A 115343-nucleotide genomic window follows, 5' to 3' on the forward strand; every position below is an offset into this window, starting at 1 on the left:
CTCGGGGCGGAGGGGCACCCGGTGCCCGGGCTGTTAGGCCCCCCGCCCCGCCCCGCCGACGCGCGACTGGGGTCGCCGTCGGCGGCGCAGTTGGACCCGGCGGTGGTCGCCGAGGCCGACGCGGTGATCAACCTGGCCGGCGCGGGCGTCGGCGACCGGCGTTGGAACGACAGGTACCGGCAGTTGATCCGGTCCAGCCGGGTGGACACCACCACCACCCTGGCCACCACGATCGCCGGTCTGCCCGTCGCGGACCGACCGGAGGTGCTGCTGAACTCCTCGGCGATCGGCTGGTACGGCAACACCGGCGACCGGGTGGTCGAGGAGGACGCGCCGGCCGGCGAGGGCTTCCTCGCCGACGTGGCCCGGGTGTGGGAGGCGGCCACCCGGCCGGCCGAGGACGCCGGGGTGCGGGTCGTGCGGCTGCGTACCGGGCTGCCGCTGCACCGCGACGGTGGTCTGCTCAAGCCGCAACTGTTGCCGTTCAAGCTGGGTATCGCCGGGCGGCTCGGCAGCGGCCGGCAGTGGATTCCGTGGATCTCGATGACCGACTGGCTCAACGCGACCACGTTCCTGCTGGCCCGGGCCGACCTCGCCGGACCGGTGAACGTGGTCGGCCCGGCACCGGTCACCAACGCCGAGTTCACCCGTGAGCTGGCCCGCCAGCTGAACCGTCCCGCGGTCATCCCGATCCCGGCGCTGGCCCTGAAGGTGGCCCTCGGCGGCTTCGCCCAGGAGGCGTTGACCAGCACCCGCGTCCTCCCCGGCGTCCTCAACCGCGCCCAGTTCACCTTCCGCCACCCCGACCTCCGCACCGCCCTCCACGCCGCCCTCCACGACTGACCCTCCCGCCCCTCCCGCCCCTCCCCGTGCACGCGTTGATCATGAGGTTGGCGGCGAAGATGATCTCTCTAAAACCGCCGCTAACCTCATGATCAACGCAGGGTCCGGGGTGGTGGGGTTAGCAGCCGATCACCCAGTGGTTGGGGGCGGTTTGACGCAGGGTGGTGGTGTAGAAGGTGTTGTACAGGCCCATCCGCTGGTTGGAGCCGGTGGCATAGGCGTAGCCGCCGGAGTGGTAGGCGCGGCCGGCGGTGACGTGGGCGTAGTTGCTGGCGGTCACGCAGGTCGGGGCGGCGGTGGGGGTCGGGCTCGCCGTCGGGGTGGGGCTCGCGGTCGGGGTCGGGCTCGGGGTCGGGGTCGCCGTGGGGGGCGGGGTGGTGCCGCCGTTCAGGCCGAAGAAGAGCGCGTCGTGGTACGTCGAGCAGATGGTGTCCAGGAAGTACGCGGCGGCGGTGCCGCACTGGTCCGCGCCCGAGCCCGGGTCGACGGGGGTGCCGTGCCCCATGCCGGAGACCCGGTGCACCCGGACCACGTCGTTGCCGTACACCTCGACGCTGGTGCCGGCCGGCAGTTGCCGGGTGCTGGTGGGCGTCTGCGAGACACCGAGCACGTTCGTCCACTGGTCGCGGGACTCGGTGGCGTTCGCCGTCGCCACGGTGTAGTCGCTGGTCCCGTGCCAGATGGCCACCTTCGGACGGGCACCGGAGTAGCCGGGGTGGGAGTTGCGGACCAGGTCGCCCCACTGCGCGGGGGTCTTGTCCACGCCGGGGCTCATGCAGGAGAAGGCGTTTACCATGCTCGTGGCGCAGCGGTGCGGCAGCCCGGCGATGATCGAGCCACCGGCGAAGACGTCCGGGTAAGTCGCGAGCATGGTGGCGCTCATCGCCCCACCGGCCGACAGCCCGCTGACGTAGACCCGGTTGGCGGCCGTGCCGTACGCCGACCGCGCGTGGTCGACCATCTGCTTGATGGAGAGCGCCTCGCCCTGCCCCCGGGTCGTGTCGCCGGTCTCGAACCAGTTGAAGCAGGAACTGGAGTTGTTGGCCGACCGCTGCTCGGGCACGATCAGCGCGAACCGCCACTGGTCGGCGTACTTCTGCCAGCCGGAGTTGGTGAAGTAGCCGCTGGCGTTCTGGGCGCAGCCGTGCAGCAGCACCACGGCCGGGGCGCCGGAGGGTAGGTTGTCCGGCCGGTACGCGTACATGGCGAGGTTGCCGGGGTTCGAACCGAAGCCGGTGACCTGGGTCAGGGTTGCGGCCTGGGCGGGCGCGGCGACGGCCACCAGCGCGGTGGCGGCCAGGGCCAGCCCGGCCAGCGCACCGGCGAGCCGGGTACGGGTGCGGCGCACGAGAGCCTCCATAGGGTGTGAGCTGGGTCACCAATGATTGCCGCGACGTTACGCAGTTGTGTCACGCCGATGACATGGTGGCCGTGCACACATTCGTCGATGCCCGGGTGTGGCACCGCGGGCCGGCGGCTACCTGCCGGGTCTGACCGGCGTGTACCGGTGCGGTTGGTAACGTCCGCTAGGTGCCCACCTCCCCGTCCGTGGCGTCCGCGCCCGCCTCACCGTCGCCGTCGCGGGTCGCCCGCGACCGTCGTACCGACCTGATCGTGGTGCTGGTCGCGTTGGCGCTGGCCGGTTGGGTGACCAGCGGGCTGTGGATCGACCCGAACGGACGGGCGATCACCGTCAACTCCAGCGACCAGGCACTGTTCGAGTGGCTGCTGGCCTTCGGCGGGCACGCGCTGACCCACGGGGACAATCCGCTCTACACCTATCTGATCAACGTCCCCGACGGGGTCAACCTCGCGGTCAACACCTCGATCACGGTGTACGCGGCGGTCTTCGCCCCGCTGACGTACCTGATCGGCCCGCCGGCCACCTTCCTGGTGATCCTCACCCTGAACCTGGCCGCCACCGCCGTCGCCTGGTACTGGCTGCTCTCCCGGCACCTGGTCCGCAGCCCGCTCGCCGCCGCGGTCGGCGGGCTGTTCATCGGCTTCTCCCCCGGGATGGTCTCGCACGCCAACGCCCACCTGAACTGGACCGCCGGCTGGCTGGTGCCACTGCTGGTGTGGCGGCTGTTCGCGCTGCGCCGCCCCGGCCACTGGCTGCGCGACGGCGCCATCCTCGGCGTACTCGTCGCGGTCGCCTTCTCGATCGCCGCCGAGGGCCTGTTCTTCACCGCGCTGGCGCTCGGTCTCTTCGTCGCGGTCTGGGCGCTGCATCCGGCCAACCGGGCGGAGGCCCGCGCCGTCCTGCCGTCGTTCCTGCGCGGGCTGGCGGTCACCGCGGTGGTCGCCGGGGTGTTGCTGGCCTACCCGCTGTGGCTGCACTTCGCCGGACCGCAGCGGTTCCACGGCACCGGCTTCGACGCGGTGATCCACTCCGAGGACATCGCCGCGTACCCGGCCTACCCGCGCCGTTCGCTGGCGGGCGAGGTCGGATTCGGCACCTCGCTGGCACCGAACCCGACCGAGGAGAACTCCTTCTTCGGGCTGCCGCTGCTGGTGCTGGCCATCGGCTGTTTCGTGCTGCTGTGGCGGGGCGGCGACGCACGCCGGCGGGCGACCCTGTGGGCCCTCGGGATCCTCGCGGTGGTGTTCACCGCGCTCTCCTTCGGGCCGGTGGCCAAGGTCGAGGGCCGGCGTACCGACCTGCCGATGCCCTTCGACCTGCTCGGGCACCTGCCGGTGGTGAACGCCGCGCTGCCCGCCCGGTTCGCGCTCGTGGTGACGCCGGTGATCGGCCTGCTGCTGGCGTACGCGGTGGACCGGTTGCGTCGCCGCCCGCCGTCGCGCCCGGCGGCGGTGGCGTGGACCGTCGGCTTCGCGGTGGCCCTGGTGCCCCTGTTCCCCACGCCGCTGCTGACCAGCGAACGCGAGCCGATTCCCCGCTTCATCACCTCCGGCGCCTGGCGGGACCACGTCTCCCCCGGCGGGGTGCTGACCCCGGCACCGCTCACCCTCGACGTCTACCCCGACGGTCAGCGCTGGCAGGCGTACGCGCTGGCGCACCGGCAGGGCGAGTTCGCCATCCCCTCCGGGTTCTTCCTCGGCCCCGGCGGACCCGACGACCGGGGCCGCATCGGTCCGGTGCCGCGCCCGTTCGGCGCGCTGCTGGACCAGGCGGCCCGCACCGGGCTGCCGCCGATCGTCACCGAGGGCACCCGTGAGGAGGTACGCGCCGACCTGGAGCACTGGCGGATCGAGACGGTGGTGCTCGCCGACGAGGTGCACGGTGCCAAGTGGCCGGTCGACGAGGAGGCCATCCGCCGCACCCTGGTCCTGCTCTTCGGCGAGCCGGAGCGGGTCGAGGACGTCTGGGTGTGGCGGGTCCGCCGGTGAGCCGGCTCACCACTGGTGACCAGCGGGTACGGGTCTAGGCTGGACGGGTGACCGTGACGAGAGCCGGCCTGACGGCCGTACGCGCCGGTGTCCTCGACTACGCCGCCGCCTGGGACGAACAGCGTCGCCTGCACGATGCGGTGGTCACCGGCGGGCAGGGCGACACCGTGCTGTTGCTGGAACACCCGAGCGTCTACACCGCGGGCAAGCGCACCGAGCCGTGGGACCGTCCGGTCGACGGCACCCCGGTGATCGACGTGGACCGCGGCGGCAAGATCACCTGGCACGGCCCGGGCCAGTTGGTGGGCTACCCGATCGTCCGCCTGCCCGACCCGGTCGACGTGGTCGCGTACGTGCGGCGGGTCGAGCAGCTGCTGATCGACGTGTGCGCCGAGTTCGGCCTGGCTGCCGGGCGGGTCGAGGGGCGCAGCGGGGTGTGGGTGCCGGCCGACGCCCGGGGCCCCGAGCGGAAGGTCGCGGCGATCGGCATCCGGGTCGCCCGGGGCGTCACCCTGCACGGCTTCTCGATCAACTGCGACTGCGACCTGACCGCCTTCGACCGGATCGTGCCCTGCGGCATCCGCGACGCCGGCGTCACCTCCCTCACCGCCGAGCTGAACCGCCCCGTCACCGTCACCGACGTCCTCCCCGCAGTCGAACGCCACCTCCCCACCCTCCTCCCCACCCCCACCCCCTGAACCACCCCACCCACCAGACCCTTGGTTGACCAAGAAGTTTGCGTCGGGCCAGGGCGCGGATCCGGACGCAAACTTCTTGGTCAACTCGTCGTGGGACGGAGCCCGAGCAGCGCTCCGGAGAACGCCGCCGGCAGTGGGCCCGTCGGATGTTGAGGGGTCAGGGGGTCAGGGGGTTAGGCGGTGGAGGTCGCGGGGGAAGGCGGTGACCTCGCGGATGTTGGGGGCGCCGGTGAGGCGGGCGACGAGGCGTTCCAGGCCGATGGCGAAGCCGCCGTGCGGCGGCATGCCGTGGCGGAACGCGTCGACGTAGCCGGCGTACGGCTCCACCGGCTCACCTCGGGCGGCCAGCGCGGCCAGGTAGTCGGCGTGCCGGTGCAGCCGCTGTCCGCCGGTGACCAGTTCGAGGCCCCGGAACAGCAGGTCGAAGCCGTTGGAGTAGCCCGGCCGTGCCGGGTCCGGGTGGGTGTAGAAGGGCCGCTTCGCCATCGGGTACCCGGTGACGAAGAGGAACTCCGACCCGTGTTCGCGCCGGGCCCACTCCCCCAGCGCCCGTTCGTGCGCCGGGGCCAGGTCCGGTTCGTCGGCCGGCGCGCCGGCGATCCGCAGCGCGTCGGTGAAGTGCACCGCCGGGATCTGGTCCGGCACCGGTGGGGGCGTGACGCCGAGGGTGGCCAGCGCGGCGGCGGCCCGGTCAGCGACCGCGTCGAGCATCCCGGCGAGGGTGTCCCGCAGCACCGCCATCACGTCCCGGTGGTCGGTGACGAAACCCAGCTCGACGTCGAGCGAGGTGTACTGCGCCAGGTGTCGCACGGTGTCGTGCGGTTCGGCGCGGAACACCGGCCCGACCTCGTAGACCCGCTCGAAGACCCCGACCATCAGCTGCTTGTAGAACTGCGGCGACTGGGCCAGGTACGCGGGCCGACCGAACCAGTCCAGGGCGAAGACGTTCGCTCCGCTCTCGGTGCAGGAGGCGACCACCTTGGGTGTCTGGATCTCCACGAAGCGGTGGGCGTCCAACGAGGCCCGGAAGCCGGCCACCGCCGCCGCGGAGATCCGCAAGGCGGCCGACCGGGTCGGGTGACGCAGGGCGACCGGGGCGTGGTCCAGCTGCGTCGGCAGGGTGGCCGACAACTCGGGCCGGTACAGGTCGAACGGGGGCGGCGCGGCGGGTGGGCCGAGTGGACGTACCGTCGGGTCGGTCAGCTCCAACCCGCCGGGTGCCGCCGCGTTGGCGACCACGGTGGCCACCACCTCGACGACGGTCTCCTCCGGCAGCGCCGCGACCTCGGCGCGCACCACGGGGTCGGTGACCACCACCTGCACCAGGCCGGCGGCGTCCCGGACGATCAGGAAGGCCACCGACTTGAGCAGCCGGCGGCGGTGGACCCAGCCGGCAACCCGGACGGTACGCCCGGTGTACGGCGTGAGCTGGTCGGACAGGATGCGTTGCATGGCTACCTCCTCGATCAATCGCAACGCGATCCCCGGGAGGTGTGGGCGAGCGGGAACCTCGCGGTGCCACCACACCTTCGCTCCCGACGGGACGGGAGCCTCGTTGGTCGCCTTTTCACCGGGGCCAGCCGGGCGGGGTCTACTGGACGCGGATGCCGGGTGACCCCGCTCCAGGGCCGGCACCGCACGCCGTTCTTCCCGCAGCTCGGGAGGGTCTTCGCGGGCCGGCGCCAGACCGCCTCGCAGCAACCGGCGGCTCTCTTCAACTGGCGGGTCGGTGCGCTACTCGGCTCCGTCGTCGCTGTTCGTCGGGCACCGTAACACCTGGCCGGACCGTCCTGTTACGTGGTTGTCCCGGCTCCGGTGTCCGGCGTCACAGCAATTCCGGGGTGACGGCCGTCGCCCGCCGTTCATCGACCGCCGCCGTCCGGCGTAGGCTCGTTTTGTGACGATCGAGCACTCCGCGCCGACGACCGGCCAGGCCGCGAGTACCGCGACGCCCGCACCCGAGGGGCGGCGACTGCTGCGGATCGAGGCACGCAACGCCGAGACGCCGATCGAGCGCAAACCGCCGTGGATCAAGGTCAAGGCCAAGATGGGCCCGGAGTACACCCAGCTGCGCGGGTTGGTCTCGCGCGAAGGGCTGCACACGGTGTGCCAGGAGGCCGGCTGTCCCAACATCTACGAATGCTGGGAGGACCGCGAGGCCACCTTCCTCATCGGCGGTGACCAGTGCACCCGCCGCTGCGACTTCTGCCAGATCGACACCGGCAAGCCGGCCGAGTTCGACGCCGACGAGCCGCGTCGGGTCGCCGAGTCGGTGGTCTCGATGGGGCTGCGGTACGCCACCATCACCGGCGTCGCCCGCGACGACCTGCCCGACGGCGGGGCCTGGCTCTACGCCGAGACGGTCCGGCAGATCCACGCCCTGCAGCCGGGTTGTGGCGTCGAGCTGTTGATCCCGGACTTCAACGCGGTACCCGAGCAGCTCGCCGAGGTATTCGGCGCCCGGCCCGAGGTGCTGGCGCACAACGTGGAGACGGTCCCCCGGATCTTCAAGCGGATCCGGCCGGCCTTCCGCTACGAGCGGTCCCTGGACGTCATCCGGCAGGCCCGCACCGACGGCCTGGTCACCAAGAGCAACCTGATCCTCGGGATGGGCGAGGAGCGGGCCGAGATCTCCCAGGCCCTGCGCGACCTGCACGCCGCCGGCTGCGAGCTGATCACCATCACCCAGTACCTGCGCCCCTCCCCCCGGCACCACCCGGTGGAACGCTGGGTCAAGCCGGAGGAGTTCGTCGAGCTGCGTGAGGAGGCCGAGGAGATCGGCTTCGCCGGTGTGATGAGCGGCCCCCTGGTCCGCTCCTCCTACCGCGCCGGCCGCCTCTACCAGCAGGCGCTCGCCGCCCGCGAACACGCACCCCTGCCCACCCGCTGACCACCCCTGACCCCGTCGGGGTCCGGGGTGCGGTCAGGGTTTGTCGGTGAGCAGGTTGAGGCGGTGGGCGAGGGCGGCGGCCTCCACCCGGTTGGTCACGTCCAGCTTGGCGATGATCCGGGAGACGTGCACGCTCGCGGTCTTGGGCGAGATGAACAACTGCTCGGCGATGCGGCTGTTGCTGTGTCCCGCGGCGACCAGGCGCAACACCTCGCGTTCCCGCTCGGTCAGCGGATCCGCGCCGGGCCGGCCCCGGCCGACGGCACGCAGGCCGACCCGGCGGGCGAGGGTGGCCGCCCGCTCGGCGAGCCGGACCGCGCCGAGCCCGTCGGCGAGCCCGGCCGCCTCGCTCACCGCCGCACCGACCGCGTCCCGCTGTCCCGCCCCCGCCGCCGCCTCGGCGTAGCCCAGCAGCACCCGGGCCAGTTCCCCGGGCTGACCGGCGGTCCGCCAGGCCGCGACCGCCGTCCGCCAGGCGGCCAGCGCCTCGGCGTCGGGCGCCTCGGCACCCGATCCCACGGTGGCGGCCACCTCGGCGGCGTACGCCTTCTCGGCGGGGAACCGGGCCGCGACGCCACCGGCCAACGCGGCGACCTCGGCGGCCGTGGCCTCGGCGTCGACGTGTCGGGCGACCCGCGCCGCCGCCGCCAGCAGCGGCCAGCTGTAGCGGGGACAGTCGACGATCGCCGGATCGGTCAGGCTCGCCCGCGCCGCCCCCAGCGCCTCGTCCCGGTCGTCGGCCACGAGCGCCGCCTCCAGCCGCAGCAGGTGCAGCGGAAGCCGGTTGTGCGGATGCAGGTACGGCTTGCTGAGGAAGCTCAACGCCCGGGCGACCGTCTCGTCGGCGCGGGGATGCCCCTGCGCCAGTCGCAGCGCCGCCCGCAGTTGCAGCCAGTGCAGCCCGGAGACGCCTGGCGGGTCGAGCCGGGCCGCCTCGGCGCACACCTGGTCGGCCTCGGCCCAACGGCCCAGCGCCAGCAGCGCCTCCGCCCGGTTCGAGAGCAGGTACGCACCGGTGGAGCGGCTGATGCCGACCCGACGTGCCTCGCTCACCCCGTCGGCGGCGGCCTGCGCCGACTCGTCGTACCGGCCCAGCTCGTACAGCACGTCGGAGATGTGTACCAGCGCGCTGACCAGCGCCGGAGCGTCCCCGGCGGTCCGTGCCAGCGCCTCGCAGCGGCGCAGCTCGGCCAGCCCCAGATCCGCCGCGCCCGCGCGGCGTTTCAGTACCGCCAACTGCACCAGCAGCAGGGCACCGTCGGTGCCGGCCGCCCGCGCCGCGGTCACCACCTCGGCGGTGATCCGGGCCGCGTCGGCGTGGTCGATGCGGGCCAGGTGATCGGCGAGGTCGGCGAGCAGCCGCAGCCGGTCCGGGCCGTCCGACACGCCGGACACCAGCCGGTACGCCTCCCGCAGCTCGGTGGCGCCGTCGCTCTTGCCGAGCATGGCCAGCATCCGGCCGCGCCGATCCAGCAACCGCGCCGCGCGCAGCGGCTCCGCACCGGTGTCGACCTCGTCCAGCGCGGCCCGGGTCAGGGTCAGGGCACGCTGGTAGTCACCGGCAGTGGTCGCCGCGCCGAGCGTCTCCTCCAGCAGCGCGAGGTGGTCCATGCCGAGCCGGTCGGCGGCGTCGGGCACCAGCTCCCACAGTTCCAGCACCCGCTCCAGCAGCCGGGTCTGCTCGGCGTACGCGTACCGGTCGGCGGCGGCGTCGGCGGCCGCCCGGGCGGCCACCAGGGCCCGGGGGTGGTCATGGGCGGCGTACCAGTGGTGGGCGATCTCCGCCGGCGCCCGGCCGGCGGCTACCAGGTGCGGCTGCGCCTCGATGGCCGCGGCGAACCGGGCGTGCAGCCGGGCGTGTTCGCCGGGCAGCAACTCGTCGTGGACCGCCTCACGGACCAGCGCGTGGCGGAACTCGTAGTCGCCGTCCGGGTCGGCGACCAGCAGCTGTGCGGCGACGGCGGCCCGTACCGCGTCGTCCAGCTCCGCCTCGGGCAGTCCGGCGACCTCGGCGAGCAGTTGGTGTGCCAGTCGGTTGCCGCCGGCGGCGGCGATCCGCAGCACCCGTTGGGCCGACTCGGGCAGCCGGTCCACCCGGGCCAGCAGCAGATCGCGCAGTGTCTCCGGCAGCGCGGCGCAGCCGATCGGACTGCCGGCGGCGAGTTCCTCGATGAACAGGGGGTTGCCCTGCGTACGGTCGTGGATGTCGTCGACCGCCCGGGCGGCCGGCTCGGCACCCAGCAGCCCGGCGAGGACCGCCCCGGTGCCGTCCCGCTCCAGCCGGGACAGCTCGACCCGTTCGACGCCCCGGGCCCGGTCCAGCTCGGCCAGGAAGGGCCGCAACGGGTGGCCCCGGTGCAGCTCGTCGGTGCGATAGGTGCAGATCAGCAGCAGCGGGCCGGGGTGGCCCGCCCGCACCAGGAAACCGATGAGATCCCGGGTCGACCGGTCCGCCCAGTGCAGATCCTCGATCGCCACGATCAGTGGTCGCGCGGCGGCGAGCCGGCCGAACAGCTGGGCGACCAGGTCGAACAGGTAACCCCGGGGGGCGTCCGAGGGGTGCGCGGCGGCGGGTGCGGTGGCGCCGGCCGGACGGGCCAGCTCCGGCAGCAGGCGGGCGAACTCGGCGTCGTACCCGTCGAGCACGCCGGTCCCGTCGCGGCACAGCACCGCCCGCAGGACCGCGGCGAACGGGGCGAACGGCAGGCCGGCCTCGCCGAGTTCGAGGCACTGCCCGACCAGCAGGCGGGCGTCGTCACCGACGGCGCGGCCGAACTCCTCCAACAGGCGGGTCTTGCCGACCCCGGCCTCACCACCGACCAGGAGGGTGACCGGCTCCCCGGCGCGGACGCGGGCGACGGCTTCACGTAGCCGGGTCATCTCCCGCTGGCGGCCGACGAGGACGGTACTGGTGGGGCGGACGGTCACGGCACCGAGCATGCCACGCCCAGCCTCCCCGGCTTGCCGGCCGTTCCCCCCGGCCCCGACACCGGTGGCGGTGTCGGGGCGGGAACGGTGCGGTTGGTCCTCTCCCACGGCTCAGTGGCGGGCCTCGTCGGTGTGCGTCCGATGCTGCCGGCGGTGCAGCCAGCCACGTGCCGAGCGGTGCGGCAGCGACCGCGCCAGCCGGTCCCGGGCGGCGTCGGCCCGCAGCTCCGCCGCGTGCGTACGGTAGAGGGTGAGCATGAGATCGGCGTCGTGACCGAACATGTCGCGCTCCCTGCGATCGTCGTCAACTGATGACACCGACTCTGCTCGCGAAGGTGCCGCCGGGGCATGGGCACGGTGCCTGATCTGTGCCCGCTCGCCCTCCTTACGCCGGGTCGCTGACGGCGGGTCGGGGTCGTAAGGTACTCAGCCGGCCGCGGATCAACTGTGCGGCGGGCGCCCACTAGACTCGACGTCATGGCAAAGCCCCAGGAGAAGGTCTCGTTCGGCCAGCGGCTGAAGCAGATCGGGTTGGTGTTCCGGTTCACCGCCAAGCAGGACAAGTGGTTCGCCCCCTTGGCCACCGGTGCGGTGCTGATCCCGCTCGCGTTGACCGTGGTCGCGGTCGCGCTCTGGGGCTGGCTCTGGTTGCCGCTCGGCATCCTGTTCGCCCTGCTCTGCCTGTTGATCGTGCTCAACCTGCGGTCGAACCGGGCGATGATGAACGCGGCCGAGGGGCAGCCGGGTGCCGCCGCCCAGATCATGGAGAACATGCGCGGTGACTGGCGGGTGTCCCCGGCGGTCAGCTCGACCACCCAGATGGACATGGTGCACCTGGTCATCGGACGGCCCGGCGTGATCCTGCTGGCGGAGGGCAATCCGCAGCGGGTCCGCGGCCTGCTCGGCCAGGAGAAGCGGCGGCTGGCCAAGGTGATCGGCAATGCTCCGCTCTACGACTACGTCATCGGGCAGGAGGAGGGCGAGCTGCCGATCCGCAAGCTGCGGATGACGCTGATGCGGCTGCCCCGCAACCTCAGCGGCAAGGACGTCAACTCCCTGGACAAGCGCCTCAAGGCGCTCACCTCCCGCCCGCAGATGCCCAAGGGGGCCATCCCGAAGAACCTCCGCCCGCCGCGCGGCGCGTCCCGCCAGATGCGCGGCCGCTGAGCCGCACCGCCGGCCACGGATGACCGGGTCAGCGAGCGGGCCCGCGAGCTGGGTGGACGGCCGGGCGGGTCAGCGCGGGACGGGGGTGACGACCGAGCCGGTGAGGCGGTCGTGCAGACCGCGCCGGTGCTGGTCCATCAGCAGGGCGGGGACGACCAGGGCCAGCAGCACTCCCCGCAGCAGCGCCCGGAGCAGACCGATCCGGCCGCCGTCGGTCCAGTCGACGCACCGGATCCTGGTCAGGTACATGCCGGGTGTCTGGGCGAACAGCCCCAGGAAGACGCCGTACAGCAGGATCAGCACCAGCACCGGTGCCCAGGCGTCCCGGGTGGGGCTGGCGAACAGGCCCGACGCGAGAAGGCAGAGAATCCAGTCGACGAGCAGCGCACCGAACCGACGCCCGAGGTCGGCCGGGACGAAGTCGGGGTCCGTGGCGGGGGGCGGTGACGGGCGCGGCTGGGTGGTCACCCGGACGAGCCTAGTCAGCGCCGGAGCCGCGCCGGGCGCGGGCCCGACGCACGATGCGAGGCGAACCGGATCGGTGCCGGGCCGCGCCGACGCGTGGTGCCAAAAAGGACCAATCTCATCAAGGTTCACTACACTGGCACAGCCGGACCCGTCCCTCGGGTTGAGGTGTCCGAGTCAGGCACCGAGGTGACCCAACGCGAGGGACGTAACACGGCAGAAACACTGGAGACATGGCCGGGCAACCGCACGGCCATAGCGTCGCCAGGAGCCTAGCTATCCGTGGACGTGCCAGGAGGACGAGTGTTCGCCAATCCCGAGGAACTCCTGCGTTACCTCAAGAACGAGGACGTGAAGTTCGTCGACGTTCGTTTCTGTGACCTGCCCGGCGTCATGCAGCACTTCAACCTGCCGGTGGAGTCCGTCGACGACGACTTCTTCACCAACGGTCTCGCTTTCGACGGGTCGTCGATCCGCGGCTTCCAGGCGATCCACGAGTCGGACATGCTCCTGCTCCCGGACGTCGCCACCGCCTTCATCGACCCGTTCCGCGCGCAGAAGACCCTCGCGCTGAACTTCTTCATCCACGACCCGTTCACCCGCGAGGCGTACTCGCGTGACCCGCGCAACGTGGCGAAGAAGGCCGAGGCCTACCTCGCCGCCAGCGGCATCGCCGACACCGCCTACTTCGGTCCGGAGGCGGAGTTCTACATCTTCGACTCCATCCGTCACGAGACCTCCGCGCACCAGGCGTTCTACTACATCGACTCGATCGAGGGCGCCTGGAACACCGGTCGTGAGGAGGAGGGCGGCAACCGCGGCTACAAGACCGCGTACAAGGGTGGCTACTTCCCGGTGCCGCCGGTCGACCACTACGCCGACCTGCGCGACCAGATCGTCCGCCGGCTGATCGACACCGGTTTCACCGTGGAGCGCTCGCACCACGAGGTCGGCACCGCCGGCCAGGCGGAGATCAACTACAAGTTCTCCACCCTGCTGCACGCCGGTGACCAGCTCCAGCTCTTCAAGTACATCGTGAAGAACACCGCCTGGGCCGCCGGCAAGACCGCCACCTTCATGCCGAAGCCGCTCTTCGGCGACAACGGCTCCGGCATGCACACCCACCAGAGCCTCTGGCTGGGCGGCGAGCCGCTGTTCTACGACGAGACCGGCTACGCCGGCCTGTCCGACACCGCCCGCTGGTACATCGGCGGTCTGCTGCACCACGCGCCGTCGCTGCTGGCCTTCACCAACCCGACGGTCAACTCGTACCGTCGCCTGGTGCCGGGCTTCGAGGCGCCGGTCAACCTGGTCTACTCGCAGCGCAACCGCTCCGCCTGCACCCGCATCCCGGTCACCGGCAGCAACCCGAAGGCCAAGCGGGTCGAGTTCCGGGTGCCGGACCCGTCGGCAAACGTCTACCTCGCCTTCTCGGCGATGCTGATGGCCGGCCTGGACGGCATCAAGAGCAAGATCGAGCCGCCGGCGCCGATCGACAAGGACCTCTACGACCTCCCGCCGGAGGAGTGGGGCGACGTCAAGCAGGTGCCGGGCTCGCTGCCGGCCGTGCTGGACTCGCTCGAGGCCGACCACGACTACCTGCTCGACGGCGGCGTCTTCACCCCCGACCTGATCTCCACCTGGATCGACTGGAAGCGGGCCAACGAGGTCGACCCGGTGCGTCTGCGCCCGACCCCGCACGAGTTCGCGATGTACTTCGACTGCTGATTCCACTCAGCGGCCGTTCCGGGCCGGCTCCGCGTCTCGCGGAGCCGGCCCGTCGCATGTCGACCCCCGCGATACCTTCGCGTCCGATATATTGACGGCGTGGACACTCCGCTGCGCGAACCCACCTTCCTCATCCTGACCGCGCTCGCCCGCGAGCCGATGCACGGTTACGCGATCATCGGCGAGGTCGCGGCCCTCTCCGACGGCCGGCTCTCGCTGCGCCCCGGCACCCTCTACGGCGCGTTGGACCGGCTCGGCGACGCGGGCCTGGTCGAACTCGACCGGGAGGAGACCGTCGACGGCCGGCTGCGCCGCTACTACCGCCTCTCCCCCGCCGGTGACGCCACGCTCGCCGCCGAGACCGAACGGCTGCGCCGCAACGTCGAGGCCGCCACCGCGCGGCTACGGGCGCGCTCGGTGCGACCGCTCGCACCGCGTACCGCCGGAGGTCTGGCATGAGCGAGCGTCAGCGAGCGATTCATCAACGCAGTGCGCTGGTGCCTCAGGCCGGCACGCAGCGAAGTGGAGGGCCGGCATGAGCAGGCTGGAGCGCCGCTACCGGCACCTGCTGCGGGCGTATCCGACGGACTACCGCCACTCCCGGGGCGACGAGATCGTCGGGACGTACCTCGATCTGGCCGACCCGCGACGGCGCTGGCCCTCCGTCGCGGACGCCGCCGACCTGGTGCGGGGTGGCCTCCGCCAGCGGCTGCGGGCCGCCGGCGCCAGCGACCTGATCCCCGGGGTACGCCTTGCGGCGCTGCTCGCGCTGACCACCGCCACCTTCCTGGCCGGTTTCTGGACGCTCGTCGAGCAGAGCCCACCACCTGCCGAGGCGGGCGTGCCGGTGTTCGGTCCCTTCGAGTCGACCGGCATCGTCGCGTGGTTGGCGTGGCTGGTCGTGGCGGTCCTCGCACTCGTCGCGCCGGGCCGACCCGCCCGGGTGGCAGTCGCCGGGGCGGTGCTGGCCACCGTGGCGGTTCTCCTGGCGGACCCGGTCGCGGGCCTGCCCAGGCCGCCGCTGCTGGTGCTGGTGCCCCAGGTCGCCCTCGGGGTGCTGGCACTCGCGGTGGACAGCCGCCTACCGCTGCCCGCTCGGGCATTGCCGATCGTGGCGGCAGCGGGTGGCGGCGCGTTCTCCGGCGGTGCTGGCAACCAGCTCTACTGGGGTTCCTACCGCTGGACGTCCGAACTGCTGCTACCGGCGACCGGGGTGGTGCTGCTGGGGGTTGCGCTACTGCTCGGCGTCGGGTTGGCGATGCGACGGGACTGGCGGGGTGGCTGGGCGGTGGTCGCGCTGCTCACCCCGATCGGTCTGCTCAGCGTGCACATTCTGGCCGGGGCGGTGGACGGCCTCGCCGGGGCACCGCGTCCGACCTATCCGACCCTGGTCGGGGCGGCGCTCACCGTGGGGCTGCTCGGGCCGGTCGTGCTGCCGGCCGCCGTGGCCCTGCGCCGTCGCACCAGGGGCAGCCCCGACGAGCCCTGCCCCACCTGCGGCACCCGCCGCTGACCGGGCCCGCCGCCGAACCGGCACCGCGCCACAACGAGCCCTCCGCCAACCAACCACCAGACGCACCCCACCGCGCCCACCCCGAGAGCCCGGCGACTGTGGCAGTGCAGGTGCTTGCACACCGGTGTGTCGAGCAGCTTCGCTGCCACGCTTCGGCCGCGCAACCGCGCGCCGCAGGAGGGACAGACGGGTGGGTAACTCAAGACTCGGTGGAGGACCGGGTGGCGGCGCAGCGCCGACGAGCAGTGGGTGGGGGCGACCGCCAGGATTGGCGGCGGGACAGGGCCCAGACGAGCGCGGCGAGGACCAGTGCGGTCATCGTGATCGCGCCCGGGGCCTTGGTCAGCCGGGCCAGGTTGGTGCCGTCCGGCAGCGCGAGAAAAGAGGCCAGCGCGCACGGCAGCACGAACCAGGCGGTCCGGGTCGCGGCCACCGCGAGCACCGCCAGCGGCCACGTCGCGTACCAGGGATGGAACACCGGCGCGAGCACCACGGTGGCCACCAACCCCACCCCCGCCCCCCGCAACACCACCCGCCGCCGCCCCACCTCCGCTTCAGAAGCGTTGATCATGAGGTTAGCGGCACCGGTAAGCGCTTGCCGGGACGCTAACCTCATGATCAACGCGTCCGGGTGGGGGGCGGTGGGTGGGGGTGGGGGGTGGCGCAGGGTTCGGTAGGTGTGGTGGAAGAGGAGAGGGAGCAGGGTGGACAGGAGGAGCAGGGCGGTGATGCGGGTCAGTGGGACGGCGTGGGGGTGGCGGGCGAACAGTTCGCCGACGTAGTCGATGAGCATGCCGACGGCGGTCGGCGGCGAGGTCCACTGCACGGTGTCGCCGCTGCGGCCCAACCCGCCGAGCCAGCCGAGCCCCAGACCGGTCAGCAGCGACAGGACCAGCAGTCCGCCGACGGCGCCGACGGCCAGCAGGCCACCGTCGCGCAGCAGCGTCCGCACGCCGGGTCGACCCCGCACGGCGGCCAGCGCCGCGAACGGCAGCACCACCACGGCGATCGCCTTCACCGACACCGCCAGCCCGAGCAGCACCCCGGCGGGCAGCAGCACACCGACTGGGCGCAGCGACCCGACCCGGCCCGGAGGATCGGCGAGGATCAGCGACCCGAGCCGGCCCGGAGGGTGGACGAGGATCAGCAGGGCCGGCAGGAGCAGGCCGAGCATCACCGCGTCGTTGTGCGCCCCGGCCACCAGGTGCACCCCGACCAGCGGACAGGCCAGCAGCAGCCAGGTCGCCCGTCGAGGCGGCACACCGGCCGCCCGGGCCAGGCCGGGCAGGCAGGCCGCCGCCGCCAGCACGCCCGCGAGCGCCAGCAGCCGCAGCAGTACCACCGTGCCCACCAACCCGCCGCCGAGCACCACGGCCAGCGCGGCGAGCAGGACGAACAACGGCCCGTACGGCGCCGGGGTGTCCCGCCAGACCGGCGCGACCGCCTCGACCCAGGGGCAGCCGGCCGCGGCCACCCCGATGGCGTACGGGTCACCCCCGTCGGCGTAGATCCAGCCCTGGCAGGCGTACGAGTAGACGTCCCGACTACCCAGCGGGGCGGTGACCAGCAGCGGCAGCGCCCAGCCTCCGGCGGTGACGTACGCCCACCTCGTCGACGGCGCACCGGCCCTCAACGCCCACCAGGCACCCACCATGGCGGTGGTGCCGAGCAACCACGACGTGACGGTCAGCGGGCCACCGTCGGGGGCGGTGCCGGCGTCCGGCAGGGCACCACCGAGGTAGCCGGCGACCGCCAGCAGCACGGCCCCGCCCAGTCCGACGTACCGGGCGACCCGGTCCCGCGCGCCCACGGGCCGGGCATCGGGACCGCGTCCGGCCTCGGACGCGCAGCGGGGATCGAGGGGGGAACGGGCGCCGGGCTCGCTCACCGGCGGTACCTCTCCTCCAGTGCGGTGTCCAGCAACGCCGCCGGGAGCGGCCTACTCGACCGGCACCGGTTGCCGGTCCGCCGCCCGGGCCTGCCTCGCCGACCGTACCAAGCGGACCGCCACCACGATCACGAACAGCGTCATCAGCGGCGCACCGACCGTCTTGGTGTAGCGGGGCAGGCCGGTGCCGTCGGCCAGCACCAGGAACGCGGCGTACACGGTCACGGCGCTGAACCACCAGGTGCGCCGCGCGGTGGCGGCGAGCAGGGTCAGCGGCCAGAACCAGTACCAGGGGTGGAACAGCGGGGCGAGCGCCACCGTGGCGGTCAACGCCAGCGCGGCGTGCCAGAGCGGTTCCCGGTGGCGGGCCCGGAACCACAGCCACACCAGCAGCGCCGCCAACACCAGCACCGCGATGCCCCGGGTCACCGGCAGCGCGTCGATGTGCAGGCCGAACGGCAGCACCAGGTAACCGACGGTCTGCCCGACGGCGGTCGGCGGCGAGGTCCAGGCAACCACCTCGTTGCCGTGTGACAGCCCGGTGATCCAGCCGAGGTCCAGCCCGGCGGCCAGGGTCACCCCGAACAGCGTGGCCACGGCGCCGCCGACCACCGGCGTACCGTGGCGCAGCAGCGCACGCAGCGAGAAGCCGCCGGTGATCGCGGCGAGTGCCGCGAACGGCACCACCACGAGCGCGGTCACCTTGATGCCGGCGGCCAGGCCGAGCACGACGCCGCCGGCCAGCAGCGGCCAGGGCCGGCCGGGACGACTCACCACCACGGCCAGCCCGGCCACCAGCAGGCCGACCATCAGCGCGTCGTTGTGCACCCCGGAGATCAGGTGCACTCCGACCAGCGGGCTGGCCAGGGCGAGCCAGAGGGCCCGGCCGACCGGCACGCCGCTGCGGCGGGCCAGCACCGGCAGGCAGGCCGCCGTCAGCACCACGCCGGCCACCGCGAGCACCCGGAACAACGCGATGCTGCCGATCAGGGAACCGGTCGCCGCGACCACCGCGCCGGAGAGCACCACGAACAGCGGCCCGTACGGTGCCGGGGTGTCCCGCCAGATGTACGACATGGTGTCCAGCCACGGGCAGGGCAGCGTGGAGACGCCGTACTCGTACGGGCTGATGCCATTGGCGTAGCTCGCCCCCTGGCAGGCGTACGCGTAGGCGTCCCGGCTGCCCAGCGGCGGGGTGAACAGGAACGGCAGCACCCACAGCCCGGCGGTGACCAGGGCCCACCGCGCCGAGGGCACCCGGTCCCGCAGCGTCCACCAGGCCACCGCCATGGCCGCGGTGCCGACCAACCACAGCCCGATGATCAGCGGTCCGTTCGGGCCCAACCAGATCTTGACCGGGTTGGGTCGCAGGTCGCCGTCGGGCAGGGCGCCGCCGAGGAACGCCGCCACGGCGAGCATGATCGATCCGGCCAGTCCGGTCCAGCGCACGAGGTGATGGGGCACCTCGCCATGCTGCCAGTACCGCCGATCGCGGTACGGAGGTGGGCATCGTCCGACGGTCGACGGGGTTCAGTCGGGCGGACAGTGTCCGGACGGTCGCAGGCTGCTGGTGACCTCGAAGGTTCCCGCGCTGCGGGCCCGTACCGTGACCCATTCGTCCGGGTCGGCGCGCAGGCACCCGTCCCCCGCGGACAGCGACAGCCAGCGGGACCAACGGACCCGGACGAGCACGTCGGCGGGCGCGTCGACGGTGAACCGCACCCCCGCGTCGGCGGAGCTGACCAGCCGAGCCGGCGGGGAGACCAGGGGTGCCGGGTCGAGCACCTGGTACAGCCGCCACTGCCCGGGACGACCCACCTCCCGCAGGTACGGCTGGCCGGCCAGCACCAGCGTCGCCTCGTCCCGGCCGTACCGGTCCAGGGCCGCGTCCGGTGCGACGGCGACGTAGCTGACGGCGTTGCGGCGCAGCCACTCGCCGTACCGGCCGGCATCGAGGCCGCCGTCGTAGAACAGCGGGTTACGGCCCACGTCGACCTGTCGCTCCCAGCCCCGGGCCAGTGGCACCGCGGCGGCCACGAAGGCGCTCTCCCAGTGGTCCCGCAGCGGCACCACTTCGATCCGGCCGACCGGTGCCCGTCGCCGCAGGTCGTCCAGCAGCGGTTCGTGGAAGGCGGCGTACGCCGGTGCCGAGCCACGGCGGGCGATGTCGTTGGTCATCACCGGGGACTGCCACCAGAACAGCGCGACGAGCAGCGCGGCCAGCCACCGCCGCCCGAGCCCGGCGTAGGCCGCGACGATCGGCAGGGCGAAGAGCATCGGCAGGCGTAGCGCGTTCGAGCCGACCGGGCTGGGCAGGTAATAGGCCGCGACCAGGAGCAGCGCGGTCAGCGCGGCACCGACCCGCAGCGCCCGGACCGGTACGAGCGCGAGCACCACCACGGCCAGGGCGAGGTTGATCCGCAGTGATTCGGCGCTGAACGGCTGCCGCCCCCCGTTGCCGAAGAGCATGGCCATCGGCGCCACCGTCACCAGCGGAGCCAGGCAGAGGACCAGCGCGGCGGCACCGGGTCGCCGGTGTCGCCAACCGTCGAGGATCAGTATGGTGCCGCCGGCCAGCCCGACGAAGAGGCCGGCCACCGGGCTGGCGGCCGTCGCGAGCACCGCCGCCGCACCGGCCGCCGCCAGCCGCCACCAACGCGCCCCCGTGGGCAGCGCCACCAGGCAGAGCGCGAGCAGTCCCCACATCAGGCCGACGGCGAAGGTGATCCGGCCGCTGGCCAGGTTGCCCACCAGGACGACCGCGCCCAGCAGGCCGCCGAGCAGCGGACGACGGGCACCGGTCAGCACCAGCACCCAGGCCAGTGCCCCGGCGGAGACGACCGCCGCGACCGCACCGACCGGACGCACCCCCACCAGCGCGCCGAGCATCTGGGTGTAGAGGCTGTAGCCGAACTGGTTGACCCCGCCGTACCACGAGAAATCGAGCGGGGCGAGCCCGTTGCGCTCCGCGAAGCCCGCGCGGGCCACCTGGGCGGAGAGGTCGGTCCCCATGGGCGGGGCCAGCAGGAACGCGACGGCCAGCAACAGCGACAGCACCAGCGCGCCGAGGACCGGGTAGCCCGGCCACGGTGCGCCGGCGTCCTCGGCGGCCCTCCCGTCGGGAACGGCAGCGTGGGTCGATGTCGGCATCGAGCAGTCCTACCACGATCAGCGACCGGCCCTGGTGGCGGGTCGCTGGGAAGTCGAGCTACATCTCCAGGACGCGTTCGGTGGCGGCGCGGGAGCGGCGGCCGGTGCGCAGGTACTCGTCGAGGAATTCGCCCGGGTCGTCGCGGCCGAGCAGCCGGACCACGCCGGCCAGCTCCACGCCGTGCCGGGGCAACTGGTCGCCGGCGCGACCCCGGACCAGCATCAGGGCGTTGCGGACCTGCGCGGCGAGCGTCCACCCGGCCACCATCGCCTCGGCGTCCGCCGGGTCGACCAGGCCCGCGTCCCGGGCCGCCGCGAGTGCGTCGAGGGTACGCGTGCCGCGCAGTTGCGGGTACGCGCCGGCGTGCCGCAGCTGGAGCAGCTGCACCGCCCACTCCACGTCGGCCAGGCCGCCCCGGCCCAGTTTGGTGTGGGTGGCCGGATCGGCGCCCCGGGGCAGTCGCTCGGTCTCCACCCGCACCTTGATCCGACGGATCTCGATGACCTGTTCCCGGGTCAGCCCGTCGGCGGGGTACCGGATCGGGTCGACCATCTGCTCGAACCGGGTGCCCAGGTCGGCGTCGCCGCAGACGCAGCGGGCGCGCAGCAGCGCCTGCGCCTCCCACACCCGCGACCAGCGGGCGTAGTACTGCTGGTAGGCGGCGAGACTGCGGACCAGTGGCCCCTGCCGGCCCTCGGGACGCAGGTCGGCGTCGACGCCGAGCGGCGGGTCGGGGGCGGGCATGCCGAGCAGCCGCCGCAGTTCCTCGGCGATGGCGTGCGCGGCGGCACTGGCCGCGCTCTCGCTGACCCCCTCCGGTGGGTCGTAGACGAAGAGCACGTCGGCGTCGGAGAGGTAGTTCGACTCGTACCCGCCGAGCCGGCCCATCCCGATCACCGCGAACGTCAGTCCCGGCATGGCCGGCTGGGCGGCCCGGGCGGTGCGTAGCGCGGCGGCGAGGGTCGCGTCGGTGACGTCGGAGAGCGCGGTGCCGACCGCCGTGATGTCGGACAGCGCGGGCGTGCTCCGGCCGCCGTCGGGGCGGGCCGGGGCCAGCGAACCGGCCCGGCTGAGCACGTCGGCGCAGGCGAGGCGGAGCAGTTCCCGGCGGCGCAGTGCGCGTACCGCCCGGGTCGCCTCGACCGGGTCGGTGTGTCGGGCCGCGGCGGCGGTGAGCCCGTCGAAGAGCACCTCGCGTGGCCGCGGGCTCAGCTCGCTCTCCTCGGCCAGCAGGCGCAGCGCCTCCGGCTCCCGCTTCAGCAGGTCCGCCACGTACCGGGAGGCGGAGAGCACCCGGGCCAGCCGGCGGGCCACCGGACCGGAGTCGCGCAGCAGTCGCAGGTACCAGGGGGTGCTGCCAAGGGAGTCGGAGACCTGGCGGTAGTTGAGCAGCCCCCGGTCCGGCTCGGGCGCGTCGGCGAACTCGCTGAGCAGCACCGGCAGCAGGGTGCGTTGGATGGCGGCGGTCCGGCTCACCCCGCCGGTGAGCGCCTGCAGGTGACGCAGCGCCCCGGCCGGATCGGCGAAGCCGAGGATCTCCAGCCGGTTGCGGGCCGCCTGCGGGGTCAGCCGCAGCCCGTCGGCCGGTACCCGGGCCACCGACTCCAGCAACGGCCGGTAGAGCAGCTTGGCGTGCAGTCGGCGTACCTCGGTGGCGTGGGTGACCCACTCGGCGCGGAACTCCTCGACGGCGCTGCGGCCGGGTCCGGCGGTGTAGCCGAGCGCGGTGGCGAGCCAGCGCAACGCGCCCGGCTCGGTCGGTACGGTGTGGGTGCGTCGCAGGCCCTGAAGTTGCAGCCGGTGCTCGACGCTGCGCAGGAACCGGTAGCCGCGCAGCAGCGCCTCGCCGTCGGCCCGGCCGACGTAGCCGCCGGTGACCAGCGCCCGCAGGGCGGGGATGGTGCCGGCCGCCCGCAACGTCTCGTCGCCCCGGCCGTGCACCAGCTGCAGCAACTGCACCGCGAACTCGATGTCGCGCAGCCCGCCGGGGCCGCGTTTGATCTCGCGTTCCAGCTCCTTCGGCGGGATGTGGTCAATGATCTTGCGTCGCATCGCGCGGACGTCCTCGACCGCCTCGGGGCGTTCGGCCGCCTGCCAGAGCAGCGGCGCCAACGCGTCGATCCACTCCTGACCGAGCGCCAGGTCGCCGGCGGCCGGACGGGCCTTGAGCAGCGCCTGGAACTCCCAGGTCCGCGCCCAGCGCCGGTAGTAGGCCAGGTGGCTGGCCAGCGTCCGCACCAGCGGGCCCCGGTTGCCCTCGGGGCGCAGAGCCGCGTCGACCGGCCAGGCGACCAGCCCGCAGATGTGGATAAGCCGCGTGGCCACGGTGGTGGCGGTGGTCAGGTCGTCGTCCTCGGCCGCCACGAAGATCACATCGACGTCGGAGACGTAGTTCAGCTCGCCGCCACCGCACTTGCCCATCGCGACCACGCCCAGGCGCGGCTCCCGGGTGCCCTCGGGCAGCTCCGCCACGGCGATCCGGTACGCGGCCGACAGGGTGGCGTCGGCAAGTGCCGACAGGGCGTGCATCGTCTGTTCCAGGCCGCGCCCGCCGGTCAGGTCGGCCGCCGCGATCCGCAGCAGGGCCAGCCGGTACGCCCGCCGCAGCACCGCGACGGGGTTGCCGTCGCCGGACAGGTCCAGCCCGCCGTCCGCGGTCGGTGCGAGACCGTCCGGCTCGGTACGCAGCACCGACCACTGGTCGGGGTTGGCCACCAGATGGTCACCGAGCGCCGAGGAGGCGCCCAGCACGGCGAGCAGCCGGCGGCGCAGACCCGGGTCGTCGTGCAGCGCGGCGAGCAGCGTCGAGCCCGCGCCGATGCCGCCGACGGCCGCGGTGGTGCCCTGACTCCCGGCGACACCGTCGTCTCCGGTGCTGCCGCCGTTGCCGGTCGCACCATCGCTCGCGGCGGCACCGGCAGTCCCGCTGCCGGTGGTGCCGCCCTGGCCGGCGGCGGTCGCCGTGACGCGCCCGGGCCCCGCACCCCGTTGCCGCAGCGCCGCACCCGACCCGGCGGCGCCGTTCGGGCCGGCCATCGTACGACGCTCCGCCTCCACCAGCCGGTGCAGCTGGCGCAGCGCCAGATCCGGGTCGGCGGCCCGGGACAGCGCGGTGAGCAGCTCCTGAGCCTGCTCGCCGGTGGGTTCCTGGGTCTGCGGGCGCCACAGGTCGAGCCCGTCCGGCCCGAGCAGGTCGGCGGCGCGGGCACCCGCCTCGTCGTCAGTGACGCCGAAGCCGTAGCGGGCGAGGCGGCCCGTGGCGCTGGTCGGCCGGCCCATCAGTGCCCGAGCAGCGGCAGGCTGCGCCGCGACCCCTCGTCGAGCTCGCCGAGGGCGAGTGCGGCGAACCGCGCCGCGAACGGCTGCCAGACATCCTCGACGTCGGCCATCACCGCGTCGCACGCGGAGACCACCAGCTGCGGGTCGTAGCCCAGCTCGGCAAGCAGCACCGAGTCGGTGGCCCACTCGGCGATCATCGCGGTGTCGCACTCGATGTGGAACTGCAACCCCCAGGCCCGGTCGCCGAGGCGGAACGCCTGGTGCGGATAGCGGGTGGAGGCGGCCAGCAGGGTGGCACCGGCGGGCAGCTCGGTGATCTCGTCGGCGTGCCACTGCAACACGTCGGGGATCAGCGGCACGTACCGGAAGAGCGGATCGGACTCGGCCGCGTCCCGCCGGCCGACCACGGCGGGCCCCACCTCCGGCCCGGACGGGCTGCGCACGACCGTGCCGGCGTGGGCGGTGGCGAGCAGCTGCGCACCGAGGCAGACGCCCAGGGTCGGCAGCCGGTGCCGCACCGCCTTGCGGAGCAGCTTCTCCACCGCCGGGAACCAGGGCGCCGCCGGCACCCCGTCGACGAGCGGGTAGGCCTGCTGGTCACCGCCGAGCACCACCAGGGCGGCGTACCCGTCCAGTTCGGTGGGGAGGGTCTCGCCCGCGTGCGGGCGGACCACCGCCAGCTCCAGCCCGGCCTCGGTCAGCCACTCCCCCAGCCGGCGCGGGTCGTCGGTCGGGTCGTTCTCGATCACCAACGCGGTTGCCACATCGTCGAGGCTATCCGGTCCCGCCGAGCCGTCCGACCGGCGGGACCGGGCGCGTGCCGCCGTCGCGGGAACGTGCCTGGCCAGCGCACTAAGCTGCCGCTGTGTCCGACCACCTCGCGCCCGACGACGTCGTACGCCCGCCCGCGCTGCGTCCCGGCGACACGGTGATGCTGGTGTCGCCGTCCGGACCGACCCGCCCCGAGCGGGTGGCCCGGGGCGTGGAACTGCTCACCGGGTGGGGGCTGCGGCCGGTGCTCGCGCCCAACGCCTACGCCCGGCAGGGCTACCTGGCCGGGGCCGACGCGTTGCGGGCGGCCGACCTCAACACCGCGTTCGCCGATCCACGCGTGCGCGGGGTGATCTGCACCCGGGGCGGTTACGGCGCGCAGCGGGTGGTGGACGCGATCGACATGGCGGCGGTACGCCGCGACCCGAAGGTGGTGGCCGGCTTCTCGGACATCACCGCACTGCAACTGGCGCTCTGGCGGGGTGCCCGGTTGGCCGGGGTGCACGGTCCCGGGGCGGCCTGGCGCGACGAGCGCACCCCGCTGGCCTCGGCCGAGTCCCTGCACGCGGCGATGACCAGCACCGAGCCGGTCACCGTACGCGCCGTGCAGGACGAGGAGACCTTCGGCGTACGCGTCGCGGGACGGGCCACCGGCCGGCTGCTGGGCGGCAACCTCTGCCTGGTCGTGGCCTCCCTCGGCACCCCGGACATGCCCGACCTGACCGGCGCGGTGCTGCTGCTGGAGGACGTGCAGGAGCCGCCGTACAAGGTCGACCGGATGTTGACCCAGCTCCGCCGGGCCGGCGCGCTGGACGGGCTGGCCGGGGTGGCGGTCGGGCAGTTCACCGAGTGCGCCGACGGCTGGGACACCACGGTGGCCGACGTGCTCGGTGAGCGCCTCGGCGACCTGGGCGTACCGGTGCTGGGTGGCCTGCCGATCGGTCACGGCCCCGGTCAGCTCACCGTCCCGGTCGGTACCCGGGCGAGTCTCGACGCCGACGCCGGCACCCTCACCGTGGTCGCCGCCGTCCGCTGAACCCTTGCCGGGATTGTCCGTATTCCGGGTCGGGATTGCCAGCTCACTGACAGCTTCGCCATGGTCCACGCCCAGCCAGGCTCGTCACTGTCGGTGACGTCATCGCATCACCGACGAGTTGGAGGAACGATGTCCCGCACGATTTCGAAGAAGCACCTGCTGGCCGGCCTGGCCGCGGCGGGCGTGCTCGGCGTGGGGATCGCCGCTCCCACCGTGGCGCTCGCCGACGACAAGGCCACCCCGAGCGCCAGCGCCAGCAGTGAACCGCAGGGTGACCGGCAGGAGCAGCGGGCCGCGCGGCACGCGCAGTTCGCCGAGGCGCTGGCCGAGGAGTTGGGCGTGCCGACCGAGCAGGTGACCGAGGCGCTGGAGAAGCTCCGCGAGCAGCACCAGCCGCAGGGCCGGCCGGACCGCGAGGGCCACCGGGGCTTCCCGGGTCGCGGCGAGGGCCGCATGGGTGGCGCCGAGGGCCAGCGCCGGACACCGCCGTCGGCCGAGGAGCGCAAGGAGGCGCTGGCCGAGCGGCTGGCGCAGGCGGTCGAGGACGGCAAGCTCACCCAGGAGCAGGCCGACGCCATCACCGCCGCCGTCGAGGCCGGTGTGTTCGGCGGCTGGGGCGGCCCGGGCGCTCGCGGCGGCGAGGGCGACACCGCCGGCAAGTGACACCTCGGCCGGCCCTCACGCACGCGCACCGCGTGCCGAACGGTCCCGGCTCATCCGCCGGCCCGGGCTGACGTACCACGCCGCTGTACCCGACCCACGGCCACGACCGGCCCACGACATGCGGCAAGTCGCGGTATCCGGGAGCCCGGGAAGGCCCGACTTGCCGCATCCGGCGACCGCCGGCGGCGCGCAGGACTCGACCGGCAGCACCGGTGCGGGGTGCGGTCAGGCGATGCAGGCGCAGACGATCAGCGCGGCGCCGAAGTGGCTGGCGGCGCTGACCCGGGCCACCGGGTGCGGCTCGTCGGCGCAGACGACCTCGCCGAGCTTGCCCGGCGTGATCAGGTCCAGCACGAAGAAGGCGAGCGCCATGATGCCGAGACCGATCAGCCCGAAGATCACCGTCGAGGCCAGTCCCTTGGCGAAGTCGCTGTAGCTGGTCAGGATCGCGGTGAAGACGATGCCGGCGACACCGAGCTGATTCGCGGCGAGCAGCAGCCCGGCGTTGGCGTTGCGGTGTACCCAGATCAGGTCCCGCAGTTTGCCCGGGGTGAGCAGGTCGACCAGGACGAAGCCGGCGGCCATCAGGCCCACTCCGACGACCCCGAACACCACACTCTGCCAGGCTCCGCTGAGCAGATCCTCCAGCACCGACTGCCTCCCGACGGTCTCCGGCCGGCGGGTGCCGGCACGGTGATCGAGACGATAGCGGCACCGGGCAACGCTCGGCAGCCCGGCAGCGGCCCGCGGGCGCTGGCCCGTCCGCAGCGCGGCCACAACGACAGCCAACCGCAGCGGCGGCCACAGCGACAGCCGACAGCCAGCCGCAGCGGCTACAGCGACAGGTAGTGCTGGCGCTCGTAGGGGGTGACCTCGCGGCGGTACTGCTCCCACTCGGCCCGCTTGTTACGCAGGAAGAAGTCGAAGACGTGCTCGCCGAGCACCTCGGCGACCAGTTCCGAGCCCGCCATCACGTCGATCGCCTCGGACAGGTTCTCCGGCAGCGGTTCGTACCCCATCGCCCGCCGCTCGGCGCTGGTCAGCGCCCACACGTCGTCCTCCGCGCCCGGCGGCAGCTCGTACCCCTCCTCGATGCCCTTCATGCCGGCGCCGAGCAGCACCGCGAAGGCGAGGTACGGGTTGGCGGCCGAGTCGGGCGAACGGATCTCCACCCGGGCCGAGTTCGGCTTGCCGTACGCCGGTACCCGGACCAGCGCGGAGCGGTTCAGGTGCCCCCAGCAGACGTACGCGGGGCTCTCGGTGACCCGATCCGGCAGCGCCTGCGGGAACAGGCGCTTGTACGAGTTGACCCACTGGTTGGTGACCGCCGTGTACTCCCGGGCGTGGGCCAGCAGCCCGGCGATGAACGCCCGGGCCACCTTGGACAGCTTCATCGGGTCGCTGGCGTCGTGGAACGCGTTGCGCTCGCCCTCGAACAGCGACAGGTGGGTGTGCATCCCACTGCCCGGCTGGTCGGTGAAGGGCTTGGGCATGAAGGTGGCCTGCACGCCGGTGGAGAGCGCCACCTCCTTGACCACGTGCCGGAACGTCATGATGTTGTCGGCGGTGGTGAGCGCGTCGGCGTAGCGCAGGTCGATCTCCTGCTGGCCGGGGGCGACCTCGTGGTGGCTGAACTCCACCGAGATGCCGATCCGCTCCAGCGACAGCACCGCCTGACGGCGGAAGTCCCGTGCCACGGCGTGGGTGGTGTGCTCGAAGTAACCGCCGGTGTCCACCGGCACCGGCACCGAGCCGTCCATCGGCCCGTTCTCCAGCAGGAAGAACTCGATCTCGGGGTGGGTGTAGAAGGTGAAGCCCTTCTCCGCCGCCCGGGACAGCGCCCGACGCAGCACGTGGCGGGGGTCGGCCCAGGAGGGGCCGCCGTCGGGCAGCAGGATGTCGCAGAACATCCGGGCGCTCTCGCCGCTGACCCCACCCTCGAACGGGAAGACCTGGAAGGTGGTCGGATCCGGCATGGCGACCATGTCCGACTCGAAGACCCGGGCGAAACCCTCGATCGCCGATCCGTCGAAGCCGATGCCCTCCTCGAAGGCGGCCTCCAGTTCGGCGGGGGCGACCGACACGCTCTTGAGCGTGCCGAGCACGTCGGTGAACCACAGCCGGACGAAACGGATGTCCCGCTCTTCCAGCGTACGGAGGACGAACTCCTGCTGACGGTCCACTTCCCCAACCTTCCGCGACACGCTATGTCCGCCTTCGGTCGGACTCTGCCCGACCTGACCGACCAGTCTCCACCGACCCGATTACGCAGACGTTAACCGAACCGCGGCCGTTGCGTCCCGTCCCGTCCCGACCGGCGGTCCCGACCCGGTCGGGCTGGGCCACGCCGACGTGTCGAGCCCGGACGGCTGGGGCAAGATGAGGACATGCCCACCCTGCGTCTCGCGCTGTGCCAGGTCAACCCCAGTGTCGGTGACCTCACCGGCAACGCCGGTCTCGTCCGCGCCTGGACCCGCCGGGCCGCCGACTCCGGCGCCCAGCTCGTCCTGTTCCCCGAGATGATGCTGACCGGCTACCCGGTGGAGGATCTGGTCTTCCGGCGGTCCTTCGTGGCCGCCTCCCAGGCGGCACTCACCCGGCTCGCCGCCGATCTGGCCGCCGACGGCCTCGGTGACCTGCCGGTCGTGGTGGGCTATCTGGACGCCGACGGGCCGCCGCAGGTCAGCGCGGACGCCGAGCCGGGCCGGGGGGCGCGCAACGCCGCCGCGCTGCTGCACCGCGGCGAGGTGGTCGCCACCTACTTCAAGCACCACCTGCCCAACTACGGCGTCTTCGACGAGGACCGCTACTTCGTGCCCGGCGACATGCTCACCGTGGTCCGGCTGGGTGGGGTGGACGTGGCACTGACCATCTGCGAGGACCTGTGGCAGGCCGGGGGGCCGTTCGCCGCCGCCCGGCGGGCCGGGGTCGGGCTGGTGGTCAACATCAATGGCTCGCCGTACGAGCTGAACAAGGACGACCTGCGGCTGCCGCTGGTCCGCCGGCGGGCCGCCGAGGCCGGCGCCGCCGTCGCGTACGTCAACATGATCGGCGGTCAGGACGAGCTGGTCTTCGAGGGCGACTCGATGATCGTCGCGTCGGACGGGACGGTGCTGACCCGGGCGCCGCAGTTCGTCACCCACCTGCTCGTGCACGATGTCGACCTACCTGCGGCCACCGATGCCGGCGACGACGGCGAGCAGTTGGCCGAGGGGCTGCGGATGGTGCGTCGTACCGTCGAAGGGATCCCGCCCTCGCCGCCGGGCCCGGCGGCCGTCGGCGGCCTGATCGAGCCGGTGGCCGACGAGGCCGAGGTGTGGCAGGCGCTGGTGCTCGGCCTGCGGGACTACGTCGAGAAGAACCGCTTCCCCTCGGTGGTGCTCGGGCTCTCCGGTGGCATCGACTCGGCGGTGGTGGCGGCCATCGCGGTGGACGCCCTCGGCGGCGACCGGGTGGTCGGGGTCTCCCTGCCCAGCCAGCACTCCTCGGAGCACAGCCGCTCCGACGCGGCCGACCTGGCCAAGCGGACCGGCCTGGACTACCGGGTGGAGCCGATCCAGCCGATGGTGGACACCTTCCTGGCGAACATGTCGCTGTCCGGGGTCGCGGTGGAGAACCTCCAGGCCCGGGTACGCGGCGTCATCCTGATGGCGTTGTCGAACCAGGAGGGGCACCTGGTGCTGACCACCGGCAACAAGAGCGAGCTGGCGGTCGGCTACTCGACCCTGTACGGCGACTCGGTCGGCGGCTTCAACCCGATCAAGGACGTGTGGAAGACGCTGGTCTGGCGGCTGGCCAAGTGGCGCAACACCGAGGCCACCCGGCTGGGCGTGACCCCACCGATCCCGGAGAACTCGATCGGCAAGCCACCGAGCGCCGAGCTGAGCCCGGGGCAGCTCGACAGCGACTCGCTGCCCGACTACGACGTACTCGACCCGATCCTGATCGGCTACGTCGACGGTGACCTGGGCCGGGAAGGGCTGATCGCCGACGGTCACGACCCGGCCGTGGTGGACAAGGTGCTGCGGATGGTGGATACCGCTGAGTACAAGCGCCGCCAGTCCGCCCCGGGTACGAAGATCTCCATGAAGGCGTTCGGACGGGACCGGCGGCTACCGATCACCAACCGGTGGCGCGAGAACGGCTGACCGGGCCGCACGAGCGGCTGGCTCGTGACGTCGGGCCGGAGTGACATCCTCCACTGCGCCCTGCCGCCGACCGTCCGCACGGTGGGACGATCGCGGCAGAACCCGGGGACCGCGCACGCGGCCTCGAGGAAGGAGAACATCGTGGAATCCACTCCGGCCGAGGTGACCGCCCTCTACGGCGGCCCGGCCACCCGCCGGGTCCGTACCCGTGACCTGCTCGCCGCCAAGGAGCGCGGCGAGAAATGGTCGATGCTCACCTCGTACGACCAGTACACGGCCTCGATCTTCGACGCCGCCGGGATCCCGGTGCTGCTGGTGGGCGACTCGGCGGCGAACAACGTGTACGGCTACGAGACGACCCTGCCGGTGACCGCCGAGGAGCTGCTGCCACTGGTACGCGCGGTGGTCCGGGCCACCCGGCAGACCCTTGTCGTCGGTGACCTGCCCTTCGGCTCGTACGAGGAGGGGCCGACCCAGGCGCTGCGTACCGCCGTCCGGTTCATGAAGGAGGGCGGCTGTCACGCGGTGAAGCTGGAGGGCGGCCGGCGCTGCGCCGCGCAGATCGAGGCGATCGTCGGTGCCGGCATCCCGGTGATGGCGCACATCGGCTTCACCCCGCAGCGGGAGCACACCATCGGCGGATACCGGGTACAGGGCCGGGGCGAGACCGCCGACGAGGTACTGGCCGACGCGCGGGCGGTCACCGCGGCGGGCGCCTTCGCGGTGGTGCTCGAAATGGTGCCCGGTGACGTCGCCAAGCGGGTGACCGCCGAACTGCCGATTCCCACGGTGGGCATCGGCGCCGGCCCGGACACCGACGCCCAGGTGCTGGTCTGGCAGGACATGGCGGGTCTGCGTACCGGCAAGGCGCCACGCTTCGTGAAGCGCTACGCCGCCCTGGCCGACGCGCTCGACGAGGCCACCCGCCGCTTCGCCGACGAGGTCCGCTCCGGCCAGTTCCCCGCCGCCGAACACACCTTCTGACCGCACCTCGCGCCCGCCGCCGCGAGCGCGGCGGCGGGCACCGGTCGCGGGTGTACGCGAGCTGCGACGATGTGGCGGACAGGGCGAGCGAGATTTCCCGAGAACCGCTACGGTTCTCGCTCGTGAACCGGATTCGTGCTTCTTTCTCTGTCCTGGCCTGCGCCTCGCTGCTGGCGCTGGCTGCCTGTAGTGGCGAGGAGGCGGCTCCGACGGCCGCATCGCCGTCGGCGACCCTGCCGTCCGCCACCGCCACCGCCACCGCCTCGCCGACCCCGGCAGCGCCCACCGCCGACGCGGCGGACGTGGTGAGCGACAAGCAGCTGTGCCAGTCGGCGAAGCAGGCCAGCGACAAGATGAGGGAGGATCTGATCGCCGCCGTGAGTTCCGGCAGCGAGCCGTCACCGGCACTGTTCCAGAAGATCCTGTCCGGGTTGCAGAACGAGATGACGCGGGTGGCCGCCACCGGCGCCACCGACAGCAAGGTGGTTGCCGCGTTGGAGGAGTTCGGCGCGGAGGCCGGCGACGCCGCCAACGCCACGGACCCGGCGACGGCCGCCGACAACCCCGCCTTCGAAAAGGCCGGCGCGTCCCTCTCCAAGGCCTGCAAGTCCGCCGGCGTCACCGTCACCTTCTGACCGCCCGCCGCCCACCCCGACAATCCGGATCCGTGGCAGCTGCGGTAGCGGACACGCCGACCGGCTGACGCTTTCCCTGCCACGGATCCGGCTGCTCGTCGGCGGCGTCGTCACCGTTGACGCCACGGCTCCGCAGGCTGGCAGGCAGGACCGGGGTGGCCGTAGACGACCACGCCGGCCGGGTCCACGTAACAGCGACCGAGCTGGTCGAACGGTGTGAACAACGGCCGCCGATCGATCTCGACACCGGCCCGGTCGGAGGCGACGAGGGCGGCTCCACCGTCCTCGCTGACGCCCTCGCCGACGAGGCCGAACGCACCGTTCGCGATCCGGGCCGGGGTGGTCGTACCGTCGGCCTGTTGCAGGACCAGCCGGTGCACGCGGTCGCTAACCCGCCCGATGGCCACCACCTCACCGCCGTCGGGGTCGGTCGAGGTGAGCAGGAGCCGCTGGACCGGGCCGGGCAGCCACGCCTCCCGCCAGGTCGGATCGTCCACGGAGGTCGCCGTGCCACCGGACCACGACTGGTGGGGCGGGTCCCAGAGGTCACACGCGACGTAGTGGCCATCGGTGAGGAACATCAACGCGGCGTGGTCGCCGTGTTCCACGGCGACCGCCAGGTCGGCGACAGTCGCCGAGGCTCGGGCCCGCTCGTCGCCGAGGGCCAGGCACCGCTCCGCGGACTGCCGCAACGTCGGTGACAGTTCGTCCGGCCCGAAGGCGAGGACCACGGCGCCTCGTTCCGGATGCGGCCAGGTGACCACCGCGACAGTGACGATCATCGCCGCCGCGACGAGCGCGACGGCGACGCGGCGACGTCGCAGCGCGGGGCTCGGCACCGCCCGAGCTTCCGTCAGCAGTCGCGCCCGCATCCCGGCCGCCCGCCCGGCGGGCAGGTCACGCTCGGCGGGCGGATCCAGTAGCCCGGTCATCGGTCCTCCGCATCGTCGACAAGGTGACTGGCCAACCGGGCGCGGGCCCGGCTGACCCGGGAGCGAACGGAACTCTCACTGATGTCCAGCGCGACAGCCGCTTCGGCGTAGGACACGCCGGACCACAGGCACAGCGCTACAGCCTCCCGCTCGGCACGCGGCAACCGGCGCACCGCCGAAAGAATCACCCGCATCCGCCGCTCGTCATCGACCCGCCCGACCGCATCCTCGGCGACGTCGCGTTCCGTGGCGCGCTCGAGTGGTATCCGCCGCAGCAACGCACGCCAGCGCCGCGCCGAGCGCGCCTCACCGCGCGCGGTGTTGGTGGTGATGACGAGCAGCCAGGGCAGTATCGAGCCGTCGACCAGGCGGGCGTCGTCGCGACGGCGCCAGGCGACCAGGAAGGCCGACTGGGTGACATCCTCGGCCAGTGACCAGGAGCCGATGAGCCGGAACGCGTGGTTGTAGACGGTCCGCGCGTACCGGTCGAACAGCAGCGCGAACCGCACCTCGTCGCCAGCCACCGTCGCCGACCACAGTTCCTGGTCGGTCGGCTCCATCCGGATCGTCACACCACACTATGGCCGGCAGTGCCGGCCGCGTTGCGTCGGCGGCGACGAGCAGTGGACTAGAGGTCGGTGACGCGGACGCCCGCGTGCGCCTTGTAGCGCTTGTTGATGGCGATCAGGTTGGCGGTGAACGCCTCGATCTGGTGTGCGTTGCGCAGCCGCCCGGCGTAGATGCCGCGCATGCCAGGGATCTGGGCGGCCAGCGCGCCGACGATGCCGACCAGTTCCCGCTCCTCGGTGCAGATCAGCACGTCCAGCTCGATGCGGTCGATCTCGGGGTCGGCCAGCAGCGGGGCGCTGACGTGGTTGAAGGCGGCGCAGACCCGGGAGTCGGGCAGCAGCGCGGCGGCCTGCTGAACGGCGCTGCCCTCGGACACCGGCAGCGCGTACGGGCCCTGCTTGTCGAAGCCGAGCGGGTTGACGCAGTCCACGACGATCTTGCCAGCGAGCGGTTCGGCCAGCGCGCCGACGGTGGCGGCGTGCCCGTCCCAGGGCACCGCGATGATCACCACGTCGCTGCGCCGGGCCACCTCGTCGTTGTCGGCACCGGTGACACTGCCGCCGGCCGGCACACCGGGCAGCGCGGCGATCTCGGCGGCCGACTCCGCCGCCCGCTGCGCGGAACGGGAACCGATCAGCACCGTCAGGCCCGCCCGGGCGAACCGGTAGGCGAGCCCACGGCCCTGGTCGCCGGTGCCACCGATGATGCCGATGGTGAGCCCGGAAACGTCGGGCAGGGTGCTCGGGTCGTATGCCATGGTCGTCATCCTCGCAAATCAGCCCGGGCGGCAGCACCGAGCAGGGCTGTGAGAATGCCCGCTGCGGGCGTCGCCATCCATCGCACCGGCAGCGGGAAACGGGACGCCGGGCCGGCAGCGAGGTCGGGCAGGTCAGGCGAGTTCGAAGGCGACCGAGCGGGTGGCCGGATCGGCGGCGACCAGCCGGACCCGGACCCGGGTGCCCAGTGGCAGCTCACCGAGGCAGCGGGCGCGTACCGGCGGGTCGTCCAGGGCCACCGTGCCGCCGGGCGGGCGGGTGCGTGCCCTGCCGTTCGACGGCGCGTCGACGTCGAGCACGGCGGCGTCGAAGGTCTCGCCGACCCGGTGGGCCAGCAGCACCGCCTCGGCCAGGTCGATCGCGCCCCGGCTCGCCGCGGACGCGGCGCGGTCCGTGGCCGCCATCACCGCCGGCAGCCGGGGCAGCGCCGCGCGGGCCCAGTCGGGCACCGCACGGCCGTCGTGCAACGCCAGGCAGACCTCCGTGGCGTACCGGTCGGCGAGTCGTCGCAGCGGCGCGGTGACATGGGCGTACGCGGCCGCGACCCCGCCGTGCGCCGGCTGCTCGGGCAGCTCGCCGTCGAACGAGGTGTACGCGGCCGAGCGCATCAGCTCCGCCGCCTGGTCGATGAACGCGGCGGCCCGGGGCTGGCCCGGGTCCAACCGGAGCAGCAGTTCACCCACGCCCACGTCGTCCGGCCAGTGCACGCCCAGCGGGGCGGCGGCGGCCCGCAGTCGCTGCACCGCCTCCGGCTTCGGCGCGGGCATCGTCCGCAGCAGGCCGATCCCACCGGCCAGCATCAGGTCGGCGGCGACCATCCCGGTGAGCAGGGAGATCTGCGCGTTGTGCTCCTCCATCGGCACCGGTGCCCGCAGGACGAGCCGCCAACCGTCACCGTCGGCCTCCACGTCCTGTTCGGGTATCGGCAGGTTGACCGCGCCCCGGCGCAGACCTCGGGCGGTGAGCAGCGCACCGATCTCGGGCAGCAGGGCGATCGGCTCGGGCAGCCGGCCCGCGTCGGCGTCGGCCTGCACCTGCGGGTAGGCCAGTTGGGCCCGGCTGCGGACCAGGGCGCGCTGCACCACCACCGCGTCGGTGCCACCGTCGGCGTCCAGGTCGATGGTCCACAGCACGGCCGCCCGGTCGACGTCCGGCAGCAGGCTCGCCGCGCCTTCGCCGAGGGAGCGCGGGTGCAGCGGCACGTTGCCGTCCGGCAGGTAGACCGTCTGCCCTCGGCGCCAGGTCTCGTCCTCCAGCTCACCGCCGGGGCGTACGTGGGCGGCGACGTCGGCTATCGCGTACCGCACCCGGTAGCCGCCGGCTCGACGGCTGAGGTGCATCGCCTGGTCCAGGTCGCGCGAGCCGGGCGGGTCGACCGTGACCAGCGGGATGTCGGTGCGGTCGACGGCCGGCCCGGGCGGTGCGGCGGCTGCCTCGTCGGCCTCCCGCTGCGCCGCCTCCGGGTAGGTCTCGGGCAGACCCAGTTCTCGGCGCAGCGCCCCGAAGTCGATGCGTGGTGCCAGCACACGTCGGATGACCATGCGCCCATCCTGACAGCGCCGACCGCACCTCGCCCTCCACCGAGCGACGGGTCGTCGGCGTACGTCGGGTCGCCCGGCCGTCCTGCGCCCGGTGCCGACCGTCCTGCGCGCGGCGGCGGCCGTTGACGCGGCCGCTACCGAGCCGCCGTCCTCGACGCGGGGGCCTTCTTCGCCACGGGAGCCCGCTTCGCGGCCGTCTTCTTCGCGGGGGCCTTCTTCGCCGTCGTCTTCGACGCGGGAGCCTTCTTCGCGGCCGCCTTCTTCGCAGGAGCCTTCTTCGCCGTCGTCCTCGACGCGGGAGCCTTCTTCGCGGCCGCCTTCTTCGCAGGAGCCTTCTTCGCCGTCGTCCTCGACGCGGGAGCCTTCTTCGCAGCCGCCTTCTTCGCAGGAGCCTTCTTCGCGGCCGCCTTCTTCGCAGGAGCCCGCGACGTGGCCGTCTTCTTCGCCGCCGTCGCCCGGCTCGCCACCGTCGTACTCTTCCGGGCGGGCGCCTTCTTGGCCGCCACCGTCTTCGCGGGGGCCTTCTTCGCCGCCGCCTTCCGCGCCGTGGTCGACGTTCCCGTACGCGCGGCCGCCTTCTTCACCGCCGACGTCGCGGTCTTCGCGGGTGCCTTCCGTGCGGCCGACGTGCTCCGGGTACCCGTCGCCTTCTTCGCGGGAGCGGTCTTGCGGGCCGGGGCCGCCTTTCTCGCGGACGCCGCCTTCTTCGCGGGCGCCTTCGCCGCCGTACCCCGCGCGGACGCCGCCTTCTTCGCCGGGGCCGTCTTGCGGGCCGGGGCCGCCTTCTTCGCGGTGGCCCGCTGCGCCGTGGTCGTGGTCTTGCGTGGACCGGTCCGCGCCGACGCCGAGGTGGTCCGCGCGGCGGGCGCCTTCGTCGGCGCGGTCTTGGCCGACACCGTCTTCTTCGCGGGTGCCGTCTTCCTGGCCGCGGCGGTCTTCCGCGCCAGGGTGGCCGCCCTGGTCTCGGGGGTCGCGCGCTTCGCCGCCGACCCGGCGCCGCCGGTCGCCTTACGAGCGGCCGGCGCGGTCCCGGACGCGCGGCGGGTGGACGGGGTACGGGCGACGCCCGCGGTGCGTTCCGTCGCGGCGGTCTTCCTCGCGGGCGTACGCTTCGCGGCCGGGCGGGTGGCCTGTTGCGCTTCGGCCATCTCGGTTCCCTTCATGGGGACGTGCCGCCGCCCTCGCGACGCACGCAGTGCCTCGGCGCGGGAGGCGTCCCGCGCCGTCTACCTGTCCTCCCCGGTCCAGCGGGCGTCCTCGGCCTCCCACGCCTCATTGCGTTCCCGCACCTGTTGCAGGGCGTTCTCCGCGTCGGCAGCCGAGTCGTACGGGCCGAGAACGTGCCGCGCCGGGCACATGTCGGCACCGGACTCGACCCGGTGGTGTCGGGTACACCAGTAATAACGTCCACGTCCGCTGTCGCTCATGGCCCTCACTGTGCACCGGGTGACGACCGACCGCCACCGGAACACGGCAAGTCACCAGCCCCTTCCACAGTAGACGTGCTCCCTGGCATGCGGACCTGAACTGCGAAAATGCTCGTTCCGACCGCCTCCGCCGCGCGGCGTCGCCGCTCGCCGGGCCCGGTCGGCGTGGGCCGAGGCCCTCGATCATCCGAAGGGCCACTGTCCGGACGGTGTCGGGTCCACCACAATCAGCTGCCGTGACCACCACAGCCGCACCTGGGATCGACTGTCCGCGCTGCCACACCCCGACCGTCGTCGAACTCGACGCCGCTCCATGGTGCCCGGCGTGCGAGTGGAATCTGGAGGCCTACGACGCGGGCCGCAGCCGGCCCGTGTTCGGCTGGGTCTGGGTCGACCGGCGGGCACACCGACTGGCGTACCGGATGACCCGCCAGCAGTTCGACCGGCTGTCGGCGCGGCCGATCGGCACCACCGGTGCCGGGTCGGCGAAGGTGCTGATCATCACCGCCTCGGTCCTGCTGCTCGCCGGGGTCGCCGCGATCGCGGCGATCGGCGTCTGGCTGACGCTACGGTCGTTTCCGAGCCTGACCCTGCTGCCCGGAGTCATCCTGCTCGCCTTCGCCTTCGTGCTACGGCCACGGTTCGGCCGGCTGGATCCGGACCTGACGGTGCTGTCCCGGCAGCAGGCCCCGGAGCTGTTCGCACTTGTGGACGAGGTCGCCGCGGCACTCGACACACCGACACCCGAGGTGATCGGGGTGGACGGCGACCTCAACGCGTACGCCGGCCAGGTCGGGCTGCGACAACGGCGGGTGCTCTGTCTCGGCCTGCCGTACTGGGGCGCGCTCGGTCCTCAGGAGCGGGTAGCGCTGCTCGCCCACGAACTGGGTCACTTCGTCAACGGCGACCCACGTCGGATGGTGCTCACCCAGCCGGCGTTCCGGACTCTGGGCGAAGCCGCCGACCTGTTGCGGCCGATGGACAACGGGCACCGCGGCGGCCTGCTGGAGTTGCTCGGTGCCGCGCTGGCCAGGGTGTTTCTGGGCACCCTGTCCCGGCTGCTCGCCGCGGCCCACGTCGTGCTGCTGTGCATAGCCCTGCGGGACGGCCATCGCGCGGAGTATCTCGCCGACGAGATGTCCGCGACGGCGGCGGGGTCCACGGCGGCGGCCCAACTGCTCGACCAGACGCTGCGGTCGGAGTCGATGGCGCTGGCCGTACGCCGGGAGTCGCGGGCCGGACACGGTCCGGCCGCGTGGCGGACCGCGGCGGCCGAGTCGCTCGCCGCCGCCGCGGACCGGCTGCCGCACCTTCGGCAACTCTCCGTACGCGAGGAGTCGTCGTTGTTCGCCACCCACCCACCGGTCGGACTTCGCCGGCAGATGGTGGCCAGTCGCCGTTGGCACGAGCCGAGGGTGGTGCTCACCGAGGCCCGTGCCGAGCGCATCGACGCCGAGTTGGCCGAGGAGTACGAGCGGATCCGTCGCCAGATCGGTCTGTCCTGACCCGGCGCAGGGCACGGGCACCTCGGCGGGCTAAGGTCACCGGATGGGCGTACCGGACTACATCCTGCGGATGCGCAAGCACGTCGGCCACGACCTACTGTGGCTACCCAGCGTGAGCGCGATCATCCGCAACGACGCGGGCGAGCTACTGCTCGCCCAACGGGCCGACGACGGTCGCTGGTCGGTGGTCAGCGGCTTCGTCGAGCCGGGTGAACAGCCGGCGACCGCCGTCGTGCGTGAGGTGCTGGAGGAGACCGGCCTGGCGGTCGAACCGCTGCGGCTCAGCAGCGCCGTGTCGCACCCGCACACCTACCCGAACGGCGACCACTGCGAGTACCTCAACCTCGGTTTCCACTGCCGACTGCTGGGCGGCGAGGCACGGGTCAACGACGACGAGTCGTTGGACGTGCGGTGGTTCCCGCCGGGACGGCTGCCGGACCTCGACGAGCACGCCCGGCTGGTCATCCGGCACGCTCTCGGCCCGGAGACCTCGGCGTTCTTCCTGCCCGCCGGCACCCAGTGGGGCGAGCCCGGTGAGCTGGAGTACGCCTGAACCACTACGGCGGTACCTGAGCGACCTGGTCGCGGTCGCCGACGAGGTGCTCGGTGCCGAGCTGTGCGGTGCGTACGCGGCGGGCTCGGTGGGGCTGGCCGCGTACCAACCTGGACGCAGCGACGTGGACGTGGCGCTGGTCTGCGCCGGCCCGCTGGACCACGGTGTCGCCGAGGAGTTGGTGGCCCGGCTGCGGCACGAGGCCCTGCCCTGCCCGGCGCGCGGCCTGGAACTGGTCGTGTACCGACAGGCGGTGGCCCGGTCCGGCACCCCTGAGCCGGGTTTCGAGGTCGAACTGAACACCGGTGCCCGGATGGACTTCCGGGTGTCGTACGGCCCGGCGCAGCGCCCGAGCGCGGACGGTCTGTTCTGGTACGGCCTGGACCGCAGCATCCTGCACCAGAGCGGGCGGGTCCTGCTCGGTCCGCCCGCCGCCGACGCCTTCGCCGACTTGGCCCCCGACGACCTGCGCCGACTGGTCCTGGACGCGCTGCGCTGGTGGTTGGCGCGACCGGTGCCCGCCGCGGAGGTGCCGGCCCCCGGAGCGGAGGACGCCGTGCTCGGCGCCTGCCGTTCCTGGGTACGCCTGCGCACCGGGGTGTGGCTGCCCAAGGTGGCCGCCGGCCGGCGGCTGTTGGACGAGGCCGGACCGCTCGTCGACGCCGACACCGCCGACCTGGTCCGGCGGTCGGTGGCCGCCCGCGACGGCGGTGTGCCACCGACCGGGGCGGCCGCCCGCGCCTTCCAGCGACGCGTGCTCGCCGACCTCGCCGCCGCACCGGCCTGATCTCGTTGGACGTGCCGCCCGGCCGTCCGGATGGCGACGCACGTGCCCAGGTAACAGACGGGTTCGGTGACCTGGCATCAGCCGCTGCGGGCTGTGGGCCGCCCCGGTGGTCACCCACCGTGGTCCGCTCAGCCTGTTCGCGCTGTACAAGATGCGAATGGGAGGTCGCATGTGCGAGTCTCATCCGAGTCTTCCTCACCCGGGACGATCCGGTACCGGGGCGCAGTTGGCCAGCAGAACCTGGAGAGGCACGTGGCAAACCTCGACACCGCCCTTAAGGACGCCATGACGATCGACGGCGCCATCGGCGCCGCGCTCGTCGACTACACGAGCGGGATGACCCTCGGCGTCGCCGGTGGCACCCCGGAGATCGACCTCACCGTCGCCGCCGCCGGCAACACCGACGTGGTACGCGCCAAGATGCGCACCATCGAGATGCTCAAGCTGAACGACGACATCGAGGACATGCTCATCACCCTCGGCGGCCAGTACCACATCATCCGGCCGCTCGCCGGCCCCAACGGCAAGGGGCTGTTCCTCTACCTGATGCTCAGCAAGACCCGGTCCAACCTGGCGCTCGCCCGGCACCAGCTGCGCACCATCGAGGAGCAGCTGGAACTGTGAGCACCGGCGACACCTCCCTCCCCCGCCGAACCGCGCAGCAGCCGAAGCTCCCACCGCCGGTCAAGCTCCCGCCGTCGCTGGCCGGTGACCCCTCGCTGCCGTACCCGTCGATCGGTACCGAGCTGCACGAACTGCGCCTGCAGATCCCCGGGGTGCAGGGCAGTGTTCTCGGCGGAGTCGACGGCCTGCTCATCACCCACGACGTGCCGGACACCCTGGACCCGGACGACCTGGCCGCGATGGCGGCGGCGACCTTCGGCCTCGGCCGCCAGGTCAGCCTCCGCCTCGGTCAGGGCGACTTCCGCCAGTCCACCGTCCGCAACGAGGCCGGCTACTTCTCCGTGTACGCCGTCGGCCCGCACGCACTGCTGTCGGTGGTCGGCGCCGACGCGATAAACGTCGCTCGACTGCACCTGCACGCCCCGCCGGTCGCCGAGCGCCTCGCGAAACTGCTCACCCCCGCCTGATCCCGCCCCCGCCGCCCAGCGAACCGTCGCCAGCGCCTCCGGGCGGAAATCCGCTCCAGCTACCCGCCACGCTCCTCCGTCGCACGGAACTGCGCGCACGGCTGCTCGGTCCGCGCCTGCCAGACGCTCCCGGCCAGGGCGATCGGGTAGTCGATCTCTTTGACCTGGCGATCGCTGGTCTCGACCGAGAACCGCATCGGCAACATCGCGCCCTCGAACGCGGTCGCACAGTCGAGGCGCAGCTTGACGTCGAGCAATCCGGTATGGCCGGGACTCAGCGAGCGGAAGATGCCGGCATCCTGGACCACGGCACCCGGCCCCTGCCCGGTCGCCGCACGAACCGTGACCGACGCTTGGCCGGCGTTCGTCACAGCCAGTTGCCCGTCCAGCTGGAGAACTCCCGGGACGTCCGAACCTCCCCCGGAGATGGACACCGGGACGGCCACGAGTGCGACCGAGGCGTTGCGCTCCCGCTGCTCCCGCGAATCCCGCAGCTCGTTCACGCCAAGCCCGCCGAGCAACCCGCCGACGACGAACGCGGCGACGAGCCGGACAGTCATCTTCCGCCTGGCCCGGAGGTGGTCGGAAACCTGGGCACCGGCCGCGGTGGACGGTCGGTCGTGCTCATCCAGGTCGATCACTTCACGCTGCGTCGACATGGTGCCAGCCTAGGGCGTACCCCGATAGCCGAACGCGGGCGCTCGCCCAGATCTCGGTGCTCGTCATCGTGGTAACCGACTGCGGGGCCGTGCCGGAGACGACGGCGTCAGCATCTCGCGACCTCGGATCGCCCCGGCCAGCCAACGCTCCGTCGGGGCGCTCCTGGCACCACTGGTCGCACGTGGCCGGCCGCATCCGACGAAGCTCCGTGCGTGTCGGGCGCGGCCGTGGGTACTGACCTGCCATGGCAGGCGACCACAGGTCGGTAGACGACGAGCACTCCCGCCCAGCGCGGGTCGACGACACCACCGTCGAAGCGCTCGGTGAGCTGAGCAAGGCACTGGAGACCATCCATCGCGTACGCGGGCACCTCTACTCAGCCCATCAGTTGGTGGGTGGTGCGGACCTGACGCTTGATCGGGTGGTCGAGCTGCTCCGGAAGGCGGGACACGACGAGGTGGCCAACCGGGTCGAGCGGGAGTTGCTGGGGCGCAACGTCCTGCCGGGCCGCTGGACGTTCCAGATCATGGAGGAGTTCGACGACGGGTACTACGCCGCGTTCCAGGAGGTCGAGCGGTACGCGCGGGAGACCTTGGCCGATGGTCGACGGCACCTCTACGAGGCGGAGATGAAGCAGCGTCGGCGTACCCGTGGGATGCCGGGGCATGAGGCTACGCCGCAGGAGTGACCGGCAGCCCGTCCGGGAGCATCGTCGGAAGAGTCTGCCCGTACTCCTGGACGAGCCACTGCCAGCCCCACCCGTCGGGCAGCTCCTGGTCGACAACAAGTCGTAAGAGCTGGTGGGCGACGGACGAGTCGACCTGTACGCCGGATTAAGATCATCGCACCCCGGTTGAGCTGGGGTGGAACCTGGCGAAGGCCGCTGTAGGCCGTCGTCAGGCCGCCAGGTATCGCAGGCGCGAAGCCCAGCGGGGCAGGGCCGCCGAGGCGCTCTATCTGTAGCGCTTGACATTCATGCCCCGGCGGAAGTCGCGGTACCTCCGCGCCGCTGCCCGTGGAGTCCGCACCCACAACGGGGCACCAACGAGGATCCGATCTACTGGCTCATCCAGACCCCACCGGTCCTTGTCAAGAACCACGTCGCTGTAGATCTCCGCGAACCACTCGGCATCAGGCGCATCGCCAAACGTGTACCCCCGCCTCCACGGCTGGTCCGAGGCGTCGCGCGACTCCCGAGTAGATCCCTGGTCAAACGCGATCTTCATCGCCTCCACCGAGATCGACTGCGGGTCATCGTGCCGTAGGCCGCTCGCCGCGCATCTCTCCTCCATCCATCTCGTGATCGACCACATCGAGGAGGAGGTCCAGCCGCTTGCCACGGGGTCATTGGGGCCCATGAAACCGGCTACGTTGTCTCGACTGCCGAAGAGGCAGAGGGCTACGCGAGTGCCGTCTGACGCGACGCTCCGCGCGCCCAAGACCACCCGGTCCTGTTCTTCACAAACGAAGTGCGAGAACTCGACCCGTCCGATGCCTCGTGCGTAGCGGACCCGCGGCGGGGTCACGAAGTCCTCGACTGCAAGATCCCCGATGGCCCGCTCGATTCGCCCCGCCACCTCCTTGCGATGAAGGGTGCGCGGCTCTCGCTCAAGTTCAATGCCGGTCTGCAACAGCGGGATCTTGAAGAGGGAGATCTTGGTCTTCCAACGCGGGTCGATATTGATTCCGTCGTCATCGGCGATAGAGCGGACTCGTCGATCAGACCAGTACGCGTACCGAACGGACTCTCCGCGCTCGCCCACTTGCCAACCCCTCCCCTGACTGTGGCGCCCCGCTGTCTGAGCTGGCGCCGCTGCTTCAGGATGTGTATCCCATCGAATCCACGTTCTACGGCTGACACTCGGCCAAGTCGTAGATCAGGCTGCGGGCGGGTCCTCTTGGAATAGATCATCGATGGCCCGGCGGGTGCGTTCCTCGCTCGCCGGCATCAGGTGGGTGTCGACCCGGAGCGTGAAGCCGGGGTCGGAGTGCCCGAGGTACGAGGCGAGGGCTTTGATGCTCTCCCCCGCGTCGAGCAGCGCCGAGGCGTAGAAGTGGCGCAGCGCGTGCATTCCGGTCGCCCGGGTCGGGGCGACGCCGGCCGCCCTCACCGCCGGACGCCAGTTCTTGTCGTCGAAGGTGGCCCGCTTGATCGCACCCCGGCGGGTGGTGGTGAAGAGCAGCGGCACCGTCACCCGCTCGTCGCTGAACGGGTCCTCCCACGGCAGGGTGATCGAGAGCGGGTGGTACTTCTCGGTGTGTTTTTTGAGCGACTGAGCCACGGAGTCGGGCAGCGGTACGCGGCGGTCCCGGTCGTTCTTGGGGAGGCCGAAGACGAGGCGGGAGCGGACCACCTTGACCTGCCGGACGATGTGCACCCAGCCCGCGTCGAGGTCGACGTCGTCGGCGCCCAGGCCGAAGATCTCACCTTGCCGCATGCCACAGCCGGCACCCAGGTCGACCATCGGGCGGTAACGCTCAGCGAGGCAACCGCGCGGTACCTATGTAATTCCGGGCCGGGACACGAGCGCTGTTGACGAAGAGCCGGAATCGGAAATACGGAGACGCCGCATTGCCGCCGATACGGAGCTAGCGGCACTCTTCGCCGTCGAGGTCGGCTCACCCCTGGTCGAGCAACAGATCGTCACTCGAACAAACGGGGCGGTTGAAAAGCTCGTCAGAATCTACAACCGGGTTCAGACGAAGAAGTAGCCTCCTCAGTGTTCAAATACCCACTTAGTGCGGCAGGCAGCGGTCCCAGGCGCCACTGCCTGGGGGAACAAAAGGCGCTGCTGCGGCAATCTCGCGGTCACTGCTTCCACCGCTTAAGAAATTCCTCAAGCCCTTGAAGAACCTCAAGGTCCTTCAGTGTTTCGGGATGTTCGGGACCGAATATCGAAAGATCTATTTCATACGCTTTACGGATAGCCGATAGCGCCCGGCCAGATTGGCGTAGGGCTAGACGCGCCTGTCCGTAGTGCAGCAGGGCAGCCGGCAGTGAAAGCTTTGCCCGTGGGAGCTTCTCAAGCGCTTCAATCGTTGGCCCAAGCAGTTGCACGGCCTCCCTGTATCTGCCCTGATGAAATAACAAGCGCCCTAGCTTGAGGTTGTACTCGTATCGCACCTCCGAATTCTGCCCAAAATCCGCATCAATTAACCGCTCCGCTTCCTTAAGTTGATTGGCTGCCTCCTTCAGATTATCGACGTCAATCGCTCCGTCCGCAAGCGAAAGATAGGAATATATCAAAGGAATGTCGGATCGAGTTCCGCTTCTGAGCCTTTGGGCCTCATGATACTTCTTATCAAAATAATACGACCTTTCCATGTCATTCACATCTCTGGCTAGGAGCGAAGCGAGCCTGTAGGAGTCGGCGCGAAGACTTAGCGAAAGATCACTCGAGGGCTCTGCGAGGAATCTGTCTAGTCGCTTACTTGCTTCAACACCCCTGCCAAGCATCCGCAATAGCTCGATCCGGACAAGCTCCACGCGAGCCGCCTGGTCACCTCTGAAGAGCCCTTCGGGCGGCAGGTCGGAAAGAATTCTGGCCGCAAGATCACGTCGGCCTGTTTCCGCCGATATGATCCCGAGGTCGCAGATAGCGTCTGCCATAATCTCGCCATGTTTAAGAGTCCGGCCCGCATCCAGGTTCGCACTCAGTAGCTCTATTGCTTGGTCAATCTCGCCCGACCAGAAGTAGGCATGCGAAGCAGCCTGCCGCTGCACCACGAGCGCTATCAGCGGCATGCGACCACGATCGACTCTGGCGGAGATTAGCTCGACCCCTTGGGCGGCGAACGTCACTGCACTATGCGGCCCAGCCGCACTGCCAAGCAACGGGAGCCGACGCGAGAGGAATGAGCAAGCCTTTACGATTGCCAGGCCATCACAGCCAGCAGACAATCCGTGAGCTGTCAGCGCCGCTATATGACCAACATAGGGATCGCATTTCGGATCATCTTCAGCCGTAGTCGGCAGATTAGCACTTACCAACCCTATACCGACCTCAAGCAAGGGCACCGGATCGCTATTCATATTGCGCACGATCATGGCGATGAGAGGGTGCAATACGAGCGCATCCCCACGACGTTGCATCAATGACGTATGAACGAGGGCGTCAATCGAGTCTTGCCGAAGGGATTCTTTGTGAAGATTCTGGAGTATCTCCCAACCCCTCCTTGAAACGCCACGAACGAGATCCGGTCGCAGCTTCTTCAAGACAGACCGCTTTATTTTTTCGAGCCTCCGCGGAAAGGATACCTCGCTACGCAGATACGCGATAGGCCAATCCGACCGCAAGAGCGATAGATCAATAGGATCAGCGCCATAGTACGACAGGACGCTCAGAAGATCTCCAGCAACTGGCACTCTATCGGACAGTGCTGAAAAGCTTAGCTGAACGGTTTTTACAACGCTTTCAGGATGCCCCGAAGCGTCCCCTTTATTCAATATTCGCAACGGCTCCTGCGCAAGTCTCTCAAGAAAGACGGAGGGAGAGGTTTTCGTGGACCTGCAATAGCTTGTGGCTTGAACAACAGCAAGAGGGTGATCGTGGAGGGCGCTAGCGACACCATCGAGTTCGTCATCGCCTGCGTCAGGTATCCCAGCTCTGAGAAAGCTCAGTGTTTCTCGCCGGCTCCAGGTAGGTAGCTCTATGTGGCGATACCCCAGGTCGAGGAAGGGGACTGTGCTGGTGATCAGCACACGGCATGCCGCTCGTCGCGGTATTACACCTCGAATGACAGAGGCGTCAGTCACACCATCAATAATCAAAATGGTTCTGTCATCATAAGGAAGAGATGGTGTAACGGATGCGCCTAGACTTGACAGGCCTGCCACTTCAGGAAGATCTCCTTGGGGATTTAGAGCCCATAAGTCTCTCACCAAAGAAGCTTTGGTACTTCCGTTGACAATAACGGGTCTAAAGGCATCGCTCCTGAGAGCCGCGAATTGCAGAGCAAAGCTGGTCTTGCCGCAGCCGGGAACGCCATGAACCACAACCGGAGCCACAGGATCCGCGAGTTCCATACCAAGAAGCTCCGCTACTTCATCAAGATACGATTCTCGGCCAACGAATCCCGGATCTGGTTCCCAAGAATAGGGGTAAGCAGTCGTTGTCGGACCTAATCTATTCACGTCTCTCAGTGGTTCGAGCAACGCCTGCATAAGCCGCTCGCGGGAGAGCCAAGAGCTTCTCATACGGATTACAGCGTCGCCTTGGGCTGCGGCATGCAAGGTGGCCCCGAGCCCAATCTCATCTATAGGGCTGTCGGTGCCGGCCTCCGCGATCAAGGCAACAAGGGCTTCATACGATTCCCACGCCTCACTTCCCGTTGGGTCGCCGTGTCGCTGAAGAATTCGTTGCGCTTTGCTAATCCCCACTGCGGATATTTCTTTCCGCCGAGGGAGTGGCTGTCGAGGTATAGTTAAGGCACGGGCGAAAGCCTCAGCCTCAGCTGCATCCACCTTGAGGTGGGAGGATATCTGCCTCACGACTTCCGGTGTTAACGGCTCCCGGAGCGCGCAAGTCTTCCACAATGCATAAGTTGTCCCAGTAAACCCGCCATTGCTCCAAAAGGCGACACTGCACGTTTTGCTTGAAGCCATCCAAGCGAGATGCAGGTGGCGCAGAACGTCCTGCTTTCTTAGCGCTGACCAGGACCAAGAAGATTCGGCTAACTGATTAGGTTCGCGGTGTTTAATCGATACGAGTTCTGGACTCCCGCACGACGGCACCAGGATTACATCAGTCGAATATTCTACGAGAATTCCAGCTAGGCCATCGTTGGGAAGGTGGTTGAGCACAGCAACAGCGACGCATTCGTCCTGGTATCGGAATCTAGCGCGGGTTTCCGGGGCTGTGTTCTGAGGATCGAAACCGAGCGGCTTTAAATTTTCCAGTGAGACCGGGTCGATGCTGTAGCCGTCACCGTTCGCTGCCATTCGATTACTGTATGGCATTGAGGCCAAGATGGAAAGTAAAAGCATTCCGCACACTGTGACGCTCGGACGTGTCCTACATTCGCTCTCTGCACCCTCGTGTTCGGCTGTATCGCGAGTATGTTGATCTCGCCTACGCAGGGCCCATCTGCGCGGCGGCTTGCCTGTGGTCCCAGCCCAGCACCGGACCCGCACACCAGGTCCACCACGATGTTTCGTGCTTCCACCGCCACAACGCCGACACCAGACCGGCCAGGACCAGCGGCACGATCAGCCCGGCCCGGCCGAACTCGGCGTAGAGCCACACGCCGGCCACCACCAGGCCCACGATCACCGGATGCCGCACACACCAGACGACAGCCCGGAACAGCCACCGCAGCAGCATCCCGAGCGCGATCAGCCACAGCGGCAGCTCAAGCCGCCGAGGACGGATCACCATCAAGTCACCGGCCGTGGTCATCACGACCTCACCACGCGGCCGGCGAATCATCGAACACCCCGCACGACCACTACCAGCACCCGCCTCACGACGGGCATACCCTTGGACACGTCACGACCTCTCTCGACAGAGCAGGGGAAGAGACACCAGGGGGCGGGGCTGCCGTCCGCCAAGACCAGACAGCCTCGCCCCCACCAAATGCGGCTACGCCGCCGCCTTCTTGCCGCCGACCACCGGAGCGCGCAGCCCGGTCGCCCGCAGCGAATACGCCATCCGACCGTTGTTCGCCACGTACGGCGTCACCGTCATCCCGTCGAACTCCACCGCCTCGAACGGCGCACCCGACGGCGGCACCGGCTGATAGTCAGCCGAGATCTTCACCGTCGTCTCCCGGGACCGCTTGCCCAGTTCAGGGTCAAGGTCCATCACCCGGACCTGCCACACCCGCTGGCCGGTCACCTTGTCCTTCGCCGGGGACCGCCGACCCGTCTTCTCGTCGTAGTCCTCGACCTCACCCAGCGACTCGGGCACCAACGCGCACCCCGCCGGGAACACGTCCTCAAACCGCACGGCGAACCTCGTACCGCCACGCAGAGCCATAGCCCACCCTCCAACTTGTTGACTTGTCTGCCAAGCTGCGATCCAAGGTAGACGGCACTTGGCAGACAAGTCAACAACTTACCCCCGCCGCGACACATGGATCGACTTCCACGCACCTGCGGCAGCGGATGGGAGGATCCACCGATGGACAGCGCTACGGCAGCATGGTCGGAACTGGTTCAGCCCGAATACCAAAATGGCAACCATGAAGCCTTCTCCATAAGGCTTGACTCCATGACGCTTAAAAGCGGAGACCGCGTTGCTTTCACAAGCTCAGGAGTGACAGCATTTGTCGGCGGGAACAATGTTGGAAAAAGCACAATCCTCAGCGAGGCCAACCAGCTTCTTAAAAGGAATTACCCACCGGGTCGCACCGAGATATTTCGGATCGTGGATCGCCTTGAAACCATAAAGAGCGGGAGTGATAGCGATCTCTTCGCCTGGCTGCGCGAACAAGGCTACTTTCATGCTCCAACAAATCGGGCCAGACAAGGTTTCGCGTATCCATACGGCGAAGAAGTACGGAGTCCAGATGAACTTCGCGGGGAATTTCAGAGGGCAAAAAACAGTGACCACCTTGGGCTAATAGGAGGCTACGTTGTACATTACTCACAAGCCCTCGACCGGCTGCATAACATCAATGAAACAAGCCGTAGACGCAGTCTACTCGAAGCACCCACAAGTCCAGTCCACCGGCTCGAAGATAGCCCCGAACTTATGCATGAATACGGCGCCATAGCCAAACTCATCTTCAACCAAGAGCTGACCCTTGACCATCTCGACCCGACCGTGAAAATCAGGGTTGGCAGGCCAGACGTACCAGCCCCACCCGTGGATTCGGTGACCATGGATTATCGCCGTGCGATGGCGGAGTTGCCACTGCTCAGCGAACAGGGTGACGGGATGCGAAGCCTACTCGGCCTCATGCTACCAATAGTAGCGGGCTCGCATCCAATCGTATTCATCGACGAGCCTGAGGCTTTCCTTCATCCACCTCAAGCCCATGAATTGGGAAGACTACTTGCAAGAATCTCCCATAACAAGGGGGTGCAAGTAGTGCTCGCTACCCATGACCGGAGCCTTGTGTCAGGGCTACTGGCTGACAGTACTGTCCCCGTATCGATTGTAAGGCTAGATCGAGAGAGGAACTCCACCAGATCGTTCCAGCTAGAGTCTGATGAGGTTGGCGAGTTGACCAAGGACTCCATCCTCCGTTACAGCAACGCCCTCGAAGGTCTTTTTCACCAACTTGTCGTAATCGCCGAGGGAAACGACGACTGCCGGTTCTATGAGTCAGCTCTCGAAGCACTTTCGGCCGACCCGGACTACAATTCGTATCCGCCGAGCGAAGTTCTGTTCGTCCCATCCAGCGGAAAACAGGCTATGGCAAAGATCGCCACCTCAATTAGAGCAGCCGGCGTCAGGGTAGTAGCAACCCCAGACCTCGATGTATTAGACAACGAACACACGCTCAAAAAACTAGTAGAAGCCATGGGAGGGGAATGGCCAACCTTCGAAAAAACATATCGTAAGGCTACGCACACCTTCCGACAAGAACGCTCCCCCGCCAATTGTGCAGATATACTTGGAGCAGTCGAAGGCGTGTTGAAACCGCTAGGGCGAGAGCCTTACACGTCTGAGCGCCGCAGAGAAGTCCAAGTGCAAATGAGACTCAGCGAGAGCCCGTGGAAGGCCCTTAAAGAGTACGGCATGCGAGCGTTTCGCGGCGAGAGCCGCAAGGAAGCCGAAGCGCTTCTGCATAAGCTAGACCAGATTGGGATTCGGATCGTCAGGGAGGGCGACCTTGAAGGATTTGCCCCGGCAGTAGGAGTATCGAAAGGGCCGACTTGGCTCGCAGCGGCTCTTGACGCACGGGCACACCACTCTACGGAGGCGAGGGAACACCTACGCCGAGTTGTCTCGGGACTGAGCTTCCCCTCAGGACGGACCACTGCTACCGACTCGGCGATTACTCGTTCCAACCATTCGGGTATAGCTTCGGAAGGTAACTAGGCATGGATATTAGCCTTCCCCCAGAAGATAGGCATCGTCGACCTCCGGGCATAAGCGATCTAACGGTTGAGGCTCTAGGAGAACTGAATAAGGCCCTGGAGACGATCCACCGCGTACGCGGTCACCTTTACTCCGCCCACCAACTCGTCGGCGGCGCGGACCTCACCCTTGACCGTGTGGTCGAACTGTTGCGGGAGGCGGGACACGACGAGGTGGCCGAACGGGTCGAGCGCGAGTTGCTTGGCCGCAACGTGCTACCGGGCCGTTGGACCTTCCAGATCATGGAGGAGTTCGATGACGGCTACTACGCGGCGTTTCAGAAGGTCGAACGGTACGCCCGGGAGACGCTGGCCGACGGACGGCGGCACATCTATGAGGCGGAAATGAAGGAGCGTCGGCGTACCCACGGGATGCCGGGGCATGAGGCTACGCCGCATGAGTGACCGGCAGTCCGTTCGGGAGCATCGTGGCCAGGGCTTCGGCTCTGGCCTCGATGATTTTCATGCGGCCTTCGTACTCGACGGGTTCGCGGTGGGCGGCTTGGCTGGTCACCTGGCCGGGCCACTTGCGGTAGAGCAGGCCGTGCTCTCGGGTGAAGTAGCCCTCGCTGACCGCGCTCGCGGCGAGGAGGAGGCCGGTGTCTTCGGAGGCGGGTAGGGCCATCCAGCCGCCGAGGGCCAGGAGCAGATTGGGGCGGATGCAGAGTGTGGCGGGATGGACCTGGGCGCGGTAGCCGTTGGCTTTCCAGAAGGTCAGGACGGCACCGCGGCTAATGGGTCCGCCGTCAGGGTCCATGTCCCAACCGACGGTTGACCCGTCGGGCATCAGGTCCAGGACGCGAGAAGTCGTCCAGCCGATGTGCGGGTGAGTCTCGAAGGCCGCGATGTCCCGCGCGAGCGCTCCGACCATGAGTTGGTCGTCGGCGTCGAGCACCTTCACCAGGTCGCCAGCGACGCGGGAGAGGGCAAGCGTACGGGCGACACCGGGGCCGCCGGGACGACCGCCGCCAATGCTGATGCGGGGGTCGTCCGGCAGCACCTGGGCCAGTGTTCCGGTCTGCCCGTCCTCCTGGACGAGCCACTGCCAGTCCCACCCGTCGGGCATGGCCTGCTTGACCAACGAGTCGTACGCACCCGCCAGGTACTCGACGCTGGGCGCGTGGACCGGGGTGATGACCGAGACGACCTGCGTCACGTTTTCCACCGTTGCAGTTTGTGGGAGTAGACCAGTTCCGTCCGGTCCCCCGGCATCACCACGTCGGCCACCTCGACGACCCGGCCGGTGATGTCGATGGAGGTCTTGCGCACGGTCAGCACCGAGACGCCGGGGTCGATGTCGAGCAGTTCGGCTTCATCCGGCGACGGCGGACGCGCCCGGACCTCTTCGTCGATGCGGTCCAGCTCGACGCCGACCGTGTAGAGCTGATGCTGGGAGCCGCCGGGCCAGGGCTCCTTGCTGGCATCGAGCAGATCCGGGTTCGCGGCCACCAGGTCATAGGGCAGATACGAGTACGACATGGTCAGCGGCGCATTCTCGTGCCGGGACGAGGTCCAGTAGACCCGGCGCAGCAGCGCCGTACCCGGCTCCACGTGCAGGGCCGCCGCCATGTCCGCGTCAGCTTCCACACGGGTGTACTCGGCGTGGAACTTGAGATCATCGACGGTCAGGCCGGTGTCATGCTCGGTCGCGCCGGTCTTGAGCCGCTCGTCCTGGTCGAGTAGGACTCGGTCCTTTTCCCACTGGTACCGCTCCGCGTTACGACGCCGTACCCGTTGGCGGGGTGCCCGTACGTAGGTGCCGCGCCCCTGCTCCGCGCGAACCAAGCCCCACTCACGGAGCTGGCGGATGGCGTTGCGGACACTCGTCCGCGATAGGCCCGACGTGTCGGCCAACTCCGTCTCGGACGGCATCAGCGTGCCGGGGGCCAGTTCCCCGCTCGTGATCTTGACCCGCAACTCTTCCGCGAGTTGCAGGTAACGAGGGCGCCAATCCCGGCCATGCACACCGGTCACCGTACCCCCTAGACGTTCCAACGACTGCCAGGTGGTCCCACCCGCCGGCCGCTCCGGCACCGGATCCATCGCCACCACCGGCCGCCGCGGTCGATGGGCGGGCACCGGAGTACGCCGGGAGCTGCGGTCAGTGGCGGTCATAGTGTCCCTCCAACGGTTGCCCCTTGGTCATCACCCGCCAGCGGGCGTAGGTCAGTTCGTAGATCAGCCGATCGAGCTGCACCCGCGACAACAGCACCGACTCCGTCGCACCGGAGCGGGTCGCGTCGACCTTTACGACCGGATCGCGGCGTCGGAAGCGGTCCAGGAGCAGTTGCACGCTCACCCAACCGCCGCCCTCACTGCCGATCGTGGCCAACAGGCGGCGATGCATCGGATCATTCGGCCCGCAGCCCCGGCACCAGTCAGGACACGACGCCTCGTCGGCAGTGTTGGCCGCCTGGGTGTTGGTCGGGTCGTCACGTTCGCCCATGCTCGCCCTTCCCTGGGCTAGCGGCTTGCGTCAGGAGCGAGCGGAGATGCTCGACCAGCTGCCCGGCTTGTGGGAGAGTAAGTTCGGCCCAGCCGGAGCCGGCCCGGCAGGAGGCGTGCACCACGACCGTCGGCGGTTCGTCGTCAGAGCCGATCAGGTACGACACGACCAGCCCGGACGACCGGACCTCACCCACCCGCAGCAGCACACCCCGATGGCGTCGCGCCATATGCGCCAGCACAGGCGGCACCAGATGCCCGCACCGATCCGGCGCGCACCACGCAGGATGGCTCGCCACGGCGGGACGCCTGCTCGTCTGACTCATCGCGACCACCGCCCACCGTTGCCCCGAACCATCTGCCCACGGGTCAGCAGCGGCGCATGGCGCAGCGCCGGTAACTCACAAGTCCGCTCCAACGCCCAGCGCAACGGAACGGCGTTACGGGCAGGGAAGGGGCCGCCGGATCGGCTCCGGGCCGCGGATCGGGACTGGTCCGGCTGTCGGCGGGATCGCCAGAACGAGAACCAGGGACGTCGACGATGAGAGCCAGGCATCGCACCTCCAGGTATAGGAGAGCCGGCGGCCGACCAGGGGGAATCAGCCGGCCACCGGCCCGACAGAGGGCACGGCGCACCGTCCGACACCGGACGGGTCGGGTATCACCGAGCCACTTGTACGCGCGACTACCGCAACCGGCCCACCAGGACGCCGCGCCTCCCGCACGCCCAGGCCGACGCAGCACCACCCCTGATACACACCGTCAACCCAGCCGCACACTCGGGAACGTACCTACAAGTGGACGTGTTGTCTACACATCAAAACGACGCTCCCGGTTGGCACTTGGTAAGACAAGTGCCAGGTACGGTGACCAGGTGCCCACCCCGCACTACGGACTACCGCGCTACCGCGCCATTGCCGACGAGTTGCGACGCCGCATCGAGACCGGTGCCATACCGCCGGGCACTCTTCTGCCCACCGAGAGCGCGCTCACTGCCGAGTTCAAGGCTAGCCGTGGCACGGTCCGGCAGGCTATAGGCATATTGCGGCAGGAAGGTTCTGTCATCACAGAACATGGGCGGGGAACTTACGCGAACGCTAACTGCCGGGAGCAGAACGCTGGGCATGGCTCACCCGCGCAAGTTGCTCGGCGTGAGGTAGCGGCAGACGCGAGGCTGGCGGCTCTGTTCGGGATTGACATCGGGACGAAGCTCATCGAGACCGAGACTGTAAAAAGACGCGGAGAAGTGGTCGAGGCTGTCACCAGAGTTTATGCGCCGCACACTAGCCTATAGACGCCGCCAAGAAGGAATCTCGTATGCACCGCGCATACGAGATTCCACGAATCCCCTTTTAGATGCGTCACGTTACATCTAACGAAAGAGGAATACGACAACCACCCCCACTTATAGCATGAAGGGAGTTAGGATCGCCCAATTGCTCCAAACCACGAGTCTTGGTCCGCCACCTCCATTAGCGGCCTCTCCTTAGGCTGATTACGTAGCGAAAAGAGCGCACCCATGACAAGGTCGTCCGGGTAATTCCAAGGATCGGAGAGCACCGTCATAACAGACTCTCGAGCTTTCAGAATCGACATAGAAACATCTCGAACATTCACGTAACCCCGTCGCTGGAAGCACAATCGCGCAACCTCCAGGATTTCCTTGTTCGTAAGTCGCGACCGACTAAATTCGCTAAGTGCAACCTCCATCAATGCCGCCGTAGCCCACGGATGTTTCGCCTTTCCTCTAAGGCGCGACATCACCTTCCCCTTCGGCAACTCGGGCGGCATCCGATCAGCTATTAGAGCTAGGCACTGCGTCGGCAGGCGCTCAAGGTGACTTCCGAGCTGATCTAACGTAATGGGCCTGCGCGCTCTTGCCGAATAGCGTCTAGCACGACGGCTCGCTTGATGAACGAAGTGTAGATCCACATCGTCGATTTGTTTGGCAAATCGGCCAATCTCGGAAAGCAGACTCGCAATTGTGCCTGGACCGGCCCAAGACAGGAGAGAGATCAACCACAGAACAGCGTCGCTTTTCGATCGAGCCTCGGCCGCTTGAGAAGCCCACCAGTGCGTCTGGCTAGCACGATACCGCGCATTCCGAACTCGCATAGGCATCGGAGCTCCTTCGAAAAGTTCCTTGACCCCTGCTCCTCGTTCCGTACGTGACGATATGCCGGCAGCAATGACCGACAGTTCGGTTGAAACGTTTGTCACTCCTGAAATTGACTCAAGCGCCCGGACCAAATCGATCCATGGACCGAGGTCAGATCTCATCTCCTCTGCCCATAAGCGGACCGCGAGGCTATTGAATTCTGCAACCTTCTTCAGCATGGGGTCTGTTAGGTCAGAGTCAGCGTCGTTAAGTTCCTCTACCTGAACATCGTAGTAGTAGGAAGGGAAATTCGTAGGCTTCATAGCCCATCTGAAAGGTGATGTCAGCACGGCGAAGTCGGACCCGAGTGTTCGCTTCAAAATTCGCGGAATACCAACGGGCTGTTTTAGGATCCTGAGGATACCTTCGTTCCTATCTTCGGGCCTCAGCCTGTTCAACGGCATGGCGGAGGAAACGGCGAGAGCAAGCCGGTTTGCACGCTGCCGGTCGTCTACGTTCTCGCCAGGAGGCAGCAGGTCATCGCTTTGAAGAAGCGGTGTTAGGCCTAAACGAGAGCCAATCTGAAGCCATATAGATCGTCTCTCACCCTTGCGACGCGTCAACTCCGAACGCCACCTCGACTCGATTTCATAAGTGGAGGCGTTTCTAGCCAACAGTCGGCATAGCCCTTCGGTCACGTCCGTCAATCGATCGCCACGACGAAGCCTGTCCCAAAGCAGAGCAACCAGACGTTCACTACCAGAATCCTCGGTTAGCCGAAAAGATTCATCAAGCCGGACCTGCGACGGCCCTGGCTCAATAATTGCGGACCATCGCAATCCAAAGTCATCGAAAACCGAATCAACCACTTCACCGGTTGCTCTTACAGACTGGGTAAAGACCCAATCCTGAAGTAGTGCTAGCGCCAAATTGCGGGGATACATGCTGTATCTAAAGGATGCGTCCCCTATAAGAGCCGAAACCCGTTCAGAAAGATCGAGTAACTCTCCCTTACTAAAGCTACCTGCGAAGAATCGAGTGACGTTTTGCCAGTACGCACGCCTGGCCAAGGCATCAAAGCGGTCCGGCTTAGTTCCGGAGGATTCTCGACCCGTAGGTGAATACGATGCCGTCTCGTAGAGAAAACGAGCGGCAAAGTACTCCCGTAGTGGCTGGACCTCGAACTCATACGTGCCTTCCACCCGGGAGACAAGTGCCACCACCCGCTCGACCGTTCCAATTACCAGCTCATCTATGAGCTGCGCCGGCCGTCCCTCCCGCGCCAGATAGTCTGCCAAAACGCGCGTCAGTTCCGAAACTCGAATCCGGCCGTTGGTTCCACTCCTTTCGGCCATTCCGTGAAGGTAGTAACCCAGATAGCAATGGAGATCAATCAACAGGGTTCGGTTTTGGCGAACGATTTCACTCTTCTCTGACTCCCTGTTCATGAATGTCTCGATATACGTAAAATATAGCTCTGTCCGCTTGTCCGGAAGGCTAGCTCCCCGCAGGTAAATTAGGCTAAGAAGGATAGATAGTTGCATCGTATTCTTAGCCAAGTCCGCCATGTGGGCCGAACTCATCTTCGCCGTCAAAATCGTCTTGACTTCATTCTTATCCTTAGCACGCAGGTTCCGAGCCTTAGCCCACTTGTCTGTGTAGGCTAATGCCAGTTGACTATCAATGGGGGCGAGTGTCAGGGTGGCGAATCGATCCTTGGGGAAGTTTGGGGAGTTTGTAATGGCAGTTGGCCGGGTGGTTACTAGGACGCTCAGCCGTCGCGCAATTCCAGTCAGCCTGTGGATTCCCTCCATCGCCAAGTCCACGACGTTTCGGCGAGTGTCCAGGTCTGCCACTTCGTCTAAGCCATCCAAGAGCAACAGCAGCGGAGTGGCTTGTGCGATCGAATGAAGGTCATCGACGTTGAACGTTAGACCTCCGGAGTACCTCTCAACTTGACCCGCAATAGCAGCCTCTAGCGAAAGGGGCATATTATGAAGAGTATTTGGCTCCTTCGCCCACGGATTCTTTCCTGATAGCCACTCGGCGAAGTCTCGGAGCTCGATTCGGAAGGGCAGTGCGAGAGGTGCCATGCGTAGGGAGTCTGGCACCCCCGTAAGGTCATCGCGCCCCAGGTATCTCGCACGATGAATCTGCGCCAAGTACTGCGTAAGGGTTGACTTACCCTGGCCAGGCGCGCCCTCCAGAACGATGTAGGGAAGTTCACTCGCAAAGGCACGATCCGAAAGAAGTTGGGCGGCGGGAGCTCCTTGCGTTGGAGCATACCCACCGTTACCGACCCGGATGAACAGGACTCCATCCTGATAGGCAAAGTGTGGCCCTTTATTGTCATCCGAATCGTGTAGTTCTGCATCAGACGAGTCCGTCGAGCCGGAGACTAAGATCCGTCGGACCGCTTCGCCATAGACTCTGAGGATCGAAGCGCGATTCTTAAACTTCGTACTAGCAAGCTGCGCCGGAACGTCGATATATAGGTCGAATAGATCGCTCGGCGGCAGGTCGGCTTGCTTGAAGCGTACCGTAGCATCATGCTCGTACTGGTAAGAGAGGTATGCTCTCAGCGCTGCTGTGCGGCGCTCACTGTTGCCTGATGATGAAGCCTGCTGCCATAGCAGCCTAGGAATATCGGCACCAGTCAGGATGCCCGGATATGCAAGCTTCAAGTCAAAATCGCCCTCGAGTCGCCTATCTAGGTCCTCGCGCCATAAGCACCAACCCGGCATGGGTAAGGTCTCATCTAGAAACTTCTGGACTCGATCAATTCTGCCGGAATCCAGATGAGAGGTGCCGCTGACATTCGTCACGAGGCAGTATTGGGTAGCCCCGCGCCGTGCGAGTACTTGGATCTTGTGGAGCTCCCCGCGCACTGCCTTTTCGATCCAAGCTACGGGATCATCTAGCGAGTGAGGGGCTCGCGCGTACTTCACCTGGAAGATGAGGAGATCCTTTTGATGGGGATCGAGGACGAAAGCGTCACGGCCGCCGTCCGGCATCCCAACAGGTAGACACTGCATTGTGGGGTATACCTTGACCAGGACAGCCTGACAAAGCATTTGAAAGTGCTCGTCCAAGAGGTTTTCATACTGCTGAGTCAAGGCAAGCTCCGCGACGAGAGTCGGGCACGGTCAATGGATGGTAGCCCTAGGACAGCAGTAGGTCACTTTGCCGTGACAGGGAGTGTCTCGGCGTTCTCGACATCATGGACTGAACAGGATTTTCCACCCACGCGGTCGCTTCGACACCGGCAACAGCTAGTACGGGGTAGTCCGTAGACCTGCACAGAAAGAAGCGGCACTGCCGAATAGCTCTCGTATTGATCAAGGCACCGCGCTCCGCGCGGTGCGGGGCGGCAAGCCCGGCCGGCGGCAAGCCGCCCCGGCCGCCTTCGGCGCCGGGGCGGTGAGCCACCGACAGCCGCCGGGACACCGCCCCCCAGCACGCCAGGAGTCCGGCCCAGCGAGGCCGTGACGGAAGCCGGCGAGTCGGCCTGGTCGCGTGGTTAGGGCTTCCGGCTGCCGCGCCAGTCCAACCCCGGGACTGGCTTGCCACCGTGTCACCGGGTCGCGGCACCAGATCCACCGCCAAGACGTGCCCGGCCCGCTCCTCCGCCCTCGCCCGCCGTCAACGAGGGACCAAGCCGCCACCGAGCCCACCAAGCCGCCGCCGCAGGCGAGATCAACTGGTGCACTCCTGGGCCGTCCCTGGGCCGTCTGGGCCGTCGGCGGGCCGTCAAACGCCAACCAAAGTTGACCAAGAGCGACCATCGACACCAGAACATAACGCCAGCTCAGAGCCTTGATCGGGGCTCTGAGCTGGTGGGCGACGGACGAGTCGACCTGTACGCCGGATTCTGTGCGCGACGCGCACCCTGGGGTGCGGGTCGGCGGCGGCCATCCATCTCGGCCTGCCGTTGCCGGCAGGCTCGTGCGGCCTACCCGCAGACATCGGGCGGGCCGCCCTCAAGCGTCTGCGCGGGCGTCATCCTGCGATGACGGCCCATTCTTGGCCTTGCTCCGGGTGGGGTTTACCGAGCCACCCCGGTCACCCGGGGTGCTGGTGGGCTCTTACCCCACCGTTTCACCCTTACCGTCCCCGTTGGGGCCGGCGGTCTGTTTTCTGTGGCACTGTCCCGCGGGTCGCCCCGGGTTGCCGTTAGCAACCACCCTGCCCTGTGGAGTCCGGACGTTCCTCGGCGGCGGGCCGGAACCCGCCGACGCGACCGCCCGGTCGACTCGTCCGTCGCGTACCCATCCTAACGATCCCCGGTCCGCGCCTATTGCCGCACCGGGCCTCAGGGGGATCCGTGGCAGTGGAGGTGGTTTCTTGGCCGGCGTGTCGTGCGCCTGCGCTGCCACGGATCACGCACACCGGGCGGGGCCGCGGCGGCGGGGTGGGGTAGGTGGGGACCGGCGTACGCATAATGGGGCGGTGACGATGCCGCCGTTTCCCGAGCCAACGGTGCCGGCCGGTGGGCGGGCCGAGGTGTTCCTGCGCTACCTCGATTATTTCCGGGACAGCGTGGTGGAGAAGGTGGCCGGGCTGGCCGAGGAGGAACGGCGGGGTAGCCGGCTGCCGTCCGGCTGGACCCCGTTGGAGTTGGTCAAGCATCTGCGCCATGTGGAACTCCGCTGGATCGAGTGGGGGTTTCAGGGCCGCGACGTCGCGGACCCGTGGGGCGACCAGCGGGACGATCGGTGGTACGTGGCGCCGGAGGAGAGTTTCGCGGAGCTGACGGCCGCATTGCGGGCTCAGGGCGCGCACACCCGGGCGGTGGTCGAGGGCACCGATCTGGCCGCGCGCGGCGCACCGGGGCCGCGGTGGGAGGGCGCGGAGCCGGCGTCGCTGGAGCGGGTGATGTTCCACCTCGTGCAGGAGTACGCCCGTCATCTCGGGCACCTCGACATCGTGGCCGAGCTGGCCGGTGGCCCGGTCGGCGAGTAGCCGGGGAGAGCGACCGGCGCGCGTTCCGGACCGCTAGCCTGCGGATCATGGAACTCGCCGAAGCCGCCCTGCTGGTCGCCGCCGGTCTCGCCGCGGGCACGGTCAACGCGGTGGCCGGCGGTGGTTCGCTGATCACGTTTCCGGCGTTGCTCGCGATCGGGCTGCCGCCGATCTCAGCGAACGTCACGAACTCCCTGTCGGTCTCCCCCGGGTACCTCGCCGCCGTGGCGGGCAGTCGGGTGGATCTGCCTCGGTCGCGGCTGCTTGCCGCGTTGCTGCCCACCACCGTGGCCGGTGCGTTGGCCGGTGCCGGGCTGTTGCTGGTCACCCCCGCGCGGGCGTTCGAGGTGGTCGTACCCTTCCTGGTGCTGGGGGCGACCGCGCTGCTGGCGTTCCAGGATCCGCTGCGCCGGCTGGTCGGCCACCCGCGTGACCTGGCGCCGCGCCGCCGGGCGGTGACCGTTCAGGTGGTGGTGGCGGTGGCGGCGGTGTACGGCGGCTACTTCGGTGCCGCCGTCGGGGTGATGCTTGTCGCCGGGCTGGCCCTGGTGCTGGACGCGACGCTGGCCCGGGTGAGCGCGATCAAGAACCTGCTCTCCGCCGTGATCGGCCTGACCACCGTGGTCGTCTTCGCCGTCGCCGGCCCGGTGAACTGGGCCGGCGTCGCGGTGGTCGCTCCGGCCGCGCTCGTCGGCGGTTACGCGGGCGCTCGCCTGGTCCGCCGGCTCCCCTCGGTGATCCTGAAGACCGTCATCGTCGTCTTCGGCACCGTGATCGGCACCTATCTCCTCTGGCGCGCTCTCGCCTGAACCCGCGATCTTGCACTTTCTGACCCCGCGAATCGGGCGTAAGTAACTTCTCGGCGACCAGAAGTGCAAGATCGGCGAGGTGAGGCGGGGCTAGGCGGGGCACGGCGCAGGAGGGGGCGGGTCAGAGGGAAGTGAGGTGGGCGGTTTCGTTGACGGAGCGGACGGCGACGCCGCCGTCGGGCCAGCGGTCCAGCACCGACACGCCGGCCGCGTCGAGGTAGAGGCGGTGCAGGAAGGAGTCGGTGGCGGCGAGCGCGTCGCGCAGCATCAGCTTGATCGGCGAGACGTGCGAGACCACCACGACGGTCTGCCCCGGGTACGCGTCGAGCAGCCGCCGCACCACCCGGGCGCACCGTTCGGCGACCGCGGCGAACGACTCGCCGTCCGGCGGGGCCACCCGGGTGGAGGCGAGCCAGGCGTCGAGTTCGCCGGCCCAGCCCTCGCGTACCTCGGCGAAGGTGCGCCCCTCCCAGGCGCCGAAGTCGCATTCGATGAGTTCGTCGTCGCGGCGTACCGGCAGGTCGCCGACGGCGGCGGCGATAGCCTCGGCGGTCGCCACGCAGCGGGACAGCGGTGAACTGACCACTGCCACGGTGTCCGGCGCGAGCGCGGCCAGCCGCGCGGCGGTGGCCCGCACCTGCGCCCGGCCCCTGCTGCTGAGGGGAATGTCGCCACGCCCGGAGTAGCGGCCCTGCTCGGTGTACTCGGTCTCGCCGTGCCGCACCAGGATGAGCCGGGTGGCGGTGAAGCTGGGCCGGGGCTCCCAGGACACCGGTGCGCTGGTCAGGTCGGCGCCCGGTGCCTCGGCCCGGGCGGCGACCTCGGCGGCACCGCCACCGGCGGGCTCCGGGCCGCCGAGGCGGCGCGGCGGCTCGACCAGGCGGGGTGGCTCGACGGTCGGTGTGGCGACGCCGGAGGCGGCCGCGGCGTCCATCGCGGCGTTGGCGAGGGCGTCGGCGTGGGTGTTGCGGTCCCGGGGAATCCAGCTGAACCGTACGGCGGTGAAGCCGCCGACCAGTTGGGCGGCCTCGGCGGCCAGCGGGCGCAGGCCCGGGTGCTTGATCTGCCAGCGGCCGCACATCTGCTCGACCACCAGCTTGGAGTCCATCCGGACCTCGACCTCGTCGGCACCGAGCTCGGCGGCGGCGGCCAGGCCGGCGATCAGTCCCCGGTACTCGGCGACGTTGTTGGTGGCGGTGCCGATCGCCTCGCTCCGCTCGGCCAGCACCTCGCCGGTGGCGGCGTCGCGCAGCACCGCGCCGTATCCGGCCGGTCCGGGGTTCCCCCGGGATCCACCGTCGGCCTCGACGAGCACCGTCCGGGTGACCACCGGCTACAGCCCCGACTCGTTGGTGCGGACCATGATCCGGCGGCAGTCCTCGCAGCGGACCACGTCGTCGGGTTCGGCCTTGCGGATGCGGGCCAGGTCGGCGCCGGAAAGCTCAAGCCGGCATCCGCCGCAGCGCCCGGCGGTCAGCAGCGCCGCACCGAGTCCGGTGTCGGTGCGGATCCGGTCGTAGAGCTGCACCAGGTCGGCGGGGAGGTCGTTGGCGAGGGGCTGCCGGGCGGAGCGCTTGAACTCCTCCTCGCGACCGATCTCGGCGAGGCTGTCGTCGCGCCGCTGCTCGGTGGCGGCCCGCCGGTCCCGTACCTCGGCCAGCCGCTGCTCCACACCGTCGAGCACCGACTGGGCGGTCTCCCGCTGCTCCATCAGCTCCAGCTCGGCGTCCTCCAGATCGCTCTGCCGGCGGTTGAGGGAGGCCAGCTCGTGCTGGAGCGCCTCCAGTTCACGGGCCGGGCCGGTGCCGGCGGCCAGCCGGTTCTCGTCCTTGGTCTTGCGCGCCCGGACCTGGTCGACGTCCTTCTCCAGCCGGGCGATGTCGCGGTCCAGGTCGTCGACCGCCACCTGGGCGCGGACCCGCTCGTCCTCCAGGGCGGACAACTCCCGGGCGAGGGCCTCCAGCTCGGCCCGCTCGGGCAGGGACCGACGCCGGTGGGCGAGCTGGGCGAGGGCGGTGTCGATCGCCTGGAGATCGAGCAGGCGGCGCTGGACCTGGGGGTCAGCCTTCACGGTCGGGCTCCTTGTCGTCCGCTGCGGGTTCGTCCGGCGTGCGTTCGTCGGGGTGCGGTGCGGCGGCGTGCACGGTCCACGGGTCGGTGTCCAGGTCGGACACCAGGGTCTCGACGCCGGGCGCGGTCCGCAGCAGCGCCGCGAGGTCGTCCAGCCACGGCCGTTCGGTGGCCCAGTGGGTGGCGTCGAGCAACGCCGGCCCCCCGGTGGCGAGGTGTTCGCCGGCCGGGTGGTGGCGCAGATCCGAGGTGAGGTAGGCGTCCACCCCGGCCGCGGTGGCGTCGGCCAGGAAGCTGTCCCCGGCGCCACCGCAGACCGCCAGGGTACGCACCGTGCGGTCCGGGTCGCCCGCGGCACGCACTCCGGCGGCGGTGGCCGGCAGCACGGCGGCGGCCCGGCGGGCCAGTGCGGCCAGGGTCAGCGGCCGCGGCAGCCGGCCGATCCGGCCGGCACCCCGCCCCTCCCCCTCGGCGGGCGTGCCCGGGCGGGCGGGTCGCAGCGGGCGCGGGTCGAGCAGGCCGAGGCGGGCGGCGAGGGCGTCGGACACACCCGGAGCGGCCACGTCGGCGTTGGTGTGCGCGACGTACAGCGCGACATCGGCCTTGATCAGCTGGTGGACGATGCGGCCCTTGTAGGTGGTCGGTGCCACCGACGACACCCCGCGCAGCAGCAGCGGATGGTGCGCGATGATCATGTCGACGCCCGCGTCGAGCGCCTCCGCGACCGTCTCGGGGACCACGTCCACGACGCAGAGGATCCGGCGTACCGGGGCGGACGGTTCACCGAGCACCAGGCCGACCCGGTCCCACTCCTCGGCCCAGGCCGGCGGGTAGTGCCGCGCCACCTCGGCCACCACGTCGGCGACGGTCGGCACGGCTGCGGTTGTGCTCACGGCCGGTGAGCTTACCGGCGTCGGCACTCCTACCGGACGTCACCCGGCCACACCCACGCCTCGGTCCGGGCCTCGTCGACACCGCTGACCCGGCCACGGGCGAACGCCCGGGCCGGGTCGTGGATGCTCCGCCGGCCGGTCCCGGTTGTCGCGCGGGGCCAGCTCCGGACCGGAGCTCGTCAACTGTGGGCTGCCGCTCAACCGGTCCGGCAGAGATGGTCACGCACGGCGGTCAGCGGCAGCGCCCAGGGGAAGGTGTGCTGGTGCCGCTCACCGGTTCCCGGCGGATGCAGCGGGTAGACGTCGTCGCCGAAGAGCACGCTCACTCCCCATTCGGAGAGCCGGGCGAGGCCCGCCCGGAAGGCCGGGTGGGCGGCCATCGCCGCGTTCGTGTACGGCACGGCCACCAGCGGTATCCCCCGGCCCTGTGCCTCCACCAGCAGTCCCAGGGCGAGGGTGTCGGCGATGCCGGCCACCCATTTGTTCACGGTGTTGACCGTGGCCGGGCAGACGATCATGGCGTCGGCGGTGGGCAGCACGTCGGGGTCGCCCGGGTTCTTGTAGTGGGTGCGTACCGGGTGGCCGGTCTGCCGGGCCAGTGCGGTGCGATCGACGAACTTGGCACCGTCGGGCGTGGTGATCACGCACACGTCCCAGCCGTCCTGCTGGGCCAGGTCGACGAGCCGGCCCACGTCTCGGGCCAGTGGCGAGCCACAGGCGATGATGTAGAGCACCTGACGGTGCCCGTCATGGCGGTGCGAACCGGTCATGCCGGCTCCGAGGTCATACTCCTACTCCCATGTGCTCAGCCAACTCCGCGATCGGAGAAGGCGGCGCACCACGTGTGCGACGAAGCACGTCCGACATCACCTCGTGGGCGATCGGGCGGCAGCGGATCTCGGACGGCGCCAGGCGGTCACCGCGCAGCAGCATCTCCCCGGCATTGGCGACATCGCCGATCAGGGCGTAGCCCCGGGCCAGGTCCAGCAGGTGGTGCGCCCGGCGTTCGGGCAGCATCGCGTCGAACTGCGCCGGCTGGATCCGCTGGCGGTGCACCTCGACGGCCCGCCCGCCGTCGCCGAGCTCGACGGCGGCCGCCGCCCGGTGCAGTTCCACGTTCGTCGGCCCGAACGAGGTCCAGTAGTGGTTCTGGTCGCCACCCAGCTCGGCCGCCGCCGCGTGGGCTTCGTCGAGCAGGTCCTCCACGGTGGCGGTGTCGCCGATGCGGGAGGCGGCCATCGCGCCCTGGAGCAGCAGCATCCCGTAGACGGACAGGCGCTCGGGACGACTGTCGTTGCCGCCGCCCGGAGCGAGCTGGTTGGCGATCCGCACGTTCAGCTCCAGCGCCGGCCGGGGTCGACCCATCGCCACCAGCGCGTTGCAGACCCGGGTGGTGGCGACCCCGGCGAGCAGTGGGTCGTCGGCGCGTTGCGCGACGGCGATGGAACGGTCGGCGGCGAGCCAGGAGAGGTCGCACTCGCCCAGCTTGCGCAGCACCGAGGAGGCGAGCTGGTAGACCTGCCCGAGCAGGTGGGCGGCGCGCTGGGCCTGGTCACCGCCGTACGCGGCGTCGGCCGCCTGGGCGTCGCGGAGCAGCTTCGGCAGGGCCCGGGTGAGCATCCCGTAGCGGCCGTACTGGTAGGTCAGCCAGGCGTGGGTCACCGCCTTGCCCATGTCGGCCAGTGGCGGCGGGCTCGGTGCGGCGTCGAAGTACGCGCTTATCGAGTCGTACCGCTCCAGCGCGGCGCGGATCTCCTCGACCTCGAACTGTTCGATGCAGTTGAGCGCATCGGTGCGCCGCTCCGGGTCCTTGCCGAGCAGCAGTTGCACGTCCATCTGGAGGATGTCGGCGATCTCGTAGAGCACGGAGAACTTGTCCAGTCGCCGGACGCCCCGCTCGATCTTGTCGACCCAGCTCTTCGACTTGCCCAACCGGTCGGCGAACACCTGCTGCGACATCTTGCGCCGGCCGCGCCAGTAGGCCACCCGCCGCCCGATGGGTAGCTCGTCCATCTCCCCAGTCCTCCCCTTGCTGGAGCCCTGGCCGGGGCCGGGGGCCGTTCAGTGGGCGCGGCGATCCGTCCGTATCTCAGGTTTCCGCTGGTCGCACAGGAGGTGCGTCAGCCGTCCGGACGAACCTCGTAGTTTTCGTGCAAGTTGCATCGGCCACTTTGTCAAACAGAACGAGGACGGGCTGCGGCAGTGACGGGTCTCGACGTACGAGCTGACGCCGGCCGGGCGCGGCGAGGGGAGATGACACCAATGTGGGGGAATGTCGGACCGCGGGTGGCGCGTCTGTCGCCGTTGGAACGGGTACGACTGCGCCGGGTCGCCGTGCGCTACGCCCTGCACGGGTGGGCGGTGACCCCGGGCGCCTGCCTGGCGCGGAGCCGCTTCGTCTGCGGCCGGGCCGGCTGCCCCACGGTCGGCTGCCACCCGGCCCTGGAGGACTGGGAGCACGCGGCCAGCACCGATCCGGCGCGGGTGGCCACCTGGTGGCGGTCCCGGCCGCACGGCCTGCTGCTGCCCACCGGCCGCTCCTTCGACGTGCTGGAGATCCCCGCCCACCTGGGTCGGCTGGTCCTGGACGCGGTGCGCGTGCACCCGGTCGGCCCGGGGGTACGCGGACCGGTGCTGGTCACCCCGACCGGACGGTGGATGTTCCTGGTCCGCCCGGGCGACCCGTTGCGACCGGAGCTGGAGCACTGCTTCGACGTGGTCCTGCACGGTCGCGGCTCCTGGGTCGCGGCACCACCGACCCGGCTGCCGGAGGGACAGGTCCGCTGGGCGGTCGCGCCGGAGCAGGCCCGGTGGCAGCTACCGGATGCCTACCTGGTGCAGAACACGCTAGTCGAGGCGCTGCGTTCGACCGGCGTGGCGCTCACCCCGGCCCTGGTCCCCGGCCAACTGCCACTGCCCCGCCGGGGCCGCTGAGGCGGATGACCCACGGTGCGACGCGCCGGCAGCGAGACCCGGACGGACCGGCGCTCGTTGAACCCTTCGACGGCGCGCCCGCGCCGGGAGCGGGGATGCGATGTCCACCGGCGACACCAGGCACCACCCGGGCGGAGCAGAGCCGCCCCGGCGACACCGGCCCGGCCACCGCTGGGCGGCCACCCGTCCCCCGGGCGCCCGGCCGGGCCGTCCGCGACCGACCGGGTCCCGCCCGGCCATCACCCACCGCCCGGCCCGCTGGCCCTGACCCGGAACCAGGTCCCCGTCCCGCCACCGGCGCACCTCGCCCGAGCAGTCGGCCCGCGCAGCCGTCTCCGTGGCCGTGGAAAGGGTCTCCGACCGGCGGGTCGGCTGCCGTGACCGCACGGACACCCGGCTGCCGCCCGGCGGAGCAGGTCGGTCCGGCTAGTCGGTGAGCGGCAGGTTGGTGGAGTGCAGGCACCGGGCGTCGTCGGTCACCACCGCGTGCTGGTACCCGGCCAGCCGATCCAGCCAGCCGATCCCGGCCACGCCCATGGCCACGGCGGCGGTGGCGTACGCGTCGGCCAGCCCGAGGTCCGGCCCGACCACCGTCACCGACCGCAGGCCCCGGGCCGGGGTGCCACGGCGCGGATCCCGCACGTGGTGGCCGCGTTCGTAGACACCCGACGTGGCGACCGCGAGGTCCGTCCCGCTGAGCACCAGACAGACCGCCGACGGATTCCAGGGATGCCGCACACCGATCCGCCACGGCAGCCCGGTCGACGAATGCCCCCGGACCCGGACGTCACCCCCGGCGTTGAGGCAGTGGTTGTCGGCACCGGCCGCACGCAACCGGTCCGAGGCCACCTGTACCGCCCAGCCCTTGACGTACCCGGACGGGTCCAGCCCGCCGGTGGCGTACGCGTCGAAGAAGCCGTCGGTGGCGTCCCACAGGTCGGCGCAGCGTTCCAGCACCCGGCGCAGGTCGGCGGACGCCTCGGAGAGCAGCAGCTCGCCCCGGTCGAAGCGGCACACCTCGCTGTCCGGCTGGTACGTGCTGAACCTCGCGTCCACCTCCCGTAGCCAGGCGAACACCTCGTCGGCCAACGTGGCCAGCTCGGTGGCGGGCCGGTCGTCGGCGATGTCCAGACTGACCGGCGTGCCCATGACGTGTTCGACGCGGCGCAGTCCGGGCCGCAGCGAACTCGCGGCGCTCATCGCGCCCGGTCGATCGCAGCCTGCAACGACCGTTGGTAGGACTCGCTTGTCGCGGTCGCCCCGGAGACGGTGTCCAGGTCGGCGCTCTGCCGCTGCACCACGAGTCCCGCGGTGCCGCTGTACCGATCGTCCACCTGGCTGCTGCGTTGGTCGGACTGGGCGGTGCGCTCCGGTAGTTCGAGCGCCTCCGCGTCCACGATCCTGGCACCCTCCAGCGAGATCGCCACCTGCACGTTGCCGAACTCGTTACCGACCACGGGCCCGACGACCCGACGGACCGAGGGTTGCGGGGCGGCGGTGCTGCGTCGTGCCGCCGGTGGCTTCTTCGAGGCGTCGCTCGACGGGCCGGTACGGCCGGCAGGTGGGCTCGCCGTCCTCCGGCCGGGCTCTGCCGACCTGCTGGCGCGCGGTCGCGGAGTGGCCGTCGCGGTCGCCTCGGCCGGTTCGGCGGTCGGCTCGGTTGCCGTCGTCGGCTCCCCGGCGCCGGATGTCGCCGGCGCGGGTACCTCCTGGGCCACCGTGCTGGTGTCCGGTGCCGCCTTGAGCACCACCAGAGCGGTGGTGCTGGCCGCCAGGCCGGTGATTGCGAACAGCGCGCGACGCATGCGGCGGTGCCCTCTCATAGTTCAAAGGTTGCGAGGTGGATCTGTCGGCGTGGCACGCCGACCCGGCGGAGCAGTTGCCGGCTCTGCTCGACCAGTCCGGGCGGGCCGCAGAGATAGACGTCCCGCCGGGTCAGGTCCGGCACCAACCGGCGCAGGCCGTCCGTGGTCATCACCTGCCGGGGTCCGGGATCGTCACGCGAGCCGACCACGTACCAGACCTGGACGCCGCGGGCCTGCGCCAGCCAGTCCAGTTCCCGGTGCAGCATCACGTCGGAGGGCGCCCGCACCCGGTAGATCAACGCGGAACCGGGCGGCAACTCCTCCAGCATGGCCCGCAGCGGGGTGATGCCACTGCCGCCGGCGATCAGCAGCGCCCGCTCGCGGGTGCGGTGCGCCGCGGTGAAGGTGCCCGACGGGCCGACCGCCCAGACCCGGACCCCCGGCTCCAGCTCACGCAGGTCACGGGTGTGCGCACCGACCACCTTGACGGTCAGGCGCAGCCACCGGCCGTTGGCGGCGGCGGACACCGAGAAGGGATGGGACTGCCACCAACAACCCCTGGTCAGGAACCGCCAGCGGAAGAACTGCCCGCCGAGCATCGTCAACCGGTCGAGTCGCTCGCCGGTCAGGTAGATCGACACGGTGTCCGGGTTCTCCGCGACGACGTCGGCCACCCGCAACCGGTGCCGCAGGTTGAACACCAGTGGGGCGATCACCCGGCCGTACAGCAGCGCGACGACCACCAGCAGGTAGAGGCCGATCCATCCGGTACGCACCGGACCGGGGCGGAACAGCTGGGTGCCGTTGCTGAACTGGTGGGCGAAGCCGAGCAGCAGTACCGCGTACGCGGCCAGGTGGGTGGCGTGCCACAGCTCGTAGGGCAGCGCCCGGCGTACCGCCCGGACACCCGTCAGCCCGATCATCACCAGCAGGCCGGCGGCGGCGAACGCCGAGACCATGTCCTGGTAGTCGCGCAGCATCACGCCGGCCTGGCCCAGTGGCGACCGGCCTTCCAGCCGGGCGTAGCCGACGAGGATCAGGGACGTGTGCGCGAGCACCGCGACCAGCAGGGTGGCCCCGATGTCCCGATGCCAGCGGGCGATCCGCTCGCCACCGGCCACCCGCTCCAGCAGCGGCAGCCGGCTCATCATCAACACCTGCACGAGCAGCAGGTACCCGGCGAGCAGGCCGCTGATCTGACCCGCGGCGGTGAGCATCGCGGTGCTGCCGACCAGGGAGCCGGCCGGCGTGTCCGTCCACCAGGGCAGCACGGCGGCGACCAGCCCGAGCAGGAACAGTCCGACCAGCAGCCGCCGGCCGCCGGCACCACGCCGGGGTACGACCGGCAACGGACTGCCGGTGGTGGGCCGACCGCCGGACCGGGAGTGCGCCGCGGTCCGGCGGTCGGAGTAGAGGTCGGGGTGGGTCACGCGTACAGCTTCATCGGGGCGTACTTCATCCGGGGGAAGATCTTGTCCACCTCCGCGTTGGTCAGCCCGAACCGACCCTGCGCCACCGACCCGTAGACGTTGAACATGTTGTTGTACTCGGGTACGTCACCGGAGTCGAGGGTGTCCAGTCCGTTCCAGGCACCGAGCAGCGAGCCGGCGAGCTTGCGCCCGGACAGGATGGTCACCACGCCGCCGTGGCCGTGGTCGGTGCCGCCCCGGTTGGAGGCGACCCGGCGACCGAACTCGCTGGAGATCATCACCGTCACGTCGGCGGCCCGGTCACCGAGGTCGGTGAAGAACGCCGCCAGCGCGGTCGCCAGCTCGTTCAACCGCCGGTACAACTGGCCGCCGTTGGTGGTGCCCTGATTCTCGTGGGTGTCGTAACCGCCCATCCCGACGGTCGCCACCCGTACGTTGGCATCGCCCTTGATCAGTTGGGCGAGTGTCTGGAAGGCGGAGCCGATGCCCCGGTACTCGACGCCCTCGGCCGGCCGGTACGGCTCGGCGGCGAGCTTGCGGGCGGTGGCGAGGGCACCGAGCCCGGCCTGCACCGCGTCCTCCACCGGGTGGTTGATACCGGTGAACAGGCCCTTGATCGCCTTCTCGGTGGCCTCCCGCTGCCGCTCGCTGCCGGCCAGGCGCAACGAGCCGACGTTGTTGAGCGAGAGTGCGCCGTTGTTGCCGACCAGCGACCGGGGCAGGGTGCTACCGATGCCGACGCTGCGGAAGGCGGTGCCCTTGCCGAGCGCGTCGATCAGGCTGTCGAGCCAGCCCCGTCCGCCGGTCTCGCCGGGCAGGCCGCCGAGGTTGCAGGCGTCCGCGGCCTGGAAGTGGCTGCGGGACAGCCGCTCGTCGGAGACACCGGGGACGAAGCCCAGCTGCCCGGACCGCAGCCACGGCTGCAGCGGCGCGAAGGCGCTGGTGAGCTTGAAGCCTCGACCGAGCGCCAGGGAGTCGTTGGGCAGCAGCAGCTCGGGACGGGCCCGATCGAGCACCGGGTCGTTGTCCGGCGCGATCAGGCTCAGGCCGTCCAGGCCACCGTAGAGGAAGACATGGATCAGCGTGCCCGTCTTGGTCGCCGCGAACGACGCCGAGGTGGTCACGAACTGGGCGGTCGCCAGGGCGGTGGCGGTGGCGGCGGCACCGGCGACGAAGGTACGCCGAGTCACCCCACGACCATCCTGTTGAGCTTCCTCCAGTTCCTCCAGCCGTCGGTAGCGGTCGGCCTCGGCGGCGTTCTCGGCGGCCACCACGTCGGCCTCCGCCCGCAGCAGCGCCTCAGCCGGGTTGTCGGCCAGCCGTCGCACGTCGGGGCAGTCGGGGTGCAGGTTGTACGGGTACACAGTCTTCTCCATCGGATGCCTCACCGGAGGTGGTGCTGGGGGGATGCGAGGATCGCCCGCGCGACGGCGGTGATGGCCCCGTTGAACGTCGCGTCGACCTTCGTACCGGCGGAGACCCCGGCCACGCCGAGGATCAGCGCCCGCTCCCGGTCGGTCAGTCGCTGCCGGATCAGCCGTCGGGCCAGTGCGTCGACGTACGCTCCGGCGGTGGCCGGTGGGGTGGCGACCAGCTTCTCCGCCCGGGCGAAGGTGAACACGGTGCGGTTGGCGGCGAGCAGGTCGTGGGCCTCGTTCCAGCCGTTGACCATGGTGCCGACGGAGGTCCACGCGAGGTAGACGTCCGGGTAGCCGTCGGGCGTCGGTTGACCCATCGGGTGGTGACCCAGCTCGCGCAGCTTGTCGTGGATCTGTCGCAGGCCGCGGGCGTACGCGGTCCGCTGGTTGCCGCCGTTGTCGTGGTTGGGCGCGGCCTCGGGTGACACACCGAGCGTGCGGTAGGTGGCCACCAGGTACTCCAGCGGGCGGCGCACCTTCTGGCCCACCGCGGCCCAGAACTCCGACGAGCTGAACAGCGCGAGCAGCACCGGCTTGATCCGGCCCCGGTGTGAGGTGTACGCCTTCGCCAGCCGGTCCACAAGGGACTTTGGTGGGGTGTCCGACACGAACCGGACAGCGAGGTTCTGCGCCACGTACCGGGCGGTCGAGGGGTGCAGCGCGAGATACGTGAGGTAGGCGTCGATCGCCGCCTCGGCCTTCTCCGGATCGGCGGAGTTGTTGGCGTGGGTGAACCCCAGAATCTTCACCTTGCCGACGTAGTGCCGCTCCGGGCGGAACACGTAGCTGCCGTCCTTGATGCCCCGGCCGGTCTGCAACAGGGCCGCCTGGCGGACGTCGGCCTCGGTGTAGCCGCCGTCGACGCCCACCGAGTACAGCTCGAGGTTCTCCCGGGCCAGGTTCTCGTTGACCGCGTCGGCACGGGAGTCGACCTGATTGAGGTAGAGCAGCAGCGCCGGATGCCGGTTGGCGGCCAGGAACATCTCCGGATAGCTGCCGAGCGCGTGCTCACGGATGACGTCCCGGTCGAACGAGTTGCGGTAGACCTCGCCGCCTTCGAAATCGGCGGCCACGTGCAGGAAGTCGTTCCAGAAGTCGACCATCACCTCGAACAGCTGACGGTCGGACCAGATCTGCCGGGCGATCGTGGCGTCCACCATCTCCCGCTCGGGCTGGGCACCACGTTCGTTGAGCTGATCGCGCTGGTCGCGCAACTGCTCCGGGGAGAGCTTGAGCGTGGGCAGCTCGGCGAGCTTCAACTCCGCCTTCGTCGGGGCGATCTTCTCCGGCTCCAGCTGCCAGCGCACCCAGCCGTCGATGCCGCGCTCCTTGATCTCCGCGAGCACCGCGGCGGTGGGACCGAAGGTCAGCCGACGGGCCAGGTGCAGCTCCGGATCCTTGGCGAGCACCGTCTTCACGGTGACCTTGGTCGCCGCCGCGGCGGCGGCCGGACCTGAGAAGGCGCGCCCACCCTTCGGCGCGTTCTTCTTCAGCGCCTCGCCACCCCGGGAGCCCATGTAGCTGTCGTTCTGCTCGGTGTACGTGCGTACCGTGCTCGCCTGCTGTCCGCTCGGGCGGGTGGGGGAACCATCCGTCGGTTTGGCGATTGTGGCGTCGCCGGCGACCGCTGCCTCGTCGCCGAAGAAGGCGCGTACCCGGGGGTTCATCGCGAGCACAGCGCCACCGGCCACGACGGCGGCGCTACCGCCGAGGGTGGCCAACGCTCGACGACGGCCGGACGCACGGCGGGGTTCGTCGGCACCGTCCAGGTCGGGCAGTTCGCCGCCGGGCCGGGCCGGGTCCAGCGGCACGCCGTACCCGTCCGGGCCGATCCACTGCGGTCCGGGGCTCGGGGCCGGCCGCTGGCCCTGGTGAACGTAGGGCTCCGGTCGGTACGGATCGGTTCGTTGGGTCGGATCGCCCTGCCGGGGGTGTGGTTGCGGGTACCGGCGCCCGTCCCATCCGTGATCGTCCTGCCGTCGGTGTGGTGGCACCTGATGGTCGGCCATATACCGTTCCTGTTTTCTAACGTCGACGCACGACCGAGCCTCGGCCTGAGGTGCGGCGACTGATGTCCGAGGGGGTTGCCAGGGGAACGTAGTCACCGGCATCCGACCTAACAAGGCAGCCGTCCACGGCGCTCCCGCGCACTTAAGACGAGTTTCAACGCCGATGCCGGACCGCCGGCTACCGGCCAGTTGGCCACACACGCCGCGAGCAGGGGTATTTCCTCGGCGACAGCGCCCACCAGCGCCGATGCCACGCACGCGGGTACCCCGGGTCCGGTTCGGCGGCTTAGTAAAAATTAAGGTACCGGTAAGGAGCCGTTGTGACAGCTCGCCAGGGGCAAAGTAGCACCAGGAAGAGCGCGTGAGCCCGCTCCGCAGCGGGTATTCCGCCGCACCGTTGCTGAACGCGTGAGGGGAAGGCACATGCTCAGCAAAGAGGATCAACGCAGATTCGAGCAGATCACCCGCCACCTGCGGGAGAGCGATCCGGCGTTCTTCGCCCGGCTCGACAATCGGGCCCGGGGTCGCCACGGCCGCTGGCTGCTGTTGCTGACCGTGGTGCTCTGGGCGGCGCTGCCGGCGACCACCGTACTCGCCGGCCGGCTGGCCGGGGCGATCTTCGCGGTGGTGCTGGTGACGAACGCGGCGCTGATGTGGCGGTTCCGTCAACGTTGGCTGTGAGTGCCGGACCGTGCCGTCCAGGATCGAGCGACCGCACGGCGAGGCGGAAGCCGTTCGGTCCGGGACCGAACTCGACCAGGAGCGCTAGTCGCCGAGCTGGCGGTAGGCGTGACGCAGACGTTCGACGAGTCCCGGTCCACCGATGGCCGGCGCGGGCGCGCCCAGTTGTCGTAACAGCAGATCCGGCCGGGCGGTCAGGCTCGGCGGACGGTCCGGCAGCGGCACGGGCGGCATCCAGAACCGGTCCACCGTCTCGGCCAGCGGCGTGACGGGCAGGTCGGCGAGCGCCCGGAGGGCACCGGCGGCGGGCACGTCGACCTCGTGGAGCCCGGTCCGTCCGCCGCGGGCGTCCGCCGGCACGGCGTCCCGGCCGGTGTCGGCCGGCCCGATGTCCGTCGGCGCCTGGTCCTCGACGCGCAGTCGCCGCAGCCGGGCGAGCAGGTCCGCCCGGCTGCGACCACGCCAGTGCAGCAGGGTGAACGGGTCCGCGTCGAACGCCTCGGCGAGCAGGTAGAAGGTGGCGGCGAGGTGTTTGCAGGGCACCGCGACGTCCGGACACGAACACCGCTGGTCCAGTTCGCCGATCGCCGCCGGAAACAGCGGGGCCTCGGCCGCGATGAACAGTTCCTCCAGTTCGGCCGGTAGGTCACCGGCGAGCAGCCGGGCGCTGAAGAACGCCTGGGCGGCGAGTTCCCGCTCGAGCCGGTCCCACAGCCGGGCCGGAAAGGGCGGCAGCGCGACACTCACCTGGTACGGCTCGGCGCGCGAACCCTGCACCACCGCGGTCACCACGCCCGGCCCGACGTCGAGCCGGAGCACCTGGCCGGCGCGGGCGTACGACCTGCCCCGGGTCAGCCGGGTGCCGAGCGCGAACGATTCCAGCACCTCCAGGAAGCGGCGGGACCACCAGGAGACCCCGATCGCGCCCCGGGTGCTACGGGCCCGCAGGCCGCCGTCGACCCGGCGCGGCGGGCCGTAGTCGGCGAACCTGCCGCCGTCGTCGGCGCTCACTCGGCCACCGCCCCCGCCTCCAGGGCGAACAGGTCACGAAGCTGGGCGGTGGACAGCTCGGTGACCCACTGCTCGCCGGTGCCGACCACCGAGGCGGCCAGGCCACGCTTGTCGGCGATCAGCGCGGCGACCTTCTCCTCCACCGTGCCGGCGCAGACGAACTTGCGGACCTGCACCCGGCGCCGCTGTCCGATTCGGAATGCCCGGTCGGTGGCCTGGTCCTCCACCGCCGGGTTCCACCACCGGTCGACGTGCACCACGTGGTTGGCGGCGGTGAGCGTCAGCCCGGTCCCGCCGGCCTTGAGCGACAGCACGAACAACGCCGGCCCGCCGGCGGACTGGAAGCGGGCCACCATCGCGTCCCGGTCGGCCTTGCCGACCCCGCCGTGCAGGAACAGCACCTCCCGACCGAACCGGGCCGACAGATGCCCGCGCAGCATCCCACCGAACTCCGCGTACTGGGTGAACAACAGGGCCTTCTCCCCCGCCGCCAGGACCTCGTCGAGGATCTCCTCCAACCGGGCCAGCTTGCCCGACCGACCGTCGAGGGGCGAGCCGTCGCGGAGCAACTGCGCGGGATGGTTGCAGACCTGCTTGAGGCGGGTCATGGTGGCCAGCACCAGCCCGCGCCGCTCGATGCCGGTACTGGCTTCGATCCGGGCCAGCATGTCGTCGACGACCGCCCGGTACAACGCCGCCTGCTCCGTGGTCAGGTTGCAGAAGACCTCCATCTCCAGCTTCTCCGGCAGATCCGAGATGATCGACGAGTCGGTCTTGAGCCGACGCAGCACGAACGGGCCGGTGATCCGGCGGAGCCGTTCGGCGGTCTCGGTGTCCCCGTGCCGCTCGATCGGCTCGGCGAACCGTTTGCGGAACGTCGCCGCCGGGCCCAGCAGGCCCGGGTTGGCGAACTGCATGATGGACCACAGGTCCGCCAGCCGGTTCTCCACCGGCGTGCCGGTGACCGCGATGCGGTGCCGGGCGGGCAGTGCGCGGACCGCTTCCGCCTGGCGGGTGGCGGCGTTCTTGATGGCCTGGGCCTCGTCCACCACCAGCCGGTGCCAGTCGACGCCGGCCAGATCCGCGGCGTCCCGGGCGGCCACCGAGTACGTGGTGAGCACCAGGTCCGCGTCGTGCACGGTGGCGGTGAACTCGGCGCCGCGGGCCCGCTGGGCGCCGTGGTGCACGTGTACCCGCTTGTCCGGGGTGAACCGGGCGGCCTCCCGCTGCCAGTTGCCGACCAGCGACATCGGACAGATCAGCAGGGTCGGACCGGCCTGCGGCGGGTCGGCGGCCAACAACGCCAGCAGTTGCACCGTCTTGCCCAGTCCCATGTCGTCGGCGAGCACCCCACCGAGCCCCAGCGACTGGAGGAACGCCAGCCAGGCCAACCCCCGCCGTTGGTACGGCCGCAGCGTGCCCTGGAAGGACGGCGGCTCGTCCAACGGGGCGAGCCGGCGGTCCACGGCACCGGCGAGCAGGTCGCCGAGCGCGCCGTCGGCGCTCACCTCCAGCACCGGCAACGCGTCCGGTTGTTCGGCGTCGGACAGGCCGAGCCGCAGCAGGTCGGCCACGGTCAGCTCGCCGGTGGACCGCAGCAGACGCAGGCCGGCGGCGAGCCGCTTCGGGTCCAGCTCGACCCAGCGCCCCCGCAGCCGTACCAGGGGGGTCTTCAGCTCCGCCAGCCGGGTCAGTTCGTCGGAGGTCAACGGCTCGTCGCCGAGGGCCAGCTCCCAGCGGTAGTCGACCAGGGCGTCCAGTCCCACCCGGTCGTCCGGGCCGCTCACCGCGCCGGGCGCGCTGCGGGAGCGGGCCCGCAGCCGGGCACCGAGCCGCGAGGCGGGGCGCCGCCACCAGGACGGCAGCAGCACCGTGAAGCCCGCGGCGTGCAGCGTCGGCGCGCCCTCGCGCAGGAACCGGTGCGCCCCCTCGGTGTCCAGCTCCAGCCCCTCCGGTCGGGCGGTGCGCAGCGCCTCGTCCAGTTCCGGCCACAGCCGGCTGGCCCGGCCGAGCTCGGCGAGCAGGATCTCCTGTGGATGGTCGCCGGCCACGGTCACACCGTCACCACGCCACACCTGCCCGGCGTCGACGTGCAGCCCCGGCTCGTCGGTGGCGCGCAGTCCGAACTCGATCCGCCACGGGCCGGTGGTGGCGACGACGGCACCGGGGTCGGCCGGCACCACCGTCACCGGTCCGGTCAGCTCGTCGGCCGCCGGCTCGACCAGCCGGAAGCTGGCCCGCACCGTGCCACCGGCGGCGTCGCGCTGCCACTGGTCCAGCTCGCTGCGCAACGTGCGCAGCGCCGCCACCTCGGCGGTGAACCCGCGCCGGGGCCCGGTCAACGCGCCCAGCCAGGCCGCCACGGCACCGTTCGGTCGCGTCCCCCGGGCCAGCGTCATCGGTGGCAGGACGGCGCGTACGGCCGCGTCGGTGAGCGCGTCGAGCGCGTCGGCGACCAGCAGCCCGGGCACCTCCACCGACCCGTCAGACGGGCCGGACCCCCGGGTCGCGGGCAGTTCCGCCTCGACCACGGCTCGGGCGGCGGGGGGCAGGGCCAACGCCAGTGACCGGGCCCAGGCGGCGTCCGTGCCGGTCAGCAACGGCCGCCACACCGCCCGGGCGGAGCCCTCGGCGGCCGAGGGCTGGTCGGCGGCCGGGGCCGGATCGGCGAGGCTGGGCAGGACCCGGCCGCGCGTGGCCAGGTCGGTGGCGAAGTCGGCCAGCTCGGCGAGGTGGCGCAGGCTCGCGCCGGGGGCGGCGGCCAGCTTCTCGACGGTACGCAGCAACGACAGCGCGGCGTCAGGGGCGTACGCCAGCACCGGGACCTGCCACCCGGCGAGGGTGACCGGACCGCGCACCGGTGCCAGCTCGGTGGTGCGGACCAGTTCCGGCGAGTCCAGCGGCGAGCCGGCGCGGGTGGGCAGGCGCAGCAGCGCCGTGCCGAGGTCGTCCGGTTCGGCGGCGTCGGCCAGCAGCGCGACGAGTGCGCCGGGCCCGGCGGCGAACGGGTGGGGGCGGGCCCGTGGTGCCCGGCCGGGGCGGCGCGGGGCCTCCGGTGGCAGGGTGCTGTCCTCGGCCCAGACTGCGAGCCCCCGCCCGGGCAGCCACATCCCATGGACGACCAGCACGCACTCCCCCTCGGACCGGACGGGCCCGCGCTACCGCGGCGGCGACCCGGGGCCAGGATAGGCGGCACCGACCGGCTAGCGTCGGCGCCATGTGCGACCTCCTGGTGATCGGCGGCCTCGGCGTCGACGTGCGGGTGCGGGTTCCCCGGCTGCCGCTGCCGGTGGTCGACTCGGTCACCGTCGACCCGATCGAGCTGCGGGTCGGCAACACCGGATCCGGGGTGGCGCTCGCCGCAGACGCGCTGGGGCTACGGGTGACGGTGGTCGACACGGTGGGCGTGGACCCGGCCGGCACCGTCGTGCGGGCCGCGCTGGCCGGTACCGGCGTGCGGACGGTGCTGGCCGACGACCCGGCGGGTACCCGGCGGTCGGTGAACCTGGTCGACCCCGGCGGGCGGCGGATGTCGCTGTACGACCCCCGGGACTCCGACGGTCCACCCCCGTTCACCGCGGCCCGGGTGGCGGAGCTGATCCAGGACGCCACCCACGTCCATTTGTCGATCATGGGATGGGTGCGGGAACTGCTGCCCGACCTCGCAAACCTGCTCAGCGAGGGGGTGGGCAGCTCGACCGACCTGCACGACTGGGACGGGCACAATCCGTACCACCGGCCCTTCGCCGAGGTCGCCGAGCTGGTGCTGGTCAGCGGTGCGGCGCTCGACGACCGGGCGGCGGCCGTGGTCGGCACGCTGGCGCCGCGCCCGGTGCTGGTGACCCGGGGCGCCGACGGCGCCGACCTGCACGTGGGCGGCGACGTGCGGCGGATCCCGGCGGCCGTGCCGCCCGGCCCGGTGATCGACACCAACGGCGCCGGGGACGCCTTCGCGGCGGGGATCATCGCGGCCCGGTCGCGCGGCGCGACCTGGGCGGAGGCGGCCGGGTACGCGTCCCGGGTCGCCGCCGCGGCCTGCACTTACGACGGCATGGAGTACCCACCGGGCCTGCTGCCCCGCGACTGACCGACCGGAGTCCACCGCCGCGGGTCGTGCTTGACAACCCGATTGGTAAGTCGTAGCTTACCGTTCGTGGCTACTTACCAACCCGACGGAGGCTGGGACGCCCTGGGCGACCCCACCCGTCGCGCCATCGTCGCGTGCCTGGCGGAACAGCCACGTGCCGTCGGCGAACTCGCCCGGGAACTACCGATCAGTCGACCCGCGGTGTCCCAGCACCTGAAGGTGCTCAAGGACGCCGGGCTGGTCGTCGACCGGCAGGTCGGCACCCGGCGGGTCTACCGGCTCAACCCGGCAGGCGTGGCCGCCCTACGCGACCAACTGGACACGTTCTGGCACCGGGCGCTGGACGGCTACCAGGACGTCGTCGAACAGCAGACCACCGAGGAGGACTCATGACCCAGGCAGCGGATGTGGTGGTGCGCCGCCAGATCATCGTGAACGCGCCCGTCGAACGGGCGTTCGCCACGTTCACCGAACGCTTCGGCGACTTCAAGCCACGGGAGCACAACCTGCTGGGCATCGAGATCAGCGAGACCGTGTTCGAGCCGAGGGTCGGTGGCCACATCTATGACCGTGGCGTCGATGGCACCGAGTGCCGCTGGGCGCGGGTGCTCGCCTACGACCCACCGGACCGGGTCGTGTTCAGCTGGGACATCAGCCCCCGGTGGCGGATCGAGACCGAGCCCGACAACACCAGCGAGGTCGAGGTGCGGTTCGTCGCCGAGACCCCGCACCGCACCCGGGTGGAACTGGAGCACCGCCACCTCGACCGGCACGGCCCCGGCTGGGAGGCCGTCCGGGACGGCGTCGCGGAGGACGGTGGATGGCCGCTCTACCTGGACCGCTACGCCGCCCTGTGCACCGCGCCCGACTGACGGCGGGATCATCGCGCTTCGCCCTGCGGGTCGGCGACGGTCGGGGCAGGATGGGCGCATGGCATCCACGGTTGAGATCCCGCTGGTGGGCGGCACGGCCGACGGTGAGCACGTCACCGTCGAGCTGGACCCGAACGGCCGGCCCCCACTGACCCACCATCACCTGGGGCCGCAGGGGCTGGCGGCGGCGGAGATCTACGAGTTGGAGTCCGTCGACACCGACCGGCAGCAGTGGCGCTACTGCTGGCGGGGGCCGGCGGTCTGACCCGACCCCGTGCGGTCAGGCGCCGACCTCGACCAGGGACCGGTTGCGCAGGCTCTCCAGCACCGCCCGGGTGACCTGGGAGGTGCCCCTGGCCTCGTCGCACACCCGCGCCACCCGCTGGGCGGTGACCTCGGCCCGCTGCTCGCGTTCGTCCCACAACTGGTCCACCTCGGCCAGCAGTGGGCCCTCCACCTCGCGTTCCACGCCACGCAACGCCGGCACCCCGAGTCGCTGCGCGAGGTCGAAGACCTTGCCGGCGTACGGCAGGGGCAGGAACGGGGTGCCCATCATCGCCGCGAAGATCAGGAAGTGCAGGCGCATACCGACCGCGAGGTCGAAGTGCTTCATCAGCCCGAGGATCTGCTGCGGTGAATAGGTGCCGTGCAGGATCCGCCCCCGCTCGGCGGCGATCATGTGCGACAGCACGCCGTGCGAGTGCCGGATGTCGTCGCGTTCCATCGGCACGAACAGCACGTGCGCGTCGATCCGGTGCACCAGGAAGTCACCGATCTGGGCCAGCAGCCGGTGGTATCCGTCCACGTCCAGCCGTTCCGCGGCCCGGCCCGGTTCCCGCACGCTCATCCCGACCAGCCGTTTGCCGGCCGGCACGCCCTCCTCGCGGAGGAACTGCGCGGGGAAGTCCTCCGGCTCCAGCAGGAACGCCGGATCGCCGGTGACGGTGATCGGGTTGAGCAGGCCGGCCTCCTCCAGCACCATCCGCGACTCCTGGTCACGTACGGTCACCTGGACCGCGCTGGCCAGCGTCTCCCGGACCATGCCGGTGTCCACCATCTCGTTGAGCGGCCCGACGCCGACGGCGTACGTCAGCAGCGGCAGGCCCCGCTCCTGCGCCACCCGGACCACCCGCAGGTAGCGGCGTGCCTCCTTGTCGTAGAGGATGCCGCCGCCGCCCAGGATGAGCAGGTCGAGCTGGGACAGCACGAGGGCCGAGTCGGTCCGGCTGACCCCCTCCCACGGCACCGCCTCCACGTCCGGGTGGGCGACGGCGGTGTGCGCGGGATTCCGTGAGAACACGATGATCCGCGCGTGCGGCTCCTGCTGACGCAGATCGGTCAGCAGACCGGTGAGGATCGCCTCGTCGCCCAGGTTGCGCCCACCGTACGAGCCGAGCACGCCGATGGTCAGTCCGGCACGCGTCATCCGTCGCTCCTCCCCAGGTGCGTCCGTTCGAGGTTTCCCGCTGCGCAGGTGAACAGTCCTCGCGGTCTGCTCGGCGGCGGTGCGGTTGACGAATGGGGTGCGGCCGGCACCGGGGCCGACCGGACAGACTGCGACATTCCGCGCGGGGCCGCTGTCGACAAGTTGACTACCTCCGGCGACGACCGGTCGCGGCGCGCGTCAGGCGGTCACACATTAGCTCGATGGGGTGACAGAGCGTGGTTGACCCTGGTTGACGGCTTTGCGAGGGTGTCGACCGGATCCCGCACCCCGAGCGGCTGATCCACGCGGCGGCCGGGGCACGACTGGGGCTGCACCCTGCCCGCCGTCACAGCCCCCGCAGCCCCGAGCGGAGAACTCGATGTCGTCAGGTAGCACCCTGCCCCGCACCGGACTCGACGTGGTCACCATCGGCGGCACCGCTGGTGTCGGCGTCGTGCAACTGTCGTTGCCGCTCGTCATCGCCGCTGTCGGTGTGCTGATGGTGGTCACCGGTGCCTGCATGATCCGGTTGACGTTCCGACGCGGACGGCCGATCGGCGGATGAGCGCGCGCATCGGACCCCGACGGGTGCTGCTCGCGGCGGCGGTCGTGCTGGCCGCCGCGGCAGTGTGGGCGATACACCACGTGTTCGCGGTCTCGGGCGCTCTCGACGGCGCCGGGCACCGCTTCACCTACGTGTACGCGGGCATGTTCCTGTTGCTGTTGTGGCAGATCGGCGGCGCCTACCTGGAGCGGCCGGCGACGGCGACCGGCCAGGCCCGCGAGTATCTCGACGGGTTGCGGGTGGTGGCGATCGTCCCCGTCTACAACGAGGACCCGGCGGCACTGCGTGCCTGCCTCGAATCCATGGTCAGGCAGACCCGCACCCCTGACGTCATCTACGTCGTGGACGACGGTTCGACCGACACCGGCGGGTACGAGACCGTGAAGCGGTGGTTTCTCGCCACCGCCCCCGGGCACGGGATCGCGGTGTCGTGGCATGTCCAGGCCAACGCCGGCAAGCGGCACGCGCAGGCCGTGGCCGTCCGCGCCACCCGCGACGCGGACATCTACTGGACGGTCGACTCGGACACGGTCTCCGATCCGCGGGCGCTCGACGAACTGCTGCTGCCGTTCGCTGATCCTCGCGTGCAGTCGGTGGCCGGCGTGGTGATGGCCGCGAACGTGGGGTCGTCGTTCCTCGCGCGGATCACCGACCTGTGGTTTGTCACGGGTCAGCTCACCGACCGGTCGTCGTTGTCGGTGTTCGGAGCGGTGTGGGTCAACTCCGGGCCGATCGCCGCCTACCGGGCTGATGTCGTCCGGGACAACCTTGACGGCTACCTGACCGAGCGGTTCTTCGGCCGGAACGTGGCCTTCTCGGATGATTCCCTGTTGACGTTGTTCGCGATGGTCAGGGGGCGCACCGTGCAGCAGCCGACCGCGTTCGCGTTCGCGTTGATGCCGGACCGGTTCGGCCACCTGTGCCGCATGTACCTGCGGTGGATGCGGGGCAGTTTCATCCGCTCCTGGTGGCGGGTGCGGTACCTGCCGCTGCGGTCGTACGCCTGGTGGGCACATCTGCTGCGCTGGGCGTCGATGGTGGTCGCCACGGTGGTGTTCGTGACCGTCGTGTTCGTGTCCCCGGTGGTCGAACCGACCCTCACGGCACTGCCGTGGCTGTTGTCGGTGACCTTCATCGTGGGGTGGGCGCAGACGTTGCGCTATCTGACGGTCCGCCGGTCTGACGAATCGACCGGCCGCCGGGTGTGGACGTGGCTGTTGGCGCCGGTGGCGGTGGTGTTCGCGGCGGTGGTGTTGCGAGTGATCCGCTGGTACGGGGCAGTGACCTGCTGGCGGACCGGTTGGGGCACCCGGCAGCAGGTGGAGGTCGTGCTGGCGCGCTGACCGCCGTACGCGGGCCGGCGGTCGGCAACCTCACCCGGCCGACCGCCGGCCCGGACGCACGCCTCGCGCCCGGCAGTCCTCGCGAAGGAAACGCCTTGCCCGCTCGGGTGCCCGCCGGGCAGCGTGAACGCCATGCTGGCGCAGACGAGGAATCGGTTACGGTGGGCCCAGCTGCCCCCCGATGTCCGATCCGCCGTGGAGGAGATCCTCGGCGACCGGGTGGTCGAAGCGGTGTCGCAGCCCGGCGGATACTCCCCCGGCACCGCCGACCGGGTACGCACCGCCGGCGGTCGGCGCGCCTTCGTCAAGGCGGCCAGCCCGGCGCAGAACCCGGACACCCCGGACATGCACCGGGCCGAGGCGCGGATCACCGCCACGCTGCCCGAGTACGCCCCGACGCCCCGGTTGCTCGGCTGTCACGACGACGGCCACTGGGTGGCCCTGGTGCTCACCGACGTCGACGGGCGCCACCCCGTCACCCCGTGGCGCACCGACGAACTCGACGCGGTGCTGGACGCGCTGCACCGGATGGCGACGGCACTCACGCCCAGCCCGGTGCCGGAGGTACCGGGCATCGCCGAGCGGCTGGCCGACGAGTTCGCCGGCTGGCGGCGGATCGTCGACGACCCGCCACCGGAGATGAACCCGTGGGCCCGCGCCCATCTCGACGAACTCCGCTCCTGGGCGGACCGTGGCCTCGCGTTGCTGACCGGCGACACCCTGTGTCACGTGGATCTCCGCGCGGACAACCTGCTCGTCGACCGGACCGGCCGCGTCACCGTGGTCGACTGGCCCTGGGCGGCCCGCGGCCCGGCCTGGCTGGACACCGCGATGCTGCTGCTCGACGTACGCCTGCAGGGTGGGCACGACACCGAGGCCCTGCTGCGCCGCCGGCCGCTGACCGCCGCAGCCGACCCTGACGCGGTGACCGGCCTCTACGCCGGCCTGGCCGGCTTCCTCACCGACCGGGCCCGCCTGCCCCCGCCGCCGGGCATCCCCACCCTCCGCGAGTTCCAGCACGCGCAGGCCGAGGCCCTGCTCACCTGGCTGGCCGAGCGCGCCGACACCTGACGTCGGCCCCGCCTGACCCGCGCACCCCCGATCTTCGAGGCAGCAACATCCCCGAAACTGCCGCCTCCAAGCGAAAGCGACCCCGCAACATCCCCGAAACTGCCGCCTCCAAGCTGCGACGACACCGCAACATCCCTGATGGTGCTGCCCCGCGTCGCGGTGACCTGCCAGCGGGGGCGGGGTCGGGGGTGTCAGATGGGTGGGGTGGAGACGTGGGTGAGGAAGGGGAGGACCGCCGTGGGCAGGGCGGGCGAGTCGACGATGTCGTAGTGGGTGAGTCCAGGCAGGACGGCCAGTCGGGCAGCCGGCCGGTCGGTGCCGTCCCACCCGGCGTCCCGATGCCCGCCGCCGAGCAGCCCGAAGAACTCCACCATGTGTGCCGGGCGGACCGAATCGGCGTCGGCGAAGACGAGCATCGTCGGGGTGGTGATCGAGGCGACCTCCGGGGACCAGTCGTAGTCACGACGCAGCAGCTCACCGGTCCTGGTCCAGAGCAGTGGCCAGTCCTGGGGCCGGGGCGCCACGCGACGGTACAGCTGCTCCGGCGGGGTGCCGCGCATCCGTTCGGCGGCCGCCTCGTCGGGCTCGGGCATGCCGGCGAGCACCTCGGGAAACCAGCCCTGCCGCCGACACGGCGCGGAGACCACCACCAGACGACGGAGCAACTGCCGGTGCTGCACCGCCATCCGCAGCGCGACCCCACCGCCGAGGGAGAAACCGAGCACCTCGGCCTCGGCCAGGCCGAGGTGCACGATCAGCGCCGCCACGTCGTCGGCCATCGACTCGTACCGCAGTGGGCGTCCGGTGTCCGGGGTGCGGCCGTGACCGGGCAGGTCGACGCTGACCACCAGGCGACGACGCGCCAGCGCCGGCCGGATCGCGGCGAAGGCCTCCCCCGTGCCGAACCCGCCGTGCAGCAGCACCAGCGGCCGACCGCCGCCGTGCGTCTCGTACCAGAATCGGACGCCGCTCACCTCGGCGACAGCCACCCGAAGCCCCTTCCCATCAGGTTGAGGCCGGTCGGTACCAGCCGCAGCTGAGCAGGTGTAAGGGGGTTGGTGGGCGCGGCAGGTTTCGAACCTGCGACCCCTCGCTTGTAAGGCGAGTGCTCTCCCACTGAGCTACGCGCCCGGGACGCCGTACGGCGGGCCGGCGGTTGGCAAGCTTACCCTGCCACCCGCCGGCCCGGACGGACGCCTCGCACCCGACGGGTCGGGTCAGGCCACCGCTTCCGCCAGGGCCTTGCGCCAGCTTTGCTGATCGCGTGCCTCGCCAGGCGGGTTCATCTCGGCGAAGCGGACCACGCCGGCCCGGTCGATGACGAAGGTGCCGCGGTTGGCGATGCCGGCGACGTCGTTGAAGACGCCGTACGCCTGGGCGACCGCGCCGTGCGGCCAGAAGTCCGACAGCAGCGGGAACTCGTAGCCCTCCCGCTCCGCCCAGATCTTGTGGGCGTACACCGAGTCGACGCTGACGGTCAGCACCTGGATCTCGTCGTTGACGTACTCGTCGAGGTTGTCCCGCACCTCGGTCAGCTCACCCTGGCACACGCCGGTGAACGCCAGCGGGTAGAAGACCAGCAGGACGGTGCGTCGGCCGCCGAAGTCGGAGAGCCGGACCTGCTGGTTGTTCTGGTCCTTCAACACGAAGTCGGGCGCCTCGACGCCAACCTCGATGGGCATGCGAACTCCTCGGGTGGGTTCGGGACAACCTCGGTCGCCCGCCGCGGGTCGGGTTACTTCTTGCCCTTGGCGCCGCGACGCAGCACGAGTCGGGCACCGCTCCAGTCCTTGCCGGCGTTGACCGTGGAGGTCTGCTGGAGGCCGGCGGTGGGTGCGGACTCGGCGATCTCGCTCGGCTCGACGTGGCCCTCGCGGCCGGCCTTGGGCGTCAGCAGCCACACGACCCCGTTGTCGGCCAGCGGGCCGAGGGCGTCGACGAGCAACTCGAAGAGATCACCGTCGCCGTCCCGGTACCAGACCAGCACCGCGTCGACGACCTCGTCGGTGTCCTCGTCGACCAGATCTCCACAACGGTCGGTCAGGGCGTCCCGGAGATCGGAGTCGACGTCGTCGTCGTAGCCCATCTCCATGACGACCATCCCCGGCTCGATGCCGAACCGGTCCGCCAGGCTGCGTACCCCGTCAGCAGCCTGACCAGCGGTCGCGCTCACTGTCGCGTGCCTCCTCATCTCGTCCGAGCCGGCGTCTGCTCGACGCCGTCAGGCAAAGTCCACACAGTTGTGCCCTCCTGCGCAAGTGGCGCACCGGGTGGAACGAAATTTACCGTGCCAGCAGCGTACGGGCACCCTGGGTGATGGCCTCCTCGGACACCAGGACCTGCCGGGCGGCCGGACCCAGGGGGACGAAAGAGTCAACCGCCGCCACCCGGCGCGCCGCCCCGACATATCCGGCATCCACCAACGCGGCGATCACTCCCTCGCCGACTCCACCGGACCGGCGGGTCTCGTCCACCACCAGCACCCGACCGGTCGCGGCGGCCTCCCGGATGAGGTCGGCCACCGGCAGCGGCGCGAGCCAGCGCAGATCCACGACCCGGGTGCCGACGCCCTCGTCGGCCAGCACCGAGGCGGCCCGCAGCGCCATCCGTACGCCGTTGCCGAAGGTGACGATGGTGACGTCCTCGGCCGAACCGACGCCGTACACCCGGGCCCGCCCCACCGGGACGTGACCACCGGCCCAGGCGGCCGGCTCGGCGTAGGGGGCGAGCCACTCGCCGTCACCGTCGGTGTAGAGATCGCGGGTGTGGTAGAGGGCGATCGGCTCCAGGAACACGCAGACGCTGCCGTCCACCGCCGCGCTGGCCAGGCAGGTCCGCAGCATCGCCGCCGCGTCGTCCGGCCGGGCCGGCACGGCGATCACCAGGCCCGGCACGTCCCGCAGTACGGCCACCGAGTTGTCGTTGTGGAAGTGCCCGCCGAAGCCCTCCTGGTACGCCAGCCCGGCCACCCGCACCACCATCGGGTTGCGCCACGCCCCCTGTGAGAAGAACCGCATGGTCGCCGCCTCGCCCCGCAGCTGGTCCTCGGCGTTGTGCAGATACGCCAGGTACTGGATCTCCGGCACCGGCAGCATCCCGGCCAGGCCCGCGCCGAGACCGAGGCCGAGGATGGAGGTCTCGTCGAGCAGCGTGTCGAACACCCGGGCGGCACCGAACCGGTCACGCAACCCCTTGGTCACCCCGTAGACCCCACCCTTGGCGGCGACGTCCTCGCCGAAGACCGCCATCTGCGGATGACTGAGCAGCCCGTCGGTGAGCGCCGCGTTGATGCTCTGCGCGAGGGTGAGCGGCCCGGCGAGTTCCGGCGGCTTGCCGCCGAACGCCTCGGCCCGCGCCCCGGCGTCCGGGCCGGCGGCGCGGGCACCCGCGTCCGCGACCGCCAGGGCCACCCGGACCGGGCGGCGCGGTGCCAGTGGGGCGATCACCTCTGCGGCGTCGGCCAGCTTCGGTTCGTCGAGCACCTCCTCGGCGATCCGGCGGACCTGCCAGCCGATCTCGTCGTAGCGGTCCAGCAGTTCCGCTCCGCTGGCCAGTCCGGCGTCGACCAGCCGCCGCGCGGTGGCCACCACCGGATCCCGGGCCACGTCGGCGGCGATCTCCGCGGCGGGGCGGTACGCGCTCTCGGCGTCCGCGCCGGCGTGGCCCATCAGCCGGACCGTGGTCAGGTGCAGCACGGCCGGGCGTCGGTGCCGGCGTACCCAGGCCGCCGCCTCGGCCGCCACCGCGTAGGTGCCGACCAGGTCGGTGCCGTCGGCGGCGAAGTACCGGATGCCGGGTTTGGACCGCAGGGCCGTCGCCACCCATCCCTGCGGCGACCGGACGCTGATGCCCAGCCCGTTGTCCTCGCAGACGAAGAGCACCGGGATGCGCAGCCCGGTGTGGTCGTACCAGCCGGCGGTGTTGAACGCGGCCGTGGCGCTGGCGTGGTTGATCGAGGCGTCGCCGAACGAACAGACCACGATGGCGTCGGCCGCCCAGGGCGTCGGTTCGGGCTCCGCACCGGTTCGGTTCGCTTCCCCCCTCGCGTCGAGCCGGCGCAGTCGCTCGACCGCGAGACCCATCCCGACCGCCCGGGGCAGGTGCGAGGCGATGGTGGAGGTCGTCGGGACCACCGCGAGATCGGCACGACCGAACACCTTGTGCCGGCCACCGGCGATCGGTTCCTGGCTGGAGGCCACCATGCCGCGCAGGACGTCCCGGGCCGCCTCGGCGTACGCCCGGGGTACCGGCCGCTTGACCACCGCCATCCGGACGCTGCCGGGTCCGACGCTGTCGCCCGGCCCGGAGACCGGCACGGTCAGGGTGGCGGGCCTGGAGTCGGCCAGCGGCACTGCCGCCGGTCGGTCTGCGGGCGCGGCTGCCCTGCCCGCCGGATCGACGGCGGGGTCGTCGGCGGTCGCGTCCGTCCGGTCGATCGCCGCGTCGGACCCGTCGTCGGGCGCGCCCGCACCGCCCGGCGGGTTGGTTTCCGCCGCGTCGGGCCGGTCACCGGGTGCGCTCGCACCGCTCGGCGAGTCGGTTTCCGCCGTGACCGGACCGATCACCGGCTGGTCCGGCGCACCGGCGATCTGTGGTTCGCCGGTCCCCGCCTGGTCCGGCACGGCGGACTGCCGGCCGGAGGCGTCGACCTCGACGGGCTGGCCAGCCTCCGCCGCCTCCGTGGCCGGACCGTCGGCGGCGGTCGCCACGGTCTCGGCCGGCGACAGTGTCGGCGGCACGACCGGCGTGGGGGACACTGCCGGCGTGGGAGACACTGCCGGCGTGGAAGACACTGCCTGGGTGGGAGACACCGCCGGTGTGGGCGGCGCGGCCGGGTCGGCCTGGGCGGCGCGGACGCAGTAGAAGGCGCCGGAGCGGTAGTGCAGCAGAGCCGGATCCGTGGACCGCAGGGCCGCCGCCACCGCGGCGTTGCCCTCGTGACCGGCGGAGCCGATGGTGTAGTAGCCCTCGCCGAAGCTGCGCAGCCAGCGGGCGGCCAGGTCGAGTTGCCGGCTGGTGACCTGGGCGTCGAAGAGGTCCAGGAGTTGGGTACCGGTCAGCGCGCTGCCCTCGGCCACCGGGCGCGCCGGGTCGCCACGATGCGGCGGTGTGGCGAGGGCGGCCAGGCTCTCCCGGAACCGGTCGTCGAGATCCTGCGGGGTGGTCACGTCCGACAGCATTACCGACCGGGGCACGCATCGCACAGTCGAGTGCGTTTCACGCCCGCCCGGTCGGGCCGCAGTCCTCGGGACAGCCGCCGTCGGAGACCTTCCACACCAGCTCACGCAGCGCGGCGAGTTCCTCGTTGTCGAGCGCGGTCAGCAGCCGCGAGTCGGAGAGCACGAGATGGACCCGATCACGCATCCGCCGCCCGGCGTCGGTCACCACGAGCGTCTTCTGCCGCCGGTCGGTCGGGTCGACCCGGCGCTCCACCAGCCCGGCCTGCTCCAGCTTGTCGACCAGGGCGGTGACGTTGGACCGGTCGCAGCGCAGCTGCTCGGCCAGGTCGCGGGCGGGCAGCGGACGGTCCGGGTCGAGTTGGTACAGGGCGCGGGCCACGGCCGGGGTCAGGCCCAGCGCGGCGATGTCGAGATCCTGGTGGTGCCGCAGGGCGGCGGCGACGTGCATGATCCGGCGTACCGCGTCACCGGCCAGCCCGGCGCGGTCGCCCGGTTCCGGGCCGACCGGGGCGATGATCGGCCGTGACATGGTCACATCCTAGGTCGGCGGACCCTCGCCGACCTCGTCCGATCGGTGTCGGGCGGCCGGAAGGTTCGCCGGATCTGCCGCGCTCGGCCCTTGTTCGGGCAATAGCGGCGGGAAAGGGTTCTTTCTTTCACCCCCGATTCATCGACGGAAGCGAGTCTCCCCGTGGACCACGTACCGACCTGGGGAGGCAATCGTGTCGTTGTCCCGACGTACCATCCTGCTCTCCGGCCTGGCGGCGGGCGCGGCCGGTGCCACCGGAATCGCCGGTGGCACGCTGCCCGCGAGCGCGGCGCCGGCGCCGTCCCGGCCGCCCGGGAGAGCCCTGGCCTACCCGTTCACGCTCGGTGTCGCCTCCGGTGACCCGGACCACGAGGGTTTCGTGCTCTGGACCCGGCTGGCACCGCAGCCGCTGGCCGAGGACGGTCTCGGCGGCATGCCCGACCGCATGGTGCCGGTCTTCTGGGAACTCGCCGCCGACGAGCGGTTCCGGCACGTCGTGCGGCGGGGAGTCGTCGACGCGCACGCGGCGAGGGCGCACAGCGTGCACGTCGAACTCACCGGCCTGCTGCCCGGCCGGGAGTACTTCTACCGGTTCCGGGTGCAGCGGCACCTGTCGCCGGTCGGGCGGACCCGCACCGCACCCGCACCGTGGAGCCTGCCCGCGACGCTCGCCATGGCGTTCGCCTCCTGCTCGCAGTACGAGCACGGGTACTTCACCGCGTACCGGCGGCTGGCCGAGACCGAACCGGACCTCGTCCTGCACCTGGGCGACTACCAGTACGAGTACGCCCGGGACACCTACACCGCACCCGGTGGGAACCCGCGCGACCACGAGGGTCCGGAGACCCGCACGCTCGCGAACTACCGGCAGCGGCACGCCCAGTACAAGACCGACCCGGATCTTCAGGCGGCCCACGCCGTCGCGCCGTGGGCGGTGGTCTTCGACGACCACGAGGTGGAGAACAACTGGGCCGACGACGTGCCGGAGGCACCCGACCCGGAGTTCCCGGCCCGGCGGGCGGCCGCCTTCCGCGCGTACTACGAGAACATGCCGCTACGCCGCACCTCGCTGCCGCGCGGCGTCGACATGCAGCTCTACCGGCGGCTGCGCTGGGGCCGGCTGGCCACCTTCCACCTGCTCGACACCCGGCAGTACCGCGACGACCAGGCCTGCGGTGACGGCTACCAGTCGTGCCCGGAGGCGGCCGAGCCGAGCCGCTCCATCCTCGGCGAGCGGCAGGAGGCGTGGCTGCTGGACGGGTTCCGCCGCTCCTCGGCCCGCTGGGACCTCCTCGCCCAGCAGGTCTTCTTCGCCCAGCGGGACCGCGACTCCGGACCGCTCACGGTGACCAGCATGGACGCCTGGGACGGCTACCTCGCCTCGCGGGACCGGATCACCCGGGGCTGGCTGGCGGCCGGGGTACGCAACCCGGTCGTGCTCACCGGCGACGTGCACGCGCACTGGGCCAGCGACCTGAAGCTCGACTACGCCGATCCGATCTCACGCACCGTCGGCAGCGAGCTGGTGTGCTCCTCGATCACCTCGGGTGGCGACGGGGCGGACTCGGCGACCGGCACGCACCCGTGGCTGGCCTGGAATCCCCACCTGCGCTTCCACAACAACCTGCGGGGTTACGTCCGGACCACGCTGACCAGGGAACAGCTCACCGCCGACTTCGACGTGCTGCCGTTCGTGAGCAGCCCGGGTGCCCCGGCCCGGACCCGCGCCCGGTTCGTCATCGAGGACCGTGTCCCGGGGCTGCACCTGACCCGGGACGACCCGCCGGCCGCCGCGAGGGCCGCCGGTGCGGACGTCGACGCCGGGCAACGCACCGTGGAGAGCGAGACCCGTCGGCCCTGACCGGTGTCCGGCGGGAACGCCGCAGCTCCGCGACCGCGCCGTCTCCCCCGGGGGAGACGGCGCGGTCCTGCCGGGGACACCGCGGGTGGCGTCAGCCGGAGAGAAAGGAGAACCGGACCTGCCGGGTGGGGTTGTCACCGTTGGTGTCGACCAGGCAGATCGACTGCCAGGTGCCCAGGGCCAGCCGCCCACCGAGCACCGGCAGCGTCGCGTACGGGGCGACGAAGGCGGGCAGGACGTGATCGCGACCGTGTCCCGGTGAGCCGTGCCGGTGCCGCCACCGCTCGTCGGTCGGCAGCACGGCGTCCAGCGCGGTGAGCAGGTCGTCGTCCGAGCCCGCCCCGGTCTCGATGATGGCCACGCCGGCGGTGGCGTGCGGCACGAAGACGTGCAGCAGCCCGTCGCCACAGCCGGCGACGAACTGCTCGGCCTCGGCGGTGATGTCCCGGACGGTCGGCCGGGAACCGGTCCGGACGGTGATCAGTTCGCTGCGCACACCCGCATTCTTCCGCACCGGACGACGGCCCGCCGCGACCGCCTTGGGACGGCAAAGTTACTGGTTGGTACCTGTGTCGAGCGTCGCCCTTAGGCCGGGTGGACGTGACGGCGAGTGCCACGACGGGGCAGGATGGCGCTAGAGACCTATCCCACACACAACCGAGGGAACGCCTGTGGCTACGGAACGCAAGCGCCCGGTGATCACGGCCGGCCTGCCGAGCCAGCTTCCGGACATCGACCCCGAAGAAACCAGCGAGTGGGTCGAGTCGCTCGACGGTGTCATTGGCGACCGTGGCACCAAGCGAGCCCGCTACGTCATGCTGCGGCTGCTGGAGCGCGCCCGGGAGCGTCAGGTCGGCGTGCCGTCGCTGACCACCACCGACTACATCAACACCATTCCGCCGGAGCGTGAACCGTGGTTCCCCGGCGACGAGCACGTCGAGCGCCGGATCCGGGCGTACGTGCGGTGGAACGCGGCGATGCTGGTGCACCGCGCGCAGCGGCCGGAGATCGGCGTCGGTGGCCACATCTCGACCTACGCCAGCTCGGCCTCGCTCTACGAGGTCGGCTTCAACCACTTCTTCCGGGGCAAGGACCACCCTGGCGGCGGCGACCACATCTTCTACCAGGGGCACGCCTCCCCCGGCATGTACGCGCGGGCGTACCTGGAGGGCCGGCTCAGCGAGAATCAGCTCGACGGCTTCCGGCAGGAGCTGTCCCACCCCGGCGGCGGCCTCCCCTCCTACCCGCACCCCCGGCTGATGCCGGACTTCTGGGAGTTCCCCACGGTCTCCATGGGTCTGGGCGGCCTGAACGCCATCTACCAGGCCCGGTTCAACCGGTACCTGCACCACCGGGGCATCAAGGACACCTCCGACCAGCACGTCTGGGCCTTCCTCGGCGACGGCGAGATGGACGAGCCGGAGACGCTGGGCGCGATCGGGGTGGCCGCCCGCGAGGAGCTGGACAACCTCACCTTCGTCATCAACTGCAACCTGCAGCGGCTGGACGGACCGGTACGCGGCAACGGCAAGGTCATGCAGGAGCTGGAGGCGTTCTTCCGGGGCGCCGGCTGGAACGTCATCAAGGTCGTCTGGGGGCGGGAGTGGGACCCGCTGCTCGCCGCCGACACCGACGGCGCGTTGGTCAACCTGATGAACACCACGCCCGACGGTGACTACCAGACCTACAAGGCGGAATCCGGCGCGTACGTGCGGGAGCACTTCTTCGGCCGTGACCCGCGTACCCGCAAGATGGTCGAGGGGCTGACCGACGACGAGATCTGGAACCTCAAGCGGGGCGGGCACGACTACCGCAAGCTGTACGCGGCGTACAAGGCGGCGACCGAGCACACCGGCCAGCCGACCGTGATCCTGGCCAAGACGATCAAGGGCTGGACGCTCGGCTCGCACTTCGAGGGCCGCAACGCCACGCACCAGATGAAGAAGCTGACGCTGGAGGACCTGAAGACCTTCCGCGACCGGCTCTACCTCGACATCCCGGACTCGGCGCTGGAGGAGAACCCCTACCTGCCGCCGTACCTGCGGCCGGACGAGAAGTCCGACGAGATGCAGTACCTGCACGAGCGGCGCAAGCAGCTCGGCGGTTACCTGCCCACCCGGCGGACCAGCGCCAAGAAGCTGGCCATCCCCGGCGCGGAGCGCTTCGCCGACGTCAAGCGCGGTTCGGGCAAGCAGAAGGTGGCCACCACGATGGCCTTCGTCCGGCTGCTCAAGGACCTGATGAAGGACAAGGAGTTCGGCCGGCGCTGGGTGCCGATCATCCCCGACGAGGCACGCACCTTCGGCCTGGACTCCATCTTCCCGACCGCCAAGATCTACTCGCCGCACGGCCAGCGGTACACCTCGGTGGACCGGGAGCTGTTCCTGTCGTACAAGGAGTCGACCGCCGGGCAGATCCTGCACGAGGGGATCAACGAGGCCGGCTCCGTCGCCTCGTTCACCGCGGCCGGCACCTCGTACGCCACCCACGACGAGCCGATGATCCCGATGTACATCTTCTACTCGATGTTCGGGTTCCAGCGCACCGGCGACGGCTTCTGGGCGGCCGCGGACCAGATGACCCGGGGCTTCGTGCTCGGCGCCACCGCCGGACGCACCACGCTCAACGGCGAGGGCCTCCAGCACGAGGACGGCCATTCCCTGCTGCTGGCCGCCACCAACCCGGCGGTCGTCGCGTACGATCCGGCGTTCGCGTTCGAGATCGCGCACATCATGGAGAACGGCCTGCACCGGATGTACGGCGAGGAGCAGGAGAACGTCTTCTACTACCTCACCGTCTACAACGAGCCGATCCACCAGCCGGCGGAACCCGACGGCGTCGACGTCGAGGGCATCGTCAAGGGCATCCACCGCTACTCCCCCGCCCCGTCGCTGGACGGGGACGCCCCCCGGGCGAACCTGCTGGCCTCCGGCACCGGCATGCAGTGGGCGCTCAAGGCGCAGCAGTTGCTGGCACAGGACTGGGGGGTGGCCGCCGACGTCTGGTCGGTGACCTCCTGGACGGAGCTGCGCCGTGACGCGGTGGAGTGCGAGGAGTACAACCTCCTGCACCCGGGCGCCGAGCAGCGGGTGCCGTACATCCAGCGCAAGCTGGCCGACGCCGACGGCCCGAAGGTCGCGGTCAGCGACTGGATGCGCGCGGTACCGGACCTGATCTCCCGGTGGGTGCCGGGTGACTGGACCTCGCTGGGTACCGACGGGTTCGGGTTGTCCGACACCCGGCACGCGCTGCGGCGGCACTTCCACGTCGACGCCGAGTCGGTCGCGGTCGCGACGTTGCGGCAGCTCGCGCTGCGCGGGGCGGTGCCGGCCCACATGCCGGCGGAGGCGGCCAAGAAGTACGCCATCGACGACGTCAACGCCGCCCCGGTCGGTGAGACCGGCGGGGACAGCTGAACCAGGGGAAGGTCTCCCTCGAAGGGCCCGGCGCGGTGTCACCGCGCCGGGCCCTTCCGCGTGCGACGCCGGAACCCGGCGCGGTGGGGCCCCGCGCCGCGATCGGTGCGCAGATATGACCCATCCGGTATCGATGAGCATCTGTTTCGTGTAACACAGCGCATCCACAATTGCCGATAGGTGTTTCAGCGGTACCCGGGGACACCAGGCCGGCCGGTGGACCTACCCCCGTCGCGCCCGTCCACCGCCGGCCGGGACGTCACCGCCGCCTCGGCGCGCGACGGGAGGGAGCGTTCATGCGAATCGTCCGGATCGGCCTCACCCTGGCCGTCGGCGCCCTGGTGGTGTCGATGCTCCCGGCAGGCTCGCCCTCGGTGGCACACGACCCGGCCACCCCGGCCGGACGCGCGTCGGCCCAGGAGTTCATGGCCCAGCGCGAACCCACTCAGCAACTCGTCGCGGCCGCCGCCGCGACCTGCAGCAACGGACAGGCGTCGGGCTACCCCTGCCGCAACGTGGACCTGCTGTCGTTCATGCCGCTGTCCAGCATCGGCGGCAGCCAGGCCAACGACATCTGGGGCTGGACCGACCCGCAGACCGGCAAGGAGTACGCGCTCGTCGGCCGGCGCAACGGCACCTCGTTCGTGGACGTGTCCAACCCGACCGCTCCGGTCTACCTGGGCAACCTGCCCGCGTACCAGAACCGCACCGCGATCTGGCGGGACATCAAGGTCTACCGGGACCACGCGTACGTGGTGGCCGACGTCTCCGGGCACGGCATGCAGGTGTTCGACCTGACCCGGCTCCGTGGCGTCACCGCGCCGCAGACCTGGACGGCCAACACGCACTACAGCCAGTTCGGCAACTCGCACAACATCGCCATCAACGAGCAGACCGGGTACGCGTACGCCGTCGGCACCAACACGTGCAGCGGCGGCCTGCACATGGTCGACATCCGCACCCCGAAGTCCCCGGTGTACGCGGGCTGCGTCAGCAACGACGGCTACACCCACGACACCCAGTGCGTCGTCTACCGGGGTCCGGACACCACCTACACCGGGCGGGAGATCTGCGTCAGCTCGAACGAGGACACGGTGACCGTGGTCGACGTTACCACCAAGTCGGCTCCCCGGCAGCTGTCCCGCATCGGCTACAGCGGGCGGGCGTACACCCACCAGGGCTGGTTCACCGACAACCAGCGGTACTTCCTGCTGGACGACGAACTGGACGAGACCCGGCGCGGGGTGCGGACGCAGACCTACATCTGGGATCTGGCCGACCTCGACGCACCTCGGCACATCGGCACCTACAGCGCCCCGTCCGGGGTGCAGGCCACCGATCACAACCAGTACGTCAAGGGCAGCTACAGCTACCAGGCCAACTACCGGGCCGGGTTGCGCATCCTGGACCTGCGTAACGTGGCCAGCGGTCAGGCCACCGAGGCCGGGTACTTCGACATCTACCCGTCCAGCAACAGCGCCTCGATGAACGGGGCGTGGAGCACCTATCCGTACTACCCGAGCGGCATCGTGGTGGTCAGCGGCATCGAGCAGGGGCTGTTCGTCCTCCAGCCCCGCTTGTCATGACCACCACCGACCATCGGCCGGCTACGGCCGCCGGCCAGGTCGAGGGGGCGTCCCAGCCGGGGCGCCCCCGCCCCGACCCGTCGCCGGCGGCGCCGGCGGTCGGCACGGCGTGGCGGTACGCCGCCGCCGCGCTGGTACTCGGCCTGACCCTGGCCGTCGGCTTCTTCGCCGGTCGCGCCGGCACGCCGGCCTCCGCTCCGGCACCCCGGGCCGCGTCCACCGCGCACCTCGGCCACCGCCCGGGCGGACTGGAGGTGTCCCGCGACGGCTGGACGCTGGCCCTGGACACACCGAGCCTGGCCGCCGGCCGGCCGGGTGAGCTGGCCTTCCGAATCACCGACGCGGCCGGCGCGGCGCTCACCACGTTCCAGGAGAACCACGAACGCCGGATGCACCTGATCCTGGTCGGTCGGGACCTCTCCGGCTACCAGCACGTGCATCCGGAGATGTCGGCCGACGGCACCTGGCGGGTCACGGTCACGCCGGCCAGACCCGGCCCGCTCCGGGCCATCGCGGACTTCTGGCCGCAGGGTGCGCCCGCGGGCGTCACGCTCGGCGTCGACATGCCGGTCCCCGGGCGGTACGCCGCCGGCCCGCTGGCACCACCGGAGGAGACGATCCTGGTGGACGGCTACACGGTCACCCTCGACGGTGGGTTGCGGGCGGGCGAGTCCAACCAGGTGCTCGTCTGGCTCGGCCACGACGGGCGGCCGGTCGACGACCTGCAACGGCACCTGGGCGCGTACGGGCACCTGGTGGCGCTGCGCCAGGGCGACCTGGCGTACCTGCACGTGCATCCGGCGGCGGCCAGCCAGCCCAGTTCGGTGGTGGCGTTCGGTGTCACCGTGCCGTCGGCCGGCACGTACCGGCTGTTCTTCGAGTTCCGGCACCTCGACGAGGTACGCGTCGCCGCGTTCACCGTGGTCGTGTGAGTCGACCCCACGCCGGGGCTCCGACGAGCGGTGGCGGCCCGGGTGCCTCTGGAGGGGGCACCGGGGCCGCCACCTTCGCGGGTGACGCCGGGACGCGGCCCGTCAGCCGACGGCGGCCAGGTCGGTCAGCCGGGCCAGCGAGTCCTCCAGGTCGGCGCCGACCCGACGCAGGCCGAGCCGGAGCAGGGCGGCCTTGACCGGGCCGGCCGGCCAGCGCACGACGATCAGCCGGACGACGGTGCCACCCTCCTGTTCGTCGGGTGTGAGCTGGACGTATATCTCGGTGCGCGCCTCCGCTCGGGCACCGGCGCCCTTGGCGCGTTCGCGCCAGCCGATCAGGGTCGGCTCCTGATAGGCGATCACTTCAGCCTCATGCGCGGCTCCGCGTCCGGCCTGGACCAGCTGCCGCCGACCGAAGCCCTCCCCCGAGAGGACCTCGGCCGCACGGACCCCGGCCAGCCAGGCCGGCAACTGCTCGGCCCGCTGCACCACGTCCCAGACCGCTTCCACCGGCGCCGCCACGTGCGCGCTGCGTTCCACGAGGATCATTTCCGTCTTCCTCCAGTGAGGACATCCCACGATATTCGGCACTCTATGCGCAAAAACGGACGTATATGGACGGGTTCGTAAAAGACACGCCGAAAGGTATTGCCCCTGGCCGCTCGGCGGCCTATGGCGTGTGGTCTCCCCGCCCCCTAGAGTTCCGAGCACGTTTCGCGTTTACCGGGAGGGCGTATGTCGACCGCACCGATGCCCGAGTTCCCCACCGGCTTCCGTTGGGGCGTCTCCACGTCGGCGTACCAGATCGAGGGCGCCGCCGGCACCGACGGACGGGGACCGTCCATCTGGGACACCTTCGCCCACACACCCGGCCGGATCATCGACGGCAGCAGCGGCGACGTGGCCTGCGACCACTACCACCGCCACGCCGAGGACGTCGCCCTGATGGCCGGGCTGGGCGTCGGCGCGTACCGCTTCTCGGTCGCCTGGCCCCGGGTGCTGCCCGGCGGCACCGGTGCGGTCAACCCCGCCGGCCTGGACTTCTACGAGCGGCTGGTCGACGACCTGCTCGCGCACGGCATCGATCCGGTCGCCACCCTCTTCCACTGGGACCTGCCCCAGCCGCTGGAGGACGCCGGGGGCTGGCTGAACCGGGACACCGCGCACCGCTTCGCCGAGTACGCCGACCTGGTGGCCGCCCGCCTCGGCGACCGGGTGCGGCTCTGGATCACCCTCAACGAACCGTTCATCCACATGAGCCTCGGGCACGCCACCGGTGTCCACGCCCCCGGTCGGGTGCTGCTCTTCGACGCCTTCCCGGTCGCCCACCACCAGCTGCTCGGCCACGGCCTCGCGGTCGCCGCGCTGCGCGCCCGCAGCACCAGCCCGGTGGCCATCGCCAACAACTACTCACCGGTGCGCGTCGTCGGCGCCGACCCGACCGACGCCGCCGCGGCGGCGACCTACGACGCCCTGCACAACCATCTCTTCACCGACCCGCTGCTCGGTCGCGGGTACCCGGCGCGGCTGGGCTTCGACACCGCCGTGGTCCGCGACGGCGACCTGGAGGTGATCGCCGCGCCGATCGACGTGCTCGGCGTCAACTACTACAACCCCACCGCGGTACGCGCCCCCGAGGAGGGCTCGCCGCTGCCCTTCGAGCTGGCGCCGCTCACCGGCTACCCGCGTACCGCCTTCGACTGGCCGGTGGTCCCGGACGGGCTGCGCGAGCTGCTCGGCGGGCTGCGTGACCGCTACGGCGCGGCGCTGCCGCCGATCCAGGTCACCGAGAGCGGCTGCGCCTACGACGACGCGCCCGACGCCGACGGGCGGGTGTCCGACCCGGACCGGATCGCCTACCTGGACGGTCACCTGCGGGCCGTCCGCGCCGCCATCGACGACGGGGTCGACGTGACCGGCTACTTCGTCTGGTCGCTGCTGGACAACTGGGAGTGGGCCGAGGGCTTCACCAAGCGATTCGGCCTGGTGCACGTGGACTTCGAGACCGGGCGGCGCACGCCCAAGTCGTCGTACGCCTGGCTGCGTGAGGTGATCGCGACCAACCGGCGGGAGTCCCGGTGACCACCGTCGACCCCACCCCGGCCTCGTTGCCGGCCGCGCTCGCCGAGCCGACCGTGCCGGTCCGGCGCGGATGGATCGCGCTGCTGTTCGCCGCCAACCTCGGCGTCTGGATGGCCTTCTTCACCCCGATCCAGGTGCTGCTGCCGCAGCAGATCGGGCAGATCGCACCGACGGACAAGGAGACCATGCTGGCCGTGGTCACCGGGTTCGGCGCCCTCGCCGCGGTGCTGGCCAACCCGCTCGCCGGCGCCCTGTCGGACCGCACCTGCCTGCGCCTGGGCCGGTGGGAGTTCGGCCGCCGGCACGTCTGGACCCTCGGCGGCGCGGTGCTCGGCGCGCTGGCCCTGGTGCTGCTCGCCCAGGCGCGTACCGTCCTCGCGGTGACCGTCGGCTGGGTGGCCGCGCAGGTCTGCTTCAACGCGATGCTGGCCAGCCTGACCGCCGCGGTGCCCGACCGGGTTCCGGTCGCCCAGCGGGGCGGCGTCTCCGGCTGGGTCGGCATCCCGCAGGCGCTGGGGCTGGTCCTCGGCGTCGTGCTGGTCACCGTCCTGGTCACCGGCAACACCGCCGGTTACCTGGCCGTGGCCGCCGCCGTCCTGCTGCTCGCCCTGCCGTTCGCGCTGCGCACGGTCGACGATCCGCTGCCCCGCGCCCACCGGCCGGCGCTGCGCGGCCTGCTCGCCGGGATGTGGGTCTCACCGCGCCGGTACCCGGACTTCGGCTGGGCGTGGATCACCCGGTTCCTGGTCCAGCTGGGCAACGCCTTCGGCACGCTCTACCTGCTCTACTTCCTCACCGACGAGGTCCGCGTCGCCGACCCCGAGGGCGGGCTGCTGGTGCTGATCCTGCTCTACACCGCCGGGTTGACGGCCACCACGGTCATCGCCGGCCGGCTCTCGGACCGCTCCGGCCGGCGGAAGGTGTTCGTGATCGCCGCGGGCGTGGTGATGGCCGTGGCCGCGCTGCTGCTGGCCGCCGCGCCCACCTGGCCGGTGGCGGTGGTCGCCGCGCTGGTCCTCGGCGCCGGCTACGGGGTGTACCTGTCGGTCGACGCCGCGCTGATCACCCAGGTGCTGCCGAGAGCCACCGACCGGGCCAAGGACCTCGGCGTGATCAACATTGCCAACTCGGCGCCGCAGGTGCTCGGTCCGGCCGTCTCCGCCCCGATCGTGGTGCACCTGGGCGGGTACCCGGCGCTGTACGCGACCACCGCGGCGGTGACCCTGCTCGGCAGCGTCCTGGTCCTCAAGATCCGCTCGGTGCCCTGAGCCGCACCCCTTGGCCCAATGCGGTAGCGCGTCGCCGTAGGCTGGAGGTCGTGACGGTACGTGTGCGCTTCGCCCCCTCCCCGACCGGTATGTTCCACGTCGGCGGTGCCCGCTCGGCACTCCAGAACTGGATCTACGCCAGGCAGCAGGGCGGGGTGTTCGTGCTGCGCATCGAGGACACCGACGCGGCCCGCAACAAGCCGGAGTGGACCGAGGGCATCCTCTCCGCGCTGGACTGGATCGGCATCGAACGGGGCAGTTACGAGGGGCCCTACTTCCAGTCCTCGTACGCCGGTGAGCACCGGGACGCCGCGCGGCGGTTGTACGAGGCGGGTCGGGCGTACTACTGCGACTGCACCCGCGAGGCGGTGCAGGCCCGCACCGGCAACCAGTACACCGGCTACGACGGCCACTGCCGCGACCGGGCGCTGCCGCCGGGCGACGGCCGGGCGCTGCGCTTCCGCACCCCCGACGAGGGCGCCACCGTGGTGACGGACCTGATCCGGGGCGAGCCGACCTTCGAGAACAAGCTCATCGAGGACTTCGTCATCGCCCGGGGTGACGGCTCGCCGGTCTTCCTGCTGGCCAACGTCGTCGACGACATGACGATGGGCATCACCCACGTGATCCGGGCCGAGGAGCACCTGCCCAACACCCCGAAGCAGCAGTTGCTCTGGGACGCGCTCGGGGTGAAGCCGCCGATCTGGGCGCACGTGCCGGTGGTGGTCAACGAAAAGCGGCAGAAGCTCTCCAAGCGCCGCGACAAGGTCGCCCTGGAGGCGTACCGGGACGAGGGGTACCTCGCCTCGGCGATGCGCAACTACCTGATGCTGCTCGGCTGGGCGCCCTCCGGCGACCGGGAGATCGTGCCCTGGTCTGTCATCGAGGAGGAGTTCCGGCTGGCCGAGGTCAACCCCTCACCGGCGTTCTTCGACGAGAAGAAGCTGCGCGCGTTCAACGGCGAGTACATCCGGGCGCTGCCCGTGGCCGAGTTCATCGAGGCGTGCCAGCCCTGGCTGACCGGGACCGGCGCCATCGCGCCGCCGCCCTGGCAGCCGGCCGAGTTCGACCCCGCCGTGTTCGCCTCGGTGGCCCCGCTGGCACAGACCCGCATCGCGGTGCTCAGCGAGATCGTGCCGAACGTCGACTTCCTCTTCGTCGACTCACCGCTGATCGACGAGGCGGCCTGGACGAAGGCGATGAAGGAGGGGTCGGCGGAGCTGCTCGACGCCGCCATCGCGGCCTTCGAGGCGGTCGAGTCCTGGGACGCGGAGACGCTCAAGGCCACGCTGGAGGCGGTCGGCGCGGAGCGCGGGCTCAAGCTCGGCAAGGCCCAGGCGCCGGTACGCGTGGCGGTCACCGGCCGTACCGTCGGCCTGCCGCTGTTCGAGTCGCTGGAGGTGCTCGGGCGCGAACGCGCCCTGACCCGGATGCGCGCGGCCCGGGTCCGCCTGGTCTGACTCGGGGGTGGACGGCGTCGCCGGTATCGATAACGACACGCCGAACAGCACTGCCCAGGACCACGACACCCGCGTTATCCTGCCCCCACCATGGCCTCCGCAAAGGTAAAATCCGCCCGCTGCTTCGCGGCTGGCCGTTGAGCGAGTCGCAATGGCGGACAGTTCCAATTAGTGTTCCATCAGCTGCAACCGATCGGCGTTCCGCGGAGTCTTTGAGTGGGTACCTGTCTTGCGGGCAGGGTCACCACCGTCAGCCTGCCAACGTGTGACCCCTGCAGCACGGCCACCATCGAACGGGGCGAGGAGGCGGCATGGTCCGACGGATGAGGCGACTGACCGGAGCGACGGTGGGTGCGGTGGCGGCGCTGCTGCTGTCGCTCACCTCCGCCACGACGGCCGGGGCGGCACCGAAGACACCGCCGGCCGGCGTGGACATCACCGGGCACGGGCTCGGCGAGCCGCTGCGGTTGCGAGCCGACACCCACCCCGCGCATGTCGTCGCCGTCATCGAGCAGGTGAATCACCGGGGCCTGGTCCGCCAGTCCGGTGGCCCGAAGAAGGCCGACCTCGGTCCGAAGTACACGGTCATGGTGCTGGCCGGCGACGCTCCGAAGCAGACCTACGACCTGTACCCGAAGGCGGTCGGCGGGCCGCGCGTCTACCGCCCCGCCAAGCAGCCCGACCGCAAGGTCAGCGCAGCCTGGTATCTCGGCCGGGTGAGCATGTCCGAGACGCTGCGGACCGCCGGTGTGCCGCTGGAGCGGACCTACGAGGCGGTCAGCGGGGGCGTCGGCGGAGGTGAACGCATCATCCCTGAGGAAGCGCTCAACCCCGCGCAGGACATCAACGAGGCGTTCAGCGATCTGCGCCGCCTGCTCCTGTTGAACGTCGCGGTGGTAATGGTGATCACCGTCGGACTCGCCGGGATCGCGCTGCTGATCCGCCGCCGTACCCACTGAGCCACGGCGCGGCCGCGGTCCGTGCGGCCGACCACGCCGCCGGCCGGGCCGGCCCGGTCCCTCCGCTCAGCACCAACGACCCGGCGGGCGTTGCCGCCGCAGGCTGCGGTGCGCCGGACGGACCGGACCGTGTCGGTGGCCCCCCGCCCAGCCGGGCAGGTCACTGCGACACCCATCGACCGCCGAATCGGTCGGCCCGGCGTTGGCCGACTCGACGCCGCGCTGGCGGGGCACCGGCGGCTCGCCGCCGAGCTGCCGGTTGGCCGCGGGGTCGTCCTCCGGACGTTCCGGCACGCGACCGGCGACCGGCTCGGCCGGATGCGCCAGGCCGGGCGGCCGGCGGTGGTGCTTGGCGAGGGCCGGCTGCTCGTGCGGACCGGGTCGGCACGGCTCCCCCTGGGCACAGCCGTGGTCGGCCTCCCCGTACGCCATCGGCGTCTCCTCACGCTCGCCCTCACCCGCCGGCGCCCACCCGACGTGCCCTGTCACCGTACTGGCCGGTTCTGACCGGCCGCGCAGCGCGTACCGCTCGACCGCCGGTGCCGACGCCTGCCGTCGAGGTCCAGCTCAGCGCATGTCAGGCTAAGCGGGTGAGCGAGTCGGGCGGTACGGACCTGTCGGCCACGCTGCGCCGGATCGAGCGGGCGGCCGGCGCACTGGCCACCGCGAGCGTGGTCCGGATGGACGAGACCCTGCCCTGGTTCCGGGAACTGCCGGCCGACCAGCGCTCCTGGGTGATGCTGGTGGCCCAGGCCGGCGCCCGCTCCCTGGTCCAGTGGCTGCGCTCCGGCGGCGGGGCCGCCGAGGGCACCCAGGAGGTTTCCGACGAGGTGTTCGCCACCGCACCGCAGGCGCTGGCCCGCTCGATCACCCTCCAGCAGACCGTCGCCCTGATCAAGGTCACCATCGACGTCGTCGAGGAGCAGGTCGGCGACCTCGCCGCCCCCGGTGAGGAGCCGCAACTGCGGGAGGCGGTGCTGCGGTACTCCCGGGAGATCGCCTTCGCCGCCGCCCGGGTCTACGCCCGGGCCGCCGAATCGCGCGGTTCCTGGGATGCCCGGTTGCAGGCCCTGCTGGTGGACGCGCTGCTGCGCGGCGACTCGCCGGACGTGCTGGCCAGCCGGGCCGCCGCGCTGGGCTGGACGGACGCGCCGCCGGTGGCGGTGGCGGTCGGTCACTCCCCCGGCGGCGAGGTCGCCGCGGTCCTGCACACCGTCTACCGGCAGGCCCGCCGGATCGGGGTGGAGGTGATCGGCGGGGTGCACGGCGACCGGCTGGTCATCGTGCTCGGCGGGGCGGCGGACCCGGTCGCGGCCACCGGCAAGCTGCTCACCGCCTTCGGCGACGGGCCGGTGGTGGTCGGTCCGGCGGTGCCGAGCCTGGACGAGGCGACCGAGTCGGCGCGGGCGGCGTTGGCCGGGTACCGTGCCGCCCCGGCGTGGCCGGCGGCACCACGCCCGGTGCACGCCGGTGACCTGCTGCCCGAGCGGGCCCTGGCCGGCGACGCCGAGGCCCGCCGGCGGCTGCGCCATGACGTGTACGCGGTGCTGGTCCGCGCCGGCGGTGAACTGCTGGAGACGTTGGACGCCTTCTTCGCCGCCGGTGGCACGCTGGAGAGCGCCGCCCGGGCGCTGTACGTGCACCCGAACACCGTGCGCTACCGGCTGCGGCGGATCTCCGAGGTGACCGGGTTCAGCCCGCTGGCGCCCCGGGACGCGTTCGCGCTGCGGGTCGCGCTGACCGTCGGTCGGCTCGACCCGGTGGTGCCGACCCAGACATTGGCCCCACCAGTCAGTAAAAGATCACAGCATGGTGATGACCAGCGTCAGTCTTTGTAGGATCCCTCCAACTGTCCTAGTGCGGTTTGGTGCCAGCCGGCACAGCGCAACCCATGGGTATCCAGGAGAGTCATAGACGTGCTCGCCGTACTCTGCCCCGGCCAGGGTTCCCAGAAACCCGGCTTTCTGACCCCCTGGCTCGACCTGCCCGACGCCGAGTCCCGACTGCGCTCGTGGTCCGAGCTGGCCGGCGTCGACCTGGTGCACCTGGGCACCGCCGCCGACGCCGACGAGATCCGGGACACCGCCCGCACCCAACCGCTGCTGGTCGCCGCCGCGCTGCTCGCCGCCGAGCACCTGCCGATGCGCCAGGTGGCGGTGACCGCGGGACACAGCGTCGGTGAACTCGGCGCGGCGGCGCTGGCCGGGGCGCTGCCGGCGGAGGCGGCGATCACCCTCGCCGGCGTACGCGGCCGGGAGATGGCCGCCGCCTGCGCGCTGGAGCCGACCGGCATGGCCGCGGTGCTCGGTGGCGACCCGGACGAGGTGCTCGCCGCGATCAGCGCGCACGGGCTGCACGCCGCCAACCGCAACGGCAAGGGCCAGGTCGTCGCCGCCGGTGCGCTCGACGGGCTGGAGAAGCTGGCCGCCGAGCCCCCGCAGCGGGTCCGGGTCGTCCGGTTGCAGGTGGCCGGCGCCTTCCACACCCCGTACATGACCCCCGCGGAGACGGCGCTGGCCGCCGTCGCCGCCGGGACCACCCCGAACGACCCGGACCGCATCCTGCTGTCCAACCTCGACGGGACGGCCGTCGACACCGGCCGGGAGCTGCTCGACCGACTGGTCCGGCAGGTCACCGCCCCGGTCCGCTGGGATCTCTGCATGGCCACTCTCGCCCGCCTCGGAGTGACCGGCGTGATCGAACTGCCGCCCGCCGGCACGCTCGCCGGCCTGGTCAAGCGGGAACTCGCCGGTGCGAACGCACCGGAGATCGTCACCGTGAAGACCCCGGACGACCTGCCCGCCGCCCGGGAGCTCATCGCCCGGCACGGCACGGTCGACGAAACCAGTAAGCACATGTCTCGCGACGACAACCACGCTGGGGAGGCCTCGTCATGACGGGCAGCCGGATCCTGTCCCTCGGGCACTACCAGCCGTCCCGGGTGGTGACCAACGACGAGATCGCCCAGCTGGTGGAGACCAGCGACGAGTGGATCCGCGACCGGGTCGGCATCGCGACCCGCCGGATCGCCGGTGACGAGACGGTCGCCGACATGGCCGCGGCCGCCGCCGACAAGGCGCTGGCGAACTCCGGCCTGACCGCCGCCGACATCGACCTGGTCGTGGTGGCCACCTGCACCTCGATCGACCGCAGCCCGAACGTGGCCTGCCGGGTCGCCGCCAAGCTGGGGATCAACGCCCCGGGCGCGTACGACGTCAACACCGCCTGCTCCGGCTTCGCGTACGCGCTGGGCACGGTCGACCACGCGATCCGTGCCGGTGCGTCCCGCAACGCCCTGGTGATCGGCGCGGAGAAGCTGTCCGACTTCACCGACTGGACCGACCGCTCCACCTGCATCATCTTCGGCGACGGCGCGGGCGCGGCCGTGGTCACCGCCGCCGCGGAGGACGAGCCGGCGGGGGTCGGCCCGGTGGTCTGGGGCTCGGTGCCGGAGCGCGGCGACGCGGTGCGCATCGAGGGTTGGCGGCCGTACGTCGCCCAGGAGGGGCAGGCGGTGTTCCGCTGGGCCACCACGGCGCTGGCGCCGCTGGCCCTGCAGGCGTGCGAACGGGCCGGTGTCGACCCGTCGGAGCTGGCCGCCTTCGTCCCGCACCAGGCCAACGGACGGATCATCGACGGCATCGCGAAGCGGCTGAACATCGGCCAGGCGATCATCGCCAAGGACATCGTCGAGTCCGGCAACACCTCCGCGGCCAGCATCCCGTTGGCCCTGTCCAAGCTGGTGGAGCGCCGCGAGGTGCCCTCCGGTGCCCCGGTGCTGTTGTTCGGCTTCGGCGGCGGCCTCACCTACGCCGGTCAGGTCGTCCGCTGCCCCTGATACCCCCACGGCGCGCGACGCCGAGGAGCGACGGACGGCGTCGCCGCCCCGTCGAGAGAACCCGATGAGAGGAACCCACCGCAATGACCCGTGACGAGATCACCGCCGGCCTCGCCGAGATCCTCGAAGAGGTTGCCGGGGTGAACCCGGACGACGTGGCCGAGGGGAAGTCCTTCACCGACGACCTGGACGTCGACTCGCTCTCCATGGTGGAGGTCGTGGTCGCCGCCGAGGAGAAGTTCGGCGTCAAGATCCCTGACAACGAGGTGCAGAACCTCAAGACCGTCGGGGACGCCGTCAGCTACATCGAGGCGCAGTCCTGATCATGAGTCGCATCGACGTCGTCGTCACCGGGCTCGGCGCGACCACCCCGCTGGGCGGGGACGTCGCGTCGACCTGGGACGCCATGCTCGCCGGCCGCTCCGGGGTGAGTCCGCTCGCCCAGGAGTGGTCCGCGCAACTGCCGGTCCGGATCGCCGCCCAGCTCGCGGTCGATCCGGCCGGTCTGCTGGACCGGGTGAAGCTGCGCCGGCTGGACCGCTCCGAGGCGATCGCCCTGATCGCCGCCCACCAGGCCTGGTCGGACGCCGGCCTGGCCGACTCCGGGCTCGACCCGGAGCGGCTCGGCGTCAGCGTCGGCTCGGGCATCGGCGGGGCGCTGACCCTGCTCGCCCAGGACGACGTGCTGGAGGCGTCCGGTCCACGGCGGGTCTCCCCGCACACCATCCCGATGCTGATGCCGAACGGCCCGGCCGCCTGGGTCGGCCTGGAGCTGGGCGCCCGCGCCGGGGTGCATTCCGTGGCCAGTGCCTGCGCGACCGGCGCGGAGGCGATCGCGCTCGGCCTGGACATGATCCGTGCCGGCCGCGCCGACGTGGTGGTGGCCGGCGGCACCGAGGCGGTGATCCACCCGCTGCCGATCGCCGGTTTCTCCTCGATGCGGGCGATGTCGACCCGCAACGACGAGCCGGAGCGGGCCTCCCGTCCGTGGGACAAGGGCCGTGACGGCTTCGTGCTCGGCGAGGGCGCCGGCGTCATCGTGCTGGAGCGTGCCGACCACGCCGCCGCCCGGGGCGCTCGGGTGTACGCGCGGCTCGCCGGCGCGGGCATCACCTCCGACGGCTTCGACATCGTCCAGCCGCACCCGGAGGGCGCGGGCGCGATCCGGGCGATCGCGAAGGCGATCACCGACGCGGACGTGGCGAAGTCCGACATCGTCCACGTGAACGCGCACGCCACCTCGACCCCGGTGGGCGACATCGCGGAGATCACGGCGTTGCGAGCCGCGCTGGGCGACCACCCGGTGCTCACCGCCACCAAGTCCATGTCCGGTCACCTGCTCGGCGCGGCCGGAGCGCTGGAGTCGATCGCCACCATCCTGGCGATCCGGGACGGCGTGGTGCCGCCGACGATCAACCTGGACGACCCGGACGACGGCCTGACCCTGGACGTGGCGGCCAACAAGGCACGGCACATGGAGGTGCCCGCCGCGCTCAACAACTCGTTCGGCTTCGGCGGCCACAACGTGGCGCTGGTCTTCACCCGGCCCTGAGCCGAATCGGCTGTCGGGAAACGCCGTGACCTGCGGCGTTTCCCGACACTCCGGGACCGCCGGCCCGACGACTTGACGCCCGCCCGCCACACCGCTTTGCTGGCTCCCTTGTCGATCGATGACGGGGGTTGGGTACGTGAAACGACTGACGATCGCGGCGGCGGCGACGCTGACCATCGGGCTGCTCGGTGGCTGCGGCGGCGCCGGGGAGGAGACCGGCGGCGCGACCGGCGAGCCGTGGTACGACGAGGTGGTCGCCGCCGCGGCCGTGGACACGGTCGGCGGCGGCGCGCCCTGCCCGCTGCCGGTCACCTTCGGGCTGGCCGACGGCTGGGCCGCCGAGCCGATCGAGACTCCGGCGGCCACCGACGAGTTGGGTGACCTCATGGCGGAGGCGCTGACCCGTCGTGGCGGTTCGACAGTGCGCTGCGAGCTGGACGGTCGGGCCGTGGTGCCGGGTTTCCTGCGGGTCTGGACGGCCGACGACCCGGGCGCGTCGGCCCGGCAGGCGCTTGAGGCGTTCGTCACCGCCGAGCCGGAGTCGAGCGGGCCGCAGTACCGCCAGACCCGCGCCGGCGACCTCGACGTGGTGGAGGCGACCTGGCTCAGCCGGCGGGCGCTCACCGACTCCGACGTGCGGGAGTGGGCGCTGGCCGTGACGGTGGCCGACCAGACGGTGCTCGTCGAGGCGAGCAGCACCAGCCTCGGTGAGCCGGTCGACGTGCTGCCGGCGTACCGGCTGGCCCGCGACACCCTCGTCGCGGCGCCCTGACCCGGGGGATCAGTCCGCGCAGGTGGTGGTGGGCAGCCCGGGCACCTTGACCGGCGAGCGGCCCGCCGGGCGGGTCTTACCGGCGAGCACGTCGGCGAGCGCGGTCATCGAGGCCCGGCTGGACGAGTAGGTGGCCAGCAGGGTGGCCGATTTCGCCTTGGCCAGCACGTAAGGGGTGTCCATGGCGACGGTGACGGCCGCGCCGGTCCGCAGGTCCTGCGCGCCGTCGCCGTAGCCGACCAGATGCACCACGGTGCCGCCCTCGGGCACCACCTTCACGCCGGCCTCGGTCAGTGCCCTGGTCAGCGCCGCCCGGGTGTGCGCCCGGCCGGCCGACGAGGTGACGGTGACCGGACCACGGACGCCGGTCGTGCCGCACCGGCCACGCAGCACGGTCACCGCCCCGGCGGCCAGCTCCCCGGCCGCCTCGCGGTGTGCCGGCGCACCCAGCGTGGACAACGCCGGTGTCGGTGGGTCGCCCAGGGTGAACTTCATGGTCAGTACGCGGGTGGCCGCCTCGACCAGCCGGCCGCGGGGCAGCGTGCCGTCGCGCAGCGCGGTCAGCAGCCCCTCGTACGCCTGCCCGACGTGCGGGGGCATGAGGATCAGGTCGTTGCCGGCCTTCAGCGCCCGCACCGCCGCCTCGCCCGGCGGGAAGCGACGGGCCGGCGCCATGTTCATCCCGTCGGTGATCACCACACCCTGGAAGCCGAGTTCCCCACGCAGCACCTCGGTGAGCAGCTTGTACGAGAAGGTGGCGGCCACACCCGGGTCGATCGAGCGCACGTCGAGGTGGGCCGACATCACGGCCAGCGCGCCGGCCTCGATGCCGGCGGTGAACGGCGGCCACGCCTCGGCCGCCAGCTCGCCCCGGGACTGCGGGAGCCGGGGCAGGTCCGTGTGGGAGTCGACGGCGCTGTGCCCGTGCCCCGGGAAGTGCTTGAGCGTGGCGGCCACCCCGGCGGACTGCAGCCCGCGTACCGCGCCGCCGACCTGGTCGGCCGCCCGCTGGGGATCCGAACCGAAGGACCGGGATCCGATCACCGCGCTGCGGGTCACCAGCACGTCGGCGACCGGCGCGAAGTCGACGTTGATGCCCATCGCGGTCAGTTCGGTGCCGGCGGCACGCCAGGCGGCCTCGGTCAGGTCCGGGTCACCGGCGGCGCCGGCACCGAGCGCGCTGGGCAGCATGGTGACCCCGTCGGTGATCCGGGTGACCACGCCGTACTCCTGGTCGGTGCCGATCAGGAGGGGCGCCGCGCCGGCGGGCAGCCGCCCGGCGGCCTCGCGCAAGCCGGTGGTCAGGTTGCGGACCTGCTTCGGATTGTCGACGTTCGTGGTCTCCTGGTTGCCCTGGGTGGGGTCGTCCGCGCTGAAACCCACCAGGATCAGCCCACCGAGGCGGTACTTCTCGATCATCTCGGCGGGCGTGTCCACCCCGGCCAGCGCCCGGTTGCCGGCCGCCGAACCGGCCGACACCTTCGTCGCGTGGTCGCCGTAGGCGTACGGCATCAGCACCTGACCGACCAGGTCCTCGTCGGCGAGTTCGCCGACCAGGGTCGCGGCCAGGGTGGCCGGATCCTCGGGCGGGGCGCTCGACGGCGGCGGGGGCGGCGGGACCGGGGTCGAGGCGGGGCCGGCCGAGGGACGTTGACCGGCCCCGGAGCAGCCGGCGACGAGCAGCGCGGTCACCAGGCCGAGCGCGGTGGCGACGCGCCGAGGGGTAGTCGACACGCGGACCATCCCACCAGTTCACCGCGTACCGGGCAACTTGACCTCCGCCCGCGCCCCGGTCAGCCCACCCGGGTGAGCAGGGTCACCGGTGCACCGTCCCCGGCGTGACGGTACGGCTCCAGTTCGGCGTCCCATGCGGTGCCGAGTGCCTTGTCGAGGGCGTGCGCCAGGGCCTCCGGCGCCCGCGCCCCCGCCATGATGCTGCGCAGCCGGTCCTCACCGAGCTGGATGTCCCCGGCGGCGCCCACGGTCGCCCGGAACAGGCCCCGGCCCGGCACGTGCATGAAGCGCTCACCGTCGACGCCCGGACTGGGCTCCTCGGTGACCTCGAAACGGATCATGGGCCACTGCCGGAGGGCAGCGGCCAGTTCGGCGCCCGTTCCCGGGCGACCGGACCACCCGCACTCGGCCCGGCGGGCGCCGGGGTCGACGGGCTGGGCCGTCCACTGCAGGTTGACCGGCGCGGCGAGGACGCGCGCGATCGCCCACTCGACGTGCGAGCACACGGCGAGCGGGGTCGAGTGGACGTATACGACGCCACGCGTTGGCACGGTGACCTCCCGGAGTGCGAGGTGCGTCTTCCCCTACGACCTCGCCCGATCCGGGCTTGTGGAACACATGATGACTGCTGTGACGGATGGTACGCCAGGGAATCGGAAAATCCGCCGCCCGGAATACCCGGACAGGTGACCGGGGTTCCACCTCGTGACGCCGCGATGACCAGCCGGCATCGTGGGTCGTGTACAGTTCCATCGGCGGCCTGTGCCGCGTAAGCCTCCGCGGGTCTCGCCTTGACGGCGCCCGCACCAGCCCCCGGACGTTCCGTCCTCCGTACGTCTTGCAAGGAGTACCTCCGTGGCGAGCAACACCTCTAAGACCGCGCGCGCGTCAGTCCGGGCCGGCCAGGCTGGCCAGGGTGGCGCCCTCAGCGTGCTGGGCGAGTTCAAGTACCTCATCCCGCTCAACGGCGGCAAGCACGCCTACGTGCGGAACCTCACCAACGGCAAGACGGCGCACCTGCGCACCGACTCCGAGGCTTTCGTCGAGGAGATCCGGGTGCTGGCCGCCGCCGGGCACGCCGCCAAGATCCGCGCCGAGCTCAACGGTCTCAACGCCGCCCACCCGGGCGACGGCTGGGACGCCACCGAGAAGCGTCTGGTCGAGGCCGGCGTCTTCGAGGCCTGATCGGCCGAGGGCGCGTCGCGCCCGCTCCGTACCACCTGTGCACGCCCGTCGGGTCACCCCCGGCGGGCGTTCACCGTCTCAGGCCCGTTCCGGCGGGTCCAGCAGGGCCACCTCACCGGTGGCGAGGTCGTAGACGGCTCCGGTGACGGCGAGCCGGCCGGCGGCGACCGGCGGGGTCAGCCTGGGGTCGGCGCGCAGCGCGGCCACGGTACGGACCACGTGCCGACGGACGGCCAGCGGCAGCAGGTTCCTCTCGTCCAGCCCCACCTCGGTGACCGCCGGCGCGATCCGGTCGACCAGATGGGCGAGCGCGCCGGCCGGACGCCGGCCGGTACGCAGGGAGTCGATGGTCGCCTGCACCGCGCCGCACCGCTCGTGACCCAGCACCATCACCAGCGGCACGCCCAGCACCTCGACCACGTACTCGATCGAGCCCAGCACCGCCCGATCCAGGACCTGCGCCCCGGTGCGGATGACGCAGATCGATCCGAAGGTCTGGTCGAAGATCGCCTCCAACGGCACCCGCGAGTCGATGCAGCCGAGCACCACGGCGTACGGCTGCTGGTCGCCCGAGGCGGTCGCGGCCGCCGCGGTCACGTCGTGGCCGTGCACCGGTTGCCCGCTGACGAACCGCCGGTTGCCGGCGAGCAGCTCGGCCAGGGCCGCGCGCGGCGTGCCCCCGCGGGCCTGGCCGGCGAGCGCGGAGCCGGCGGGTGTGCCACCCCTGGTTGCCATGCCTCTCAGCCTGGCCGGGTCGTCGCCCCGGCGGAGCCGATCGACGAGATCTTCTCAACACCCCGGTTGGCGTGTTGTCATGACGGGTAGCCGGTGTTACCACCGGGTATCCCCGGTGTTACGCAACCGTGCGCCGTGGGGAGGTGGCAATGCCGGAGCCGACCGAGGTACGGCTGGGCGACGACGTACGCCTGCACGTGGAGACCGCCGGCCCGACCGACGCCGAGGTGACCGCCGTGCTGCTGCACGGCTGGACGCTGGACGGACGCAGTTGGCACCGGCAGCTGGCCGCCATCCGCGAGACGTTCGGCTCGGTCCGGGTGGTCACCTACGACGCGCGTGGGCACGGCCGGTCCAGCTGCATGGCCCTGCCCACGGCCACCCTGGCCCAGCTCGGTGACGACCTGGCCGCGGTGCTGGACAGGGTGGCGCCCACCGGCCCGGTGGTGCTGGTCGGCCACTCGATGGGCGGCATGACGATCATGGAGTACGCGCACCGCCACCCGGACCACTTCTCCCGGCGTACCGCCGGACTGGTCTTCGTCTCCACCACCGCCGAGGGCCACACCCACACCGTCTACGGCCTTTCTCCCCGGATCGCCCGGATCATCCGGCTGGCCGAGACCACCGGCGCGGGAGTCCTCGCCCGCTGCGGCGCCTGGCGACCGCCCCGGGCGCTGCTACGGGCGCTGCGCCCGAGCATCCGGTGGATGCTCTTCGGGGACCGTTGCGACCCCACGGACATCCGGCTGGTCACCTCGGCCGTCGCCCGCGCCTCGCTGCGGTCGATCGGCGGGTTCCGGGCCTCCATCGGCACCCAGCACCGGCTGGACACGCTCACCGCGCTGGCTCACCTGCCGGCCGCGGCACTGGTCGGCGACCGGGACCGGCTCACCCCGCCACCGTGCGCGGAGTCGATCGCCGCAGCGCTGCCGGCCACCGACCTGACCGTCTGCCCCGGCGCCGGACACATGCTGATGATGGAGCGGCCCGAGGAGGTGAACGCCGCCCTGGCCGGCGTGTTGCGCCGGGTTCTGGATGATCTCCCGGCCGGACGGCGCGTCCCCGGCTGACCGCCGACGGCCTCGGCCAAGGTGCCCCTCCGGCCAGGTCGGACGCGGGGCGTAATCTCGTGCGGTTGGTCGGGCGGCGTCACGAGGAGAGCGAGCGGTGGACCAGAGCACCCTGGATCAGGAGATCGCCGCCGAGCAACGGCATCTCGACCGGGTGTACGCGCGACTGGCCGAGCTGCGCCGATCCGCCGTCCGCGCGGAGCGGGAGGGGTACCGGCTCGCCCGGGTCGGCAACTTCGGTGCG

Annotated in this window: 101 protein-coding genes, 1 tRNA gene, 1 other RNA gene and 1 pseudogene (1 of these 104 running past the window's edge); 50 read left to right on the forward strand and 54 right to left on the reverse strand. The window is 70.9% G+C overall.

The genetic code is table 11. The annotated features are described in order from the left end of the window. On the forward strand, nucleotides 1-843 hold an 843-nt coding region (locus tag V5O40_RS06120), incomplete at its 5' end, for a TIGR01777 family oxidoreductase (RefSeq protein WP_332904551.1). 118 nt (nucleotides 844-961) lie between these two features. On the opposite strand, the gene V5O40_RS06125 is transcribed toward V5O40_RS06120, so the two are convergent. Next, the gene (locus tag V5O40_RS06125) at nucleotides 962-2191 is read right to left on the reverse strand and encodes an extracellular catalytic domain type 1 short-chain-length polyhydroxyalkanoate depolymerase (RefSeq protein WP_332904552.1); all 1230 of its coding nucleotides are present in this window, start codon (nucleotides 2189-2191) and stop codon (nucleotides 962-964) included. A gap of 182 nt (nucleotides 2192-2373) precedes the next feature. Here V5O40_RS06125 and V5O40_RS06130 point away from each other — a divergent pair, with 182 nt between their 5' ends. Both V5O40_RS06130 and lipB read left to right on the forward strand, forming a co-directional pair. Further along, the gene (locus tag V5O40_RS06130) at nucleotides 2374-4194 is read left to right on the forward strand and encodes a glycosyltransferase family protein (protein WP_332904553.1); all 1821 of its coding nucleotides are present in this window, start codon (nucleotides 2374-2376) and stop codon (nucleotides 4192-4194) included. A gap of 47 nt (nucleotides 4195-4241) precedes the next feature. Next, the gene (lipB, locus tag V5O40_RS06135) at nucleotides 4242-4892 is read left to right on the forward strand and encodes a lipoyl(octanoyl) transferase LipB (protein ID WP_332904554.1); all 651 of its coding nucleotides are present in this window, start codon (nucleotides 4242-4244) and stop codon (nucleotides 4890-4892) included. Between the two features lie 165 nt (nucleotides 4893-5057). Here the strand turns inward: lipB and aspS are convergent, their stop codons facing one another. Beyond that, complete coding sequence (gene aspS / locus V5O40_RS06140; protein WP_332904555.1) at nucleotides 5058-6344, reverse strand: aspartate--tRNA(Asn) ligase; 1287 nt, start codon at nucleotides 6342-6344, stop codon at nucleotides 5058-5060. A 445-nt stretch (nucleotides 6345-6789) separates the two neighbouring features. Between aspS and lipA the strand changes: the two genes are divergently transcribed. Beyond that, complete coding sequence (gene lipA, locus V5O40_RS06145) at nucleotides 6790-7782, forward strand: lipoyl synthase (protein WP_332904556.1); 993 nt, start codon at nucleotides 6790-6792, stop codon at nucleotides 7780-7782. Nucleotides 7783-7815: 33 nt separating this feature from the next. Here lipA and V5O40_RS06150 read toward each other — a convergent pair whose 3' ends face one another. Further along, nucleotides 7816-10710 carry a helix-turn-helix transcriptional regulator gene (locus V5O40_RS06150; protein ID WP_332904557.1) on the reverse strand — a complete coding sequence of 965 codons (2895 nt, stop codon included), beginning with the start codon at nucleotides 10708-10710 and terminating at the stop codon, nucleotides 7816-7818. Nucleotides 10711-10821: 111 nt separating this feature from the next. Beyond that, on the reverse strand, nucleotides 10822-10992 hold the full coding sequence (locus V5O40_RS06155; RefSeq protein ID WP_332904558.1) for a hypothetical protein: 171 nt from the start codon (nucleotides 10990-10992) through the stop codon (nucleotides 10822-10824). Nucleotides 10993-11187: 195 nt separating this feature from the next. On the opposite strand from V5O40_RS06155, the gene V5O40_RS06160 reads away from it, so the two are divergent. Then, the gene (locus tag V5O40_RS06160) at nucleotides 11188-11877 is read left to right on the forward strand and encodes a DUF4191 domain-containing protein (RefSeq protein ID WP_332904559.1); all 690 of its coding nucleotides are present in this window, start codon (nucleotides 11188-11190) and stop codon (nucleotides 11875-11877) included. Between the two features lie 69 nt (nucleotides 11878-11946). Here the strand turns inward: V5O40_RS06160 and V5O40_RS06165 are convergent, their stop codons facing one another. Then, nucleotides 11947-12345: an RDD family protein gene (locus tag V5O40_RS06165; protein WP_332904560.1), complete on the reverse strand. Its 399-nt coding sequence runs from the start codon at nucleotides 12343-12345 to the stop codon at nucleotides 11947-11949. Between the two features lie 300 nt (nucleotides 12346-12645). Between V5O40_RS06165 and glnA (V5O40_RS06170) the strand changes: the two genes are divergently transcribed. The 3 genes from glnA (V5O40_RS06170) to V5O40_RS06180 all read left to right on the forward strand — a co-directional run bounded on the left by glnA (V5O40_RS06170) (nucleotide 12646) and on the right by V5O40_RS06180 (nucleotide 15583). Beyond that, nucleotides 12646-14070, forward strand: coding sequence for a type I glutamate--ammonia ligase (gene glnA, locus V5O40_RS06170; protein WP_332904561.1), 1425 nt, complete (start codon nucleotides 12646-12648; stop codon nucleotides 14068-14070). 99 nt (nucleotides 14071-14169) lie between these two features. Further along, nucleotides 14170-14529: a PadR family transcriptional regulator gene (locus V5O40_RS06175; protein WP_332904562.1), complete on the forward strand. Its 360-nt coding sequence runs from the start codon at nucleotides 14170-14172 to the stop codon at nucleotides 14527-14529. A 76-nt stretch (nucleotides 14530-14605) separates the two neighbouring features. Continuing rightward, nucleotides 14606-15583: a hypothetical protein gene (locus V5O40_RS06180; protein ID WP_332904563.1), complete on the forward strand. Its 978-nt coding sequence runs from the start codon at nucleotides 14606-14608 to the stop codon at nucleotides 15581-15583. Between the two features lie 199 nt (nucleotides 15584-15782). On the opposite strand, the gene mptB (V5O40_RS06185) is transcribed toward V5O40_RS06180, so the two are convergent. From mptB (V5O40_RS06185) to V5O40_RS06205, 5 genes are all read right to left on the reverse strand, one after another. Continuing rightward, nucleotides 15783-17393, reverse strand: a complete 1611-nt coding sequence (mptB, locus tag V5O40_RS06185) for a polyprenol phosphomannose-dependent alpha 1,6 mannosyltransferase MptB (RefSeq protein ID WP_332904634.1) — start codon at nucleotides 17391-17393, stop codon at nucleotides 15783-15785. A gap of 129 nt (nucleotides 17394-17522) precedes the next feature. Further along, complete coding sequence (gene mptB / locus V5O40_RS06190) at nucleotides 17523-18935, reverse strand: polyprenol phosphomannose-dependent alpha 1,6 mannosyltransferase MptB (RefSeq protein WP_332904564.1); 1413 nt, start codon at nucleotides 18933-18935, stop codon at nucleotides 17523-17525. A gap of 66 nt (nucleotides 18936-19001) precedes the next feature. Next, complete coding sequence (locus V5O40_RS06195) at nucleotides 19002-20621, reverse strand: hypothetical protein (protein ID WP_332904565.1); 1620 nt, start codon at nucleotides 20619-20621, stop codon at nucleotides 19002-19004. 58 nt (nucleotides 20622-20679) lie between these two features. Beyond that, complete coding sequence (locus V5O40_RS06200; protein WP_332904566.1) at nucleotides 20680-23901, reverse strand: bifunctional [glutamine synthetase] adenylyltransferase/[glutamine synthetase]-adenylyl-L-tyrosine phosphorylase; 3222 nt, start codon at nucleotides 23899-23901, stop codon at nucleotides 20680-20682. After that, nucleotides 23901-24665, reverse strand: coding sequence for a type 1 glutamine amidotransferase (locus V5O40_RS06205; protein WP_332904567.1), 765 nt, complete (start codon nucleotides 24663-24665; stop codon nucleotides 23901-23903). Before V5O40_RS06205 ends, V5O40_RS06200 begins: the two co-directional genes overlap by 1 nt. Nucleotides 24666-24832: 167 nt before the next feature. Here V5O40_RS06205 and V5O40_RS06210 point away from each other — a divergent pair, with 167 nt between their 5' ends. Then, a complete protein-coding gene (locus tag V5O40_RS06210) occupies nucleotides 24833-25708 on the forward strand; it encodes a S66 peptidase family protein (RefSeq protein WP_332904635.1) in 876 nt (291 codons plus the stop codon). Nucleotides 25709-25837: 129 nt separating this feature from the next. Continuing rightward, nucleotides 25838-26371, forward strand: a complete 534-nt coding sequence (locus V5O40_RS06215; protein WP_332904568.1) for a hypothetical protein — start codon at nucleotides 25838-25840, stop codon at nucleotides 26369-26371. 225 nt (nucleotides 26372-26596) lie between these two features. Here the strand turns inward: V5O40_RS06215 and V5O40_RS06220 are convergent, their stop codons facing one another. Then, the gene (locus V5O40_RS06220; RefSeq protein WP_332904569.1) at nucleotides 26597-27022 is read right to left on the reverse strand and encodes a DUF350 domain-containing protein; all 426 of its coding nucleotides are present in this window, start codon (nucleotides 27020-27022) and stop codon (nucleotides 26597-26599) included. Between the two features lie 182 nt (nucleotides 27023-27204). Continuing rightward, nucleotides 27205-28554, reverse strand: a complete 1350-nt coding sequence (gene glnA / locus V5O40_RS06225; protein WP_164449286.1) for a type I glutamate--ammonia ligase — start codon at nucleotides 28552-28554, stop codon at nucleotides 27205-27207. 204 nt (nucleotides 28555-28758) lie between these two features. On the opposite strand from glnA (V5O40_RS06225), the gene V5O40_RS06230 reads away from it, so the two are divergent. From V5O40_RS06230 to V5O40_RS06240, 3 genes are all read left to right on the forward strand, one after another. After that, nucleotides 28759-30519 carry an NAD+ synthase gene (locus V5O40_RS06230; RefSeq protein WP_332904570.1) on the forward strand — a complete coding sequence of 587 codons (1761 nt, stop codon included), beginning with the start codon at nucleotides 28759-28761 and terminating at the stop codon, nucleotides 30517-30519. A 138-nt stretch (nucleotides 30520-30657) separates the two neighbouring features. Further along, the gene (panB, locus tag V5O40_RS06235; protein WP_332904636.1) at nucleotides 30658-31503 is read left to right on the forward strand and encodes a 3-methyl-2-oxobutanoate hydroxymethyltransferase; all 846 of its coding nucleotides are present in this window, start codon (nucleotides 30658-30660) and stop codon (nucleotides 31501-31503) included. Between the two features lie 122 nt (nucleotides 31504-31625). Further along, nucleotides 31626-32138: a hypothetical protein gene (locus V5O40_RS06240; RefSeq protein WP_332904571.1), complete on the forward strand. Its 513-nt coding sequence runs from the start codon at nucleotides 31626-31628 to the stop codon at nucleotides 32136-32138. 110 nt (nucleotides 32139-32248) lie between these two features. Here V5O40_RS06240 and V5O40_RS06245 read toward each other — a convergent pair whose 3' ends face one another. The 6 genes from V5O40_RS06245 to V5O40_RS06270 form a co-directional block, all read right to left on the reverse strand. Then, entirely contained in the window at nucleotides 32249-33070 is an 822-nt protein-coding gene (locus V5O40_RS06245; protein ID WP_332904572.1) for a hypothetical protein, read from the reverse strand. Beyond that, nucleotides 33067-33642, reverse strand: a complete 576-nt coding sequence (locus V5O40_RS06250) for an RNA polymerase sigma factor (protein ID WP_332904573.1) — start codon at nucleotides 33640-33642, stop codon at nucleotides 33067-33069. Before V5O40_RS06250 ends, V5O40_RS06245 begins: the two co-directional genes overlap by 4 nt. Before the next feature lie 56 nt (nucleotides 33643-33698). Continuing rightward, entirely contained in the window at nucleotides 33699-34397 is a 699-nt protein-coding gene (gene npdG / locus V5O40_RS06255) for an NADPH-dependent F420 reductase (protein WP_332904574.1), read from the reverse strand. 132 nt (nucleotides 34398-34529) lie between these two features. Next, nucleotides 34530-35957 (reverse strand): RNB domain-containing ribonuclease, encoded by a 1428-nt coding sequence (locus tag V5O40_RS06260; protein WP_332904575.1) that lies wholly within the window; start codon nucleotides 35955-35957, stop codon nucleotides 34530-34532. A 134-nt stretch (nucleotides 35958-36091) separates the two neighbouring features. After that, on the reverse strand, nucleotides 36092-37120 hold the full coding sequence (locus tag V5O40_RS06265; RefSeq protein WP_332904576.1) for a histone H1-like repetitive region-containing protein: 1029 nt from the start codon (nucleotides 37118-37120) through the stop codon (nucleotides 36092-36094). 63 nt (nucleotides 37121-37183) lie between these two features. Further along, complete coding sequence (locus tag V5O40_RS06270; RefSeq protein WP_332904577.1) at nucleotides 37184-37384, reverse strand: hypothetical protein; 201 nt, start codon at nucleotides 37382-37384, stop codon at nucleotides 37184-37186. A gap of 236 nt (nucleotides 37385-37620) precedes the next feature. Here V5O40_RS06270 and V5O40_RS06275 point away from each other — a divergent pair, with 236 nt between their 5' ends. From V5O40_RS06275 to V5O40_RS06295, 5 genes are all read left to right on the forward strand, one after another. Further along, nucleotides 37621-38889, forward strand: a complete 1269-nt coding sequence (locus tag V5O40_RS06275) for a M48 family metallopeptidase (protein WP_332904578.1) — start codon at nucleotides 37621-37623, stop codon at nucleotides 38887-38889. A 43-nt stretch (nucleotides 38890-38932) separates the two neighbouring features. Then, nucleotides 38933-39442 (forward strand): NUDIX hydrolase, encoded by a 510-nt coding sequence (locus V5O40_RS06280; protein WP_332904579.1) that lies wholly within the window; start codon nucleotides 38933-38935, stop codon nucleotides 39440-39442. Further along, nucleotides 39423-40229 carry a nucleotidyltransferase domain-containing protein gene (locus V5O40_RS06285; RefSeq protein WP_332904580.1) on the forward strand — a complete coding sequence of 269 codons (807 nt, stop codon included), beginning with the start codon at nucleotides 39423-39425 and terminating at the stop codon, nucleotides 40227-40229. Before V5O40_RS06280 ends, V5O40_RS06285 begins: the two co-directional genes overlap by 20 nt. A 252-nt stretch (nucleotides 40230-40481) precedes the next feature. Next, nucleotides 40482-40853 carry a roadblock/LC7 domain-containing protein gene (locus V5O40_RS06290; RefSeq protein WP_332904581.1) on the forward strand — a complete coding sequence of 124 codons (372 nt, stop codon included), beginning with the start codon at nucleotides 40482-40484 and terminating at the stop codon, nucleotides 40851-40853. Further along, on the forward strand, nucleotides 40850-41320 hold the full coding sequence (locus V5O40_RS06295) for a roadblock/LC7 domain-containing protein (protein ID WP_332904582.1): 471 nt from the start codon (nucleotides 40850-40852) through the stop codon (nucleotides 41318-41320). The genes V5O40_RS06290 and V5O40_RS06295 overlap by 4 nt, the downstream gene beginning before the upstream one ends. A gap of 59 nt (nucleotides 41321-41379) precedes the next feature. Here V5O40_RS06295 and V5O40_RS06300 read toward each other — a convergent pair whose 3' ends face one another. Further along, nucleotides 41380-41979 carry a hypothetical protein gene (locus tag V5O40_RS06300; RefSeq protein WP_332904583.1) on the reverse strand — a complete coding sequence of 200 codons (600 nt, stop codon included), beginning with the start codon at nucleotides 41977-41979 and terminating at the stop codon, nucleotides 41380-41382. Between the two features lie 245 nt (nucleotides 41980-42224). Between V5O40_RS06300 and V5O40_RS06305 the strand changes: the two genes are divergently transcribed. Further along, the gene (locus tag V5O40_RS06305; protein WP_332904584.1) at nucleotides 42225-42668 is read left to right on the forward strand and encodes a hypothetical protein; all 444 of its coding nucleotides are present in this window, start codon (nucleotides 42225-42227) and stop codon (nucleotides 42666-42668) included. Between the two features lie 265 nt (nucleotides 42669-42933). Here the strand turns inward: V5O40_RS06305 and V5O40_RS06310 are convergent, their stop codons facing one another. The 5 genes and pseudogenes from V5O40_RS06310 to V5O40_RS06330 form a co-directional block, all read right to left on the reverse strand. Continuing rightward, nucleotides 42934-43743 (reverse strand): hypothetical protein, encoded by an 810-nt coding sequence (locus V5O40_RS06310; RefSeq protein WP_332904585.1) that lies wholly within the window; start codon nucleotides 43741-43743, stop codon nucleotides 42934-42936. Nucleotides 43744-43857: 114 nt separating this feature from the next. Next, nucleotides 43858-44457, reverse strand: a pseudogene (locus V5O40_RS06315) (tyrosine-type recombinase/integrase); the annotation flags it as partial. A 332-nt stretch (nucleotides 44458-44789) separates the two neighbouring features. Beyond that, nucleotides 44790-47966, reverse strand: a complete 3177-nt coding sequence (locus tag V5O40_RS06320; protein ID WP_332904586.1) for a tetratricopeptide repeat protein — start codon at nucleotides 47964-47966, stop codon at nucleotides 44790-44792. A gap of 85 nt (nucleotides 47967-48051) precedes the next feature. Further along, complete coding sequence (locus tag V5O40_RS06325) at nucleotides 48052-48357, reverse strand: hypothetical protein (protein WP_332904587.1); 306 nt, start codon at nucleotides 48355-48357, stop codon at nucleotides 48052-48054. Between the two features lie 204 nt (nucleotides 48358-48561). After that, nucleotides 48562-48957: a transcriptional regulator gene (locus tag V5O40_RS06330; RefSeq protein ID WP_126711252.1), complete on the reverse strand. Its 396-nt coding sequence runs from the start codon at nucleotides 48955-48957 to the stop codon at nucleotides 48562-48564. 144 nt (nucleotides 48958-49101) lie between these two features. On the opposite strand from V5O40_RS06330, the gene V5O40_RS06335 reads away from it, so the two are divergent. Together V5O40_RS06335 and V5O40_RS06340 are read left to right on the forward strand one after the other, a co-directional pair. Next, on the forward strand, nucleotides 49102-50970 hold the full coding sequence (locus tag V5O40_RS06335) for an ATP-dependent nuclease (protein ID WP_332904588.1): 1869 nt from the start codon (nucleotides 49102-49104) through the stop codon (nucleotides 50968-50970). 2 nt (nucleotides 50971-50972) lie between these two features. Next, a complete protein-coding gene (locus V5O40_RS06340) occupies nucleotides 50973-51413 on the forward strand; it encodes a hypothetical protein (RefSeq protein WP_332904589.1) in 441 nt (146 codons plus the stop codon). Here the strand turns inward: V5O40_RS06340 and V5O40_RS06345 are convergent. The 3 genes from V5O40_RS06345 to V5O40_RS06355 form a co-directional block, all read right to left on the reverse strand. Next, complete coding sequence (locus V5O40_RS06345; RefSeq protein WP_332904590.1) at nucleotides 51397-52173, reverse strand: glycosyltransferase; 777 nt, start codon at nucleotides 52171-52173, stop codon at nucleotides 51397-51399. The two genes, V5O40_RS06340 and V5O40_RS06345, sit on opposite strands and share 17 nt — an antisense overlap. After that, nucleotides 52161-52973: a GntR family transcriptional regulator gene (locus V5O40_RS06350; protein ID WP_332904591.1), complete on the reverse strand. Its 813-nt coding sequence runs from the start codon at nucleotides 52971-52973 to the stop codon at nucleotides 52161-52163. Before V5O40_RS06350 ends, V5O40_RS06345 begins: the two co-directional genes overlap by 13 nt. A 136-nt stretch (nucleotides 52974-53109) precedes the next feature. Continuing rightward, nucleotides 53110-53454 carry a hypothetical protein gene (locus V5O40_RS06355; RefSeq protein ID WP_332904592.1) on the reverse strand — a complete coding sequence of 115 codons (345 nt, stop codon included), beginning with the start codon at nucleotides 53452-53454 and terminating at the stop codon, nucleotides 53110-53112. A 540-nt stretch (nucleotides 53455-53994) separates the two neighbouring features. On the opposite strand from V5O40_RS06355, the gene V5O40_RS27905 reads away from it, so the two are divergent. Next, nucleotides 53995-54747: a GntR family transcriptional regulator gene (locus V5O40_RS27905; RefSeq protein ID WP_408631833.1), complete on the forward strand. Its 753-nt coding sequence runs from the start codon at nucleotides 53995-53997 to the stop codon at nucleotides 54745-54747. A gap of 128 nt (nucleotides 54748-54875) precedes the next feature. Here the strand turns inward: V5O40_RS27905 and V5O40_RS06360 are convergent, their stop codons facing one another. After that, nucleotides 54876-58667, reverse strand: a complete 3792-nt coding sequence (locus V5O40_RS06360) for an NACHT domain-containing protein (RefSeq protein ID WP_332904593.1) — start codon at nucleotides 58665-58667, stop codon at nucleotides 54876-54878. A gap of 728 nt (nucleotides 58668-59395) precedes the next feature. After that, nucleotides 59396-59807: RNase P RNA component class A (rnpB, locus tag V5O40_RS06365), an RNA gene on the reverse strand. Nucleotides 59808-60006: 199 nt separating this feature from the next. On the opposite strand from rnpB, the gene V5O40_RS06370 reads away from it, so the two are divergent. Both V5O40_RS06370 and V5O40_RS06375 read left to right on the forward strand, forming a co-directional pair. After that, nucleotides 60007-60513 (forward strand): DinB family protein, encoded by a 507-nt coding sequence (locus tag V5O40_RS06370; RefSeq protein ID WP_332904637.1) that lies wholly within the window; start codon nucleotides 60007-60009, stop codon nucleotides 60511-60513. A 47-nt stretch (nucleotides 60514-60560) separates the two neighbouring features. Continuing rightward, complete coding sequence (locus V5O40_RS06375; RefSeq protein ID WP_332904594.1) at nucleotides 60561-61322, forward strand: sulfite exporter TauE/SafE family protein; 762 nt, start codon at nucleotides 60561-60563, stop codon at nucleotides 61320-61322. Between the two features lie 121 nt (nucleotides 61323-61443). Here V5O40_RS06375 and V5O40_RS06380 read toward each other — a convergent pair whose 3' ends face one another. The 5 genes from V5O40_RS06380 to V5O40_RS06400 all read right to left on the reverse strand — a co-directional run bounded on the left by V5O40_RS06380 (nucleotide 61444) and on the right by V5O40_RS06400 (nucleotide 66298). After that, entirely contained in the window at nucleotides 61444-62652 is a 1209-nt protein-coding gene (locus tag V5O40_RS06380; protein WP_332904595.1) for a bifunctional RNase H/acid phosphatase, read from the reverse strand. A gap of 3 nt (nucleotides 62653-62655) precedes the next feature. Further along, a complete protein-coding gene (locus tag V5O40_RS06385) occupies nucleotides 62656-63393 on the reverse strand; it encodes a zinc ribbon domain-containing protein (protein ID WP_332904596.1) in 738 nt (245 codons plus the stop codon). Next, nucleotides 63383-64285 carry a Nif3-like dinuclear metal center hexameric protein gene (locus tag V5O40_RS06390; protein ID WP_332904597.1) on the reverse strand — a complete coding sequence of 301 codons (903 nt, stop codon included), beginning with the start codon at nucleotides 64283-64285 and terminating at the stop codon, nucleotides 63383-63385. The genes V5O40_RS06385 and V5O40_RS06390 overlap by 11 nt, the downstream gene beginning before the upstream one ends. A 197-nt stretch (nucleotides 64286-64482) precedes the next feature. After that, nucleotides 64483-65055 carry a flavoprotein gene (locus V5O40_RS06395; RefSeq protein ID WP_164449305.1) on the reverse strand — a complete coding sequence of 191 codons (573 nt, stop codon included), beginning with the start codon at nucleotides 65053-65055 and terminating at the stop codon, nucleotides 64483-64485. Nucleotides 65056-65068: 13 nt separating this feature from the next. Further along, entirely contained in the window at nucleotides 65069-66298 is a 1230-nt protein-coding gene (locus V5O40_RS06400; RefSeq protein ID WP_332904598.1) for a helix-turn-helix domain-containing protein, read from the reverse strand. 249 nt (nucleotides 66299-66547) lie between these two features. Here V5O40_RS06400 and V5O40_RS06405 point away from each other — a divergent pair, with 249 nt between their 5' ends. Further along, on the forward strand, nucleotides 66548-67219 hold the full coding sequence (locus V5O40_RS06405) for a bifunctional DNA primase/polymerase (RefSeq protein ID WP_332904599.1): 672 nt from the start codon (nucleotides 66548-66550) through the stop codon (nucleotides 67217-67219). A gap of 426 nt (nucleotides 67220-67645) precedes the next feature. Here the strand turns inward: V5O40_RS06405 and V5O40_RS06410 are convergent, their stop codons facing one another. Genes V5O40_RS06410 through V5O40_RS06430 form a run of 5 tightly spaced genes read right to left on the reverse strand, consistent with a single transcriptional unit; the run spans nucleotide 67646 to nucleotide 73683 of the window. Further along, nucleotides 67646-68368, reverse strand: coding sequence for an FAD:protein FMN transferase (locus V5O40_RS06410; protein WP_332904638.1), 723 nt, complete (start codon nucleotides 68366-68368; stop codon nucleotides 67646-67648). 47 nt (nucleotides 68369-68415) lie between these two features. Then, on the reverse strand, nucleotides 68416-69042 hold the full coding sequence (locus V5O40_RS06415) for an FMN-binding protein (RefSeq protein WP_332904600.1): 627 nt from the start codon (nucleotides 69040-69042) through the stop codon (nucleotides 68416-68418). After that, entirely contained in the window at nucleotides 69039-70454 is a 1416-nt protein-coding gene (locus tag V5O40_RS06420; protein WP_332904601.1) for a ferredoxin reductase family protein, read from the reverse strand. Before V5O40_RS06420 ends, V5O40_RS06415 begins: the two co-directional genes overlap by 4 nt. Next, a complete protein-coding gene (locus V5O40_RS06425) occupies nucleotides 70451-71830 on the reverse strand; it encodes a DUF1501 domain-containing protein (RefSeq protein ID WP_332904602.1) in 1380 nt (459 codons plus the stop codon). Before V5O40_RS06425 ends, V5O40_RS06420 begins: the two co-directional genes overlap by 4 nt. Nucleotides 71831-71838: 8 nt before the next feature. Next, nucleotides 71839-73683 (reverse strand): DUF1800 domain-containing protein, encoded by a 1845-nt coding sequence (locus V5O40_RS06430; protein ID WP_332904603.1) that lies wholly within the window; start codon nucleotides 73681-73683, stop codon nucleotides 71839-71841. A gap of 621 nt (nucleotides 73684-74304) precedes the next feature. Here V5O40_RS06430 and V5O40_RS06435 point away from each other — a divergent pair. Beyond that, complete coding sequence (locus V5O40_RS06435; protein ID WP_269737629.1) at nucleotides 74305-74562, forward strand: DUF3040 domain-containing protein; 258 nt, start codon at nucleotides 74305-74307, stop codon at nucleotides 74560-74562. An 84-nt stretch (nucleotides 74563-74646) separates the two neighbouring features. On the opposite strand, the gene V5O40_RS06440 is transcribed toward V5O40_RS06435, so the two are convergent. After that, nucleotides 74647-75573 (reverse strand): SWIM zinc finger family protein, encoded by a 927-nt coding sequence (locus tag V5O40_RS06440; protein WP_332904604.1) that lies wholly within the window; start codon nucleotides 75571-75573, stop codon nucleotides 74647-74649. Continuing rightward, a complete protein-coding gene (locus V5O40_RS06445) occupies nucleotides 75570-78701 on the reverse strand; it encodes a DEAD/DEAH box helicase (RefSeq protein WP_332904605.1) in 3132 nt (1043 codons plus the stop codon). The genes V5O40_RS06440 and V5O40_RS06445 overlap by 4 nt, the downstream gene beginning before the upstream one ends. An 89-nt stretch (nucleotides 78702-78790) precedes the next feature. Between V5O40_RS06445 and V5O40_RS06450 the strand changes: the two genes are divergently transcribed. From V5O40_RS06450 to V5O40_RS06465, 4 genes are all read left to right on the forward strand, one after another. Continuing rightward, nucleotides 78791-79660, forward strand: a complete 870-nt coding sequence (locus V5O40_RS06450) for a carbohydrate kinase family protein (protein ID WP_332904606.1) — start codon at nucleotides 78791-78793, stop codon at nucleotides 79658-79660. 66 nt (nucleotides 79661-79726) lie between these two features. Beyond that, a complete protein-coding gene (locus V5O40_RS06455) occupies nucleotides 79727-80053 on the forward strand; it encodes an ArsR/SmtB family transcription factor (protein WP_332904607.1) in 327 nt (108 codons plus the stop codon). Then, complete coding sequence (locus tag V5O40_RS06460; RefSeq protein WP_332904608.1) at nucleotides 80050-80532, forward strand: SRPBCC family protein; 483 nt, start codon at nucleotides 80050-80052, stop codon at nucleotides 80530-80532. Before V5O40_RS06455 ends, V5O40_RS06460 begins: the two co-directional genes overlap by 4 nt. Before the next feature lie 58 nt (nucleotides 80533-80590). Next, the gene (locus V5O40_RS06465; protein ID WP_093401294.1) at nucleotides 80591-80797 is read left to right on the forward strand and encodes a hypothetical protein; all 207 of its coding nucleotides are present in this window, start codon (nucleotides 80591-80593) and stop codon (nucleotides 80795-80797) included. A gap of 15 nt (nucleotides 80798-80812) precedes the next feature. On the opposite strand, the gene V5O40_RS06470 is transcribed toward V5O40_RS06465, so the two are convergent. Then, a complete protein-coding gene (locus V5O40_RS06470) occupies nucleotides 80813-81958 on the reverse strand; it encodes a polysaccharide pyruvyl transferase family protein (protein WP_332904609.1) in 1146 nt (381 codons plus the stop codon). A gap of 379 nt (nucleotides 81959-82337) precedes the next feature. Between V5O40_RS06470 and V5O40_RS06475 the strand changes: the two genes are divergently transcribed. The 3 genes from V5O40_RS06475 (at nucleotide 82338) to V5O40_RS06485 (ending at nucleotide 84937) form a co-directional block, all read left to right on the forward strand. Next, nucleotides 82338-82523, forward strand: a complete 186-nt coding sequence (locus V5O40_RS06475) for a hypothetical protein (protein ID WP_332904610.1) — start codon at nucleotides 82338-82340, stop codon at nucleotides 82521-82523. After that, a complete protein-coding gene (locus V5O40_RS06480) occupies nucleotides 82520-83866 on the forward strand; it encodes a glycosyltransferase (RefSeq protein WP_332904611.1) in 1347 nt (448 codons plus the stop codon). Before V5O40_RS06475 ends, V5O40_RS06480 begins: the two co-directional genes overlap by 4 nt. A 132-nt stretch (nucleotides 83867-83998) precedes the next feature. After that, nucleotides 83999-84937, forward strand: coding sequence for an aminoglycoside phosphotransferase family protein (locus V5O40_RS06485; RefSeq protein WP_332904612.1), 939 nt, complete (start codon nucleotides 83999-84001; stop codon nucleotides 84935-84937). A gap of 191 nt (nucleotides 84938-85128) precedes the next feature. Here V5O40_RS06485 and V5O40_RS06490 read toward each other — a convergent pair whose 3' ends face one another. The 6 genes from V5O40_RS06490 to V5O40_RS06515 all read right to left on the reverse strand — a co-directional run bounded on the left by V5O40_RS06490 (nucleotide 85129) and on the right by V5O40_RS06515 (nucleotide 90646). Continuing rightward, complete coding sequence (locus V5O40_RS06490; RefSeq protein ID WP_332904613.1) at nucleotides 85129-85926, reverse strand: alpha/beta fold hydrolase; 798 nt, start codon at nucleotides 85924-85926, stop codon at nucleotides 85129-85131. Nucleotides 85927-85993: 67 nt separating this feature from the next. Continuing rightward, nucleotides 85994-86068: transfer RNA gene (locus V5O40_RS06495), tRNA-Val, on the reverse strand. A gap of 86 nt (nucleotides 86069-86154) precedes the next feature. After that, the gene (locus V5O40_RS06500) at nucleotides 86155-86619 is read right to left on the reverse strand and encodes a peroxiredoxin (protein ID WP_332904614.1); all 465 of its coding nucleotides are present in this window, start codon (nucleotides 86617-86619) and stop codon (nucleotides 86155-86157) included. Between the two features lie 53 nt (nucleotides 86620-86672). Then, on the reverse strand, nucleotides 86673-87110 hold the full coding sequence (locus V5O40_RS06505; RefSeq protein WP_164449321.1) for a DUF3052 domain-containing protein: 438 nt from the start codon (nucleotides 87108-87110) through the stop codon (nucleotides 86673-86675). A gap of 109 nt (nucleotides 87111-87219) precedes the next feature. Further along, nucleotides 87220-90117 carry a thiamine pyrophosphate-dependent enzyme gene (locus V5O40_RS06510; protein WP_332904639.1) on the reverse strand — a complete coding sequence of 966 codons (2898 nt, stop codon included), beginning with the start codon at nucleotides 90115-90117 and terminating at the stop codon, nucleotides 87220-87222. A 37-nt stretch (nucleotides 90118-90154) separates the two neighbouring features. Beyond that, entirely contained in the window at nucleotides 90155-90646 is a 492-nt protein-coding gene (locus tag V5O40_RS06515) for a MarR family winged helix-turn-helix transcriptional regulator (RefSeq protein WP_332904615.1), read from the reverse strand. A gap of 193 nt (nucleotides 90647-90839) precedes the next feature. Between V5O40_RS06515 and V5O40_RS06520 the strand changes: the two genes are divergently transcribed. Beyond that, complete coding sequence (locus tag V5O40_RS06520) at nucleotides 90840-92507, forward strand: alkaline phosphatase D family protein (protein ID WP_332904616.1); 1668 nt, start codon at nucleotides 90840-90842, stop codon at nucleotides 92505-92507. Nucleotides 92508-92598: 91 nt separating this feature from the next. Here V5O40_RS06520 and V5O40_RS06525 read toward each other — a convergent pair whose 3' ends face one another. Next, a complete protein-coding gene (locus V5O40_RS06525; protein WP_269737643.1) occupies nucleotides 92599-93003 on the reverse strand; it encodes a YjbQ family protein in 405 nt (134 codons plus the stop codon). A gap of 175 nt (nucleotides 93004-93178) precedes the next feature. Here V5O40_RS06525 and aceE point away from each other — a divergent pair, with 175 nt between their 5' ends. The 3 genes from aceE to V5O40_RS06540 all read left to right on the forward strand — a co-directional run bounded on the left by aceE (nucleotide 93179) and on the right by V5O40_RS06540 (nucleotide 98441). Next, on the forward strand, nucleotides 93179-95923 hold the full coding sequence (gene aceE / locus V5O40_RS06530; RefSeq protein WP_332904617.1) for a pyruvate dehydrogenase (acetyl-transferring), homodimeric type: 2745 nt from the start codon (nucleotides 93179-93181) through the stop codon (nucleotides 95921-95923). 296 nt (nucleotides 95924-96219) lie between these two features. Continuing rightward, a complete protein-coding gene (locus V5O40_RS06535) occupies nucleotides 96220-97509 on the forward strand; it encodes a choice-of-anchor B family protein (protein ID WP_332904618.1) in 1290 nt (429 codons plus the stop codon). Beyond that, nucleotides 97506-98441 (forward strand): hypothetical protein, encoded by a 936-nt coding sequence (locus V5O40_RS06540; RefSeq protein WP_332904619.1) that lies wholly within the window; start codon nucleotides 97506-97508, stop codon nucleotides 98439-98441. Before V5O40_RS06535 ends, V5O40_RS06540 begins: the two co-directional genes overlap by 4 nt. A gap of 102 nt (nucleotides 98442-98543) precedes the next feature. Here the strand turns inward: V5O40_RS06540 and V5O40_RS06545 are convergent, their stop codons facing one another. Next, nucleotides 98544-98990 carry an SRPBCC family protein gene (locus tag V5O40_RS06545; protein ID WP_093401307.1) on the reverse strand — a complete coding sequence of 149 codons (447 nt, stop codon included), beginning with the start codon at nucleotides 98988-98990 and terminating at the stop codon, nucleotides 98544-98546. A gap of 186 nt (nucleotides 98991-99176) precedes the next feature. Between V5O40_RS06545 and V5O40_RS06550 the strand changes: the two genes are divergently transcribed. The 4 genes from V5O40_RS06550 to V5O40_RS06565 all read left to right on the forward strand — a co-directional run bounded on the left by V5O40_RS06550 (nucleotide 99177) and on the right by V5O40_RS06565 (nucleotide 104210). Next, nucleotides 99177-100523, forward strand: coding sequence for a GH1 family beta-glucosidase (locus tag V5O40_RS06550; protein ID WP_332904620.1), 1347 nt, complete (start codon nucleotides 99177-99179; stop codon nucleotides 100521-100523). Further along, nucleotides 100520-101791 (forward strand): MFS transporter, encoded by a 1272-nt coding sequence (locus V5O40_RS06555; RefSeq protein WP_332904621.1) that lies wholly within the window; start codon nucleotides 100520-100522, stop codon nucleotides 101789-101791. Before V5O40_RS06550 ends, V5O40_RS06555 begins: the two co-directional genes overlap by 4 nt. Nucleotides 101792-101841: 50 nt before the next feature. After that, nucleotides 101842-103251, forward strand: a complete 1410-nt coding sequence (gene gltX, locus V5O40_RS06560) for a glutamate--tRNA ligase (protein WP_332904622.1) — start codon at nucleotides 101842-101844, stop codon at nucleotides 103249-103251. Between the two features lie 311 nt (nucleotides 103252-103562). Then, entirely contained in the window at nucleotides 103563-104210 is a 648-nt protein-coding gene (locus V5O40_RS06565) for a hypothetical protein (protein WP_332904623.1), read from the forward strand. A 66-nt stretch (nucleotides 104211-104276) separates the two neighbouring features. Here V5O40_RS06565 and V5O40_RS06570 read toward each other — a convergent pair whose 3' ends face one another. After that, complete coding sequence (locus tag V5O40_RS06570; RefSeq protein ID WP_332904624.1) at nucleotides 104277-104642, reverse strand: hypothetical protein; 366 nt, start codon at nucleotides 104640-104642, stop codon at nucleotides 104277-104279. A gap of 71 nt (nucleotides 104643-104713) precedes the next feature. On the opposite strand from V5O40_RS06570, the gene V5O40_RS06575 reads away from it, so the two are divergent. The 6 genes from V5O40_RS06575 to V5O40_RS06600 all read left to right on the forward strand — a co-directional run bounded on the left by V5O40_RS06575 (nucleotide 104714) and on the right by V5O40_RS06600 (nucleotide 110372). After that, on the forward strand, nucleotides 104714-106048 hold the full coding sequence (locus V5O40_RS06575) for a PucR family transcriptional regulator (RefSeq protein ID WP_332904640.1): 1335 nt from the start codon (nucleotides 104714-104716) through the stop codon (nucleotides 106046-106048). A gap of 78 nt (nucleotides 106049-106126) precedes the next feature. After that, the gene (locus V5O40_RS06580) at nucleotides 106127-107107 is read left to right on the forward strand and encodes an ACP S-malonyltransferase (RefSeq protein ID WP_332904625.1); all 981 of its coding nucleotides are present in this window, start codon (nucleotides 106127-106129) and stop codon (nucleotides 107105-107107) included. Next, nucleotides 107104-108048 carry a beta-ketoacyl-ACP synthase III gene (locus tag V5O40_RS06585; RefSeq protein WP_332904626.1) on the forward strand — a complete coding sequence of 315 codons (945 nt, stop codon included), beginning with the start codon at nucleotides 107104-107106 and terminating at the stop codon, nucleotides 108046-108048. Before V5O40_RS06580 ends, V5O40_RS06585 begins: the two co-directional genes overlap by 4 nt. An 83-nt stretch (nucleotides 108049-108131) precedes the next feature. Beyond that, entirely contained in the window at nucleotides 108132-108371 is a 240-nt protein-coding gene (locus tag V5O40_RS06590; RefSeq protein WP_007072348.1) for an acyl carrier protein, read from the forward strand. A 2-nt stretch (nucleotides 108372-108373) separates the two neighbouring features. Next, nucleotides 108374-109600, forward strand: coding sequence for a beta-ketoacyl-ACP synthase II (fabF, locus tag V5O40_RS06595; protein WP_281581964.1), 1227 nt, complete (start codon nucleotides 108374-108376; stop codon nucleotides 109598-109600). Nucleotides 109601-109736: 136 nt separating this feature from the next. After that, nucleotides 109737-110372 (forward strand): lipoprotein, encoded by a 636-nt coding sequence (locus tag V5O40_RS06600; protein ID WP_332904627.1) that lies wholly within the window; start codon nucleotides 109737-109739, stop codon nucleotides 110370-110372. Nucleotides 110373-110381: 9 nt separating this feature from the next. Here V5O40_RS06600 and V5O40_RS06605 read toward each other — a convergent pair whose 3' ends face one another. Next, complete coding sequence (locus V5O40_RS06605; protein ID WP_332904628.1) at nucleotides 110382-112115, reverse strand: glycoside hydrolase family 3 protein; 1734 nt, start codon at nucleotides 112113-112115, stop codon at nucleotides 110382-110384. A gap of 50 nt (nucleotides 112116-112165) precedes the next feature. After that, on the reverse strand, nucleotides 112166-112657 hold the full coding sequence (locus V5O40_RS06610; RefSeq protein ID WP_164449338.1) for a DUF3145 domain-containing protein: 492 nt from the start codon (nucleotides 112655-112657) through the stop codon (nucleotides 112166-112168). 304 nt (nucleotides 112658-112961) lie between these two features. Between V5O40_RS06610 and V5O40_RS06615 the strand changes: the two genes are divergently transcribed. Beyond that, nucleotides 112962-113291 (forward strand): hypothetical protein, encoded by a 330-nt coding sequence (locus V5O40_RS06615; protein WP_269737656.1) that lies wholly within the window; start codon nucleotides 112962-112964, stop codon nucleotides 113289-113291. Between the two features lie 78 nt (nucleotides 113292-113369). Here V5O40_RS06615 and V5O40_RS06620 read toward each other — a convergent pair whose 3' ends face one another. Next, nucleotides 113370-114026: a carbonic anhydrase gene (locus tag V5O40_RS06620; protein WP_332904629.1), complete on the reverse strand. Its 657-nt coding sequence runs from the start codon at nucleotides 114024-114026 to the stop codon at nucleotides 113370-113372. Between the two features lie 149 nt (nucleotides 114027-114175). Here V5O40_RS06620 and V5O40_RS06625 point away from each other — a divergent pair, with 149 nt between their 5' ends. Together V5O40_RS06625 and V5O40_RS06630 are read left to right on the forward strand one after the other, a co-directional pair. Continuing rightward, complete coding sequence (locus V5O40_RS06625) at nucleotides 114176-115099, forward strand: alpha/beta fold hydrolase (protein ID WP_332904630.1); 924 nt, start codon at nucleotides 114176-114178, stop codon at nucleotides 115097-115099. A 97-nt stretch (nucleotides 115100-115196) separates the two neighbouring features. Continuing rightward, a protein-coding gene (locus V5O40_RS06630; protein WP_332904631.1) for a HelD family protein crosses the window boundary here: on the forward strand, nucleotides 115197-115343 show its 5' portion. The gene runs 1968 nt beyond the window's last position; 147 of the gene's 2115 nt are visible here — the first part of the coding sequence; it begins with the start codon at nucleotides 115197-115199; the stop codon falls past the right edge of the window.

The sequence above is a fragment of the Micromonospora palythoicola genome (assembly GCF_036689795.1).
In the GTDB taxonomy this organism is placed as follows: Bacteria; Actinomycetota; Actinomycetes; order Mycobacteriales; family Micromonosporaceae; genus Micromonospora; species Micromonospora palythoicola.

What these genes read in the sequence shown, in the direction of transcription:
- aspS (WP_332904555.1), bottom strand. Translation starts at nt 6,344, where the DNA reads ATGCAACGCATCCTGTCCGACCAGCTCACGCCGTACACCGGGCGTACC.
- V5O40_RS06155 (WP_332904558.1), bottom strand. Translation starts at nt 10,992, where the DNA reads ATGTTCGGTCACGACGCCGATCTCATGCTCACCCTCTACCGTACGCAC.
- V5O40_RS06160 (WP_332904559.1), top strand. Translation starts at nt 11,188, where the DNA reads ATGGCAAAGCCCCAGGAGAAGGTCTCGTTCGGCCAGCGGCTGAAGCAG.
- V5O40_RS06180 (WP_332904563.1), top strand. Translation starts at nt 14,606, where the DNA reads ATGAGCAGGCTGGAGCGCCGCTACCGGCACCTGCTGCGGGCGTATCCG.
- V5O40_RS06195 (WP_332904565.1), bottom strand. Translation starts at nt 20,621, where the DNA reads ATGCCGACATCGACCCACGCTGCCGTTCCCGACGGGAGGGCCGCCGAG.
- V5O40_RS06200 (WP_332904566.1), bottom strand. Translation starts at nt 23,901, where the DNA reads ATGGGCCGGCCGACCAGCGCCACGGGCCGCCTCGCCCGCTACGGCTTC.
- V5O40_RS06210 (WP_332904635.1), top strand. Translation starts at nt 24,833, where the DNA reads ATGCTGGTGTCGCCGTCCGGACCGACCCGCCCCGAGCGGGTGGCCCGG.
- V5O40_RS06215 (WP_332904568.1), top strand. Translation starts at nt 25,838, where the DNA reads ATGTCCCGCACGATTTCGAAGAAGCACCTGCTGGCCGGCCTGGCCGCG.
- V5O40_RS06230 (WP_332904570.1), top strand. Translation starts at nt 28,759, where the DNA reads ATGCCCACCCTGCGTCTCGCGCTGTGCCAGGTCAACCCCAGTGTCGGT.
- V5O40_RS06245 (WP_332904572.1), bottom strand. Translation starts at nt 33,070, where the DNA reads ATGACCGGGCTACTGGATCCGCCCGCCGAGCGTGACCTGCCCGCCGGG.
- npdG (WP_332904574.1), bottom strand. Translation starts at nt 34,397, where the DNA reads ATGGCATACGACCCGAGCACCCTGCCCGACGTTTCCGGGCTCACCATC.
- V5O40_RS06260 (WP_332904575.1), bottom strand. Translation starts at nt 35,957, where the DNA reads ATGGTCATCCGACGTGTGCTGGCACCACGCATCGACTTCGGGGCGCTG.
- V5O40_RS06265 (WP_332904576.1), bottom strand. Translation starts at nt 37,120, where the DNA reads ATGAAGGGAACCGAGATGGCCGAAGCGCAACAGGCCACCCGCCCGGCC.
- V5O40_RS06270 (WP_332904577.1), bottom strand. Translation starts at nt 37,384, where the DNA reads ATGAGCGACAGCGGACGTGGACGTTATTACTGGTGTACCCGACACCAC.
- V5O40_RS06280 (WP_332904579.1), top strand. Translation starts at nt 38,933, where the DNA reads ATGGGCGTACCGGACTACATCCTGCGGATGCGCAAGCACGTCGGCCAC.
- V5O40_RS06300 (WP_332904583.1), bottom strand. Translation starts at nt 41,979, where the DNA reads ATGTCGACGCAGCGTGAAGTGATCGACCTGGATGAGCACGACCGACCG.
- V5O40_RS06305 (WP_332904584.1), top strand. Translation starts at nt 42,225, where the DNA reads ATGGCAGGCGACCACAGGTCGGTAGACGACGAGCACTCCCGCCCAGCG.
- V5O40_RS06320 (WP_332904586.1), bottom strand. Translation starts at nt 47,966, where the DNA reads ATGCTTTTACTTTCCATCTTGGCCTCAATGCCATACAGTAATCGAATG.
- V5O40_RS06325 (WP_332904587.1), bottom strand. Translation starts at nt 48,357, where the DNA reads ATGGTGATCCGTCCTCGGCGGCTTGAGCTGCCGCTGTGGCTGATCGCG.
- V5O40_RS06330 (WP_126711252.1), bottom strand. Translation starts at nt 48,957, where the DNA reads ATGGCTCTGCGTGGCGGTACGAGGTTCGCCGTGCGGTTTGAGGACGTG.
- V5O40_RS06335 (WP_332904588.1), top strand. Translation starts at nt 49,102, where the DNA reads ATGGACAGCGCTACGGCAGCATGGTCGGAACTGGTTCAGCCCGAATAC.
- V5O40_RS06340 (WP_332904589.1), top strand. Translation starts at nt 50,973, where the DNA reads ATGGATATTAGCCTTCCCCCAGAAGATAGGCATCGTCGACCTCCGGGC.
- V5O40_RS06355 (WP_332904592.1), bottom strand. Translation starts at nt 53,454, where the DNA reads ATGGGCGAACGTGACGACCCGACCAACACCCAGGCGGCCAACACTGCC.
- V5O40_RS27905 (WP_408631833.1), top strand. Translation starts at nt 53,995, where the DNA reads ATGAGAGCCAGGCATCGCACCTCCAGGTATAGGAGAGCCGGCGGCCGA.
- V5O40_RS06370 (WP_332904637.1), top strand. Translation starts at nt 60,007, where the DNA reads ATGCCGCCGTTTCCCGAGCCAACGGTGCCGGCCGGTGGGCGGGCCGAG.
- V5O40_RS06375 (WP_332904594.1), top strand. Translation starts at nt 60,561, where the DNA reads ATGGAACTCGCCGAAGCCGCCCTGCTGGTCGCCGCCGGTCTCGCCGCG.
- V5O40_RS06395 (WP_164449305.1), bottom strand. Translation starts at nt 65,055, where the DNA reads ATGACCGGTTCGCACCGCCATGACGGGCACCGTCAGGTGCTCTACATC.
- V5O40_RS06400 (WP_332904598.1), bottom strand. Translation starts at nt 66,298, where the DNA reads ATGGACGAGCTACCCATCGGGCGGCGGGTGGCCTACTGGCGCGGCCGG.
- V5O40_RS06405 (WP_332904599.1), top strand. Translation starts at nt 66,548, where the DNA reads ATGTGGGGGAATGTCGGACCGCGGGTGGCGCGTCTGTCGCCGTTGGAA.
- V5O40_RS06410 (WP_332904638.1), bottom strand. Translation starts at nt 68,368, where the DNA reads ATGGGCACGCCGGTCAGTCTGGACATCGCCGACGACCGGCCCGCCACC.
- V5O40_RS06415 (WP_332904600.1), bottom strand. Translation starts at nt 69,042, where the DNA reads ATGAGAGGGCACCGCCGCATGCGTCGCGCGCTGTTCGCAATCACCGGC.
- V5O40_RS06425 (WP_332904602.1), bottom strand. Translation starts at nt 71,830, where the DNA reads ATGGAGAAGACTGTGTACCCGTACAACCTGCACCCCGACTGCCCCGAC.
- V5O40_RS06435 (WP_269737629.1), top strand. Translation starts at nt 74,305, where the DNA reads ATGCTCAGCAAAGAGGATCAACGCAGATTCGAGCAGATCACCCGCCAC.
- V5O40_RS06450 (WP_332904606.1), top strand. Translation starts at nt 78,791, where the DNA reads ATGTGCGACCTCCTGGTGATCGGCGGCCTCGGCGTCGACGTGCGGGTG.
- V5O40_RS06460 (WP_332904608.1), top strand. Translation starts at nt 80,050, where the DNA reads ATGACCCAGGCAGCGGATGTGGTGGTGCGCCGCCAGATCATCGTGAAC.
- V5O40_RS06465 (WP_093401294.1), top strand. Translation starts at nt 80,591, where the DNA reads ATGGCATCCACGGTTGAGATCCCGCTGGTGGGCGGCACGGCCGACGGT.
- V5O40_RS06470 (WP_332904609.1), bottom strand. Translation starts at nt 81,958, where the DNA reads ATGACGCGTGCCGGACTGACCATCGGCGTGCTCGGCTCGTACGGTGGG.
- V5O40_RS06475 (WP_332904610.1), top strand. Translation starts at nt 82,338, where the DNA reads ATGTCGTCAGGTAGCACCCTGCCCCGCACCGGACTCGACGTGGTCACC.
- V5O40_RS06480 (WP_332904611.1), top strand. Translation starts at nt 82,520, where the DNA reads ATGAGCGCGCGCATCGGACCCCGACGGGTGCTGCTCGCGGCGGCGGTC.
- V5O40_RS06485 (WP_332904612.1), top strand. Translation starts at nt 83,999, where the DNA reads ATGCTGGCGCAGACGAGGAATCGGTTACGGTGGGCCCAGCTGCCCCCC.
- V5O40_RS06500 (WP_332904614.1), bottom strand. Translation starts at nt 86,619, where the DNA reads ATGCCCATCGAGGTTGGCGTCGAGGCGCCCGACTTCGTGTTGAAGGAC.
- V5O40_RS06510 (WP_332904639.1), bottom strand. Translation starts at nt 90,117, where the DNA reads ATGCTGTCGGACGTGACCACCCCGCAGGATCTCGACGACCGGTTCCGG.
- V5O40_RS06515 (WP_332904615.1), bottom strand. Translation starts at nt 90,646, where the DNA reads ATGTCACGGCCGATCATCGCCCCGGTCGGCCCGGAACCGGGCGACCGC.
- V5O40_RS06535 (WP_332904618.1), top strand. Translation starts at nt 96,220, where the DNA reads ATGCGAATCGTCCGGATCGGCCTCACCCTGGCCGTCGGCGCCCTGGTG.
- V5O40_RS06540 (WP_332904619.1), top strand. Translation starts at nt 97,506, where the DNA reads ATGACCACCACCGACCATCGGCCGGCTACGGCCGCCGGCCAGGTCGAG.
- V5O40_RS06545 (WP_093401307.1), bottom strand. Translation starts at nt 98,990, where the DNA reads ATGATCCTCGTGGAACGCAGCGCGCACGTGGCGGCGCCGGTGGAAGCG.
- V5O40_RS06550 (WP_332904620.1), top strand. Translation starts at nt 99,177, where the DNA reads ATGTCGACCGCACCGATGCCCGAGTTCCCCACCGGCTTCCGTTGGGGC.
- V5O40_RS06565 (WP_332904623.1), top strand. Translation starts at nt 103,563, where the DNA reads ATGGTCCGACGGATGAGGCGACTGACCGGAGCGACGGTGGGTGCGGTG.
- V5O40_RS06570 (WP_332904624.1), bottom strand. Translation starts at nt 104,642, where the DNA reads ATGGCGTACGGGGAGGCCGACCACGGCTGTGCCCAGGGGGAGCCGTGC.
- V5O40_RS06585 (WP_332904626.1), top strand. Translation starts at nt 107,104, where the DNA reads ATGACGGGCAGCCGGATCCTGTCCCTCGGGCACTACCAGCCGTCCCGG.
- V5O40_RS06590 (WP_007072348.1), top strand. Translation starts at nt 108,132, where the DNA reads ATGACCCGTGACGAGATCACCGCCGGCCTCGCCGAGATCCTCGAAGAG.
- fabF (WP_281581964.1), top strand. Translation starts at nt 108,374, where the DNA reads ATGAGTCGCATCGACGTCGTCGTCACCGGGCTCGGCGCGACCACCCCG.
- V5O40_RS06605 (WP_332904628.1), bottom strand. Translation starts at nt 112,115, where the DNA reads ATGGTCCGCGTGTCGACTACCCCTCGGCGCGTCGCCACCGCGCTCGGC.
- V5O40_RS06620 (WP_332904629.1), bottom strand. Translation starts at nt 114,026, where the DNA reads ATGGCAACCAGGGGTGGCACACCCGCCGGCTCCGCGCTCGCCGGCCAG.
- V5O40_RS06625 (WP_332904630.1), top strand. Translation starts at nt 114,176, where the DNA reads ATGCCGGAGCCGACCGAGGTACGGCTGGGCGACGACGTACGCCTGCAC.